General features: G+C 46.1%; 95 protein-coding genes, 6 tRNA genes, 1 rRNA gene and 1 pseudogene (1 of these 103 running past the window's edge). 42 read left to right on the top strand and 61 right to left on the bottom strand.

What is annotated here, in order from left to right; all coding sequences use genetic code 11:
* A protein-coding gene (recG, locus tag L1D60_RS17455; RefSeq protein WP_239842227.1) for an ATP-dependent DNA helicase RecG crosses the window boundary here: on the top strand, positions 1–987 show its 3' portion. 1,092 nt of this gene lie to the left of the window's left edge; only the last 987 of its 2,079 coding nucleotides appear in the window; the start codon falls outside the window, past its left edge; it ends in the stop codon at positions 985–987.
* 208 nt (positions 988–1,195) lie between these two features.
* Here recG and envZ read toward each other — a convergent pair whose 3' ends face one another.
* Together envZ and ompR are read right to left on the bottom strand one after the other, a co-directional pair.
* Positions 1,196–2,494 (bottom strand): two-component system sensor histidine kinase EnvZ, encoded by a 1,299-nt coding sequence (gene envZ, locus L1D60_RS17450; RefSeq protein WP_239842226.1) that lies wholly within the window; start codon positions 2,492–2,494, stop codon positions 1,196–1,198.
* A gap of 147 nt (positions 2,495–2,641) precedes the next feature.
* Positions 2,642–3,361 carry a two-component system response regulator OmpR gene (gene ompR, locus L1D60_RS17445; RefSeq protein ID WP_032551125.1) on the bottom strand — a complete coding sequence of 240 codons (720 nt, stop codon included), beginning with the start codon at positions 3,359–3,361 and terminating at the stop codon, positions 2,642–2,644.
* Positions 3,362–3,522: 161 nt separating this feature from the next.
* On the opposite strand from ompR, the gene greB reads away from it, so the two are divergent.
* Positions 3,523–3,996, top strand: coding sequence for a transcription elongation factor GreB (greB, locus tag L1D60_RS17440; RefSeq protein ID WP_239842225.1), 474 nt, complete (start codon positions 3,523–3,525; stop codon positions 3,994–3,996).
* Between the two features lie 681 nt (positions 3,997–4,677).
* Complete coding sequence (locus L1D60_RS17435; RefSeq protein WP_239842224.1) at positions 4,678–6,999, top strand: Tex family protein; 2,322 nt, start codon at positions 4,678–4,680, stop codon at positions 6,997–6,999.
* Between the two features lie 175 nt (positions 7,000–7,174).
* Here the strand turns inward: L1D60_RS17435 and L1D60_RS17430 are convergent, their stop codons facing one another.
* Positions 7,175–7,648: a hypothetical protein gene (locus L1D60_RS17430; protein ID WP_032551121.1), complete on the bottom strand. Its 474-nt coding sequence runs from the start codon at positions 7,646–7,648 to the stop codon at positions 7,175–7,177.
* A 174-nt stretch (positions 7,649–7,822) separates the two neighbouring features.
* Positions 7,823–8,599, bottom strand: coding sequence for a pimeloyl-ACP methyl ester esterase BioH (bioH, locus tag L1D60_RS17425; RefSeq protein ID WP_239842223.1), 777 nt, complete (start codon positions 8,597–8,599; stop codon positions 7,823–7,825).
* 91 nt (positions 8,600–8,690) lie between these two features.
* On the opposite strand from bioH, the gene L1D60_RS17420 reads away from it, so the two are divergent.
* The 5 genes from L1D60_RS17420 to L1D60_RS17400 all read left to right on the top strand — a co-directional run bounded on the left by L1D60_RS17420 (position 8,691) and on the right by L1D60_RS17400 (position 14,207).
* Positions 8,691–9,413: a ComF family protein gene (locus L1D60_RS17420; RefSeq protein WP_239842222.1), complete on the top strand. Its 723-nt coding sequence runs from the start codon at positions 8,691–8,693 to the stop codon at positions 9,411–9,413.
* 109 nt (positions 9,414–9,522) lie between these two features.
* Complete coding sequence (nfuA, locus tag L1D60_RS17415) at positions 9,523–10,107, top strand: Fe-S biogenesis protein NfuA (RefSeq protein WP_032551117.1); 585 nt, start codon at positions 9,523–9,525, stop codon at positions 10,105–10,107.
* Between the two features lie 268 nt (positions 10,108–10,375).
* Positions 10,376–10,939, top strand: coding sequence for an ADP compounds hydrolase NudE (nudE, locus tag L1D60_RS17410; RefSeq protein ID WP_239842221.1), 564 nt, complete (start codon positions 10,376–10,378; stop codon positions 10,937–10,939).
* A gap of 10 nt (positions 10,940–10,949) precedes the next feature.
* Entirely contained in the window at positions 10,950–11,777 is an 828-nt protein-coding gene (gene cysQ / locus L1D60_RS17405; protein ID WP_032551115.1) for a 3'(2'),5'-bisphosphate nucleotidase CysQ, read from the top strand.
* 228 nt (positions 11,778–12,005) lie between these two features.
* Positions 12,006–14,207, top strand: coding sequence for a vWA domain-containing protein (locus tag L1D60_RS17400; RefSeq protein WP_239842220.1), 2,202 nt, complete (start codon positions 12,006–12,008; stop codon positions 14,205–14,207).
* Between the two features lie 80 nt (positions 14,208–14,287).
* Here the strand turns inward: L1D60_RS17400 and L1D60_RS17395 are convergent, their stop codons facing one another.
* The 12 genes from L1D60_RS17395 to gspC form a co-directional block, all read right to left on the bottom strand.
* Positions 14,288–15,067, bottom strand: coding sequence for a type II secretion system protein N (locus L1D60_RS17395; protein WP_239842219.1), 780 nt, complete (start codon positions 15,065–15,067; stop codon positions 14,288–14,290).
* 1 nt (position 15,068) lies between these two features.
* A complete protein-coding gene (locus L1D60_RS17390; protein WP_239842218.1) occupies positions 15,069–15,557 on the bottom strand; it encodes a type II secretion system protein M in 489 nt (162 codons plus the stop codon).
* A 20-nt stretch (positions 15,558–15,577) separates the two neighbouring features.
* On the bottom strand, positions 15,578–16,804 hold the full coding sequence (gene gspL / locus L1D60_RS17385; RefSeq protein WP_239842217.1) for a type II secretion system protein GspL: 1,227 nt from the start codon (positions 16,802–16,804) through the stop codon (positions 15,578–15,580).
* Positions 16,773–17,804 carry a type II secretion system minor pseudopilin GspK gene (gene gspK / locus L1D60_RS17380; protein ID WP_239842216.1) on the bottom strand — a complete coding sequence of 344 codons (1,032 nt, stop codon included), beginning with the start codon at positions 17,802–17,804 and terminating at the stop codon, positions 16,773–16,775. Before gspK ends, gspL begins: the two co-directional genes overlap by 32 nt.
* A complete protein-coding gene (gene gspJ / locus L1D60_RS17375; protein WP_239842215.1) occupies positions 17,797–18,483 on the bottom strand; it encodes a type II secretion system minor pseudopilin GspJ in 687 nt (228 codons plus the stop codon). The genes gspK and gspJ overlap by 8 nt, the downstream gene beginning before the upstream one ends.
* Positions 18,470–18,844, bottom strand: a complete 375-nt coding sequence (gspI, locus tag L1D60_RS17370) for a type II secretion system minor pseudopilin GspI (RefSeq protein WP_239842214.1) — start codon at positions 18,842–18,844, stop codon at positions 18,470–18,472. Before gspI ends, gspJ begins: the two co-directional genes overlap by 14 nt.
* Entirely contained in the window at positions 18,831–19,457 is a 627-nt protein-coding gene (gene gspH / locus L1D60_RS17365) for a type II secretion system minor pseudopilin GspH (RefSeq protein WP_239842213.1), read from the bottom strand. Before gspH ends, gspI begins: the two co-directional genes overlap by 14 nt.
* 29 nt (positions 19,458–19,486) lie before the next feature.
* The gene (gene gspG, locus L1D60_RS17360) at positions 19,487–19,930 is read right to left on the bottom strand and encodes a type II secretion system major pseudopilin GspG (RefSeq protein WP_032551109.1); all 444 of its coding nucleotides are present in this window, start codon (positions 19,928–19,930) and stop codon (positions 19,487–19,489) included.
* Positions 19,931–20,030: 100 nt separating this feature from the next.
* Positions 20,031–21,254 (bottom strand): type II secretion system inner membrane protein GspF, encoded by a 1,224-nt coding sequence (gene gspF / locus L1D60_RS17355; protein ID WP_239842212.1) that lies wholly within the window; start codon positions 21,252–21,254, stop codon positions 20,031–20,033.
* A 1-nt stretch (position 21,255) separates the two neighbouring features.
* A complete protein-coding gene (gspE, locus tag L1D60_RS17350) occupies positions 21,256–22,758 on the bottom strand; it encodes a type II secretion system ATPase GspE (RefSeq protein ID WP_032551107.1) in 1,503 nt (500 codons plus the stop codon).
* Positions 22,758–24,782, bottom strand: coding sequence for a type II secretion system secretin GspD (gene gspD, locus L1D60_RS17345; RefSeq protein ID WP_239842211.1), 2,025 nt, complete (start codon positions 24,780–24,782; stop codon positions 22,758–22,760). The genes gspE and gspD overlap by 1 nt, the downstream gene beginning before the upstream one ends.
* 41 nt (positions 24,783–24,823) lie before the next feature.
* Positions 24,824–25,720 (bottom strand): type II secretion system protein GspC, encoded by an 897-nt coding sequence (gene gspC / locus L1D60_RS17340; RefSeq protein WP_239842210.1) that lies wholly within the window; start codon positions 25,718–25,720, stop codon positions 24,824–24,826.
* 316 nt (positions 25,721–26,036) lie between these two features.
* Between gspC and hslR the strand changes: the two genes are divergently transcribed.
* From hslR to L1D60_RS17320, 4 genes are all read left to right on the top strand, one after another.
* Positions 26,037–26,423 (top strand): ribosome-associated heat shock protein Hsp15, encoded by a 387-nt coding sequence (gene hslR, locus L1D60_RS17335; RefSeq protein ID WP_239842209.1) that lies wholly within the window; start codon positions 26,037–26,039, stop codon positions 26,421–26,423.
* Between the two features lie 18 nt (positions 26,424–26,441).
* On the top strand, positions 26,442–27,320 hold the full coding sequence (gene hslO, locus L1D60_RS17330; protein ID WP_239842208.1) for an Hsp33 family molecular chaperone HslO: 879 nt from the start codon (positions 26,442–26,444) through the stop codon (positions 27,318–27,320).
* 337 nt (positions 27,321–27,657) lie between these two features.
* Positions 27,658–29,283, top strand: a complete 1,626-nt coding sequence (pckA, locus tag L1D60_RS17325) for a phosphoenolpyruvate carboxykinase (ATP) (RefSeq protein ID WP_032551101.1) — start codon at positions 27,658–27,660, stop codon at positions 29,281–29,283.
* A gap of 159 nt (positions 29,284–29,442) precedes the next feature.
* Complete coding sequence (locus L1D60_RS17320; protein ID WP_239842207.1) at positions 29,443–31,434, top strand: AsmA family protein; 1,992 nt, start codon at positions 29,443–29,445, stop codon at positions 31,432–31,434.
* A gap of 46 nt (positions 31,435–31,480) precedes the next feature.
* Here the strand turns inward: L1D60_RS17320 and L1D60_RS17315 are convergent, their stop codons facing one another.
* From L1D60_RS17315 to L1D60_RS17305, 3 genes are read right to left on the bottom strand one after another with little or no spacing between them, the layout of a single operon-like run.
* Positions 31,481–32,416 carry a bifunctional GNAT family N-acetyltransferase/hotdog fold thioesterase gene (locus tag L1D60_RS17315; protein ID WP_239842206.1) on the bottom strand — a complete coding sequence of 312 codons (936 nt, stop codon included), beginning with the start codon at positions 32,414–32,416 and terminating at the stop codon, positions 31,481–31,483.
* A gap of 10 nt (positions 32,417–32,426) precedes the next feature.
* Positions 32,427–32,861, bottom strand: coding sequence for a D-aminoacyl-tRNA deacylase (dtd, locus tag L1D60_RS17310; protein WP_239842205.1), 435 nt, complete (start codon positions 32,859–32,861; stop codon positions 32,427–32,429).
* The gene (locus L1D60_RS17305; protein ID WP_239842204.1) at positions 32,833–33,774 is read right to left on the bottom strand and encodes a virulence factor BrkB family protein; all 942 of its coding nucleotides are present in this window, start codon (positions 33,772–33,774) and stop codon (positions 32,833–32,835) included. Before L1D60_RS17305 ends, dtd begins: the two co-directional genes overlap by 29 nt.
* Positions 33,775–33,814: 40 nt before the next feature.
* On the opposite strand from L1D60_RS17305, the gene L1D60_RS17300 reads away from it, so the two are divergent.
* On the top strand, positions 33,815–34,456 hold the full coding sequence (locus L1D60_RS17300) for a DUF2959 domain-containing protein (RefSeq protein ID WP_239842203.1): 642 nt from the start codon (positions 33,815–33,817) through the stop codon (positions 34,454–34,456).
* Positions 34,457–34,470: 14 nt separating this feature from the next.
* A complete protein-coding gene (locus tag L1D60_RS17295; protein ID WP_239842202.1) occupies positions 34,471–35,001 on the top strand; it encodes an AAA family ATPase in 531 nt (176 codons plus the stop codon).
* A gap of 163 nt (positions 35,002–35,164) precedes the next feature.
* Here L1D60_RS17295 and typA read toward each other — a convergent pair whose 3' ends face one another.
* Complete coding sequence (gene typA / locus L1D60_RS17290) at positions 35,165–36,994, bottom strand: translational GTPase TypA (RefSeq protein WP_239842201.1); 1,830 nt, start codon at positions 36,992–36,994, stop codon at positions 35,165–35,167.
* A 553-nt stretch (positions 36,995–37,547) separates the two neighbouring features.
* Here typA and glnA point away from each other — a divergent pair.
* The 5 genes from glnA to L1D60_RS17265 all read left to right on the top strand — a co-directional run bounded on the left by glnA (position 37,548) and on the right by L1D60_RS17265 (position 45,108).
* Positions 37,548–38,957, top strand: coding sequence for a glutamate--ammonia ligase (gene glnA / locus L1D60_RS17285; RefSeq protein ID WP_032551090.1), 1,410 nt, complete (start codon positions 37,548–37,550; stop codon positions 38,955–38,957).
* A gap of 189 nt (positions 38,958–39,146) precedes the next feature.
* A complete protein-coding gene (locus L1D60_RS17280) occupies positions 39,147–39,710 on the top strand; it encodes a DUF4124 domain-containing protein (RefSeq protein WP_239842200.1) in 564 nt (187 codons plus the stop codon).
* Positions 39,711–39,877: 167 nt separating this feature from the next.
* On the top strand, positions 39,878–40,954 hold the full coding sequence (gene glnL / locus L1D60_RS17275) for a nitrogen regulation protein NR(II) (protein ID WP_239842199.1): 1,077 nt from the start codon (positions 39,878–39,880) through the stop codon (positions 40,952–40,954).
* 112 nt (positions 40,955–41,066) lie between these two features.
* Positions 41,067–42,467 carry a nitrogen regulation protein NR(I) gene (gene glnG, locus L1D60_RS17270; RefSeq protein WP_239842198.1) on the top strand — a complete coding sequence of 467 codons (1,401 nt, stop codon included), beginning with the start codon at positions 41,067–41,069 and terminating at the stop codon, positions 42,465–42,467.
* Between the two features lie 106 nt (positions 42,468–42,573).
* Entirely contained in the window at positions 42,574–45,108 is a 2,535-nt protein-coding gene (locus tag L1D60_RS17265; RefSeq protein WP_239842197.1) for an EAL domain-containing protein, read from the top strand.
* Between the two features lie 93 nt (positions 45,109–45,201).
* Here L1D60_RS17265 and hemN read toward each other — a convergent pair whose 3' ends face one another.
* The 5 genes from hemN to L1D60_RS17240 form a co-directional block, all read right to left on the bottom strand.
* On the bottom strand, positions 45,202–46,593 hold the full coding sequence (gene hemN, locus L1D60_RS17260) for an oxygen-independent coproporphyrinogen III oxidase (protein ID WP_239842196.1): 1,392 nt from the start codon (positions 46,591–46,593) through the stop codon (positions 45,202–45,204).
* A gap of 240 nt (positions 46,594–46,833) precedes the next feature.
* Positions 46,834–47,322, bottom strand: coding sequence for a DUF2489 domain-containing protein (locus L1D60_RS17255; RefSeq protein WP_239842195.1), 489 nt, complete (start codon positions 47,320–47,322; stop codon positions 46,834–46,836).
* Positions 47,323–47,328: 6 nt separating this feature from the next.
* The gene (gene yihI, locus L1D60_RS17250; RefSeq protein WP_032551082.1) at positions 47,329–47,880 is read right to left on the bottom strand and encodes a Der GTPase-activating protein YihI; all 552 of its coding nucleotides are present in this window, start codon (positions 47,878–47,880) and stop codon (positions 47,329–47,331) included.
* Entirely contained in the window at positions 47,880–48,518 is a 639-nt protein-coding gene (locus tag L1D60_RS17245) for a class I SAM-dependent methyltransferase (protein ID WP_152467944.1), read from the bottom strand. Before L1D60_RS17245 ends, yihI begins: the two co-directional genes overlap by 1 nt.
* Positions 48,519–49,076: 558 nt before the next feature.
* Positions 49,077–49,694, bottom strand: coding sequence for a c-type cytochrome (locus L1D60_RS17240; protein ID WP_239842194.1), 618 nt, complete (start codon positions 49,692–49,694; stop codon positions 49,077–49,079).
* A 148-nt stretch (positions 49,695–49,842) separates the two neighbouring features.
* On the opposite strand from L1D60_RS17240, the gene yihA reads away from it, so the two are divergent.
* Together yihA and L1D60_RS17230 are read left to right on the top strand one after the other, a co-directional pair.
* Entirely contained in the window at positions 49,843–50,502 is a 660-nt protein-coding gene (gene yihA, locus L1D60_RS17235; protein WP_239842193.1) for a ribosome biogenesis GTP-binding protein YihA/YsxC, read from the top strand.
* A gap of 291 nt (positions 50,503–50,793) precedes the next feature.
* Entirely contained in the window at positions 50,794–51,324 is a 531-nt protein-coding gene (locus tag L1D60_RS17230; protein WP_239842312.1) for a GTP-binding protein, read from the top strand.
* A gap of 519 nt (positions 51,325–51,843) precedes the next feature.
* On the opposite strand, the gene polA is transcribed toward L1D60_RS17230, so the two are convergent.
* The 3 genes from polA to hemB all read right to left on the bottom strand — a co-directional run bounded on the left by polA (position 51,844) and on the right by hemB (position 56,873).
* Complete coding sequence (gene polA, locus L1D60_RS17225) at positions 51,844–54,648, bottom strand: DNA polymerase I (RefSeq protein ID WP_239842192.1); 2,805 nt, start codon at positions 54,646–54,648, stop codon at positions 51,844–51,846.
* Positions 54,649–55,329: 681 nt separating this feature from the next.
* On the bottom strand, positions 55,330–55,764 hold the full coding sequence (locus L1D60_RS17220; protein WP_239842191.1) for a GNAT family N-acetyltransferase: 435 nt from the start codon (positions 55,762–55,764) through the stop codon (positions 55,330–55,332).
* Positions 55,765–55,829: 65 nt separating this feature from the next.
* Positions 55,830–56,873: a porphobilinogen synthase gene (gene hemB, locus L1D60_RS17215; protein WP_239842190.1), complete on the bottom strand. Its 1,044-nt coding sequence runs from the start codon at positions 56,871–56,873 to the stop codon at positions 55,830–55,832.
* A gap of 211 nt (positions 56,874–57,084) precedes the next feature.
* Between hemB and L1D60_RS17210 the strand changes: the two genes are divergently transcribed.
* On the top strand, positions 57,085–57,870 hold the full coding sequence (locus tag L1D60_RS17210; protein WP_239842189.1) for a TatD family hydrolase: 786 nt from the start codon (positions 57,085–57,087) through the stop codon (positions 57,868–57,870).
* Between the two features lie 281 nt (positions 57,871–58,151).
* On the opposite strand, the gene tatC is transcribed toward L1D60_RS17210, so the two are convergent.
* The 7 genes from tatC to rmuC form a co-directional block, all read right to left on the bottom strand.
* A complete protein-coding gene (gene tatC / locus L1D60_RS17205; RefSeq protein ID WP_239842188.1) occupies positions 58,152–58,898 on the bottom strand; it encodes a twin-arginine translocase subunit TatC in 747 nt (248 codons plus the stop codon).
* A gap of 84 nt (positions 58,899–58,982) precedes the next feature.
* Positions 58,983–59,390, bottom strand: coding sequence for a Sec-independent protein translocase protein TatB (gene tatB / locus L1D60_RS17200; RefSeq protein ID WP_032551068.1), 408 nt, complete (start codon positions 59,388–59,390; stop codon positions 58,983–58,985).
* A 3-nt stretch (positions 59,391–59,393) separates the two neighbouring features.
* Positions 59,394–59,630 (bottom strand): Sec-independent protein translocase subunit TatA, encoded by a 237-nt coding sequence (gene tatA / locus L1D60_RS17195; RefSeq protein WP_239842187.1) that lies wholly within the window; start codon positions 59,628–59,630, stop codon positions 59,394–59,396.
* A gap of 52 nt (positions 59,631–59,682) precedes the next feature.
* On the bottom strand, positions 59,683–61,317 hold the full coding sequence (ubiB, locus tag L1D60_RS17190; RefSeq protein WP_239842186.1) for a ubiquinone biosynthesis regulatory protein kinase UbiB: 1,635 nt from the start codon (positions 61,315–61,317) through the stop codon (positions 59,683–59,685).
* The gene (locus L1D60_RS17185) at positions 61,314–61,919 is read right to left on the bottom strand and encodes an SCP2 domain-containing protein (protein WP_032551061.1); all 606 of its coding nucleotides are present in this window, start codon (positions 61,917–61,919) and stop codon (positions 61,314–61,316) included. Before L1D60_RS17185 ends, ubiB begins: the two co-directional genes overlap by 4 nt.
* Positions 61,920–62,004: 85 nt before the next feature.
* A complete protein-coding gene (ubiE, locus tag L1D60_RS17180) occupies positions 62,005–62,784 on the bottom strand; it encodes a bifunctional demethylmenaquinone methyltransferase/2-methoxy-6-polyprenyl-1,4-benzoquinol methylase UbiE (protein ID WP_239842185.1) in 780 nt (259 codons plus the stop codon).
* A gap of 65 nt (positions 62,785–62,849) precedes the next feature.
* A complete protein-coding gene (rmuC, locus tag L1D60_RS17175; protein ID WP_239842184.1) occupies positions 62,850–64,382 on the bottom strand; it encodes a DNA recombination protein RmuC in 1,533 nt (510 codons plus the stop codon).
* 136 nt (positions 64,383–64,518) lie between these two features.
* Between rmuC and L1D60_RS17170 the strand changes: the two genes are divergently transcribed.
* Entirely contained in the window at positions 64,519–65,412 is an 894-nt protein-coding gene (locus L1D60_RS17170; RefSeq protein ID WP_239842183.1) for a DMT family transporter, read from the top strand.
* Between the two features lie 90 nt (positions 65,413–65,502).
* Here the strand turns inward: L1D60_RS17170 and L1D60_RS17165 are convergent, their stop codons facing one another.
* The 7 genes from L1D60_RS17165 to ftnA form a co-directional block, all read right to left on the bottom strand.
* Positions 65,503–65,949: a PTS sugar transporter subunit IIA gene (locus tag L1D60_RS17165; RefSeq protein ID WP_239842182.1), complete on the bottom strand. Its 447-nt coding sequence runs from the start codon at positions 65,947–65,949 to the stop codon at positions 65,503–65,505.
* A complete protein-coding gene (locus tag L1D60_RS17160; protein ID WP_239842181.1) occupies positions 65,946–67,202 on the bottom strand; it encodes a PTS ascorbate transporter subunit IIC in 1,257 nt (418 codons plus the stop codon). Before L1D60_RS17160 ends, L1D60_RS17165 begins: the two co-directional genes overlap by 4 nt.
* An 11-nt stretch (positions 67,203–67,213) precedes the next feature.
* On the bottom strand, positions 67,214–67,483 hold the full coding sequence (locus L1D60_RS17155) for a PTS sugar transporter subunit IIB (RefSeq protein WP_032551053.1): 270 nt from the start codon (positions 67,481–67,483) through the stop codon (positions 67,214–67,216).
* A gap of 280 nt (positions 67,484–67,763) precedes the next feature.
* A complete protein-coding gene (locus L1D60_RS17150) occupies positions 67,764–68,234 on the bottom strand; it encodes a hypothetical protein (protein ID WP_239842311.1) in 471 nt (156 codons plus the stop codon).
* 313 nt (positions 68,235–68,547) lie between these two features.
* Positions 68,548–69,741 carry an NAD(P)/FAD-dependent oxidoreductase gene (locus tag L1D60_RS17145; protein WP_239842180.1) on the bottom strand — a complete coding sequence of 398 codons (1,194 nt, stop codon included), beginning with the start codon at positions 69,739–69,741 and terminating at the stop codon, positions 68,548–68,550.
* A 212-nt stretch (positions 69,742–69,953) separates the two neighbouring features.
* Positions 69,954–70,277 (bottom strand): universal stress protein UspB, encoded by a 324-nt coding sequence (uspB, locus tag L1D60_RS17140; protein WP_032551050.1) that lies wholly within the window; start codon positions 70,275–70,277, stop codon positions 69,954–69,956.
* Between the two features lie 66 nt (positions 70,278–70,343).
* On the bottom strand, positions 70,344–70,874 hold the full coding sequence (ftnA, locus tag L1D60_RS17135; protein WP_032551049.1) for a non-heme ferritin: 531 nt from the start codon (positions 70,872–70,874) through the stop codon (positions 70,344–70,346).
* A gap of 187 nt (positions 70,875–71,061) precedes the next feature.
* Here ftnA and uspA point away from each other — a divergent pair, with 187 nt between their 5' ends.
* Together uspA and L1D60_RS17125 are read left to right on the top strand one after the other, a co-directional pair.
* On the top strand, positions 71,062–71,496 hold the full coding sequence (gene uspA, locus L1D60_RS17130) for a universal stress protein UspA (RefSeq protein WP_239842179.1): 435 nt from the start codon (positions 71,062–71,064) through the stop codon (positions 71,494–71,496).
* Positions 71,497–71,547: 51 nt separating this feature from the next.
* On the top strand, positions 71,548–72,426 hold the full coding sequence (locus L1D60_RS17125) for a carboxylate/amino acid/amine transporter (protein WP_239842178.1): 879 nt from the start codon (positions 71,548–71,550) through the stop codon (positions 72,424–72,426).
* A 69-nt stretch (positions 72,427–72,495) separates the two neighbouring features.
* On the opposite strand, the gene L1D60_RS17120 is transcribed toward L1D60_RS17125, so the two are convergent.
* The 3 genes from L1D60_RS17120 to L1D60_RS17110 all read right to left on the bottom strand — a co-directional run bounded on the left by L1D60_RS17120 (position 72,496) and on the right by L1D60_RS17110 (position 77,256).
* Entirely contained in the window at positions 72,496–73,101 is a 606-nt protein-coding gene (locus L1D60_RS17120; RefSeq protein ID WP_239842177.1) for a hypothetical protein, read from the bottom strand.
* A 121-nt stretch (positions 73,102–73,222) separates the two neighbouring features.
* Entirely contained in the window at positions 73,223–74,002 is a 780-nt protein-coding gene (locus tag L1D60_RS17115) for a class I SAM-dependent methyltransferase (protein WP_239842176.1), read from the bottom strand.
* 116 nt (positions 74,003–74,118) lie between these two features.
* Complete coding sequence (locus L1D60_RS17110; protein ID WP_345772876.1) at positions 74,119–77,256, bottom strand: EAL domain-containing protein; 3,138 nt, start codon at positions 77,254–77,256, stop codon at positions 74,119–74,121.
* A gap of 98 nt (positions 77,257–77,354) precedes the next feature.
* Here L1D60_RS17110 and asnC point away from each other — a divergent pair, with 98 nt between their 5' ends.
* Positions 77,355–77,819 carry a transcriptional regulator AsnC gene (gene asnC, locus L1D60_RS17105; RefSeq protein WP_032551043.1) on the top strand — a complete coding sequence of 155 codons (465 nt, stop codon included), beginning with the start codon at positions 77,355–77,357 and terminating at the stop codon, positions 77,817–77,819.
* Between the two features lie 71 nt (positions 77,820–77,890).
* On the opposite strand, the gene prlC is transcribed toward asnC, so the two are convergent.
* Positions 77,891–79,933: an oligopeptidase A gene (prlC, locus tag L1D60_RS17100; protein ID WP_239842175.1), complete on the bottom strand. Its 2,043-nt coding sequence runs from the start codon at positions 79,931–79,933 to the stop codon at positions 77,891–77,893.
* A 272-nt stretch (positions 79,934–80,205) separates the two neighbouring features.
* Between prlC and L1D60_RS17095 the strand changes: the two genes are divergently transcribed.
* The 4 genes and pseudogenes from L1D60_RS17095 to L1D60_RS17080 form a co-directional block, all read left to right on the top strand.
* On the top strand, positions 80,206–81,045 hold the full coding sequence (locus L1D60_RS17095) for a 23S rRNA (adenine(2030)-N(6))-methyltransferase RlmJ (RefSeq protein WP_239842174.1): 840 nt from the start codon (positions 80,206–80,208) through the stop codon (positions 81,043–81,045).
* 370 nt (positions 81,046–81,415) lie between these two features.
* The gene (locus tag L1D60_RS17090) at positions 81,416–82,114 is read left to right on the top strand and encodes a glutathione S-transferase family protein (RefSeq protein ID WP_239842173.1); all 699 of its coding nucleotides are present in this window, start codon (positions 81,416–81,418) and stop codon (positions 82,112–82,114) included.
* Positions 82,115–82,343: 229 nt separating this feature from the next.
* A complete protein-coding gene (gene gorA, locus L1D60_RS17085; protein ID WP_239842172.1) occupies positions 82,344–83,699 on the top strand; it encodes a glutathione-disulfide reductase in 1,356 nt (451 codons plus the stop codon).
* A 122-nt stretch (positions 83,700–83,821) separates the two neighbouring features.
* A pseudogene (locus tag L1D60_RS17080) lies at positions 83,822–84,079 on the top strand (DUF6482 family protein); the annotation flags it as partial.
* A 94-nt stretch (positions 84,080–84,173) separates the two neighbouring features.
* Here L1D60_RS17080 and L1D60_RS17075 read toward each other — a convergent pair.
* Positions 84,174–85,400: an NADH:ubiquinone reductase (Na(+)-transporting) subunit B gene (locus tag L1D60_RS17075; protein WP_239842170.1), complete on the bottom strand. Its 1,227-nt coding sequence runs from the start codon at positions 85,398–85,400 to the stop codon at positions 84,174–84,176.
* A gap of 343 nt (positions 85,401–85,743) precedes the next feature.
* Here L1D60_RS17075 and L1D60_RS17070 point away from each other — a divergent pair, with 343 nt between their 5' ends.
* The 6 genes from L1D60_RS17070 to L1D60_RS17045 all read left to right on the top strand — a co-directional run bounded on the left by L1D60_RS17070 (position 85,744) and on the right by L1D60_RS17045 (position 95,646).
* Complete coding sequence (locus tag L1D60_RS17070) at positions 85,744–87,036, top strand: serine/threonine-protein kinase (RefSeq protein WP_239842309.1); 1,293 nt, start codon at positions 85,744–85,746, stop codon at positions 87,034–87,036.
* A gap of 2 nt (positions 87,037–87,038) precedes the next feature.
* Positions 87,039–88,475, top strand: a complete 1,437-nt coding sequence (locus tag L1D60_RS17065) for a chromosome partitioning protein ParA (protein WP_239842169.1) — start codon at positions 87,039–87,041, stop codon at positions 88,473–88,475.
* Positions 88,475–89,047 carry an ECF-type sigma factor gene (locus L1D60_RS17060; protein ID WP_239842168.1) on the top strand — a complete coding sequence of 191 codons (573 nt, stop codon included), beginning with the start codon at positions 88,475–88,477 and terminating at the stop codon, positions 89,045–89,047. Before L1D60_RS17065 ends, L1D60_RS17060 begins: the two co-directional genes overlap by 1 nt.
* A 1-nt stretch (position 89,048) precedes the next feature.
* Complete coding sequence (locus L1D60_RS17055) at positions 89,049–90,599, top strand: hypothetical protein (protein ID WP_239842167.1); 1,551 nt, start codon at positions 89,049–89,051, stop codon at positions 90,597–90,599.
* Positions 90,600–90,898: 299 nt separating this feature from the next.
* On the top strand, positions 90,899–93,181 hold the full coding sequence (locus L1D60_RS17050) for a putative Ig domain-containing protein (RefSeq protein WP_239842166.1): 2,283 nt from the start codon (positions 90,899–90,901) through the stop codon (positions 93,179–93,181).
* Positions 93,182–93,423: 242 nt separating this feature from the next.
* Entirely contained in the window at positions 93,424–95,646 is a 2,223-nt protein-coding gene (locus L1D60_RS17045; protein WP_239842165.1) for an Ig domain-containing protein, read from the top strand.
* A gap of 92 nt (positions 95,647–95,738) precedes the next feature.
* On the opposite strand, the gene L1D60_RS17040 is transcribed toward L1D60_RS17045, so the two are convergent.
* The 10 genes from L1D60_RS17040 to L1D60_RS16995 all read right to left on the bottom strand — a co-directional run bounded on the left by L1D60_RS17040 (position 95,739) and on the right by L1D60_RS16995 (position 103,972).
* Positions 95,739–96,761, bottom strand: coding sequence for an SPOR domain-containing protein (locus L1D60_RS17040; RefSeq protein ID WP_239842164.1), 1,023 nt, complete (start codon positions 96,759–96,761; stop codon positions 95,739–95,741).
* A gap of 187 nt (positions 96,762–96,948) precedes the next feature.
* Positions 96,949–97,887, bottom strand: coding sequence for an ABC transporter permease (locus L1D60_RS17035; protein WP_239842163.1), 939 nt, complete (start codon positions 97,885–97,887; stop codon positions 96,949–96,951).
* 2 nt (positions 97,888–97,889) lie between these two features.
* Positions 97,890–98,867 carry an ABC transporter permease gene (locus L1D60_RS17030; RefSeq protein ID WP_032551023.1) on the bottom strand — a complete coding sequence of 326 codons (978 nt, stop codon included), beginning with the start codon at positions 98,865–98,867 and terminating at the stop codon, positions 97,890–97,892.
* A gap of 176 nt (positions 98,868–99,043) precedes the next feature.
* Positions 99,044–100,597, bottom strand: a complete 1,554-nt coding sequence (locus tag L1D60_RS17025) for an ABC transporter substrate-binding protein (protein WP_239842162.1) — start codon at positions 100,595–100,597, stop codon at positions 99,044–99,046.
* A 94-nt stretch (positions 100,598–100,691) separates the two neighbouring features.
* Positions 100,692–102,419, bottom strand: a complete 1,728-nt coding sequence (locus L1D60_RS17020) for an ABC transporter ATP-binding protein (RefSeq protein WP_239842161.1) — start codon at positions 102,417–102,419, stop codon at positions 100,692–100,694.
* 1,003 nt (positions 102,420–103,422) lie between these two features.
* Positions 103,423–103,499 (bottom strand) — tRNA-Pro (locus L1D60_RS17015).
* Positions 103,500–103,509: 10 nt separating this feature from the next.
* Positions 103,510–103,585 (bottom strand) — tRNA-His (locus L1D60_RS17010).
* 43 nt (positions 103,586–103,628) lie between these two features.
* A tRNA-Pro gene (locus L1D60_RS17005) sits at positions 103,629–103,705 on the bottom strand.
* A 66-nt stretch (positions 103,706–103,771) separates the two neighbouring features.
* Positions 103,772–103,847, bottom strand: a tRNA-His gene (locus L1D60_RS17000).
* A gap of 48 nt (positions 103,848–103,895) precedes the next feature.
* A tRNA-Arg gene (locus L1D60_RS16995) sits at positions 103,896–103,972 on the bottom strand.
* A gap of 296 nt (positions 103,973–104,268) precedes the next feature.
* On the opposite strand from L1D60_RS16995, the gene L1D60_RS16990 reads away from it, so the two are divergent.
* Complete coding sequence (locus tag L1D60_RS16990; RefSeq protein ID WP_239842160.1) at positions 104,269–104,682, top strand: cytochrome c5 family protein; 414 nt, start codon at positions 104,269–104,271, stop codon at positions 104,680–104,682.
* A gap of 55 nt (positions 104,683–104,737) precedes the next feature.
* On the opposite strand, the gene rep is transcribed toward L1D60_RS16990, so the two are convergent.
* Positions 104,738–106,756 (bottom strand): DNA helicase Rep, encoded by a 2,019-nt coding sequence (gene rep, locus L1D60_RS16985; RefSeq protein ID WP_239842159.1) that lies wholly within the window; start codon positions 106,754–106,756, stop codon positions 104,738–104,740.
* A 178-nt stretch (positions 106,757–106,934) separates the two neighbouring features.
* Between rep and L1D60_RS16980 the strand changes: the two genes are divergently transcribed.
* The 4 genes from L1D60_RS16980 (at position 106,935) to L1D60_RS16965 (ending at position 112,146) form a co-directional block, all read left to right on the top strand.
* Positions 106,935–107,516 carry a TetR/AcrR family transcriptional regulator gene (locus L1D60_RS16980; RefSeq protein WP_239842308.1) on the top strand — a complete coding sequence of 194 codons (582 nt, stop codon included), beginning with the start codon at positions 106,935–106,937 and terminating at the stop codon, positions 107,514–107,516.
* Between the two features lie 17 nt (positions 107,517–107,533).
* Positions 107,534–108,640, top strand: coding sequence for an efflux RND transporter periplasmic adaptor subunit (locus L1D60_RS16975; RefSeq protein ID WP_239842158.1), 1,107 nt, complete (start codon positions 107,534–107,536; stop codon positions 108,638–108,640).
* 11 nt (positions 108,641–108,651) lie between these two features.
* Complete coding sequence (locus L1D60_RS16970) at positions 108,652–111,774, top strand: multidrug efflux RND transporter permease subunit (RefSeq protein ID WP_239842157.1); 3,123 nt, start codon at positions 108,652–108,654, stop codon at positions 111,772–111,774.
* A 120-nt stretch (positions 111,775–111,894) separates the two neighbouring features.
* Entirely contained in the window at positions 111,895–112,146 is a 252-nt protein-coding gene (locus L1D60_RS16965) for an accessory factor UbiK family protein (RefSeq protein ID WP_239842156.1), read from the top strand.
* Between the two features lie 235 nt (positions 112,147–112,381).
* Here the strand turns inward: L1D60_RS16965 and ilvC are convergent, their stop codons facing one another.
* Positions 112,382–113,866: a ketol-acid reductoisomerase gene (gene ilvC / locus L1D60_RS16960; RefSeq protein WP_239842155.1), complete on the bottom strand. Its 1,485-nt coding sequence runs from the start codon at positions 113,864–113,866 to the stop codon at positions 112,382–112,384.
* Positions 113,867–114,013: 147 nt separating this feature from the next.
* On the opposite strand from ilvC, the gene ilvY reads away from it, so the two are divergent.
* Complete coding sequence (ilvY, locus tag L1D60_RS16955) at positions 114,014–114,904, top strand: HTH-type transcriptional activator IlvY (RefSeq protein ID WP_239842154.1); 891 nt, start codon at positions 114,014–114,016, stop codon at positions 114,902–114,904.
* Between the two features lie 126 nt (positions 114,905–115,030).
* On the opposite strand, the gene L1D60_RS16950 is transcribed toward ilvY, so the two are convergent.
* Both L1D60_RS16950 and rrf read right to left on the bottom strand, forming a co-directional pair.
* Positions 115,031–115,121 (bottom strand) — tRNA-Ser (locus L1D60_RS16950).
* Positions 115,122–115,190: 69 nt separating this feature from the next.
* Positions 115,191–115,306: ribosomal RNA gene (gene rrf / locus L1D60_RS16945) — 5S ribosomal RNA — on the bottom strand.
* Positions 115,307–115,343 lie beyond the last annotated feature (37 nt).

The following is a 115,343-nucleotide window of genomic DNA, read 5'->3' as shown; positions in this document are numbered from 1 at the left end:
CGCATTGCCAGTGGCGAAGCGCAAATGGTGGTTGGTACCCACGCCCTCTTCCAAGAGCATGTCGAGTTCAAAAACCTTGGTCTGGTGATCATTGATGAGCAGCATCGATTTGGTGTCCACCAACGACTAGAGCTGCGTGAGAAAGGCGCGAAACAAGGTTACTACCCTCATCAGCTAGTCATGACAGCAACACCAATCCCGCGAACCTTAGCAATGACCGCCTATGCGGATTTGGAAACCTCAATTATTGATGAACTTCCGCCCGGTCGAACCCCAATTCAAACCGTCGCCATTCCTGATACCAAGCGTGATGACATTGTTGAGCGTGTGCGCAACGCCTGTCTCAATGAGGGCAAACAGGCTTATTGGGTGTGTACTCTGATTGATGAATCAGAAGTATTGGAAGCACAAGCCGCAGCGGATACCGCAGAGGAGCTGCAACGCAAACTGCCTGATGTAAAGATTGGCTTGGTTCATGGCCGAATGAAACCCGCTGAGAAGCAAGCGGTGATGCAAGAATTCAAAGAGAACAAACTGCACCTGTTAGTTGCAACCACCGTGATTGAAGTGGGTGTGGATGTGCCGAATTCGAGCTTAATGATCATCGAGAACCCAGAGCGTCTTGGCTTAGCACAACTGCACCAATTACGCGGCCGTGTTGGTCGTGGTTCAGTCGCCAGTCATTGTGTATTACTGTACCACTCACCACTATCTAAAACCGCTCAGAAACGCTTAGGCGTATTGCGCGAAAGTAATGATGGCTTTGTTATTGCACAGCGTGACTTGGAGATCCGAGGCCCAGGTGAACTGCTAGGTACCAAACAAACAGGCTTAGCGGACTTTAAGATTGCTGATTTGGTTCGCGACCAACGCCTGATCCCTGAAGTACAGCGCATCGCTCGTCACATTCACGACAGCTACCCAGAGAATGCTAAGGCGATCATCAACCGCTGGTTAGGTGAGCGTGATGTTTACTCTAAGGCGTAGTTACTGCTAATAATTGATCGAACTAAAAAGGCTTCCGTATGGAAGCCTTTTGCATATGAACCCTTTCGAAAAACAACTAAGAGCGAGATTCCTTACTCGCTCGTCCCTCGGATAGGGAATGACGTTTGTAGATAACGCCATAATTCGTCCCCGAGAGGGAAGAATGACCGAATCGGGTATCTATAGCCGTCCCCGATACTCACTAGAATTACGACCTAACCGGAAAACTGATCTGCGCTTTCAATCCACCTTGGCTGCGGTTATTCACCACCACAGCACCCTGATGTTGACTGACAATACGCTTCACAATCGCCAAGCCTAAGCCGGTACCCTCACTGCCACGCGCGGTATCGCCTCGGGTGAAGGGTTCAAACAACTTACTGATCTGATCTTGCGGAATACCGGGGCCATTGTCCTCGACCGTCACCCACGCCAATTTATTATCCGCAGTCATGCCCGTTGTCACCTTCACCCAACCATTACCGTAACGTAGAGCATTAACCACCAAGTTACTCACGGCACGCTTAATCGCAATTGGGTTCCCGAGAGCGGGCTTCATGGATGTCGATATATCCGTTTCAATCTGCACCTCATAGCCGCCCTCAGAGCTTGCTACCTCACCGGCGATATCTTCTAAGAACACCGCTTGGAATGAATTCCTATCAACCGGTTTAAGATAATCCATAAACTGACTGATGATCTCATTACACTCTTCGGTATCACTGATAATGCCCTCGGCTAAGTAACTGTCTTCTGGTGACATCATCTCTGTTGCCAAGCGGATACGGGTCAATGGCGTGCGCAGGTCGTGGCTAATACCCGCCATCAATAATGCTCTGTCTTCTTCTAGCTCTTGAATGCCTTTCGACATCTGGTTGAAGGCACGAGTTACTGAGCGAATCTCTTGTGCGCCTTGCACTGGTAGCGGTGGTGGGATATCACCACGCCCAACCCCTTTCGCGGCTTTCTCTAGCGCAATCAGTGGGCGATTTTGTAAACGGATAAACAACCAGCCACCAGCAATGATCAACAGCGCCATAATCAAACTATTGCGAAACAGTGGCGCAAAGTCCTCTTCTTGTAGCTCAGAAAGTGGGATTCGAATCAAGGAATTAGGTAGCTGCGCGATATCCATCCACAACACATAGCTCTCAGCACCTAAAATCAACCTCACCTCGGTCTCTGAACCCAGCTCCTTGGTCATCTCTTCACTCATTAGATCAATCGCGACAGCATGATAAAACTCACCCGCAGTATCACTGTCTTTAGCATGTACCGTCACCCCAAGCTGCTCCAATACTCGCTGACGCAACGGAGCGTCCATCTCGATATCGAGATCGCCCTCATCTAAAACCAAGTTCAGCTCATGCGCTAAGATCTTATTGAACTGCTGCAAACTCGGCATCAAGGCATAATTAAATACCGCGTAATAAGAGAATATTTGGCTGGCCACCAACAAGGTTAAGAAGAGAACGATAGATTGAGTAAAGGAGCTACGTATACGCATAGAAAACCTAAAGTGAAAGGCAGAGAAACAGAGACATAATAGAAACTATAACTCTAAACCACTGTTCTGAATAGAAAACGGGCCATCACATAAGTATGAGATGACCCGATAATAATCACATTTCAATCACGAGTGTGACAGATAGAGCTACACCGCTTTTCCATCGGGAACGAACACGTAACCTAAGCCCCACACCGTCTGGATGTAGCGTGGCTTACTCGGATCTTCTTCAACAAGGCGACGCAGGCGAGAGATCTGAACGTCGATAGAACGCTCCATTGCTGAATACTCACGGCCACGAGCCATGTTCATTAGCTTATCGCGAGACATTGGCTCACGCGCATTGGTTACCAGTGACTTCAATACCGCAAACTCACCCGAAGTCAGAGGCATCGGCTCTTCACCACGGAACATCTCACGAGTACCTAGGTTCAAACGGAATTCACCGAACTCAACCACAGACTCTTCCGTGCTTGGTGCACCCGGAGCTTCAATCACTTGGCGACGCAGTACCGCTTTGATACGTGCCAACAACTCACGAGGGTTAAATGGCTTTGGTAGGTAATCATCGGCACCCACTTCTAGACCAACAATGCGATCAACTTCATCGCCCTTAGCGGTCAGCATCAAAATCGGCAACATGTTATTGGCGTTACGCAGACGACGACAGATTGAAAGGCCATCTTCACCCGGCAACATCAGATCCAATACCATCAAGTGGAAGTTTTCACGGGTTAACAGGCGGTCCATCTGCTCACTGTTTGCCACGCTACGCACTTGAAAGCCTTGCTCAGACAAGTAGCGCTCCAGCAATGCACGAAGGCGCGCATCGTCATCGACCACTAAAATTTTGTAGTTTTCTTGCATGTAATGGTTCCACCTATTAAAACTCAAACTTGAAGATTAAGTATTCTTTTTAGACATTGAAAATGTAACATTCTTAGAGAAAATGTCGCCTAAAGAATTGTTAACGTATGTTGCCTTTCTATATATTCTATCTTAGAACATGATTTCACTAAGTCAGAGTTATGAAAACAAACTTAATTACTCGTGAGGGCTATGAAAGACTCACTAAAGAGCTGAATTTCCTATGGCGAGAAGAGCGCCCAGAAGTGACCAAAAAGGTAACTTGGGCAGCAAGCCTAGGCGATCGCAGTGAAAACGCAGACTATCAGTACAACAAAAAACGCCTGCGCGAGATCGACCGCCGCGTTCGCTACTTAAGAAAGCGCCTCGACCAAGTCAAAGTGGTGGATTACTCCCCACAACAAGAAGGTAAGGTCTTTTTTGGTGCTTGGGTTGAGATAGAGAATGACGATGGCGATACCAAAGCGTTCCGCATCGTAGGGCCAGATGAGATCTATGGTGGCGTCAAAGACTATGTCTCGATCGACTCACCGATGGCACGTGCGCTGCTAAAAAAAGAAGTGGATGATGAATTCACAGTACGCACCCCAGAGGGTGACAAAGAGTGGTTTGTGAATGCGATTCGCTACCAATAGCAGGTACTTTTCACTGCTCTAGATAAAAGGAAACCCCGTGAGGCTTGCGCCTTACGGGGTTAAGTTCTTTCGTAGCCTTCCTGCCACTATTTATCTCATTGAGATAAGGTGCTCCCTGCATCTTTCCTTGATATTGGCTAAATCCTTTAACCGATTTCCTTTTGTCATCGCCATCCTAGCGGTGTCCATGCTTGCCTATCATCCTGACGGGCCAATCTCATCCAGAGATATTCACTTTCATCAGCATCAGTAACCATCCTAGCCACATCAAACTCAATCAGTGTTTTACATCCTTGATGACCACTCATCCTAAGCAATCAAATCTTCATCCTGAAGATACCTAATCCGTTAGGCTTTTTCCTGTTCCTGCCAACTCCCTGTCGACAAGGTAAATATTACGCGAAATCCGATGGCATCCCAGATATCTACCAACAAAAAAATGATATGACATCGATCACACCGCAATCACAATCATTAAATATCAACAACTTACAATAAATCGTAGTAAAAACAGCATGCACAAAGTGATTTAGTCGCACATCACTTGTAAGAGATCTCGCACAAAGGGTATATCAGATCGGGAAATCACCAAACAAACAGGAAATTGACTTAGCAAAGCTAGAAAAAGCTAAGGTTCACCCCCATATATGTGGGCACGATAATCAAAAAGAGATTCAACGGATGAGCCAAGCTATCTGTAGACAGATCGCTCAAGAGCTGAGCGTTCGCCCCGATCAAGTGACCGCAGCAGTTACCCTAATCGATGACGGTAACACGGTTCCCTTTATTGCACGTTACCGTAAAGAAGTAACGGGCGGCCTTGATGACACCCAATTACGTAATCTAGACAGCCGACTTTCTTATCTGCGTGAACTCGACGATCGCCGTCAAACGATCCTCAAATCCATTCAAGACCAAGGCAAACTGACCGCTGAGCTTGAAAAAGAGATCACTCAAGCCGACAGCAAAACCCGCCTTGAAGATTTATACCTACCTTACAAGCCTAAGCGCCGAACCAAAGGTCAAATCGCGATTGAGGCCGGCCTAGAGCCGCTCGCAGAGACGCTTTGGAACGAGCCACAACACGAGCCAGAAAACGAAGCATCCCAATACCTAAACAGTGAAAAAGGCATTGAAGATACTAAGGCCGCACTGGATGGGGCACGCGCAATCATCATGGAACGCATCGCAGAAGATGCAAACCTACTTGAGAAAATCCGTCAGCACCTGACGCGTAATGCAGCACTAAGTGCGCGAGTAGTTGATGGAAAAGAGCAGGAAGGCGAGAAGTTCAAAGACTACTTCGAACATGACGAGACGCTAAGTAAAGTACCTTCACACCGTGCTCTAGCCATGCTACGAGGCCGCAATGAAGGCTTCCTGACTCTGACCATGAACGCAGACCCAGAGCAAGAAGAGGGCGTGCGTGGTTCTTACTGTGAAAACATCATCTCTGATCACTACGGTATTACTCTGAGTAGCGCGCCTACCGATGCGTGGCGTAAGCAAGTGATCAGCTGGGCATGGCGCATTAAAGTGTCTATGCACATGGAAACCGAACTGATGGGCGCAATGAAAGAGCGCGCAGAAATCGAAGCGATTGAAGTATTCGCGACTAACTTGAAAGATCTATTAATGGCCGCTCCGGCAGGTCCTCGTGCAACGCTAGGTCTCGATCCGGGTCTACGTACAGGTTCAAAAATCGCTGTAGTTGATGCAACAGGTAAAGTGCTCGCAACAGAAACCATCTACCCTCATCCACCACAAAAGCAATACGACAAATCTGCACACATCGTTGAGCAGATGGTGCGTCAATTCAATGTTGATCTAATTGCGATTGGTAACGGTACAGCTTCACGCGAAACCGACAGCTTTGTGGCTGACGTGATTAAGCGCAGCAACCTAAAAGTACAGAAAATCATTGTGAGCGAAGCTGGCGCATCGGTTTACTCGGCATCTGAGCTTGCAGCGAAAGAGTTCCCGAATATGGACGTATCGTTGCGTGGTGCAGTATCGATTGCTCGTCGTCTACAAGACCCATTGGCAGAGCTAGTGAAGATTGACCCGAAGTCGATCGGTGTTGGCCAGTACCAACACGACGTCAGCCAAACCATGCTTGCGAAGCGTCTAGATGCGATTGTTGAAGACTGTGTAAACGCCGTTGGTGTTGACGTAAACACCGCCTCTGCAGCGCTTCTGACTCGCGTGGCTGGCTTATCTAGCACCATCGCGCAAAACATTGTGGATTACCGTGATGAGAATGGTCGCTTCGAAGCTCGTACCACATTGAAGAAAGTCGCGCGCTTGGGGCCAAAAGCCTTTGAACAGTGTGCTGGCTTCCTACGTATCATGGGCGGCAAAAACCCACTCGATGCCTCTGCGGTTCACCCTGAAGCTTACCCTGTGGTAAAAGCAATCTCTGAGAAGAACAGCAAAGACATCAAGACGCTGATCGGCGACTCTGGCTTCCTAAAAGGCCTTCATGCAATTGATTACACCGACGATAACTTTGGTGTTCCAACTGTAACAGACATCATCAAAGAGCTAGATAAACCGGGCCGTGACCCGCGTCCTGAGTTCAAAACGGCGACCTTTGCGGAAGGCGTTAACTCTGTGTCTGATTTAGAGCCGGGCATGATTCTAGAAGGTGTAGTATCTAACGTGGCCAACTTTGGTGCCTTCGTGGATATCGGTGTTCACCAAGACGGTCTGGTACACATTTCAGCACTGACTGACCGCTTTGTTTCTGATCCACGTGAAGTGGTGAAAGCAGGCGACATCGTTAAGGTAAAAGTGATGGAAGTGGACGTGCAGCGTAAACGTATTGCGCTAAGCATGCGTATGAAAGACGAGCCGGGACAAGATAACCGTGCACAGCGTTCATCAGCACCTCGTTCTCAAGGTCGTCAATCGCAAGGCGGTCAACGTCGCCGCGAAGAGCCACAACAAAACGGTGCTATGGGTGGTGCATTTGCTGCTGCCTTTGCTAAAGCAAAGAAATAGCGAGTCACGCTAAGGGAGTGAGCAGCTAAAAACGCTTTTGGATCATCATATACCTAAAGCTATAAAAGCGCTCTCTTAGAGATAAAGCTGCCTCCTAAAAAACAGAAAACCTGCATCGCCACTGGCATGCAGGTTTTTTTATTAGGTTCAAAAAGGCTTGGCGATATTGACAGCGCTAAAGCACAACCAATACCTCAGATGGCTTATGAGGCGCAACAGCATGGCCATAGTGATACTTAATGACCTTACGTCGTTGTTCCATCTGCCCTTCTCGAATCGCCGCATCAAGAATGTGCTTGGGCAATCGAAAACGCATGGTGTAACCCTTTCCCTGATCAGCACTATAACTACTCAGTGCCAATAAGCTGAACAACCTATCAAATGGATCCTTAGGCTCTTCTTGGTTTACCGCATTTATTTCCTGCTCGTTATCCATCTCATAACCGGGATGGTCAGAGGGATCCCAAGCTGATTGCTGCCTTCGTTTATCGTCCGATTTAACCTTGCGCTCTGCATTAGTTTTGGCCAACGCGACGGCTGGAGCAACGGGCTCTCGAACTCTATTTTCACGCGCAACTTGCTCAGTTTGCACATTAACGGATGGGGCGATCAGTGGCACACTTACTGCCGTTGCAGGTGACACAATCATTGCGAACTCTCCTCAAGAATCGCCCATCGCTATTGCCATGGCACCATTGAACTTAATAAGTACAACAGGCATAGCCCAACTTACTGTGTTCTGCTCAGGTGAGAGAGAGGGCTGAGCATCGTTCAGTACCTTGGTTAGATTATATATCGACCACGTTGCTTATAATTTTAGCAATTATTTCTCAGCGAAGCTGATCACTTCACAACAGAAGGCGTCCGCTTCTGTCATAAACGGCGCATGCGAAGACTGGGTAAAGATGTATTGTTCGGTGTTTGGTAGCGCTTTTTCTAAGTCTTTCGCTACTTTAATCGGCACCAAGCCATCTAATCGACCATACAAGCGCAACATAGGAACGGTTAGCTCTGGCAAGCGCTCACGCAAGTCAACATCGGAAAGCATTTTAAGCCCAGCGAGTAGTGAATCTGGATTCGGTAACGGACGCGACAGTACCGCTTGCTTTAGCTGTTTCACATCCTGCCTTGCCGACGGGCTACCCATCGCTTGCAATGCCATAAAACGCTCAATAGTGGTTTGGAAATCTTCCACCAGCTGCTCGGTAAAGTTGGTTAGAACGTTAGGTTGAATACCGCGCCACAGGACCGGCTCTTTGGCTGCCGCAAATTTCGGAGAACTGGCTACCGTCACAAGCTTAGAGACATAATCTGTATGATGTAGCGCCATGTGAGTTGCAACTAAACCGCCCAGCGACCAACCGACCCAAATCGCCTGCTTAGGCGCCTCTTCCATCAACTGCTCAGCAATACTCTCAAGCGTATCCGCATGGCAATGACTGCTGTGACCATAACCTGGTAGATCAACAACATGGACACGGAACTGGGTCTCAAGTGCCGTTACGGTTTGTTGCCATACCGCGCCATTCATTCCCCATCCATGAACCAAAACCAAATCTGGGCCTTGGCCAGACACATGCCAATACAGTTTGTCGCTCATCTCGTGATTTTCCCTACTATTCTCATCCAACCATGATGACCATTCTCACTAGGCTAATAAGCCCAATATCATCAATGTACTCTTACACGCTATGTTATCTGATTGGCTCCAAAAACACACACCACGCTTGGTCACACCACAATGCCATCTGTGCAAATTGCCAAAGTTACCTCAAGATGCTCACCCTAAATGGTGCAATCACTGTTTAATGCATTTCGCACAACAGCCCCGCTGCCAACGTTGTGGTATCAAGCTCGATATTGATGCCATCGTATGTGGAGAATGCTTAAAAAAACCGCCGCCTTGGCAAAGGCTGTATTGTGTCGGAGACTACGATTTTCCGCTCAGCCACTACGTCCATCAAATGAAATACAGTGGTCAATTCTGGTTGAGTCGGGATTTAGTCAAACTGCTGGTAACTCAAATCGACTACCCTGCCCCTATCATTACTAGCGTCCCATTACACTGGCAGCGCTACATTCATCGAGGTTTTAATCAAAGCACCTATCTTGCCAATGCTCTAGCACAAGAGCTCAACTGCCAAAGCCTTACGCTATTTCGTCGCCGACGTGCAACGCCAACTCAACAGGGGCTGAGTAAAACACAGCGCCAACGCAACCTACGCAATGTTTTCTCTTTAAGAAACAAGGATGTGATGAAAGTGATAGCAAAAGGCGACGCCCATGTTGCAATAATCGATGATGTTGTGACCACAGGCAGTACTGTGTATCAATTATGTCAATTGCTGCTTGAAGTGGGCGTTAAAAGGATTGATATTTACTGCATCTGCCGCACTCCTGAACCCGCGTCTTAGTCAATTTCCCACGAAACTTGTCTATCAATTCAGCAAAAAAGGGCTGAATTACCGCTCCGACAGGAGTAGAATGGCAGTAATAGCCTACAAATTTACTCAGGTATTCGTCGTGTCAAATATTACTATTACAGAAACAGCTCAAACTCATTTTGCTAATCTGCTTTCACAGCAGCCAGAAGGGACTAACATCCGCGTATTCGTGGTTAACCCAGGCACACAAAATGCGGAATGTGGTGTTTCTTACTGCCCTACAGATGCGGTAGAAGCATCTGATACTGAACTAGCATTTGAAGGCTTCTCTGCTTACGTAGATGAGCTAAGCCTACCATTCCTAGACGAAGCAGAAATCGACTTCGTTACAGACAAAATGGGTTCACAGCTAACTCTTAAAGCACCAAACGCGAAAATGCGTAAAGTTGCTGATGACGCACCTCTTCTAGAGCGCGTTGAGTACGCAATCCAGACTCAAGTAAACCCACAACTAGCAGGCCACGGCGGTCACGTAAGCCTAGTTGAAATCACTGATGAAGGCGTTGCTATCGTCGCGTTTGGTGGTGGTTGTAACGGTTGTTCTATGGTTGATGTGACTCTAAAAGAAGGCATCGAGAAAGAGCTTCTACAACAGTTCGAGGGTGAACTAACAGCGGTTCGTGACGCTACTGAGCACGATCGCGGTGAGCACTCTTACTACTAATCACACCTAAGATTAGAGACCAAGGCTGATGTGAAAACATCGGCCTTTTTGTTTTCTACGCACCTGCTAACCGACAACTCTGCCAAACCAAGCTCTCCCCTTCTTAAACTTCACCAATAAAATCAATAGAATGGCGTTCTAATCTATACGACTGCCATTGCAATCGCTTCCCATTCAATAATTCCATGATATAAAAACTCACCTCTAGGAAGTCACCGCCATTTCCCCTATATTAGAAAGACTTCCCAAAAAGCTAAGGAGCGAGCGCATGACAAAAAGGACCAAGCCAGAAATCTTGGCTAAGCAAACTGTCGCTCAATCAAAACTATTTTCTATTGAATCTCTCGACCTCAAGTTTTCTAACGGTGAGCTTCGAACCTATGAACGCATGAAACCAAGCGGTCGCAACGCAGTAATGATGGTCCCAATTACTGAGCAAGGTGACATCCTATTGGTACGTGAATACGCGGCAGGTACCGAGCGTTATGAACTCGGCTTTCCAAAAGGTCTTATCGATCCGGGTGAAGCACCCAACGAGGCTGCAGTAAGAGAATTAAAAGAAGAGATTGGTTTTGGCGCTCGCAAACTCACGCCACTCAAGGAAGTGATTCTCGCCCCTTCTTACTTTTCGAGCAAGATGACCCTGTTCATCGCCGAAGACCTCTACCCAGAACAGCTAGAAGGTGACGAGCCAGAACCACTGGATATTGTGCGCTGGCCGCTGGCACAAGGAGAAGAACTGCTCACGCATCTCGACTTCTGTGAAGCCCGCTCCATTACCGCCCTATTACTGGCTCTTCGACTACTAAAACAACAATCTGACGAAGAGTAAGAGACTTTTTATGCCAATGACAAAAGATTTATCCCACTTACTGCCTTCCGTGATTGAAGTTGCTCGCTCAGCAGGACAACTGATCTTAGAGATCTACGAGAAGAAAGATTACGAAGAGTACACCAAGAGTGACGATACCCCCGTCACCAGCGCCGACCTTGCAGCGCACAAGCTAATCTCACAAAGGTTGAGTGAACTTACCCCTGACATCCCAGTGTTATCGGAAGAAGCGGCAGACATCAGCCTAGAAAAGCGCTCTCAATGGGATCGCTATTGGTTGGTAGACCCACTTGATGGTACCCAAGAGTTCATCGCTCGCAGCGGTGACTTTGCCACCATCATCGCGCTGATTGAGCATAACAAACCCGTGATGGGCGTGGTCTACGGCCCAGTATCAGGCGTGACTTACTATGCTTACGACGGCAAAGGCGCGTGGAAGATTCCAGATTTGAACGACAGCGTGAAGATCAAGACTCATCGTCATGAGCTACCAAATCAGCCAATTGCGATGGCGATCAGCCGCCGCCAAGATATCAACCGCATCACCAGCCGTATGAGCCCGAAATGGAACTACGACCTAGTACCGCTTGGTTCTGCTGCCTTGAAAGCCTGCTTAGTTGCAGAGGGTGCGGTGGATTGTTATCTACGATTAGGCCCAACTGGCGAATGGGATACGGCTGCAACCCAGTGTATCGTGGAAGAAGCCGGCGGGCGCATTCTCAGCACCCACCTAGAGCCACTTTCGTACAACGAACGTGAAACTCTAGAGAATCCCAACTTCATCGTACTCGGCGACGCCGACCTACCTTGGGAAGAGATCCTACAAGGTAAAGATTAAGTCTACTCTATGCACCGCTATTTATAGCGGTGCTTTTTTATATCTTCTGAATCAACATAACAGTTTTATAAATTGAAACTGATGAAATTATCATTGTCATTCATATAGTTAAGTAGCTCAAACTTATTGGCCATATCATACTTGTTTCATTTACAAAGCCAAACACGTCCTATAAAAACATCCTTCTAATATATCTAAATCCAATTCATATATCACAAGGATATGATAATGAACGTCAATGCTAGGCTTTCTAAAAAAACACTAATTGCAACGTCTGTTGCTTCAATTTTACTCTCTGGCTGTGGGAGCGATAGTGGCTCTTCCAATAACTCCTCAAACGGCGGCACTGTTCAAAAAGACGCTTTAATTTCGACATTAACTCTACCTGCTGGTGACACCGAGTGTAATAACGGTGGTCTAAAAGTCATTGCTGGCTATGATGACAATGAAAATGGCGCACTTGAAGATAGTGAACATGTCTCTAACAAAACGATTTGTCACGATGGGACAAATAATACCCAGCAAGAAGGTAGCGATATCTTTAATCAAGCTCTAGTGTCGGTTGCTCTAATTGCAAAAACAGATACCCGATGTGATGCTGGAGGACAGCTGGTCACGCTTGGTGTTGATACCAACAAAAATAGTATCCTTGATAGTGGTGAAGTACAGTCATCAGAAATATTGTGTAGTATCGGTGCTGATTTCGCACCGGGCGCCATTATTAACTCAATTACAGCCAACCCAGCCATTGTTGCTGCAGGCGCACAGACAACGTTAACAGCAACCATTAGTAACCTTCAGGCTAATGACAAAGTAACCTGGAAAAACGAGGCAGGTGATGAGTTAACAACCTCCACCCCAACTCAAATCACAGTTCAAGCAGGAACTGTCGTCGGTCAAGAGAAGTATCTACTCAATATTGAAACGACCAACGAGCAAGGCCAAACAGTACTGCAAACCAAAGAGATCATTATCACTGTTGCAGAGGCGCCAGCACCAACACAATCTGTTGTTCTCGACAGCCAACAAGTATTCTTACCAGAAGGTTACACAACCAGTGCTCTAACGGGTGACGTAACAGGTACTATCATCTATGCAGAGCCTGTTGCTAGCGCCGCTGCCGCTTCTACAAGAAGTTCACTTCCAACGCCAGATAACACTGAACTTGCAGGCTTTGTTGCAGAAAGAGGTGCATTGACTGGACAAACGACAGCTCAAGAGATCCTTGTGGCTGGCGTTGGTGCATTTGCGTCAGAGCTATACGGTGCAAAAGTAGTGCAAACATCTCTAACCACTTTGGAAAATGGTGATGTTAATGCAACCTACAAAATCACATTGAGAACAGGATTAAGGCTTACTGATATTCTCAATACCCTTATCAATCAAGTTGCTGTAAATAAGGTTGGGGGGACAGCAAGTGCCCTGGTTCCTGCTGCTTCTGAAGTAATACAAACTGAGTACCAACTTGATATTACAACTAGCTACAACAAGGTTGCAGACAGTGCCGTGATTACCAGCACACTAGTGCAAAACGACAAAGTTGTGGATTACTCAGATCTGATTGTTTCAACGACTTCAGAAAGTATCCAAGCATCTAAAGATGCAACACTGCAACTGCAGAATGATACGTTTACCGCGCTCGATCAAACGACTTCTAAGGCTGATTTCCTATTTGTCATCGATAATTCAGGCAGCATGGGCAATGAACAACAAGCGATCAGTGATCTGACGGTAGCCTTTACAGACACAATTCAAAAGGCTGGTGTAGACTTTATGGTTGGTACTATTACAACAGACTCTGATGAGCTCAGAGGCCAAGGTTTTACTAATGACTTGATCCAGATTGCTGATGATTTTAAACCTGGTACCGGAGGTAGTGCTACAGAACGTGGGATCTATTACTCAGAGCTTGCTCTTCAAAAAGGTGGCACTGTTGAACTTGCAGGATACCCTAGAGCGGACGCATCTCTCTCAGTCGTTATAATGAGCGATGAAGAAAGCCAGTACCAAAGATACAACTCACCTGAGTTTGATCCTAACAACAACTTGTTCCTTGATAACGGCTATCGAGTTTACTCTATTGTCGACCCATCAGATGCGGCTCGCAGCCAATATGATGATCTTGCTACATCTACTCTAGGTAAGACCTTAAATATAAATGTCACGTCTGAGTACAAGGCGTTTGTTGAAGTGATGGCACAAAATGCAGGGGCTTCGAGCGCGGGTTACAAGCTTTCAAAAGCTGCTGCACAACATATTCTTTCATCATCCATCCTAGTTACCGTTGACGGAACAAAAGTAGATCGTAAGTCTACCGATGGATGGCAGTATTACCCACTTTCTGAATCAATCGTATTTACTGGCTCGGCAATTCCAGCACAAGGAGCTGAAATTATCGTTGCTTATCAATATGTAGACGACTCAAAGTAACAACCACTCCATAAACAAAAAGGGCCATAGAATTTAATTCTATCGCCCTTTCTTTTATTCAACCGCTTTTCAAGCAATCCCTACAAACGCCCTTGATAAGTAAATTGGTACTTACCTTGATTGTCTGGCTTGCCTAGCCAACGTAATTGGCTCTGCATCGCTTGTGGGAACTCTGCGCCCGGTTTAAACCATGCGCTGGTTGCGTAGCGGCGGTTTGGCGTTAAGCTCGCTTCAAATTCGCTCTCAACTTGCACGGTTTTCTGCGCACCTTTTGCAGCAATCGTATTATCTTGGCACGTTACATCGGCGATCACTGGGCCAAAATCCAAAGAGCCTAACGGTGTATCTGCGCCTGCGCCTGACCAAGCTAGAGTGCCTTCACCGGTTTGACACCAAGACTGCCCTTGTTGAAGATGCTTGATCGTCAATTCCACCTGACCTACAGCGGTAACCGGCACTGGAATATTCGGTACATACTTCATTACATCTTCAGCTGGCAATGACGCTACCAAATTCTGCGCGTAGACACCGTTCATGCTGTAGCCGACATAGCCCTTGCCACGCAAGTTCATGTCGCTATCACGACCGAATCGAACCGCGAGTTCTGCCTTGCCTTTGAACAGCTGGCTGAACTGAAAATCCCATTGAATCGAGCCGTAATTCACACGCTGCCAAGCAATATTACTAGCGCTACCTTGCCAGATAGAGCCTTGAACGCCGTCAATTTGTAGTCCTCTCACCTTAGGCGCATGCTTAAGAGCAAACGATGCTGGTAGATGTAAAAGCAGACTGACAGAAAAGAACACGATAAAAATGGCACTAAAAAGTAAGCCATATTTTAGAGAAGATCCTCGCTTCACACTAACCTCGCTTGAACTGTAATCGTTTGACTTCAATCACGCCCGGCGTGTCACTGCGGTCAATATCCATGAATTCGACTTCAACACCTTGCTGCTCTTTAAGATAAGTCAGCCAATCAACAAATTGATTAAATGGGACAGGTTTAACCCACACTTGCAGCATTTCGCCACGAGGCTGTACTCGAATTAACTCAATCTTAAAACGACGCATTGAAGCCGGTACCGAGCGGTTCAAAGGCTCAGCGCTTTTTACGCCACCACTGCCACGCAGTTCAACGATTTCATCCGCTTTATTACTAACCCAAGCCAGCAATTGTTTTTCACTTTGAATACGACTTTGCGCCAGTTCTGCGCGAGCATTGAGTGGTTGCAGCACACCCCAATAAATTGCGCCAAGAATCAGCAAAATAGAGCACCCAATAACGAGCCTCTGTTCGCGTTGACTAATCGATGTCCACCACGCTTGGAGTGGCTCAATCATATTTCTCATCATTGATCTCCTAACGTGAGTTACTGTAATGGTTTAAGAGTAAAGCTGCCGTACACCGCATCACCGTTACGGTTCAATGGCCCTTGCTCGACTGAGAACTTCTCCGCCAGCTTAGTACGGGCTGTCTCAAAGTGTTGGAAGTCAGAGCTTTTCGCTTGCAGGCGCACTTCAGAACGATTGCCATCATAGCGGATACTTTCCACTTCAATGGACGTCACCTGCCCTAGCGTGCTTGGTAATTGAGTCAACCAACCAAGCAGGGTTGCGCCATCACTGGAACCACCGTATCGGCTCGCTTCTTCATTCATCGTGCGCTTAAGATAACTCACGCTTGGGATCTTGCGTTTACCCGGCAGCACCTGACGGAAAATACGTTCACTCTCGGTACGATATGCCTGAGCTTCCGCTTCATAGCGCTGTACTTTCAGGGTCTGTTGGGTTGCGATAACCGCAATCAACAAACACGCAGCTATCGCCACCTTTTGCCAAATCTTCCAGTACTTAGTGAATGAAGACTTGGTTTTAAAGCGCCCTGTAAGCAAGTTGATACCGCTAACAATCGCTTGTTGGCTAAGTACTGACATCACCAATTCTGCTGGTTTAGCCTGCCATTCAACACCGCTTTGTTGTTGTGCTTCTTCGTCGGGCAGTGCGGTGTAGCTCAAGATGGTCGGTTTGGTATCGTCTTCCGTAGTCAGCCAATCGCTGTTTAAAAACATCGGTAGCCAGGCTTGGCGAATAGAGACTGCTTGAAAAGTGTTTTGACGCAACAACCATTGGTCATCAATCTGCAGCGCAGTCACCCCTTCAGCCTCAACAGGAAGAGCAAGCGTATCTGGCAATACTTTACGAATAGTAATCCCATTCTCAGAAAACGCACTCATAACCTGAGTGAGCCATTGATGTTCAACACCACAAACTACTGCCGAATCAGCGCCTTTATCTAAAATGGTAAAGTGCAGGTCTTCAATATCCTGAGCGACTTCATCTTCTAGAAGAAATGGCAGCATTGATTCGAACTGACGCGCTGCGCCTTTAGGAATCTCAATATTTTTCAACAGGCAATCATTGCCCGAGAGTAACGCGATACAGGTCCGTTTCTCAGCATAGGGTGTCAGCTCATCAAGCTGTTGCCAGCTCGCAAGCTTACCACTTGCAATCACTTCTTGCTGGCTTGTCGACCAAACTAACCACTGCACAGGGCTCTGTGGTTCGCTACTCAGTCGAACGGTCAGAAACTCGCTCACTGATTCCTCCAAAGCGACGGCGCACTACCGTCACTGTTTCTCGATTACTACTATAAAAGAGAGTGCGAATTCGAACTCGCGACTTCTCCACTAATACTTCGGCATCCAGCTCGAAGTAGCTACTATCTACCGCTAAATACCCTTTGGCTTTCTTGGTCACATCAGCGCTGACGCTCGATAAATTGGACTCAGCTAAGAAATCATCAATGCTATCCCAACCATCAAAGGGACGGTTTTCAATCAACGCCTTGGCGTCAGATTCACTCAAGTTTGGTGCAAACATCGCTTCCAGAAGTGGCGCCTGTTTCACCGATAATGTATTCACGTTCAAACGCCAGTCATCACTTGGCAAAGCACATACATAAGGGCGCACCTTATCCATCACCTCACCACTCACTTGATACACAGCTCGCAGCTCCGACTCGTCAGCAATCAAACCATTGGCCGCTAAATAAGACGGCTTCATCGCTTCGTAAGTACTGTCCTCGACACCCACTGACGAAACACTGCGTGTATCCTCATCGACAAATTCCCATGTCGAGTTAGCAATCACTTCTGCTTGGTAAGAATCGACTTCGAGATTCTCTAGCAAGGTTTGCCACACGGACACCAAATAAGGCGATGTGTTATCGGTAGTGCTAGCAACGGATTTCAGCGCATTCAAGTTCAGACACGCCTGACCATCTCGGATATGCCCGACCACTTGACCATAATCGAGTGGATAAACCTGCTCTTCTAACGCCCATGGCTGACTTAAGTTAATGGTATCGCTATCTTTATAGCTCTGTTCAATACCGACCTTGGCCAGGGCTTCAATACCAATACTGTACCAATAAGCCTGCTGATAATTGAGCTGATTACCGACACGTTTAAACTGAGTGAACAGCCTTTCAGACATGCTACCTGCAATCGTCGCCATGATCGCGAGCAGCATCAGTATTACGATCAACGCAACACCGCGTTGCTTGTTAGGTTTCCCTGCTGAATATCGTTTAACCATTGTTGCCCCCACTGGATGAGGAACTGTCACTGCTGTCGCTAGTATTAATCGTGCCACTTGGTGTGAGGTAGATACGCTCAATCTCACCATAATCTTTAAGGGTCAATTTGAGCTTAACCGCTTTTGGCAGTGCGCGATCGGTTTGCCACTCTTTTAGCCATGAACTTCCGTTGTAGAACTCTAAGTTAAAGGCTTCAATTCCTTCGAGCAGTGGTGTCACCACACCTTCCTGTCCGGTTGGGGTATCAGGATAGCGCCACCATACTCGTTCAAGCGTCTCTTCCTTGATGCGATAACCGACTTTCGTCACTTCCCCTCTTGGGAACTGCTGTTGTGGGTTATGCCAACCCAAACGAGTAAACATCACACCGATAGTGTCTGAATCGAGCAAGTACTCCTGCATCAAGATCAGCTTAGATGATGCTTCTTCACCATTAGTGCGAAACTGACGTTGCGCCATTTGGCGAAAATCATTATCTAAAATGACCAAGCTACGCTGCAGTGCATTCAATCGAGCACTGCGTTCTGTCGAAACTTCATTACTGCGTTGGACCTGGTTGACCACCTGATACGCTGCCACGCTCAGAGTGGCAAATATCGCGATCGAGACCAACACCTCAATTAACGTAAAGCCCTTTGTTTTACTACGTGCAGCGCAAACGCGTTTATTTTGAGACATAACTGCGTACCGTCACTACAGGTGATGCATTCTTGCTGGTTGCCACACTGACATCAAAAGCCTTCAATAAATTATCGCTGGTTGCCACTGGGGTGACGGTCCAAAACCAATCTCGTTCTGCGAGCTTTTGGGTTCCCTGTGTCTTTTTCAGTTTCTCAGGGTGTAGCATCACCATCGCCATTTGATTATCGACGACCATGGCTGCCAAGGTCTTCTCTTCTAAATAACTAAGCGTATTGATATGTTGGGTGACCGCGCGAATCACACTGATCGCTGCAGTCGCAAAAATCGCCAACGCCACCAACACCTCAAGCAGGGTCATACCACGCTCGCGCTTTGAGATTAGATTATTCCTCTTCATCTTCTTCTCCCGGTTGAAGCAGACGAATAACCCCATTTTCTTGCACTCGGATACGCCAACCATCTTGCAGCGAATCACCTGTATTTGGGTAGAATGAGAGGGTAAAAGGCGTTAGCTCGGCACTCGACAAGATATAAATTTGAGGAGGACGTGGTTTTTTCTCTTCTTCCAGATCCGCAAACATGTCTTCATCAAAAAGACTACCTGGATTAAACAGGCGATCGTCGTCTTGCCATGCACCACCACCCAGCTTCAAGGAAAGAGACAACTCTTCTGGTAGCTCAGTGGTTGAAGGAATCTTTTCAAACTCCACTTCCTGCCAACCTTCAGAGTTCAAGCTCATCAGAACATAAGTGGATTTTTGTTCATCAACACGAATACCAAAGTCTAAACCACTTAGGATCGCTTCTTCATTAAGCAGCTGTACACGTTGATAAAAACTGTGCGCGTATTGCTTAGCGACATCTTTGGCATTGGTTGGAATCGTGGCGATCACCGCCACTGCAGTCAATGACAGTAATACGAGAACCAGCAGAATTTCTATCAAAGTAAATCCGCGCGCGCGCGTTGTGCTGCGGGATTGAACAGAGTTTCTCAAGTTTCGTATTACCATCACGACATGCGTTCACAATAAGCGAGTGCTTATTGGAAGTCTTGCATGTTCCAGTTACCGATATCTGCCGCAGCACCTTCACCGCCTTCTTGGCCGTCAGCACCTAGCGTGAAGATATCAATTGTGCCGTTATCACCAGGGCTCACGTATTGGTACGCGTTACCCCAAGGGTCGTTTGGTAGACGCTTGATGTAGCCGCCATCACGGTAGTTACGTGGCTCTGGGCTGCTTGGCTTTGAAACCAGCGCGTCTAGACCTTGATCGGTTGTTGGGTACACGCTGTTATCTAGCTTGTACATATCAAGTGCGTTCTCTAGAGCAACGATATCAGTGATCGCTTTCTGTTGGTCCGCTTTCTCTTTGTTGCCTAGAAGGTTTGGCACAACAAAGCTCGCCAAAACACCTAGAATAACCACAACCACCATTACCTCTAGTAGGGTAAAACCGGATTGCTTTTTGATTTTATTTTTCATTATTTTCTCCAAATGACAGCCGGAAAGTTTAGCAGACGCGCCTCTCTCCGAATCTTAAAACTCATAAAACACTTACAACTATTACTTTAAGGCAGCGAGATTACCCGCTCATTAAATTGTTCATCTCCAGCATTGGCATTAGAGTCGCCATTACAATAAACAGAACCAGACCTGCCATGAGTGCAATCAGTGCTGGAGTAAAGATACCCAAGGCAATATTCACCGTCGACTCAAAGCTTTGATCTTGGTTATCGGCCGCACGAGTCAGCATTTGCTCTAACTGACCACTCTGCTCACCACTGGCAATCATGTGCAGCATCATTGGTGGAAATAGCTTAGTCTGATCGAGTGCCTTTCTAAGGCTCGCACCTTCTCGCACATTATCTGAAGCCTGTAAAACCTGCTGTTTCACATGGTGGTTAGACATAACATCAACCGCCACCTTCATCCCCTCTAGAATAGGGATTGCACTTGAAGTACAGATAGACAAGGTACGTGCAAAGCGCGAGGTGTTGATACCTTTAGCAATCTTACCAATCAGTGGAATATTCAGCAGCTTTCGATCCCAGCTCAAACGAATCGATGGTTTCTTGAGTGCCGTTTTCACCAACACAACAAAGCCAACGATCAATAAGAACAGTTGGATGCCCCAATTCTGAATGAACTCACTGGATGCCAACAAAAACTGTGTTGATTGAGGCAGCTCTTGCCCCATCTGAATGATCGGTTCAACAATCTTAGGCACCACGGTTGCTAGCAAGAAGGAGACTATCGTCACCGCAAATACCACCAGCACCACAGGGTAGATCATTGCCTGCATCAACTTCGAACGCATTTTTTGACGATTCTCGGCGTAATCGGCCAAGCGCTCTAACACCGCATCAAGGTGACCCGATTTTTCACCGGCTGCCACCATGGCACGAAACAGTTCATCGAAGATATGAGGATAATCAGCGAGGCTATCGGCTAAGGTATAGCCTTCCGTCACCTTAGAACGAACCGCCAGTAACATAGTACGAATACGCGGCTTCTCGGACTGCTCCGCTACCGCTTTCAAGCACTCTTCAAGTGGCATACCTGATTGAACAAGTGTCGAAATCTGTCGAGTAATCAAGGCAAGATCGGGCGTGCTGATACCGCGCTTAAACCCCGTAGAAGGCGCACTGCCTCCTTTGCTGCTTTTTGCTTTGGCTTCAGCCATTTCAACAGGCATCAAGCCCTGCTCTTTGAGACGCTGACGTGCTTGACGTGCATTGTCCGCCTCTATTGAGCCTTTCTTGGTTTTACCCTTAGCATCGAGAGCTTTGTATTCAAATGCCGCCATACTAAACTTCCTTGGTCACGCGCATCACTTCTTCTAATGAAGTGATACCCTGACGAACCTTAGCTAGACCATCGTCTCGAATACTTGGTGTCGTGCTACGAATCGCTTTCTCAATCGCTTGCTCACCCGCTTCACTGTGAATCAGCTCTTGCACTGACTCATCCACCATCAACAGCTCATGAATACCAGTTCGGCCGCGATAACCTTTGTGATTACACGCTTCGCACCCTTTCGCATGGTAGAGCGTCAGGCTGTCTTTCTTCTTCAAATCAAACAGCTTTTTGGTCTCTTTATCTGCCTCGTACGGCTCTTTACAGTCGTTACACAGAGTACGAACCAGTCGTTGCGCCAGCACGCCCAGCAGTGAAGAAGAGATAAGGAATGGTTCGATACCCATATCACGTAGACGCGTGATGGCACCGACCGCTGTGTTGGTGTGAAGGGTCGACATTACCAAGTGACCAGTCAAAGACGCCTGAACGGCAATCTCTGCTGTTTCTAAGTCACGAATCTCACCAATCATTACTACGTCTGGGTCTTGACGAAGAATCGCTCTCAGACCGCGAGCAAAGGTCATATCAACCTTAGGGTTTACCTGAGTTTGACCAATACCGTCGATATCAAATTCGATCGGGTCTTCAACGGTCAGGATATTGCGCTCGTTACTGTTGAGCTCTTGCAAGCCCGCATACAAGGTCGTGGATTTACCAGAACCCGTAGGACCCGTTACCAAGATAATGCCGTGTGGACGTTGAATCAGTTTGCGGAAGTTCTCGTGGTTTTGCGCTGTCATGCCTAGGCTATGCAGATCAAGACGGGTCGCATTTTTGTCAAGTAGACGCATAACCACACGCTCACCATGTGATGATGGCATGGTCGAGACACGCACATCCACAGCTCGACCACCGATACGCAGAGAAATACGACCATCTTGTGGCACACGTTTTTCTGCAATATCTAACTTCGCCATCACTTTTACACGTGAAACCAATAGTGGTGCCAATTTACGACTTGGGGCTAATACATCACGCAACACGCCATCAATACGGAAACGGATCGAGAGTGACTTCTCGAAGGTCTCGATATGAATATCCGAGGCGCCCTCTTTGATCGCCTCACCCAACATCGCATTAATTAATTTGATGATAGGCGCGTCGTCTTCAGACTCCAGCAGATCTTCGTCTTGTGGCAGCTCTTCAGCCAGTGAGAAGAAGTCGTCGTTATCAGCGCCGATGTCTTCCATCAGTTGGCGCGCTTCCGATGAGTCACGTTGATAAGCTTCAGTCAGCTTTTTCTCGAACTCATCAGAGACAATCGCTTGTGGAGTAAAGCCACTTTTCATCACGCGGCTCACCTCTAGGATAGCCGCCGCCTTGAGTGGCTCTACATAGTAAAGAACTGGCGGACGCTCTGGATGCTGATACTCCAACACCATTTTATAGCGGTTAGCGAAGCTGAATGGCAAACGCTGAAAGCTGCGTACAGGCTCAACCATCTCTGCCATTATCGCTCTTCCATCTGATCAATGAACGCCTGAATCTCTGCTGGGTGATTAAAGCTCTCACCAAACTTAGGCAGTACAGGAATGTTATCGTCATCCAGTAGCTTCAAGCCTTGCTCTGCTTTGAACAGTTGCTCTGCACGAATGAAGTTATATTTGCGCTGAGTAATACCGTCTGCCGTCATACCATCACGAATAATGGTTGGCTTGATGAACACCATTAGGTTCTTCTTCTCTACCTGAGTACTGGTTGACTTAAATAGGTGACCAAGTACCGGAATATCACCAAGTAGCGGTACCTTAGATTCACTCTCTAGAGCACGCTCATCAATCAGACCGCCCAGCACCAGCATTTGGCCATCTTGAACAATCACAGAGGTATTTAGTTGACGCTTAGCAAAACGAACGTCGACCGCACCGTTAGCGCCTAATACGTTAGACACTTCTTGTTCGATGTTGAGTTGAACAGAATCACCCTCGTTAATTTGTGGAACCACTTTGAGCTTGATACCCACTTCTTTACGATCAACGGTTTGGAATGGGTTGTCGTTGCTTGAGCCGGCCGTTGAGCCTGTCAGTACTGGTACTTCTTCACCAACGATGAAAGAGGCTTCACCGTTGTCCATTACAGTAATGCTCGGAGAAGATAGGATGTTCGAGTTTGAGTCGGTCGCAACAGCGCTGATTAACGCAGTCCAGTCACCCATCACCACACTTACAGCCGCGCCATTAACACCAGCTAATGCGGAAGCTAACGTAGAGTAATCACCCTCTTTAGTAACAGTATTGAAACCCGTGACATTACCGTTCTCATCCGTAACAGTAGTTGTCTCTTCTGAATCTTTAGCTTCTTCCAAGCCAACCATTACACCACCAATCGATGCGCCAGTGTTGCTGTACTGAATCATCGCACCCGTTTCAAGGTTACCCCATTGAACGCCAAGGTTAACGCCGTCACCCTCTGCCATTTCAACGATAAGTGCTTCAATCAGAACTTGAGCTCGACGAATATCCAGCTGAGCAATCACATCTTGCAGTGCATTCATGATATCTGGTTGTGCAGTGATGACTAACGAGTTGGTCTCTGCGTGTGCAGAAATCATCACCTGATTACGATTTGAGGTACGGTTTTTACTTGAGCTCTGCTTCTCTGATTGCAGATTGTCCGACACACCCTTAAGCACATCGACTAAGTCTTCTGCTTTTGCATATTTAAGGTAAATAACTTGGTTATTGCCTTTGGTCGCCATCTCAACATCAAGCTGTTCAATCAACTTTCTTAGACGACTACGCACTTTAGGATCGCCAGAAATTAGAATCGCGTTAGTACGCTCATCTGCCACCAGCTTAGGTTGCAGGAATGCCGGTGTGTTTTTCGCATCGGTGGTTTTGTTCAAAGCATCAACGATACGAACCATCTCTGCAGCAGAAGCATTTTTCAGCTCAACCACTTCGATCTCTTTATCACCCGCTTGGTCAACACGCTTGATGATTTCAGCAAGACGGTTCACCACCGCAGCACGACCTGTAATCAGGATGATATTGGCAGGGTCATAGTGCACCACGTTACCCGCGCCTGCATTATCGTTCAGCTGACGCAGCAATGGTGACAGTTCACGCACCGAGACATTACGCACCGTCACAACTCGTGTGACAACACTGTCGCCTTGGATGTTTTCACGGTCGCCGACAACGGGAATAGCAGAGGTCTTGGAGTCTTTGGCTTTGATGATCTTAAGAACGCCAGATTCCATCTCAACCACAGCGTAGCCGTACACTTCCAAAACATTAAGGAAGAAGCTGTAATACTGCTCTTCATTGAGTACGTCATAACTGCGTACATCAATCTTACCGCGTACCGACGGGTCAACGATGATCGTCTTCTCTAGGTTGCGACCAACAATATTAATAAACTCTTGAATATCAGTGCCCTTAAAACTGGCACTAAAATCATTCGCGATGGCTGCTGGTGTGCAGATTAAGCTTCCTGCTAGTAACCATGCACTTTTCTTAAACCAATGCTTCACGTACTACTCCTACACTCTCGCCGTTCACTTGGCGAAATGTTTTAAAATTCGATAAAAATGTCATGCTGCTGTCCGTCTCTTTCGACCACTAAATTCAACTCGGTCAAATCAGAAATAGAACGGAAAATAGTGCCCATAGCAGCGGGATCGGTCAGGTCTTGTCCATTAAGCTGAGTCGCGATGTCTCCACTTTGGAGCCCAACAGATTTAAAAAGTTCGGGATCTTTTCCAGGACTGACACGATAGCCAATCACATTACCGTCGCGTTTCACCTGTGAAAGGCGCACATATTGGAAGATTTGTTGTGGGTCTTTGGTGATCTTCGCTTTAATCTCATCAAGCTTCTCTTCGGCTGAGCCCGGATTATTGCCACGTACGGACGCCGATGCACGAGGCTTCGCTGGTGCAGAGACCGATAAGCGTTTGTATTCCAGACCTTCTAACATCAGAGTCTCGTCACGACCAGAGTTATCGATGATCACGCGATCAATCAACACCGCCTTAAGTTTAGCGCGTGTTCCTTCTATCTCTTCGTTAATACCGTAAGTCGCTTGTTTGCCACGGTTAGCAATAACCGCAAGGCTGCGTTGTGGATCTGAGCTTGCTACCGCACCAACCAATACTAGGTTTAAGCGCGTCTTAGGAGCATCTTGAATGACGGGCTGCTCAACGACCTTCGGCGTTTCAGCATTATACTCACCAAAAAAGTTGCTCTTTTGGAGAGAAGAAATATCAAGCGTAGATTGTGGTCGAGAAGATGACGAGGCTTGCGCTTTCCATGGCGTAACAGACTGCTCTGCAGGTTCAATCAACCAAGCTAACTGCCCTAGTATCCATGCAGAAACGGCAATCAATACACAGCAAGTTATCAGGCTCAGCTTTTGCTGAAATACAAATCCATTCTCTATTAAGCGGCTCAACAGGGGAGAATTTCCCATGCGATTTTTGAGCTCTAATAACTTCACTTGCCTAAACCCTTTTGTGAAGATGAGAGCGCTAAATCATTAAGCTCTCAGCTTTTTTGTACATAAATTCTACGCCAATTACTCATTTAGCATAGGATCCAAAACTATATCATAGCTGACGCATAAAAAATCATAACGTGAGCTATTTTGCAGTATGCCTTGAAAAAAAACACATTTGCCACCACTTTAGCTTCTACCAAATGTGATAAGCATCATCTATGACAAGTTGCGAGCTGATTTTACTCAGTTTAACCACATTCATTTTTTCACTTACAAGGCACAGCGCCATATGAAAACTGCTAATGAAGCTGTCAGACTAGATAAATGGTTGTGGGCAGCACGCTTTTACAAAACTCGCTCTATTGCTCGCAATATGGTCGATGGTGGTAAAGTCCACTATAATGGTCAACGCAGCAAACCAAGCAAAATCGTAGAACTTGGGGCAGTAATTTCACTGCGTCAAGGCAATGAAGAAAAGACGGTAACGATCGAGAAGATTTCTGATCAGCGCCGCGGAGCTCCAGAAGCTCAAGCCCTTTATACCGAAACGAAAGAAAGCTTGGCAAAGCGTGAAGCACACGCCCAACAGCGTAAATTACATGCACATAACCCAAGCCCTGAACGTCGTCCTGACAAAAAGCAACGTCGTGACATCATCAAGTTCAAGCATCAATAAGCTAGAAGGAATCGCCAAATGGCAAACAACGTTTTAAATCGCTACCTATTTGAAGACCTATCGGTACGTGGTGAATTGGTACAACTGGACGAAGCGTACCAACAAATTATTTCTAGCAAGGAATACCCAGCGGCTATTCAAAAGCTTCTTGGTGAGCTATTAGTTTCAACGACTCTTCTTACTGCGACTCTAAAGTTTGAAGGCTCTATCACTATGCAACTGCAAGGTGACGGCCCAGTATCTCTAGCAGTAATCAACGGTGATCACGACCAGAAGATCCGTGGTGTAGCACGCTTTGAAGGCGATATCGCTGATGACGCAGGCCTACACGACCTTATGGGTAAAGGCTACCTAGTGATCACCATCGATCCTAAGAAAGGTGAGCGTTACCAAGGTATCGTGGCACTAGAAGGCGACACGCTAGCAGACGTTCTTGAAGGCTACTTCGCAAACTCTGAACAGCTTAAAACGCGCCTATGGCTACGTACTGGTGAACACGAAGGTAAACCACACGCAGCAGGCATGCTTCTACAAGTAATGCCAGACGGCACTGGTACACCTGACGATTTTGAGCACCTAGAGCAGCTAACGGCAACGGTAAAAAATGAAGAGCTATTCTCTCTAGAAGCAAACGAACTTCTATACCGTCTATACAACCAAGAGAAAGTACAGCTGTTCACACCGCAACCGGTTGAATTCTTCTGTGGTTGTTCACGTGAGCGCAGTGGCGCAGCTATCATCACTGTGGCTCAAGAAGAGATTTACAGCATCATCAGTACTGAAGGTAGCGTTGCTCTACACTGTGATTACTGTGGCACGAATTACTCTTTTGATAAGAACGACGTTGATGCTCTGTTCGCAGAAGCCGCAGATAAAGGCAGCAATACGGTTCATTAATTTACGCCGTTCTAAAAACACGTAATTTACCCCAAAAAGGTCAGCGCAAAGCTGGCCTTTTTTGTGATCAAAATAGCGCAAAACCCGTAACATTTCGTAATAAAATCACCGCTTAATTTTAATCAATTAATAATGTTCAAGCCCCTAGCGCAAAGGTTTGCGTACAGGATAGACTAGTTGGGCCAATATGTGACGAGACACTTAAAACCCCATGGAAAATATGGATAATTTTTGAGCTATATCCCTGTTTCCCCCATGTCTCGTTGCTAGCATGGTGAGCAGATAACAACAAAAAATTAATACAAAATCCCTACAAAATATCCTACAAGGAGCACCTATGACCGTTATGGAACATACAAAGGCTGCACAAATTGATCTTACTAAACACGGACTTACTGGCGTAACTGAAGTACTGCGTAACCCAAGTTACGAGCAGCTGTTCGTGGAAGAAACTCTTCCAGGCTTAGAAGGCTACGAAAAAGGCGTAGTAACCGAGCTGGGTTCTGTTGCTGTTGACACTGGTATCTTTACTGGCCGCTCACCAAAAGATAAGTACATTGTTAAAGACGATACGACTCGCGACACTATGTGGTGGTCGGATCAAGGTAAGAATGATAACAAACCGATTACAACTGAAGTGTGGAACGACCTTAAAGAACTCGTGACTACACAGCTATCTGGCAAACGCCTGTTTGTAATTGACGGTTACTGTGGTGCTAACCCTGATACGCGTCTGAGCGTACGTATTATCACTGAAGTAGCGTGGCAAGCGCACTTCGTTAAGAACATGTTTATCCGCCCTACCGAAGAAGAGCTGGCAACATTTGAACCAGACTTCGTTGTAATGAACGGCGCGAAAACAACTAACCCGAAATGGCAAGAACACGGCCTAAACTCTGAAAACTTTGTGGCGTTCAACCTGACTGAGCGTGTACAAATCATCGGTGGTACTTGGTACGGCGGTGAGATGAAGAAAGGCATGTTCGCAATGATGAACTACCTGCTTCCACTGCAAGGCATCGCTTCTATGCACTGTAGCGCAAACGTTGGCGAGAAAGGCGACGTAGCAGTATTCTTCGGCCTATCAGGTACAGGTAAAACAACCCTATCTACAGACCCTAAACGTCAACTTATCGGTGACGATGAGCACGGTTGGGATGACGACGGCATCTTCAACTTCGAAGGTGGCTGTTACGCGAAGACCATTCGCCTATCGAAAGAAGCAGAACCAGAGATCTACAACGCAATCCGTCGTGATGCACTGCTAGAGAACGTAACGGTACGTGGCGATGGCTCTATCGACTTTGATGATGGTTCAAAAACAGAAAACACACGTGTTTCTTACCCAATCCATCATATCGATAATATCGTTAAGCCAGTTTCAAAAGCAGGCCATGCGAAGAAAGTTATCTTCCTAACTGCAGATGCATTTGGCGTTCTACCACCCGTTTCTAAGCTAACTCCAGAGCAAACGAAGTACCACTTCCTATCTGGCTTCACAGCGAAACTAGCAGGTACTGAGCGTGGTATCACAGAGCCAACTCCAACGTTCTCTGCAGCGTTTGGCGCGGCGTTCCTAACGCTCCACCCAACTCAATACGCAGAAGTACTTGTGAAGCGTATGGAAGCAGCGGGTGCAGAAGCATACCTAGTGAACACAGGTTGGAACGGCAGCGGTAAGCGTATCTCTATCCAAGATACTCGCGGTATCATTGATGCAATCCTAGATGGCTCAATCGACGATGCAGAAACTAAGGTTATCCCAATGTTTAACCTAGAGGTGCCACTAGCACTGCACGATGTTGACCCAACAATCCTAGATCCACGTGATACTTACACGGATCCACTACAGTGGGAAAGCAAAGCGAAAGACCTTGCGGAACGCTTCATCAACAACTTTGATAAGTACACCGACAACGATGAAGGTAAGGCGCTTGTTTCTGCAGGCCCACAACTGGATTAATTGTTCAATCTGCTCTGAGGGCAAAGCCTTGTCGCTAATGCCCTCTTAAAAACGATATTTTTGTAGCAAGCCCCTCTTTTGAGGGGCTTTTTTGTTGCCGCAGCGCGTATTTTGTTCCACTCTATTTTGAGCAACGAAGAAATGGAAGGTGCGCTAGGAATGAAAAGAGTCATCATGGTAGTTGGGATTGTGTTATCTGTCCTCGTCGCAGCCATTGCGGCGCTGCTACTTGGCTTGCAGACCCAATATCGTACCGACATTGCCAACTTCCTACTCAAACACTCTACAGAGCACCCAATCACAGTAGAAGACGTTGAGTACCAAGCTCCTTACCAGCTGACCCTACAAGGCATCACGGCTGGCTCAAACAGTCAGGAATCCGAGCCGCTATACATCGACAAAGTTCAGCTTTGGCTCAGCCCCAATAGTTTTTTCACAGCACAGCTAGAACTAGATTCATTGTTAATCAGTGGTGTTCAGTGGCAAACCGAAGAGTTAACTATGCTTAAGGCTCAACTAACTCACCCACAGATTAAGCTGCATCAATTAGCAATCAACAACCTAGATTTTTCAACATCAGAGTTCAATGCCCGAGATGTTGATATCCAAATCGCTAACCCTGATTGGGCGAGCTCACAGCAGTTGTTACCAAACGGGAAAATTCAGCTCAAGGCGGGACAAATCTTTTGGCAAAACGAAGCCTTAGATAATTTCCTTATCGACCTCGATTTGAAACCACAAGATAGCACCCTTTATGGCGCATCGTTTGACTGGCGCGGCGCTAAAGTGTCGGGACAGGCTGAACAGTATCCAAGCGGATGGTCGCTGATCAATGTCACCATAGATGGCTTACACCTCAACCGAAAGCAAGTTCAACAGTTGCAAGGTTCAGACTGGCGCATTCCTAACTTCAACATCAGCCATATCAATAGCCTAGATATATTGAAAAGTGACATCGCTTGGCAAGAAGGTCACCTCGCCGCTTTCAGTGCATCATTTGAAAACATCCAATTGCCGTTCAAGATATGGCATCAAGAGCAGGGATACTTTTCACTGCAGGCGGAGAGCCTGTCTCTTAATGATGAGCAATGGATTGAGCCTAACCTCAAGCTGACGCTACAAGAAGATCAGATAGAGATTAACGACTTCTATAGTCAATGGCAGCAAGGCAGTATCCAGCTGAATGGTCAGGTGAGCCCTAGCGCCATCAACCTTCAAGAGCTGGACATTCGTGGAGTCAAATGGGTCACAGAGTCCGCCGATGAAAAAGCACCGCTCAACAAGTTACAACCTTGGCTGAAAGCCATCGACTCACTATCAATAGCTAGACTTAATGTCGAGAGAAGCCAGCGCATTCAGTTGGCTCAGCAGCCATATTGGCAAGTCTCAGGGTTACACGTTGAAGGTCACGGGCTTACCTTGATAGAGCAAGGGAAATGGGGATTGTGGGAGGGTGAGCTGAACGCCAGTGCCAATGACGCCAGCTACCAAAGCATCTTGTCTGCCCAACCTGTGGTTGAAATGACGAGCCACCAAGGCCAATGGAAACTCAAGCGACTGTTTGCACCACTCAAACAGGGCTATATTGAGGCTCAAGCCACAGTCGACTTCAATCAAGTTAGCCAACCTTGGCAAGCAACCATCAGTGCTGATGGCGTACCACTGTCGCCATTCATTCCATACTTAGCACTGCCATTTGAAACCTCGGGGATCGGTGAGTTTGAGTTGCAAGCCTCAGGCTTAGCTGGAGATGACCTTATGCTCAGACACTCGGCTACCGCAAAGATCGAGGGCAGCATTCGCAACGGAATCATCAATTTTGCCGCTAACGACACCCAAGTGAGCAAAGAACCAAGCAATGAAAAACCAAGCAGTGAAGCACCACTATCCCACATCGTGAACTTTGAGGTGTCCGACATTAAAGCCGAGCTCAACCGTGGTCAGTTGTCCCTATCACCATTGCACATTATTGGTGCAACACAACAAGGCGACCAGCCGCAACCCGTGACACTCACAGGTGAGGTCAGTGGAGAACTCGACCTCGTGACGCCACAAGCGCACAGTTTGACGCTTTCTCTAACGAGTGAGTGCTACCAAGTCTCGGGATTAGTGACACAAGCACAACTCATTAAGAAAGAGAGCTGCCAATAAAAACGCCACTCGCAAGGAGTGGCGTAAGTCTGTTTAATTGGTTCGATTACTCTGAGACGTTCTGGGTAGAGTTAAGAACCTTTTTGTAATCTGGGATCAGCATGTAAGTCCCAGTGAACTCAACCGCTGCCACATCACCACTCTGAATTGTCACGTGAATGATGATTCGCGCCTTGCGCCCAGAAGCGAGTCGGTCTAAATCCCCACTGATACCATCTAGCGAAGTCGACGCAACTGGGTTTTGCTCTACCGGGTGGCGATAACGAATGTTGCTGTCTGCCAATACGATATCACCTGTCAGACCGCGCTCTTTCATCAGCAGCCAAGTCATCCCCCAACCGGTTAAGGTCGCCAAGGTGAACGCAGAGCCCGCAAACATCGTGTTGTGGGGGTTAAGGTTCGGATTAAGCTGAGCGCTACACTCGAACTGATAGCCAGTGTATTGGTTGATCTTAATGCCCATCTTGTCGCTGATAGGGATCTGATGCTCCCAACGCTGCTGCAGCTCATTACACCATTCCGGCTTGCGCAGTACGTCCGCCATAGGATCAAGCTGCTTAACCATTTGCTGGTGACGCACCGGACCACGTTGGTCGTTAATCTCGCCACGACGCTCAAAACTGTTCTTTTCATAGAATGAGATGGCATCCTCACGCGCGTTACACACCAAGCGTTTCGCACCTTCTTGTCGGGCTAGAGACTCTAGTGCAACCAAGATAAGAGAACCCATACCCTTGCTGCGGCGCGAATTTTTTACCGCCATGTAGCGGATTTGGCCTTCGAGATCTGGCGTAATGTAGAGGCGTCCTATCGCCATTGGTCTACCACGGCCATCAACTATCATTCGATGATGACTCATGCCATCGTACTCATCACGCTCGGAGCCCACAGGCATGCGCCAAGGCTCTCGCAACATCTGCCAACGAAAGTGATAATACTTGTTGAGTTGATTCTCCGTGGTTGGAGTAATGAGTTTAAACATGCTTATTCCTTTAAGCTTGTAGCCAGAATGTCACAGGGCCATCATTGATCAGGGAAACCTTCATATCTGTTGCAAATCGACCACGTTCCGTTGGTAATACGGTCTCACATAGATCCGAGAAATAGTCGTAAAGACGTTCAGCATCGGCAGGGTGTGCGCCGCGAGAAAAGCCCGCACGTGTCCCTTTCTTTGTGTCAGCTGGCAAAGTAAATTGCGAGACTACGAGAACCTTACCCTCAACCTGCTTAACATTGAGGTTCATTTTTCCGTCTTCATCTTCAAAAACTCGGTAGGTCGTAACGCGCTCCATTAAGCGTTTTGCTTTTGCTTCGTCGTCGTCTCTCTCAACCCCCAGCAACACTAATAAGCCTTTATCGATTTCCCCAACTACTTCACCATCTACGCGAACGGCAGCTTCACTTACTCTTTGAATCAGTGCTATCACTGTGATTTCCTTGTTCTGGAACTTTTTGATTATCGGTAGAGTGTACCATTTCTTTCGTCTCACTCCACTTTTCACTCTCGCCAAGTGCAGCGGTCACCTCAGCTCCTACCAATACAATCAACCAACACAAATAAACCCACACGAATAAGATCGGAATCGCTGCCAATGCCCCATAAATCAACTGATAAGACGGAAATTGGGTAATATAAGCGGCAAAGCCTTTCTTGCTTAGCTCAAAAAGAAGGGCCGCAACCAACGAACCTGCCGCTGCATGCGAGAAGTTAATCTTCTTGTTAGGGACCAGCAAGTACAGACCAAAGAATGAGAAAAAAGAGAGAATGAGTGGCAGCTTGCGAATCACAAAGTTATACAGCCCAGACACAGCCTCATGCTGCAGCAAGTTCAACGAAGTGACATACGATGTAGATGCGATACTCGCCCCAACTAGGATTGGCCCAAGTGTTAGGACCATCCAATACATAGAAAACGAATGGACAGGACGACGCTTAGCGGTCACCCGCCAAATATAGTTAAGATTCTTGTCAATATTAGAGATCAGCATCATTGCTGCAATAAACAAGAAACCACTACCAACTGCTGTCATCTTGCCGGTATTAGCGACGAACTCCTGCAATGCATTGTGCACCGCATCCCCAGAGGCCGGAACAAAGTTATTGATGATGAACTTCTGAATCACAACTCCAACATCAGCAAATACCGAGAAGGAAGAGAGTATCGAAAGCAGTACGGCGAGCATAGGCACTATCGACAGTAAGGTGATGTATGCCAAGTAGCCCGCATTCACATTTACCCGATCGTGTTTCATCCGCGCCATCAGGTATTGTGAGAACGCGAGGCCGAGTTCGGTTGTCTTTTGGATCTTCAACTTGTAACTCCCATGTAACTCGTTCATAGTCCTAATAATGTTGATTAATTGTATATAGGAACCAAGGATGCCTTATTTACTCGCCTTAGTGCTATCTATTTTTACCCTAACTGGATGTCAGTCGGCTTATTACTCTGCCATGGAGCAAGTGGGTTACCACAAGCGCGATATTATGGTCGACCGTGTAGAAGACGCCAAAGAGTCACAACAAGACGCTCAAGAAGAGTTCACTAGCGCCCTAGAAGCCCTCAGTAGCCTGACGAATTTCAATGGCGGTGACCTTGAGAGCATGTACAACAAGATCAACGACAAATACCAAGACAGCGAGAAAGCCGCACAAAACGTCAGTGATCGTATCTCTGCAATCGAAGATGTCTCTGATGCACTATTCGCCGAGTGGCAAGAAGAGCTCAACCTCTACACCAGCGCTTCGCTACGCCGCTCGAGTGAGCAAAAGCTACGAGAAACCAAATCCTCTTATCAAACTATGCTCTCAGCAATGAAGCGTGCCGAAAAGAAAATGGACCCAGTGCTCAACACTCTTCGCGACAACACGCTTTATCTTAAGCATAACCTAAATGCGAGTGCAGTCGGCTCATTGCAGGGTGAGTTCATGAGCTTAGAAAAAGACATTGCCTTTGCAATCAAACAGATGAATGCAGCTATTGAAGAATCAGATAAGTTTCTTGCGCAGCTAAACCAGAAATAAATCAGAGCAAACCAATGCAACCTATCATCATTAGTGGTGGCCCTGGTGCGGGCAAAACAACCTTGGTTAACGCACTTGCAGATCGCCACTACGCCACCTTTGCCGAGGCTTCTCGTCAGTTAATTGAACAACAGAGCCAAATTGAAGGTGGCATACTGCCTTGGGTCGACCTGCCCGGTTTTGCTGCACTCTGTTTAGAGGTGATGAGGGAGCAGAAGGCGCAAGCCAACCAACACTCCATTTCATTTCTCGATCGCGCTATCCCTGATATCTGTGGTTACCTGTCTCAGGCAAAGCTAGAGATTGATGAGAAGTATCTAAAGGCGAGTCAGGGCTACTACCCTCAAGTCTTTTTGTGTCGTCCGGAAGCAAGTATCTACGTTCAAGATGAGGTGCGCCCTTATCCGTTTGAGGGTGCGTTAGAGATTCACGACAGCCTAGTCGCCCTCTATCAGCAGCTCGGATATGAAGTGATTGAAGTGCCGTTTATGACGGTTGAAGAGCGTGTTCAGTTCGTTGAAAGTCACTTAGGAATCAAAAGCTAGATTCCAGATATCTCGTCCCTCGGTTCTGGAATGACGATGGTTAGATTTGGAAGAGGCTCTTCGTATCTCTCATCCCGCTTACTCGTATCTACTCTCATACAAAACAAAAGCCCCGAGCAGCATCGCTACTCGGGGCTTTTTAATCTCAATCAGTTAAAGCTGATTATTTCGCTGCACGTGAAGCACGCTTACGATCCGATTCTGTTAGGAACTTCTTACGGATACGGATGCTTTCAGGTGTTACTTCTACTAGCTCGTCGTCATCGATGAATTCTAGAGCTTGCTCAAGTGTCATGATGATTGGCGGAGTAAGAACCTGTGCGTCATCAGTACCAGATGCACGAACGTTCGTTAGCTGCTTACCTTTCAGTACGTTAACTGTTAGGTCGTTGTCACGGCTGTGGATACCAACAACCATGCCTTCGTATACTTCAACACCGTGACCGATAAACATACGACCACGCTCTTGTAGGTTGAATAGTGCGTTAGTTAGCGCTTTACCCATACCGTTAGAGATTAGTACACCGTTCACACGTTGGCCGATTTCGCCGCCTTTGTGTGGACCGTAGTGATCGAATGTATGGTAAAGAAGACCAGAACCAGAAGTTAGCGTCATGAACTCAGTTTGGAAGCCGATTAGGCCACGAGATGGCATAACGAAGTCCATACGTACACGACCTTTGCCGTCTGGAGACATGTCAGTCAGCTCACCTTTACGTAGGCCGATGTTCTCCATGATGCCGCCTTGGTGCTCTTCCATAACGTCGATAGTTACAGTTTCGAACGGTTCCATTAGTTGACCATCTTCTTCTTTGATGATTACTTCTGGACGAGATACTGCTAGCTCGAAGCCTTCACGACGCATGTTTTCGATCAGGATAGATAGGTGAAGTTCACCACGGCCTGATACGCGGAATTTGTCTGGATCGTCTGTTTGTTCAACACGTAGTGCAACGTTGTGTACTAGTTCTTTCTCTAGACGCTCAAGGATGTTACGTGAAGTTACGAACTTACCTTCTTTACCTGCGAATGGAGACGTGTTTACTTGGAACGTCATTGTTACTGTAGGCTCATCTACAGATAGTGCTGGTAACGCTTCAACTTGGTTCTGAGCACAGATAGTGTCAGAGATTTTCAGCTCACCAAGACCAGTGATCGCGATGATGTCACCCGCGTTCGCTTGTTCAACTTCGTGACGCTCAAGGCCTAGGTAGCCCATTACTGTGCCAACTTTGCCGTTACGAGTTTTACCGTCTGCGCTTACGATTGTTACTTGTTGGTTTGGTTTAACGCTACCACGAGTTACACGAGCAACACCGATAACACCAACGTAAGAGCTGTAATCTAGTTGAGAAACTTGCATTTGTAGTGGACCGTCTAGGTCAACTTGTGGTGCTGCTACTTCTTCAACGATAGTTTGGAATAGTGGTTCCATGTCTTCGCCAGTTTCGCCTTCTTCTAGAGAAGCCCAACCGTTAAGTGCAGAAGCGTAAACTACTTTAAAGTCTAGCTGTTCGTCAGAAGCACCTAGGTTGTCGAATAGGTCGAATACTTGGTCCATAACCCAATCAGGACGCGCACCTGGGCGGTCGATTTTGTTGATTACAACGATTGGCTTAAGACCGTGTGCGAATGCTTTTTGCGTTACGAAACGAGTTTGAGGCATTGGGCCGTCTACTGCGTCAACAATCAGTAGCACTGAGTCAACCATAGACATGATACGCTCTACTTCACCACCGAAGTCCGCGTGTCCCGGAGTATCTACGATGTTGATGCGGTGATCGTTCCAGTCGATTGCTGTGTTCTTAGCAAGGATGGTAATGCCACGCTCTTTCTCGATGTCATTCGAGTCCATTACGCGCTCTTCAGTCTCACCACGAGATTCTAGTGTGCCTGATTGTTGTAGCAGTTTATCAACCAGCGTAGTTTTACCGTGGTCAACGTGCGCGATAATCGCGATATTTCTTAACTTATCAATCTGTGGAGTAGACATGGATTCTCGATTCACTCATAAAAGTAGCCGCACATCACCTCTAAAATCAGGGTAAGTGCCACTAGCTTGATTAAAAAAACGGTCAATAATATACCAGATTCTAGCAAAAACCCCAGAAATATGTGATCTGAACCAAAGCCTTTTTCCACAGGCGTTTATTCCCGTTAGATAATCGGCCATCAGCTGCTCACTATTCAAAAGAGCCCTGCCTTCTATTTATCTCAGCCAAGCCCGTGAAATCCCTCCTTAAAATAAAAAAGTGGATTGACAACCAATGCAAATCGTTGCTGAATGGTACCCGTTTGTGACTCATATTGGTGCACAACCAAACCATTGCACCACAACAGTGCAACGCGTGATCATTTTGGTGCAAAGAAACGCACCAAGAAAAACACAAACAAGCTAAATTATTGAAATTAATGGATTAAATTTTTTGGCACGCTTTTAGCTTTAGTTAAAACAGCATCGATTAATGCACCGAAAGACATTAATCAATGCTAGTTTCGACCGAATCGAGCACATACCAAATTAATAACACTGGAGGTTATCCAAGATGTCAGTAGAAAACGTACTATCGCTGATCCAAGAGAACGAAGTTAAATTTGTAGACCTACGCTTTACAGATACTAAAGGTAAAGAGCAGCACATCTCTCTACCTGCTCACCAAGTTGACGCAGACTTCTTTGAAGAAGGTAAGATGTTTGACGGCTCTTCTGTAGCTGGTTGGAAAGGCATCAACGAATCTGACATGGTAATGATGCCAGACGCATCATCTGCTGTTCTTGACCCATTCACGGAAGACGCAACGCTAAACATCCGTTGTGACATCCTTGAGCCTGCAACAATGCAAGGCTACGACCGTGACCCACGTTCTATCGCAAAACGCTCTGAAGAGTACATGCGCTCTACAGGTATCGCAGACACAGTTCTAATCGGTCCTGAGCCAGAGTTCTTCCTATTTGACGACGTTAAGTTCGCAACAGACATGTCTGGTTCTTTCTTCAAGATCGACGACATCGAAGCGGCATGGAACACAGGTTCTGACGTAGAAGGCGGTAACAAAGGTCACCGTCCAGGCGTTAAAGGCGGTTACTTCCCAGTAGCTCCAGTTGATTCATCTCAAGACATCCGTTCTGCAATGTGTCTAGTAATGGAAGAGATGGGCCTAGTTGTAGAAGCGCACCACCACGAAGTAGCAACTGCGGGTCAAAACGAAATCGCAACTCGCTTCAACACGCTAACGACTAAAGCTGACGAAACTCAAATCTACAAGTACGTTGTACACAACGTTGCTCACGCATTTGGTAAAACAGCGACATTCATGCCTAAGCCACTTGTAGGTGATAACGGTTCTGGTATGCACGTTCACCAATCTCTAGCAAAAGACGGTGTTAACCTATTTGCTGGTGACAAGTACGGCGGCCTATCTGAAACAGCACTTTACTACATCGGTGGTGTTATCAAGCACGCTCGCGCTATCAACGCATTCTCTAACCCAGCAACAAACTCGTACAAGCGTCTTGTACCAGGCTTCGAAGCTCCAGTTATGCTTGCTTACTCTGCACGTAACCGTTCTGCTTCTATCCGTATCCCAGTGGTACCAAGCCCTAAAGCACGTCGTATCGAGCTACGTTTTGGTGACCCAGCGGCGAACCCATACCTATGCTACGCAGCAATGCTAATGGCTGGTCTTGACGGTATTAAGAACAAGATCCACCCAGGCGAAGCTATGGATAAGGATCTATACGACCTACCAGCTGAAGAAGCAGCAGAAATCCCAACGGTAGCTTACTCACTAAAAGAAGCTCTAGAGTGTCTAGACGCTGACCGTGAGTTCCTAACAGCTGGCGGTGTATTCTCTGATGACTTCATCGACTCTTACATCGACCTTAAGTCTCAAGATGTAGAGAAAGTAAACATGACAACTCACCCACTTGAGTTTGAACTGTACTACTCTGTTTAATCTCTGGTAGAGATAAGCATTCTTACTGCAATCTTGTAAGAATCGCCCACTAAATATTAGGCTCGCCTCGCAGGCGGGCCTTTTTTATGTTCCTCACTTCTCTTCTGCTTCGTACCATTCTCTATCAAACAAGCTCATTTCGACTGCTAACAACACGCGCATTAATAACACCTGAAAAAGGTCAACCTCATGAAAGCGATATGGATGTTAATTGGAGCGATACTCTCGGGAATCGTAAGTGCTCAAACTGTCTACACTTGGGAAGACGAAAGTGGCGTGCTGCACTTTAGTGATACGCCAGACAGCAACAGAGCCAAGGCCTTAAGTTTGCCCGATGTTCAAGCTGTTGCCCCAGCGCCTAAATTTGACAGCACATCGCCAGTTGATCCTCAACCGGTAGAGCCTTTACCGACTGAAGCCGCAGCTCACAAATCACCGGTTCGGGACAAGCTTGATACTCCGGCCCCACTCGAACTAACCCTAATAACACCGCAGCACGATCAAACCTTGCGCAGCAATCGTGGTTTAATCGCTATTGAAATAGAGCTCAACCGAAAACTCGGCATTGGGGAACAACTACAATTGATGCTAGATGGGCGCCGTTATGGTGCACCGCAAACTTCATCAACATGGACTCTAAAAAACATCGATCGCGGCACACATACCATTGCTATTCAAGCACATAGAAGCGGCAAGCTTATTGCATCTACTACTCCAGTCACTGTGTTTTTACACCGTGCAACGATCAAGTAGGCCAATGTGCACAAAACAAGCCCAGTTTGTCTGTTTTTCACCGAATACTGACCACTTTAGGCAACAGATAGGAATTATCTTTAGCTTCTGGTTGAGATGCGCCATACTTGAACTTATCAACGCACCAAATTGGTGCAAGGAAATAATCTCAGTTCAAGGATGTCACAGTGAATCGATCAGCGCAGAGCGACAGTATAGAGACACATCAATTATCTAACGCCATACTCGACAATATGGTGACAGCGACTTTGATGCTCGATGAGCAACTCTATGTTCGTTATGCCAACCCTGCCGCCGAACAACTCTTTTCACAGAGTGCTAAACGCATCGTCGATCATCCACTCAGCCAGCTTATTCAACACGCCTCTCTCGATCTCGCACTGCTGACACAACCACTACAAAGTGGGCAAAGCATCACTGACAGTGACGTGACCTTTGTGGTCGATAACCGCCCGTTGATGCTGGAAGTCACCGTAAGCCCAATGACGTGGCAACGCGAGACTTTATTACTAGTAGAGATGCGCAAGATAGACCAGCAAAGACGCCTCAGCCAAGAGCTGAACCAGCATGCCCAGCAACAAGCGGCCAAGCTATTGGTGCGCGGCTTAGCCCATGAAATCAAGAATCCATTGGGTGGACTGCGCGGCGCGGCGCAGCTTCTAGGGAAAATGCTGCCAGACCAGTCTCTGAATGAATACACCCAGATCATCATCGAGCAAGCCGATCGCTTGAGAGCCTTGGTTGACCGCCTGTTGGGTCCTCAGAAACCGGGCAAAAAGAGTGAAGAGAACCTTCACCAGATCCTAGAAAAAGTACGTCAACTGGTAGAGTTAGAATCAGGCTCTTCGCTAGCGATTGAGCGCGACTACGATCCAAGCTTGCCTGATATTTTGATGGATTCGGCTCAAGTAGAGCAGGCAATGCTCAACATTGTCAGCAACGCGGCGCAGATTTTAAGCTCACAAGAATCGGGCAAAATCACCATTCGCACCAGAACGGTGCATCAAGCGAACATTCATGGGCAACGACACAAGCTGGCGGCACGCATTGAGATCTGCGACAACGGACCAGGTATCCCAGATGAGCTCAAAGATACCCTCTTTTATCCGATGGTCAGCGGACGAGAAGGTGGTACCGGTCTTGGGTTATCCATCTCGCAGAACCTGATTGACCAACACAACGGAAAAATCGATGTTGAGAGCTGGCCGGGGAACACCACCTTCACCATCTATCTACCGATTTAACAAATTTATTGGCATCAACGGAGGGCTGCTCTGATGGTGCAGACAACAAGATATAACAGCATAAAAACAACAATGATCATCACAATAGAATTGGCTGCAAAGGAATGGAACTATGAGTAAAGGATATGTTTGGGTCGTCGATGACGATAGCTCTATCCGCTGGGTCGTTGAGAAGACGCTCTCTTCGGCGGACATTAAGTGTGAAACCTTCGCGGATGCGGAGAGCGTGCTCATGGCATTGGAGCGCGAAACCCCTGATGTCTTAGTCTCAGATATCCGCATGCCGGGTATCGACGGTATCGAGCTACTTAACCAAGTTCAGCAGCGTTCGCCGGATCTACCAGTCATCATCATGACTGCTCACTCAGATCTCGACGCAGCCGTTAACGCTTATCAAAAAGGCGCTTTCGAGTACCTACCTAAGCCATTCGATATCGATGAGACCCTAACGCTGGTTGAACGTGCGATTGCCCACAGCCATGAACAGAAGCGTGAACAAGCCAGTGAAGTAGTCGATACCGACGCACCAGAAATCATTGGTGAGGCGCCAGCGATGCAGGAAGTTTTCCGTGCTATCGGTCGTCTATCGCGCTCTTCTATTTCTGTGTTGATCAATGGTGAGTCAGGGACAGGTAAAGAGCTGGTTGCTCACGCCCTGCATCGTCATAGTCCCCGTGCAACGAAACCCTTCATCGCGCTCAACATGGCCGCGATTCCAAAAGACTTGATCGAATCAGAGTTGTTTGGCCATGAAAAAGGCGCCTTTACCGGTGCCAATAGTGTGCGCCAAGGCCGTTTTGAACAGGCTAACGGCGGCACCCTGTTCTTGGATGAGATCGGGGATATGCCACTCGATATCCAAACGCGTCTATTACGTGTTCTTTCAGATGGTCAGTTCTACCGCGTTGGTGGTCATTCAGCGGTTAAGGTTGATGTGCGTATCGTCGCCGCAACACACCAAGATTTAGAGCGTTTGGTGCACGAAGGCGATTTCCGTGAGGATTTGTTCCATCGCCTCAACGTGATTCGTATCCACATCCCTGCTCTGCGCGAACGTAAACAAGACATCGAAAAACTGACGCAACACTTCCTGAGCTCAGCGGCTGAGGAGCTTGGGGTAGAGGTAAAAGCACTTCACCCAGAGACCATCGCTAAGCTCAATCAACTCAACTGGCCAGGTAACGTGCGTCAGCTAGAAAACATCTGTCGATGGCTCACCGTAATGGCAAGTGGCAGTGAAATATTGCCCTCAGATCTTCCTCCAGAATTACTCGAAGAAAAGAGCGTTACCACCAGCGATAGCGGTGATAGTTGGCAAGTTCTATTAGCAAATTGGGCAAAGTGTGCGCTTGATTCCGGAGAAAAAGAGCTGCTTTCTTATGCGCTTCCTGAGTTTGAACGTATACTACTTGAAGCGGCTTTGAACCATACTAATGGCCACAAACAAGATGCTGCGAAAGTGCTCGGTTGGGGACGAAATACCCTAACTAGGAAGCTAAAAGAGTTGTACTAGCTTAGATATGCTCAAACTTGCAGTTACTTTTTAATCAAAAAAGTGTCGCTTGACTGGGACGGAGTCGGTACAATTACAGTACAACATACAAAAGTTTTAGTCAGCGATGTCCATAAAAACCCAAATTACACTCAGAACCGCAGTGGTTCTGCCGTTTGTGATGATTTTTCTCTTCACTATAGGTGTAATGGTTTTTACCCAAAAGAGCAGCTACGAGGAAATGGTTCGTGATGTCAGTGCGCGTCAATTAACGTCGCTGACAGAAAACGTACACCAAAGCCTTTCTGAATTTTTAGAAAAACCTTTTCACGCGAACTTATCTCTGAGCCATAACATCGGATATCACCAACTGTACCACCCTGGTGACCTGCGTGAGGTTCAAGCTTATATTCTGCAGAGTTTCTCAGGGCACTTTTCGACCATCGAACAGCTGGATGTGATTGGCTTTGGTTCTGAAGACAGTAATTACGTTGGGTTTCGTAAAGAGGCCAACAACGGCTATACACTGATGGTTCAAGATGACCGCACTCAGAATAAACTGGTCATCTATCGTGGCAGCAAAGTCAGCGACGATATTCGCTCTGTTATCGAGAATTATGACCCACGCGTTCGCCCTTGGTACACGCCTGTTGCTCACAAAACCAAACCTGCATGGTCAACGATTTACACCAATGCTGATGAGAGACAAGAGATCACCCTCTCTGCCCTAGCGCCTATTTATGATCAAGGTGAGTTTAAGGCGGTTATCGTCAGCGACATCAAAATTGATACCTTCAACGCCTTCCTAAAACAGCTCAAAGACAAGACCAATGCCTCTGTTTACATCATGGACAAAGAGCAACGTATGGTCGCGCACTCAGATGGTGGTAGCGTTGTCTCATGGGGTAATACGCGCCATTCAGATCGCGGTGAGAGACTGCTGGCGTCAGAAAGCCCGAACCCAATCATTCGTGAAAGTGCAGCCTACGTCGATCAATTCCATCTCATTGATGATGAGCAGGTTCACCGTTTTACGTTCAATCTCGACGGCGAGCGCTTCTTCAACCAGATAACCCCATATACTGATGAGCATGGCATTACTTGGTTCATTGGCATGTCTATTCCAAAAACGGACTTGTTAGGCAAGCTACCAGAGAATCAACGTAACAGCTGGCTACTGGGTTTATTGTTGAGCTTTGTTGGTATCACGCTTGGACTATTAGCATTTAATCGCGTTACTCGACCAATCACCTCAACCGCTGATGCTGCAAAACAGCTCGCGAAAGGCGATTGGGAAAGCACCATGCCACAGCCTGGCAATATCTACGAAACCAGTATGTTGGTTGAAGCCTTTAACGAAATGACCAACAACCTCAAGTCGTCATTTAATGCGCTGCAAACTCAGCTCACTTACGACTCATTGACCAAACTATACAGCCGTGAAGGCCTAGTCGGCGCGGCTAAAAAGCACAATATCGCTAACACCGGAACTCTGTATTTGGTGGGTATCGACCGATTCCGTGATATTAACGACAGCCTTGGACACTACAATGGCGACCAACTGCTGATTATCGCTGCAGCTCGCCTGCGAGGCATTCTGCCAGAGCATTACTTGTTGGCTCGTACTGGTGGCGATGAGTTTGCGATTTACGCTCCTGACGTCACTGGCCAAGAAGAAGTCAATCTGCTGGCTAACCGCCTGTTACAGACCTTTGCCTCCCCTTTCTGTATGGAATCAGAAAATGTGGTGATCAACATTTCGATTGGTATTGTTCAGCAGTGCGAAGACAGTGATATGACCCTATGGCTGCGCAACAGCAGCATCGCTTTGAGCAATGCAAAGCAAGATAAAGCACGCGTCAGCATCTACAGCCCTGAGATGGCCAACGCCTCAAGACATCGCACGCAGATGCTAGCTCGCATCAATAAAGCGATTGAGAAGCAACAGTTCGAACCCTTCTATCAACCCATTATCGATTTAGAAACAGGTACAACAATTGGTGCTGAAGCACTGGCTCGATGGGTGACGGAACAGGGTATTATCGCACCTTTGGAATTTATTCCTCTGGCGGAAGAGACTGGACTCATCAGCGATATTGGCCAACAGATATTGCATAAATCGTGTAGAGATACTGCGATTGCGATTGAGACGGGTATGTGGGCACCGGATTTCTCTATTCACGTTAACTTAGCCGTTGATCAGCTGAGCCAACCGGGCTTTGTTGAGCAAGTTAAAACGACACTGCGTGACACTAAGCTGCCTGCTCAAAACCTCACCTTGGAGATCACCGAGTCGCGCATCGTTGATAACGACCCAACCATTATTGACAACATGCTGGCTCTCAAAGCGTTGGGGATTTCGATTGCGATTGATGATTTTGGTACAGGTTATTCGTCATTGGCGTATCTGCAAAAGTTGCCATTTGATTGCCTCAAGATCGATCGCAGCTTCGTCAACAAGCTAGAAAAAGAGAACCTCGATAGTTCAATCGTGGCGGCGATTGTGAATATTACGCACGGATTTAAGGTTAACCTGGTGGCGGAAGGCGTAGAAACCCAGCAGCAGGCTGACTTGCTCAAACAGTTAAAATGCCCGCAAGCACAAGGCTTTCTCTATAGCCGTCCTGTACCATTTGACGAGTGGCCACGTCAGCTGAGTTAGCTGAGGGCTTGATGGTTATCGAATAAAAAAATGCCAGCATCTGAGATGCTGGCATTTTTATTGGAAAACCAAATATTGTAAAAACAGGCTCGCTTAGATAACGCGCGAGAACTGCTGCTGACGGGCTTTTGCACGCAGATATTTATCGAAACACATACAGATGTTACGAATCAGCAGTCGACCACGTAGGGTTACGCGGATCTCTTTGTCATCTACTTCCACTAACTCATCGTTAATGAAGGTTTGTAGCAGCTCTAAATCTTCTTTGAAATAGCGATTAAAGTTAACTGAGAACTCAGACTCAATCTGTGTCTTATCCAACTTAAAGTTACAGATCAGTTGCTTAATCACTTCACGACGCAATAGGTCATCACTATCTAGTGCCACACCCTTCCATAGAGCATGACGCAATTCGTTCACTTGAGCGTAGTACTTCTTCAGCTCTTTCTGGTTCTGTGCGTAAGCGTCACCCACCATAGAGATTGCCGAAACACCGAAGCCAATCAGGTCACATTCACCTTGGGTGGTGTAGCCTTGGAAGTTACGATGCAGAATACCTTCACGTTGCGCTACCGCTAGCTCATCTTCTGGCAGAGCAAAGTGGTCCATACCGATAAACTGGTAACCCGCACCGGTTAGCGTCGCGATGGTATCTTGCAGAATCGCCATCTTCTCTTCTGCTTTTGGTAGATCTTCATCTTTAATCTTACGCTGAGCCGCAAACAGTTGAGGCATGTGAGCGTAGTTAAATACCGATAGACGACCCGGTTTCATCTCTAGCACTTGCTTTAGCGTGTCAGCAAACAAGGCTTGAGTCTGCTTTGGCAGGCCGTAGATAAGGTCAAGGTTGGTAGAACGGAAGCCTAAGTCTTTGGCACGCTGTACCATAGCAATGATGAACTCTTCATCTTGCTCACGATTAACTAGCTTCTGTACTTCTTTATTGAAGTCTTGTACGCCAATGCTCAGACGGTTAAAGCCTTCACTGCGCAAGTGATCAAGCATGTCTAGCTCAATCTCACGAGGGTCAACCTCGATGCTGATCTCAGCATCTTGAGTAAAGTTAAACTCATCACGCAGGATCATCATCAGACGTGTGATTTGTGCTTTACTCAGGAATGTAGGCGTACCACCGCCAAAGTGCAGTTGTGTTACTTCACGGCCTTGCAGCAGTGCAGCGCGCTGGCGGATCTCATGCTCGATGACATCCAGATACTCATCAGCCTTATGCGAGTGACGAGTGATTACCTTGTTACAACCACAGTAGTAACAAAGCTTGTGACAAAACGGGATATGTACGTAAAGAGAAAGCGGGCGCTCAGGGTACTGAGTACACGCCATGTCATAATCAGAGACCGTGAAAGCTTCATGGAACTCCAACGCAGTTGGATAAGAGGTGTAACGCGGACCAGAATAGTTGTACTTGTCTAAGATGGCTTGATCCCAAACGATTTGCTGGCTCGTTACTGCTGGCTTGCTCGACATGATGGTATTTCCAATTTAGATCCGCGAATACTGACGTACTCTCAAATCATTTTACATACATTAAAATATAGACGGGTTATTTTGCCACACGACCAGTAAGGACGTTTGACCGCTAAACGCTTTTTGAGCACCAATGCTCAAAATTGATAGCTTGATCACTAACCGACTTAGGGGATGTAAGATAACACAAAGGTAAGAGGGCTTATTTGATGTGACACCACACCACATAAGCCCTTAATATTAGATCATTTGAATGTTGATTTGGTTATTAAGCGGTTTTACTTTCTTCTGTAACTGCTTCAACTCTTCAATGATGGATTCATTCAAGCGTGACTCTGCTTTTTGTCGAGTCAGGTTCTGCTGCATACGCTCGCGCTTCGGAAGATTTTGTCGATCTTCGCCACGCGCCATATCCTTAACCACGTGATACAACTCTGAAGTTGCTGGGTACTCGGCGTCAAAGTCGACACGCTCATCCCCTTGAACAAAGTCCATGATGTTGTATACACGAATACTAATCTCAGACAGATCGCACTGCCCTTGAATGCCAGCAAGGCATAGGGTGTTAACGTTGTCGAAAATGTTCGCGTTACGCTTCTCGATGGCCAGAGCCTTATGCTGCTTTTGCAACTCCGTCTGCTTCTTCACTTGAAGTAGAAGGTAACCTGCGTAACAGCCCAAGCCGAGAACGATAATTCCGCCAGCAATTGCTAATAAGGTTACATTCATTGGGTCTTAACCTTTAAAGTTATCGAGATCGATGTCTTCAAACTGCGACAGTAGGTCTTCATCTGAAGAGGCTTTCTTAGATACAGATTCAGGAAGGTCATCAAATACCTCTTCCTCTTCTGGCTCAAGTAGGCCTAGGCGATCCATTAGGAACTCAATGCGATCCAGCTTCTCATCTACTAGCTTCTGTAAACCAGCGCCCAAGTTTTCGCCCGCTTCTAGGCGGTCAAGCAAAGTGTTCAGTTGTGCATCGTTCTCAAGCATCTCTAGCTCTTGTTCAAACGACAACTTACGCTCTTGTTTGGTCGGCTTCTTAACCGGTTCGATCACCAATGGAATCTTTTTCTTGCTGCCTAAACGTGGGTCGCGGTTTTGTGCAGCTTTACGCTGTTTCGCTTCACCACCGTCTGAGTGACGGCTACCTGATTTCAAACCTTTACGTTTCTTCAGGCGTTTGCGTTCACGTCCCTCAACATCCGATTCGCTACGGTTGCGAGTTACGATCACTTCAGGAGCACCGTAAGCTCCTGGCTTTCTTGATTTTTTGCTACGGCTCATTACTGGGTCTTCCTCAGTAAAATTACATCATTTCCAACAAATTCGAGTTCGAGCTTATCCCGCTCAGCCAAAAACTGGAATGTTTGGCGGCTAAAAAAGACCACATGCGTCGGATCATTTTTATAGTGCCAACCAGCAAACGCGTCCACGTCAATTACTAGCTTGGTCATCAGACCAATCCAGCCCTCTGGCTTAACTAAATTCAACCATTGCTGCCACACCTTATCGGGTTCATAAAGATGCTCAATCACCTCGGTGGCAGTCATAAAGTCGTACGTCTTATCGAGAACAGCGCGTTCTGGGTGATAGTAGATGTCGTACAACTCCATGGTGTGTCCAGCTTCTTCTAACATGATAGATAGCGTAGGGCCTGGGCCACAACCAAAATCTAACCCGTGTGAGTTAGATGAAATTCTGTCTGTTAATGGGTCGGCAATGCGCGACAAGAACTTACGATAACCAGCATCACTAGGATCATTCTCATGCAGGTCATAGTGTGCTTTCTCTTCGCTTGCTTCTAACCTTTGGTCAGGTTTTACAAATACCAACTCACATTGCTGACACTGCAGGTACTCTCTGCGTTTGTCTTCAAAGTAGTGATGCACATCGTGATGATGGCATAAGGGACAAGTATACATAGCACATCCTTAAACAGGGATGCGAAACATACCAGAAAGTGCGTTTAGAGTGGAGAGATATTGGGTGTTTTTTCATCAAATCAATAAAAAAAGCGATAGGAAAACCTATCGCTCTCTAAATCTGCCTATATTGGCCAAAATTTGCATACTCAACTTGGTACACAAATCTCCATTTGTTATTGGTGCTTTCCTTGCCAAATTTGTTTTTTGTTCATCACCCTGATGAATTTTGGCTATCCGTTTCTAACACCTTGTCGCTGGGCTATCCTAGCCTGATCCTTTTCTGTCTATACCGTTAGACTAGACGATCATCCATATCGATTTCAGCTCCAAGCTGATGGCGCATACTTTACTCACTTATCAAAAAACGACAAGAGCGCGACATCACACTTTTTGTACAGCTATTGAACACCCATAAATAATGCCAATTTGATCACACCATACATAGAGTAAGGCTATATAAAAGACAACGCCCCAGCCAATCATGGCTAGGGCGCATCCTAAATCTTGCTCGAACGTACATTTCATCACTCTGGCTAGGAGCGCGAAACCGACAAATTAGTGTAGACCACCAACGTACTTCGATAAGGTTTCAATATCTGCGTCTGTTAGCTTTTTAGCTACATCACGCATCATCGCATTCATGTCGTTATTACGGCTACCATCGCGGAATTTCTCAAGCTGAGCCTTGATGTATTCAGCATGCTGACCTGAAATCTTAGGGAAACCAGACAGCTCTGTACCGTTACCACGAGGGCCGTGACAAGCAATACATGCCGTTACGCCGCGTTCAGCGTCACCCGCAGTGTATAAAGCCTTACCCTCTTCTACTACGTTTTCTGGCGTAGAGTTGTTAGAGATAGGCAGAGATGCGTAATATGCAGCTAGGTCAGCCATGTCTTGTTCAGACAGAGGCATCGCCATTGCACCCATTACAGGTTCGTTACGACCTTGTTTACCACCACTAGTCATACCTAGCTTGAGATCTTTTAATTGCTTCTCAAGGTATTTCTCATGTTGACCAGCCAGTTTAGGGTACTGTGTGATCAGACTGTTGCCGTCAGCACCGTGGCAGGCAACACATGTTTGTGATTTGGCTTTACCAGCTTCAATACTACCTTGAGCCCATACTGAGCAGCTGGCTAATAGACTCAAAATTAGCGCTAATTTCTTCATGACATTCCATTATAATTATCAAGCTTCCAGTACCACTCTATGTTGCCACTCATGGTACAATAGGCGACCTTATGCCGAGCACGGTTATTTTACACAAATTCACAAAAAAGTAATCAATCGACTACACAAAGTCGAGATGGAGTTAACAGTGAGCGTAAAAATTCATTATCAAAACACGCATTTCATTACCAGTGCACCTGATATTCGTCACTTACCAGAAGACGAAGGGATCGAAATTGCGTTCGCAGGACGCTCCAATGCTGGTAAATCTAGCGCACTAAATCGCGTGACCAACCAAAAAAGTCTAGCGAAAACCAGTAAGACACCAGGTCGTACTCAACTGATCAACCTGTTCAAGGTGACTGACGGTTGTCATATCGTCGATTTACCAGGGTATGGTTTCGCGCAAGTACCACTAGAAATGAAGAAAAAGTGGCAGAAGTCACTGGGTGAATACCTTCAAAAGCGTGAATCGCTAAAAGGTTTGGTGGTTCTCATGGATATCCGCCACCCAATGAAAGACCTAGACCAACAGATGATCTACTGGGCAATTGATAGCCGTATCCCAGTACAAGTGCTACTGACTAAGGCCGACAAGCTCAAACAAGGCGCACGTAAAGCCCAGCTACTTAAGATTCGTAAAGATGCGCAATCTTTCGGTGGTGATGTTGCCGTTGACGTATTCTCTTCATTGAAAGGCATTGGCGTTGACCAGCTGCGTGCCAAAATGGATGAATGGTTTGCACCAGCGCTTGCTGAGCAAATGATCGAAGAACTTGCAGAAGATGAGCGCAACGACGAAGCCTAAAGCAGCCTCATTCGTTAGGTTTGATGAATAAAACACTTACCCTGCTTATATAAGCAGGGTATTTTTTTAACTAATTTTAATCGGTTAGCACTCAGAAGTGATCCATACTAAAAGTTAGAAACCGAATAAATAGATAGTAACAATGGTTAGATCACTGTCATCTAACTTAATAATGGGAAAGGAAGGCTCATGTTAAAAAAATGGATACCACTACGACTTCTAACACTCGTCAGTTTGCTGATCCCACTCTTATTACATGCTGAAGAGACCCAAGCTCCGCCGCCAGCATTGATGAATGTCGACATGACACTCGACCTAGATGGTATGGAAAAGTATGCAAAGGAGGCCAGCCAATCACTGCAAGTCATTTCTGAATCGCTGCAATCCATCGTCAACAACCCCAACCTCAGTGACGACCAACAACAAGCGCTCAATGAAACCATTGCCAGCATTAACCGACTGAGTGCTTCCACTACTCAATCCATTAACCATCTCCCAGAAGTCTTTGAACACTCACGCACGACATTTCAGAAAACCAGTCAAAATCTACTCAACGACATTCAAAGTAAGGTAATCATCGCTCTGGTTGCGATTGTCGCTGTGGTCATCCTCGCCCTGGTTGCTATCTATTTGATTATCTTAAAACCGATGCAGCACACCTTAGTGCAAGCCACCAGCAATATCTCTGCGATGGCGCAATCTATTCAGATCACCGCTGAAGCACTTAAATACAGTACTGAGAAACAACAATACTTAATGGAAGCCATAGATCAGAAAGGCGATGTTAAAGCGAGTATAACCACCGAAGAGCAGAACCAATAAGGTAGCAACAATAACGGAATCGCTGCACACCCCAGACTTAATAAGGTTATTTTCTAAAATAAAACAAGGTCAAATAGCTTTGATGAAAAGTTACATTTTGATCGCTTTATTCCACAAACAACAAATCATAGCGAATTTTTCGATGGGAATGTTCTGGAGCAGATAGATAAACGAAAGGTGAGTTAGGCCACAAAATTCAGGTGAGGAAAGTGGGGTTAGAAAATTTTCTTCCGCACAAGAAAAAACGCCCCAGTCAAATACTGACTGGGGCGGCTGAATCAGCCTAATCCAATAACGTGAAACAAAAGGTCTGAAAGATAGAACATCTTACCTCTGTACCCTACGAGATTTAATGTACAACAATTGCTCAGAAATGAAAACAATTTTTGTAGTTTTTTTTCATGAATGTTTTATTAAAACATCTTAAAAGCCAGTTGTGACAAGCTTTATTCATGACAAAAAAAAGCCAGCGTTTGTGCGCTGGCTCATACTAATTTCGTAATTAAGGTTAAAAAGTGATTAGTGGGCCTGATCCCAGTTGTCACCATGGCCAGCTTCCGCAACCAGTGGGACATCCAGCTCCGCCGCAGATTCCATCAATTCTTGTACTTTACTTTCAATTTCAGTCAGTGCTGACTCTTCTACTTCAAACACCAGTTCATCGTGTACCTGCATCAGTAGTTTCACGCGACCCGCACCTTCGGCTTGAATCCACTCATCTACCAATAGCATCGCCTTCTTGATGATATCAGCCGCCGTGCCTTGCATTGGTGCGTTGATCGCCGCACGTTCCGCAGCCTTACGACGCATGCCGTTGCGAGACTTAATTTCAGGTAGGTGCAGACGACGACCGTAAATCGTCTCAACAAAGCCCTGCTCAGAAGCTGCACTGCGCGTGTCTTCCATGTACTGCATAACACCAGGGTAACGCTCAAAGTACGTGTCCATGTAGTGCTGTGCTTCACCACGAGGAATGCCTAGCTGCTTGGCAAGACCAAACGCACTCATGCCATAGATCAGTCCGAAGTTCACCGCTTTCGCGCGACGACGCTGCTCTGAAGTCACATCCTCGATGCTGACACCAATGATCTCAGCAGCCGTTGCTGCGTGGATATCTTTGCCTTGTTGGAAGGCTTCAAGCAGCGCTTTATCACCAGATAGGTGCGCCATAATACGCAATTCAATCTGAGAGTAATCGACAGCAAGAATCTTCCAACCGTGAGGCGCTACAAATGCCTGACGGATACGACGCCCCTCTTCATTACGGATTGGGATGTTCTGTAGATTTGGATCGGTCGAAGAAAGACGACCTGTCGCTGTTACCGCTTGGTGATACGAAGTATGTACACGGCCTGTCTCAGCGTTGATCATCTTTGGAAGTTTGTCGGTGTACGTTGATTTCAGCTTCGCTAAACCACGGTATTCCAGAATCAGCTTCGGCAGTGGGTAGTCCAAAGCCAGCTCTTGAAGTACTTCTTCATTGGTTGATGGTGCGCCCGATGGCGTTTTCTTCACCACAGGTAGTCCCATCTTCTCGAATAAGATGGCTTGAAGCTGTTTAGGTGAATTCATATTGAATTCTTGCTCAGCGATTTCGTACGCTTTCTTTTCAAGCTCATCAAGACGTGCAGCAATTTCTTGAGACTGTGCGCCTAGCAGCATGTCATCGACAAATACGCCGGTGCGCTCAATGCGAGAGATCACAGGTACCAATGGCACTTCAATCTCTTCGTAAATCGCTTTCAGCTTTTCATCCTGCTCGATGTTTTGCATCAGACGGTTGTGAAGACGTAGTGTTACATCGGCATCTTCTGCAGCATATGGCGACGCCTCACCCAGTTCGATCTGGTTGAACGTCAGTTGTTTCTTACCTTTACCCGCGATCTGCTCGAATGAGATGCAGCTGTGTTGTAGGAAGCGCAGCGCAAGGCTGTCCATATCATGCTTACCACCAACACTGTTAAAGACGTATGAAGCGAGCATAGTGTCATGCTTAATGCCTTTCATCTCGATACCATAGCGCGCCAGTACAGAGGCATCGTACTTAAGGTTCTGACCTACTTTTGCTTGAGTATCGTCTTCTAAGATCGGCTTAAGCTGTTCCAGTACCCAATCACGATCGAGCTGCGCTGGTGCATCTAAATAGTCATGTGCCACAGGTACATACGCAGCAACACCTTCTTCTGTCGCGAATGATAAACCGACAAGATTAGCGACCATGTAGTCTAGGCTGTCTGTTTCCGTATCAAAGGCAAATACTTCCGCTGCTTTTAGCTTCTCTAGCCAAGCATTGAAGTCTTCTTCACTCAAAATGGTTTCGTATTTGCTGCGGTCAATGGTCACAGCTGATGTATCCATTTCAATCGTTGATTGTGCTGACGTTGTTGCACTACCGCTCGCCACCGCGCCAGACTTCTCATCGGCTTCAACCACACCAGAGCCCCCCTCAAGTAACTCATTCAACCAAGATTTGAACACCAGTTGGCCATAAAGTTTGATCAACTCATCTGTGTTTGGCGTTGCTTTTACTAGAGATTCCGGAGTCTCTTCCAGCTCAACATCCAGCTTGATCGTCGCTAGCTCGTAAGAAAGCTTGGCATTCTCTTCATTATCAACCAGCTTTTTCGCCATGGTTTTCGAGCCACGGAAACCCAGCGCTGCAATATCATCTAAGTTTTGGTAAAGCTTTTCGATGCTGCCGATGCCCTGAAGTAGTGCAGTCGCGGTTTTATCACCGACACCCGGTACACCAGGGATGTTATCCACTTTATCTCCCATCAGTGCCAAATAATCGATGATAAGCTCTGGCGGAATACCAAACTTCTCAATAACGCCCTCACGATCCATCACGACATTCGTCATGGTATTGATCAGCGTAACGTTATCATCAACCAGTTGAGCCATATCTTTATCACCAGTACTGATCAGCACTGGCATGCCTGCTTTAGATGCTTGTGACGCCAGCGTACCGATAACATCATCCGCTTCCACGCCTGGGATCGAGATCAATGGCAAGCCCATTGCGCGAATCACATTGTGCAAAGGTTCGATCTGACAACGAAGATCATCCGGCATAGGTGGACGATTCGCCTTATATTCTGGATACATATCATCACGGAACGTTTTGCCTTTCGCATCGAAAATAACGGCAATACGATCTGAAGCAAATTGACGCATCATGCTGCGCAGCATGTTCACCACACCATAGATGGCATTGGTAGGAATATCACCATTACTCATGGTGCCCGGGTAAGCATGGAACGCGCGATATAGGTAAGAAGAGCCATCAATGAGAATCAATGGATTATCAGGAATACGAGCCATAATGTTTGTGTATCCAGTAATAAGTACAGAAATGATGGGTTAAGCATGCCACGTATAGTGACGGGATTCCACGTTGTCGATCTGTATCCGTAGAATGGGTTGTGTTTGTTATAAACAGAATCTTGTTATTTTTTGTTCCACAAGCGCCCTCATCTGTGGATAACTCTGTTTATATTATTTATCCACCCTGTTGAGAAGTTGGTAAAATGAAACAAAAATACACCATAAACCATTGAAATAAATAAACAAAAATAGAGATCGAACATATGATCAACGATCTTTTTTCGATCTTGCGTTGTGGAAAAGAATATTGATGAGGATTTATGCATGCACCTTTATGGTGCTAGATATGCATCTTGTTGAAATTGAGATAGAAAAAAAGCGACACCCGGGGATGTCGCCTAGCAAAAAGCGGTGAAGCTATTCAATTGAATACCACAGCTTAACCAAAAAGCTATAAATTACACTGGAAGCAATGTGAGCAATGTCGTGTCAAAAAGAACTTAGTTTAAGTTCGCGAGAATTCTGTTGGTAACTCAGCGGAGCGCTTAGCTACTAAACATCCTTGTGAACATTTCCTCATTCCCTAAGACGAAGTTAATAATAATGATTCTCATTTGATAGTCAACAATTAAATGATAATAAATCTCATTTAATTGCAATTGTCACCTAACCTTCATCTTACATCTGCTTCACAAAGTGGACTCTATTCTCTTTAATGTCTTCTTTTTGTTCGAAATTTTCTATCATGTAGCCATTTCTCAATAGCAATCTCAACATCGAAGAAAATTGATTCCTAGACTTCACTTTTAGCTGCTTATAGCCCTGATCTCGTACCCATTGCTCTTGCACATCCAATTGAAGCTGCGCTACGCCTTTGTTTCGAGCCAAAGGAGAGACTCCGCCAAACCAGCTGTAAAAAGTTTGCTCATCTAACTGATAACCAATTTTGAAGCCGAGCAGTTGTCCATCTTCCTCAGCAACAAGAACCAACTGTTTTTTGTCTTGCAGACGTGCCGAAAGAGACTCGACGCTCTCTTTATGGCTGAACTCATCGATCTGCTCCACGACAGCCACGCACTCTTCCAGCGTTCCCTCACGAACCACAACGGTCATTTTCAATCTCCTAAAACGAATAAAGGCCAGCATGATGGCTGACCTTTTATGATTTATCTCGACAACTATTTGTTTCTTAGAAACTGTGCCGCTTGAGCATCGTCTTCTGCTAACCACTCTGCCACATCTTTAGCGAAGTAAGTTAGGATGCCATCTGCACCAGCGCGCTTGAAGCATAACAGTGATTCAAGCACTGTCTCGCGCTCTTTCAGCCAACCATTTTGAATAGCGGCTTTGTGCATCGCATATTCACCAGACACTTGGTATGCAAATGTCGGCGCTTGCAGTTCATGCTTCACACGACGAACGATGTCTAGGTAAGGCATACCCGGCTTCACCATCACCATATCTGCACCTTCATTAAGGTCCATCGCCACTTCATGGATCGCTTCATCGCTATTTGCAGGATCCATCTGGTAGTTTTTCTTATTACCACCTTTCAGGTTAGATGCACTGCCGACAGCATCACGGAATGGGCCGTAGTAGCACGAAGCGTACTTAGCGGAATACGCCATGATTTGCGTGTGAATGTGGCCAGCTTCTTCTAAAGCTTCACGGATCTTACCAATACGACCATCCATCATATCTGAAGGCGCCACAACATCCGCACCCGCTTCTGCATGAGACAGAGCTTGCTTGATCAGAACTTCGGTTGTTTCGTCATTCATCACATAGCCATCTTCATCGATGATGCCGTCTTGGCCGTGCGTAGTGAATGGGTCTAGCGCCACGTCGGTAATCACACCAATATTAGGCACATGCTCTTTCAATGCACGTACAGCACGCTGAACTAAGCCTTCTGAGTTGTGAGCTTCTGCTGCACATAGGCTTTTCGCGTCTTGGTTAACGACAGGGAAGAGTGCAATTGCAGGCACCCCTAGTTGAGAAAGGTATTCTGCTTCTTCCAACATCAAGTCAATTGAAAGGCGCTCAATGCCCGGCATAGATTCAACCGATTCACGACGGTCTTTACCCATAAGAATAAACATTGGGTAGATTAAGTCATTCACTGATAACTGGTTTTCTGCCATTAAGCGGCGGCTGAAGTCGTGTTTACGCATACGACGCATACGACGACCTGGGAACTGACCTTGAATAGATACAGACACGTGATTCTCCTTGCCTAGCCTAGGTAAACAACTACCTAGATTATAAAAAGTGCAAAATAGTTGGCAAAAGCATATCACCGCTAGCTAAAGACGCTAGCAGTAAAACCTAAATCCCCCGTAAAAACCGGGATAAATGGCAAAAAATGACCTTCTCCTCACACTGCCGTATACTCTGGACAACTCGTTTCTTCAGCTTTTTCAGGACACAACCATGATCGACACTCATGCCCATATCTACGCTAGTGAATTTGATAACGACCGTGAGCAGGTGGTGCAACGCGCATTAGCCCAAGGCATTGATCGTATTTTACTGCCCAATATAGACCTTGACTCCATTGAGCCGATGCTGGCTACTGAACGTCAATTCCCTGAGGTTTGCCGTTCTATGATGGGACTTCACCCTTGTTATGTTGATGGGAATATCGAAGAAACACTAAAGACTATCCGTGCTTGGTTCGACAAACACGACTTTATTGCCGTGGGTGAAATCGGTATCGACCTCTACTGGGATAAAACCTTTAAAGCCGAGCAAGAGATGGCCTTCGTCACCCAACTACAATGGGCGAAAGAACTCGACCTGCCGGTGGTGATCCACACTCGTGATTCTATTGAAGAAACATTAGCTCTTTTAAAGCAAGAACAAGATGGCAGCCTGCGTGGTGTGTTTCACTGCTTTGGTAGCAGCTTAGAAGAGGCTCAAGCGATCAATGCACTCGGTTTTCACCTAGGATTAGGTGGAGTATCTACCTTCAAAAACTCGGGAATGGATAAGGTAATTCCACACCTTGATATGGATTTAGTCATCCTAGAAACGGACTGTCCGTACCTAGCACCAACACCGAATCGAGGCAAGCGCAATGAGCCAGCTTATACGGAGCTTGTTGCAAAACGAATTGCTGAGTTGCGCGGTATTGCAGTAGAAGAAGTCGATGCGATCACAACCCGAAATGCCGAACAGTTGTTTAAATTACAGCCATCCATTCCGTTAAAAAAATGATATAAAGTTACAATTTTTATTTGAGTTGGCAGCTCAATCGATCTAATATCAACCAGCTTCATATGGAGGTGGTTTTTATGTGTGACCATTCGCAGCACTTGCAACGTCAACATCGAACCTTTTGGCAAAAACTTATTGGTATTAAAGAGATTTACGTCTGTCAGAACTGTGGCTACCAGCTAAAAATTCGATAATAAAATAACAGAAAAAGCGGCCACGGGGCCGCTTTTTCTGTTTATAAATCAATCAAATCAACTTTTACGCATAATTGCGTAAAAAGCTCACGACTCGACTTCATCCTCTTCTTCTTTGCGTACGTAGAAACGAGCAAAAAATAAGCCCACTTCAAACAAAATACACATTGGAATTGCGAGTAGTGTTTGAGAAATCATATCTGGCGGCGTCAGCATCATACCGATAACAAATGCACCAACCACAATGTACGGACGTTTCTCTGAAAGCGACTTCGGATTGGTCGCTCCAGTCCAACAAAGGAGGATGATAGCCACCGGCACCTCAAAGGCGATACCAAAGGCTAAGAACAACGCCAACACAAAATCTAGGTAGCTAGAGATGTCTGTCGCGAACTCAACCTGCCCTAGTGAGATAGTGGTAAAGAAAGTAAATACCAACGGAAATACCACAAAGTACGCAAAGGCTACACCACAATAAAACAGCAAGGAGCTCGATGCCATCAACGGCATGATCAGGCGTTTCTCATGCTTATATAAGCCCGGCGCAACAAAGGCCCAGACCTGATACAAGATAAATGGAACGGCGACAAAAATAGAGGCAACAAGCGTTAGCTTCAACGGCGTAAAGAACGGTGAAGCAACATCGGTTGCGATCATAGTTGCCCCTTCTGGTAGACGCTCTACCAAAGGAGCCGAGACAAACTCATAGATGTCATTGGCAAAATAAATCAGCCCTAGAAACACCACCAATACGGCAACAATGGCACGCAATAGGCGATTACGAAGCTCTAGTAAGTGACTGATTAAAGGCTGTGTCTGCTCAGTCGAAGACATGTCAAACCTCTTAATAAGGACGATCGAAAAGGAGCCGCACGTATACTTATCAGTTCAAGTACTTCGCGACTCCTCCTTGCGAGACTATTCGGCTTTTTTATCTGGCGTAGCTGATGCCTCACTGTTGATCTGAAGTGATTCATGATCCGCAGTCTCAGTGTGACTCGTTTGAGCCTCACTTGGCTTATCAGACTCAGGCTTAGCGTATGGACGCTGAACTTCAGCAGCAGCCTGCTTTAGTTCATCCACCGACTTTTTCAGCTCAGGAGAGAGATCTTCCATCCCCATTTGCTCAGCCTTACGCAGGTTTTCTTGCAGTTCTTGCACCTTAAGCTCATGTGAAAGCTCATCTTTCACACTATTCGCCATGCTTTTCGCAGATCCAATAAACTTGGAAACACTACGAATTGCCACAGGCAAACGCTCAGGCCCTAAAACAACTAACCCGACGACAGATATTAATACCAGTTCCCAAAAACCGATATCAAACACGACTTACGCCTGCTCTTTGTCTTTCTTAGTTTCAGCAGTTGCGTCAGTCTTCTGCTGTTCAATGTTTTTTGGTTCAAAGTCTGCATCTTTCTTTGCAGGCTCTTCATCATTCATTGCTTTCTTGAAGCCTTTTACTGCTGAACCTAAGTCACCACCCATACCGCGTAGCTTCTTCGTTCCGAACAGCAAGATTACGATTACAGCAATGATTAGAAGTTGCCAAATACTGATTCCACCCATTGTCATTGTCCTCGGGTCTGTCTACAAAAAAATTATTAAGAAAGTCTACCGCTTAACGGCGGTAAGCTCGCCAACTTAGCAGCCAAAATGTGACACCTGCAATGCCACAGCCCATAGATAGCTGCTGATAAGGGCTTGAAACTAATATTGCGGAGCATACGACTAAAGTTGCTCCAACGCCAAACAAAAATTTACCTGTTGCCTGCTGACGCTTGCTTTCTCTATAACCTTGATAAAGCTGATCCATTCTCTGGTTCATCGCTTTACCTTGGCGCAAGCTATCGTAGAGCAGTTCTGGCAATTCTGGCAGCTTCTCTGCCCAGAAAGGCGCTCGGTCTTTTACAGCATTTATCACTGCTTGCGGACCGACTTGGTTCATCATCCAAGTCTCTAAGAAAGGTTTCGCCGTCTCCCACAGATCGAGCTGCGGATAGAGCTGACGACCTAACCCTTCAATGTACAACAAGGTCTTCTGCAGAAGGACCAGCTGCGGCTGAACCTCCATGTTAAAACGCCTTGCCGTATTAAATAAGTTTAGCAACACATGGCCAAACGAGATCTCACCCAAAGGCTTTGCAAAGATCGGCTCACACACCATGCGAATCGCGAACTCGAAATCATCAACGTTGGTGTCGTGTGGCACCCAACCCGAATCGACATGCAGCTCAGCCACTTTGCGATAGTCTCGGTTGAAGAAAGCCAATAAGTTTTCTGCCAAGTAGCGCTTATCTTCGCTGTTTAGCGTGCCAACAATGCCGCAATCTAGGCCAATCCATTGTGGATTGTCTGGGTTCTCAGGGTTTACGAATACGTTCCCTGGGTGCATGTCAGCGTGGAAGAAACTGTCTCGAAACACTTGAGTAAAGAACACAGAAACACCGCGTTCTGCCAACAGCTTCATGTTGGTACCGTTGGCTTCGAGCATTGGGATATCCGACACTTGAATACCGTAAATTCGCTCAGAAACCATTAAGGTTTCACTGCTCAGATCCGGCAACACCTCTGGAACATACAGCTCTTCACTGCCTTCGAAGTTACGACGCAGCTGAATCGCGTTCGCTGCCTCACGGCGCAGGTCGAGTTCATCAAGTAGCGTTTTCTCGTACTCTTTAACAACTTCAACCGGTTTTAAACGACGTGCTTCAGGAAGCGACTTGGCGACTATACGCGCCATTCGGTGCATCAGTTTTAGATCTGCATCAATCACAGGGTGAATATCAGGGCGAATTACCTTAAGTACCACCTCGCGACCGGAATCTTTGAGTTTTGCGGTATGCACCTGTGCGATGGATGCTGATGCCAATGGCTGGATATCAAAATCCGTAAACCAGTTATCTAAACTGCCGCCCAAGGCTTTTTCCATATCGCGCTTTGCCAGCTCACCATCGAATGGAGCAACTTGGTCTTGCAGCAAGGCTAACTGATCAGCAATGTGCGGAGGGAACAGATCGCGTCTCGTCGACATCATCTGCCCAAACTTAATCCACACAGGGCCAAGCTCTTGCAGTGCTAGGCGCAGGCGATGACCCAATTCTTTATCTTGATGGCGATTTTTGAGCCAAAACAGAGACTTTCTTGCCAGCAACGGCGCTTTGGTCAACTGGTGCTCGGGCATCAATTCATCTAAGCCGTACTCCAACTGTACCTTAATAATATGATAAAGACGTTTCAGTTCTGTTGGAGTCATGCTTTCTCCAATAGAGCATTCAATTTGGCTTCAAGGCGTGCTGCGGCACTTTTTACATCATCAACCTGATCACAGAAGTGCGCGACCTCTAATGGTGCTGGAGCAATCTTCCACTCTTCAGTTAGAACTTGTGCGAAGTGATTTTGGTGTTTATTGGCTTGAGATGCCACAAAGCCACCGACGTTCTTCACGCCTTGCACCAAAGTGTGTGCCACAACATCACCCGTCACACGTGATAACCACTCTTCTAGATCTGGTTTGCAGTCTGTCATTAGCTGAGCAAACTTCTGCGCCAATTGAATGTCACCTTCAAGAATCAGCTTGTCTTGCTTGATCAGCTTAGTGATGTTCGATTGCTCACGCAGCTCAGGAAGGACAGATAAATTCAGAGATAGGTAACAGTCAGGCTGCCCTTCGTAATCCGCTAAAACGTCTATCTGTTGGCTAAACACAAATGTCAGTGTTTTATTGAGCTCTTTGAGATTCACCTGAATGATCTGGCCCTTTAAACGCGATAAACGACGCACCAAGTCTGGATCGTCGTTGACGAGAGTATTCAAAGAGGTTTCGATAACCGCAGTTACTAGTGGGTCAAATGGCATGACTGTCCTTACCTTTGAAAACGGATAAGCCGAAACCTATCCGTTGTATCTTATTATTCGTTGTCGATTTTACTTGGGTTCTGTCTTAGAACTTGTAACCGCGGTGCAGCGCAACAATGCCGCCGGTTAGATTGTAATACTTGGTATTTTCAAAACCTGCTTCTTGCATCATGCCTTCTAGCGTATCTTGGTCTGGGTGCATACGAATCGACTCTGCAAGGTAGCGGTAGCTGTCTGCATCATTTGCGATGATCTCACCCATTTTTGGCAATAGGTGGAATGAGTAGGCGTCGTACACTTTTGAAAGTGGCTCAAGCACTGGCTTAGAAAACTCTAATACCAATAGACGACCGCCCGGCTTCAACACGCGGTACATTGAGCGTAGAGCCTTATCTTTATCTGTCACGTTACGTAAACAGAAGCTGATAGTGATGCAATCGAAGTAGTTATCTGGGAATGGCAGCTCTTCTGCGTTCGCTTGAACGTAGTGCACGTTGCCAACAATACCGCTATCACGCAGCTTGTCACGACCTACGTTCAGCATCGAGTTGTTGATGTCAGCAAGGATGACATGACCGTTTTCGCCCACAATGCGCGAGAATTTTGCAGTTAGGTCGCCGGTACCGCCACCAAGGTCTAGAATGCGTTGACCAGGGCGAACGCCACTGCAATCAATCGTAAAGCGCTTCCATAGACGGTGAACACCACCCGACATCAGGTCATTCATAATGTCGTACTTCGCGGCTACAGAGTGAAAAACCTCTGCAACTTTCGCAACTTTCTCTTCTTTTGCGACTGTTTCAAAACCAAAGTGTGTGGTTTCTGATTCTACTGCTGTATTTGTTTGCACACTGGTGTCCGTCATGCTGTTCTCTACCCTGGTAAGTCCTCAACGGCAGCGCAATAAGCCTTTGAGCGCGCTGCGGTCGATTAGTTTACTTTATCCTCAGCGGGTTGTCTTTCTACTAACGAGGCATTTTCTGAAAAAGCCTCGTTTTGCGCGAGCTCTGTCAGACTCACAGCAATCGGCTTCTTCACTTCAACCCCCAACTGTTTAAAGCTCTCGGCTTGACGAATCACATTACCTCGTCCAGTTGCCAGCTTATTCATGGCTCCTTGATAACTTTGGTTGGCTTTATCAAGTGCGCCACCAAGGCCTTCCATATCATCAACGAACAAGCGCAGCTTATCGTACAATTTACTTGCACGTTCGGCGATGATCTGTGCATTTTGGTTCTGGCGTTCATTGCGCCACAGGTTATCAATGGTACGCAGCGCCACTAACAAAGTGGTTGGGCTAACAAGAATGATGTTTTGCTCCATCGCATCTTTGACTAAGCTTGGGTCTGCTTGAATCGCCACTTGAAATGCAGGCTCTACCGGAATAAACATCAATACATAGTCGAGGCTCTGAATGCCTTTTAGTTGATGATAATCCTTCTGACTCAAACCTTTGATATGCGCACGCAGTGAGACCAAGTGATCTCGCAATGCAACATCGCGCTCAGCATCATTTTCTGCATTGAAGTAACGCTCATACGCCACCAAAGCCATTTTCGAATCCACCACCACTTGTTTGTCTTGAGGTAAGTGAACAATCACATCCGGTTGATAGCGCTTGCCCGCTTCGTTTTGTAGATTGACCTGAGTTTGATACTCATGCCCTTCTCGCAAACCAGATTCCGCCAATACCCGAGCCAGTACCACTTCGCCCCAGTTACCTTGTTGTTTATTGTCACCTTTAAGCGCTTGAGTCAGGTTAACCGCTTCTCGCGTCATGCTTTCGTTTAATCGTTGCAGGTTTTTAAGCTCATGAACCAAGGTGTGACGCTCTTTAGCTTCTTGGCTAAAGCTGTCATTGACCTGCTTCTTAAAGCCCTCTAACTGCTCTTTGAGTGGAGAAAGCAGTCCTTCAAGGCTCTGCTTGTTCTGCTGATCGACCTTCGCAGTTTTGGCTTCAAACAGTTGGTTAGCCAGATGTTCAAACTGCTGCTTTAAACGGGTTTCCGCTTGCTCCAATAGTTGCAGTTTTTCATGGTTGGCGAGGTTCTCTTGATCGTGACGAGCTTCTTGCTCACGCAGCTCAGCTTCAAGTTCAGATTTTTGATCTTTAAGGATATTAATCTCATCAAAGTATTGTTGACGCTCTTGTTTAACCGCTTCGAAATAGCGCAGCTTCTCCATCGCGGCCATGACCTTACCGTGAGCTTGTTTAAGCTCGAAGGCGGCTTTATCACGCTCATCATCAAGTTCATCAAGCTCTTGCTGCGCCTCTGCCAACGAGGCTTTGAGCTGCGTGGTTTGCGACTCATGCAACTGACGATCAGATTCCAACTGCTGCTCTAATAGCTGCTGTTGAAATGAGAGTTTCTGTTTAATCCACCAACCGACGAGGCTCCCGCTGATCACCGCGGTTGAAGCGGCTGCGATAAGGGTCGTTTGGTGCTCGATAATCCATTGCATGGTAGTAACTTAGCCTAATTGGAAATAACTCATTAAATGGTATTTTGATACTGGATAAATGTCCAGTTTGCCGTATTAAATTTCGACAGATAGACTAGGCGTCCGTATTCTATCCTATTCAACTTGATGAGCTTTTATGAACGAACGTCGCGCCCTCGGCTTTGGCCTTTCCGCGGTACTACTCTGGTCAACGGTAGCCACGGCCTTTAAGCTAACCTTAGCTGAGTTTTCACCGATTCAAATGCTGACCATTGCCAGCGTTGTCTCTTCGATTGCTCTGATTGTTATCTGTTACTTCCAAGGCAAGCTTTCTCAACTCTCTACGACTTTTTTTGCTAACCCTTGGTACTACTTGCTGCTCGGCCTCGTCAACCCACTGGCTTATTACCTGATTCTTTTCAAAGCCTACGACTTACTCCCAGCCTCTCAAGCTCAGGCGATCAACTACAGCTGGGCGATCACCTTAACTCTAATGGCGGCTGTATTTTTAGGGCAGAAGATTCGTAAACAGGACTGGGTAGCTTGTACCTTCAGCTACTTAGGTGTGGTTGTGATCGCGACCAAGGGCGACGTGTTAGGGATGCAGTTTGATAGCCCACTCGGCGTTGGTTTAGCACTGCTATCGACACTTCTTTGGGCAGGTTACTGGATCTTAAACACCAAAAACAAAGCCGACCCTGTGGTGGGTGTACTGCTTGGTTTCTTGGTGGCGCTACCATTTGCGATTGGCCTAACCATCTATGAAGGCGAAAGTTTTACTCAAATAACCACCAAAGGCTGGATGGCAGTAACCTATGTTGGCTTGTTCGAGATGGGGATTACCTTTGTATTATGGCTTTCAGCACTTAAATCCACCAACAACACAGCGCGCATCAGTAACCTGATTTTTGCCTCACCGTTTATCTCATTGATGCTACTCGCGACCATCATTGGTGAAGAAATTCATCCATCCACTTTATTCGGTTTGGTACTGATCATTACCGGTTTGGTGATACAGCAACTCAAGCTATCTAAGGGCAAAAGTGCCTAAATGGCTCGAACAGTCGCGAAGTTGATAGAAATGATAAAGAAAGGCCCTCGTTATGAGGGCCTTTTGACAAGTGGGGGCAGGAGTCAACAATCAGTATTTTGCTAAGATGTCCGCAATCTCTTTGTTGGTGTTCGCAGCGATGATGGCATCAATATCATCATCGTTTTGGAACAGCTCAGAGAGCGCCATGATTGTTTGAATGTGGCTGTCTGAGTCCATCGCCGCTAGAGTAATAGAGAAGTACACTTCACCATTGTCTTCCGACTCAAGGTCAACACCGTTCTTAAATACGGTGACCTGTAGACAAGCTTCATTGACACCATCTTCAGGACGCGCGTGTGGCATCGCAATCTTTGGCGCCAGCACATAGTAAGCACCGATGTCTTTGTGTTTCTGTTGAATCGCTTCTAGGTAAGATTTTTCTACCTTGCCGTTCTCAATCAATTTTGAACAGGTAACCTCTAGCGCAGCGTCAACCGACAAGTTTTGTTCTGTTGAGATAACAATGTTATCGCCTGTTAGCTTTAGAATACTCATGACACAATCCAACCTAGAATCAGACCAACAACACCGAAGTCAAAATCAGCAAACGTTGTAGCTTCAAGTCCCATACCACCTAGCACTGGAAGCAGTAGCATTGGTAGGAACGAAATACATAGACCTTGAGTAAAGGCGCCTAGCACCGCGCCACGTAGACCACCCGTCGCGTTACCATAAACACCCGCTGCACCACCTACGAAGAAGTGAGGAACCACGCCAGCCACAATGATTGTCCAATCGAACATGCCTTGGATAGCCATTGCAATCAGACCCGCTGCAAATGAAGACAAGAAACCAATCAATACCGCATTAGGCGCCACTGGGAATACCATCGGGCAGTCAAGCGCAGGACGAGCACCCGGAACCAGTTTGTCAGAGATACCTTTGAATGCTGGAACAATCTCAGCAATCAGCATCTTCACACCTTGCAGAACAATGTACACACCACCGGCAAATACAAGGGACTGCATGAAGGTAAATACAATCCAGTTTTGACCACCAGATACGGTTTCAACGAATGTTGGACCTGCAAAAATTGATGCGAACATGAAGAAGATCGCCATCGTTGTTGCAACAGCTACTGGTGTATCACGAAGGAACATCAGGCTTTTAGGCACGTTGATATCTTCTGTCGACTTCGATGTATCACCAAACTTACTACCAATGTAACCAGACACTAGGTAAGAGAAAGTCGAAAAGTGCCCCATAGCGAGCTGATCGGTACCCATCACCTTTTCAGTGTATTTCTGAGCAAGAGCCGGCATGATCACCATCAGAGAACCGACAATCACTGAGCCCATCGCTACCAGTAACGTACCTTGGATGCCACCCGTTGACAGGATTACTGCGACTAGCATCGACATGAACATAGTGTGGTGACCAGTTAAGAAAATAAACTTAAGCGGTGTAAAACGAGCCAGTAAAATATTCACAACGAAAGCAAAGAACATATTCAGAGCCATTTCATAACCGAAAGCTTCTTGTGCTAATGCAACAATTGCTTCGTTATTTGGAATAACACCACTTACACCAAATGCTTCAGTAAATACGACTGAGAAATTATTTAATGCACCCACAAGAGCGCCAGCACCGAAACCTAAAATTAGGAAACCCATTACAGTTTTAATCGTGCCTTTTAATATGGTAGAAACGTCTGCTTTTTGAGCAACCAAGCCAATAAAAGCAATTAATCCGACCATGATTGCTGGCTCTTTTAATAAGCCAAGCATGAACTCAAAGAAATTAGCCATTATTTACTTCCTTACATGAAAGTTTTTAGTTGCTCTTCAATTGAAGCCTTATCAAAGATATTTGCTAGGCTTACAATGTTTGTTTTACCCGCTTCAGATAATTGATTTGCTACATCCGTTGCTGCTACCCAAATATCAGCCGTGCTTGATGCCGCAGAAGATAAATCTTCATGGTCAACTTCTGCCTCTAAACCAATTTTACCTGCAACTTCTTTAACCGCCATTTCCATCATTAAAGAAGTACCAAGACCATTTCCGCACACAACCATAATCTTTTTCATAATATAAATCTCTGTAGGGTTTTAATCAGGAAACTATATTGTCTCCGTTTATTTGTTGATAAGGATAGTATCGAAAAGACCCAAAAACAGAATAGATCACCATCACAAAACCAAAATGACCTTGTGATGCAGATCTCATTAAAATAAAGAAAAAGACGATTTAATCGTCGATACTACTTAAGAGTGAAGCGGTGATTTTATATAAGCTTGAAGAATATTATAAGGTGAGATATAAAATGTGATCTGGGTATATGATAGGAGTTCAGTATTAATCTTGTGCTTATTTCCCGTAATCGGTAAGCATTTTTTTAAGCAGGCTATTAACGTCTTTGGTCTTTTTATTTCTTTTAGTGAGTGCACTCAATGAAGTTGGCATTTTAGGTGATTCTTTATCAGAAATAACCTCTTCCTCGCGATCTCGCATTTTCTGCACCGCAGGAAGGAGCATGCGAACTTCTTCACCTTCTTTATTTACCATTACTACGATATTTCCAGACTCTACCGCTGTAATCGTTAGCGTGCCATGCTTAGGTGATTGAACTGTTTCGCCGACTAATGTGGATTGAGGTGGAACAGAACGGTCGGATAATTGGCCGCTACGTAGCTTAGCTGCCGTAATAGCACGAATATTACCTGTATTTTCAAACGCAACGATAACTGTATGGGTATTGTAGTATTCGATAACGGTGACGTAGCCATGATTCTTTGTATCAAATCTAGCACCTATTTGCATATCGAGCGGTGCGTCCATTTTCTTAATTTGCATTCAGCAATACCTATTACGTCCGTTTGTTAACTCAATAAATTATATACGCCATTATCGTCATATTAAATCATATTTCTTCTGTTCTAAGTCAAATATATCACACTAACTCTGGTCAGAACTTGAAATACCTATTATTAAATAATGAGTTGCGAGGGTTATTGGATTAGCTAAAGTTATCATTTAAGAAGAGGGAAAGGGAATGAGGCGACCAAAGAGATGAGTAAAAAACCATGCTATGGATCTTACTCATCGCTTCAATTTGTCATGCAACTACACGTTTGGGCTGATTATCTAACCGCTATACCCACTGCCCAGCCGCAAAGCCAGAACTCCAACACCACTGGAAGTTATAGCCTCCCAACCAACCGGTCACGTCCATCACTTCACCAACAAAGTACAGGCCAGATACCGTTTTACACTCCATGGTTTTCGACGAAAGATGATCGGTATCGACACCACCTAATGTTACCTCAGCGGTGCGGTAGCCTTCAGTACCATTCGGCGCGATCTTCCAGTTTTCTAAGTGCTCCGTAATTGCTGCCAATTGCTTTTCGTTGAACTGCTTTAGAGGCTTATCTTGCAGCTCTTTACGCTCGATTAACGCTTCAACCAGACGCTTAGGTAGCACTTTCGCCAGCGTATTCTTCAAGCTTTGATTTGGATGCTTCTCGCGCGAGCGTTCAAGCAGCTCAGCCACATCCGCTTCAGGCACTAAGTTAATCGAAACCGCTTGACCCGCTTTCCAGAAAGACGAAATTTGCAGAACAGAAGGGCCTGATAAACCACGGTGAGTAAACAGCAGCGCTTCTTTGAACAAAGTGCCATCTTGCGCGGTGATCTCTGCAGGAATCGCAATGCCAGACAGCTCAGCGAAATCCTCTTTATCTTCTTTATGCAGAGTGAAAGGCACAAGACCTGCGCAGGTTGGGATCACAGACAAACCAAACTGTTCAGCAATTTTATAGCCGAACGGTGTCGCACCCAGCTTAGGCATAGACAAACCACCAGTGGCAACCACTAAAGATTCGCACTCAACCTGCTCGGTGTTCAAATGAAGCTGAAAGCCTGCTTCTGTTTTCTCTATCGAATGAACGTCGCAACGATAGCGCTGCTGAACACCCGCATCGTTACATTCGGCAAGCAGCATGCTCACAATATCTTTCGCAGTATGATCGTTTACACAGAACAGCTGGCCGTGATCGCGCTCTTCAAACTCAATGCCGTATTTGCTCACCATAGAGATGAAGTCCCAGTTGGTGTACTGAGAAAGCGCTGATTTCACGAAGTGGCGGTTGTTACATAGGTAGTTATTCGCAGACACGTCATAGTTAGTGAAATTACAGCGACCACCGCCCGAGATCAAAATTTTTCGACCCGGTTTCTTGGCATGATCGACCACCAGCACGCGTCGACCTCTTTTGCCCGCTTCAGCGGCACACATTAGGCCAGCGGCGCCTGCGCCAATTACGATGACATCAAATTTTTCACTCATTGTGTTCTGCTTTATCTTACCCAGTCATCACTCAGTACTTCCTATACTGGTGACGTTACCAATAAAAAAGGATGTGCGTTATCAGCACATCCTTACTCGTTGCCCGCTATTCTAGCGTCAAATTTTAACTTTGCAATTGCCTACGTTGCGTTCAATAAAGGACGCAATCAAGTGGGAATGCGGAGCATTCTATTTTCGATACGCTTTGGCTATTACACCAAAAATGCCGCCAGTAGGGTTACGCCTAAAAGCGAGACCGACAAAATGAATAACTCTCTTACTCTATCGCATTTACCCGTAAATACCGGGTCATGGTGATGGTGGTACTCTTTGCTCTTGATATAGCTGAATAGCCTCACCTGCTTGGTCACGTTGCCATGGGTCGTGAAGAAACCACCACCATCGACTTGTTGATACAAAAGCGGGTGCGCTTCGCGCATGATATAGATGAGTTTTCTGAGTGCCGTAACATAGCGAGCCAAATTCACGCAGGTTACAACCATCAATGCAAATAGAATCGTATCGCCACTGATCATCCTTTCCTCCCTACATCCTCACAGGGCGCTCAAAAGAAAAAGACAATCAGAGCTTTTTCTTACAGCTTATACCGCTGCAGGAGCATCCATAATTGAAGATGAACCATCTTTTGCCAATTGCGCTAAGTCTTTATCGATGAAGAATAGGGCTTTACCGTCTTCACCAACAAGTTCTAGCTTGTCCAGAATACCTTTGAATAGCTTCTCTTCCTCGTGCTGCTCAGCGACATACCACTGCAGGAAGTTAAAGGTAGAGTAATCTTGTGTGCTGAAAGCAACGTGAGCCAGTTTGTTGATCTTCTCAGTGATCATCTGCTCATGTTCGTAAGTCTCGCGGAAAACAGCACCTAGGCTCTCAAACTCATGCTTTGGTGCTTCAATCGCACCTAAAATAGGCATTGCACCTGTTTCACTTACGTAAGTGAACAAACGCTGCATATGTTCCATTTCTTCCACTGCATGAGCGCGTAAAAACTCTGCTGCTCCTTCAAATCCTTTATCTTCACACCAAGCACTCATTTGTAAGTATAGATTGGATGAGAAAAATTCTAGGTTAATTTGCTCATTCAGTTGTTCAACCATAGTTGTAGACAGCATTTACGTCTCCTAATTACGCCTTCGTTTTCCCTACTATATCACTATTTTATGAATATCTCGCAGGCTATTAGTTAACCATTGTTTCGGCATGGTTTTACGCAAGAGAGTGGATATGAGATCACTTCAGCAAAAAAACACCTGCCTTAGTGCTAATCTTTAGTTAGACAATGAGTAAGGAGATAGCGGTATGAGTTACAAACATATTTTGGTCGCCGTCGATTTATCTGACGACAGCAAACTGATCGTAGACAAAGCAGTCGCACTAGCGAAACCGCTGGATGCCAAAGTCTCTTTTATCCACATCGATATCAACTACGCAGAGCTCTACACAGGGCTAATTGATATCAACATGGCGGAAACCCAGCACAATGCCATGGAAGCTTCTCGTATCCAGTTGAGCAACTTTGCTGAGCACGCACAATACCCGATCACCCATACCTTAGTGGGCAGTGGGGATCTCAGCCATGAACTGTGCGACACCATTAAAGAGTACAATGTTGACCTTGTAGTTTGCGGCCACCACCAGGATTTCTGGAGTAAGCTGCTGTCATCAACTCGTCAACTGATCAACGCCACGCCTGTCGATATGCTGGTCATTCCATTACGGGATCCGGAAGACTAATTCGTTACAGTTGGGTAACATAAGCGAATACTTTCACAATGAACTATTGTTATGCGTTATTTAGTTGGTGTTACCCTTCTATGGGCCTTCTCATTCAGCCTGATCGGGGTTTATCTCGCGGGTCAGGTTGATTCATGGTTTTCAGTCTGGATGCGTGTCGCGCTTGCCGGACTGGTATTCCTTCCTTTCTTGAAATTTCGAGGCATTTCAAAAAAACTGATCGCGAAACTGATGACCATCGGTGGTATTCAGCTTGGCTTGATGTACTGCTTCTACTATCAATCATTTCTACTGCTGTCGGTACCAGAGGTGTTGCTGTTCACCGTCTTCACCCCGATTTACGTCACTCTGATTTATGATTTCTTGAAAGGCCAGTTTTCGCCGTGGTATTTGGTAACGGCCGCGATCGCAGTAGCGGGTGCTGCTTTCATTAAGTTCGCGGGCGTGAATGACAACTTCTTGATGGGTTTCCTTGTTGTTCAAGGTGCTAACCTCTGCTTTGCCATTGGTCAGGTTGGCTACAAAACCCTTATGGAACAGGAATCCGTTGAGCTCCCTCAACATACTATTTTTGGCTACTTTTACTTGGGCGCGCTGTGTGTAGCGTCGGTTGCTTTCTTACTATTGGGCAATCCAGATAAGCTACCAACCACGTCGACTCAGTGGGGCATCTTAATTTACCTTGGCTTGATCGCTTCTGGTCTGGGCTACTTCTTCTGGAACAAAGGTGCAAGCATGGTCAACGCTGGCGCACTAGCCGTGATGAACAATGCATTGGTGCCAGCGGGCTTGGTGGTAAACATCCTAATTTGGAACCGCGACGTCGACCTGACAAGGTTGTCGATTGGTGGTGCGATCATCTTGCTGTCTCTGTGGGTCAACGAAACTTGGGTTAAAAAGCGTGTTGAGCAGAGCCTGAATAAAGCTTAAGAAGCAACAATCAAAAAGAGCGACCTAAGGTCGCTCTTTTCAATTCAATTCTGTTTTAGGCTCGCTGCCCTAGTGAATATGACTCACTTTTGAGGCTGCATTCACGGTTAGAGCGGAGCTATCGACTTGCAGGTTAATGCCTTCCAGCTCGCTCTGCAGCTTGCGGCTTTTTTTGTACAGCTTTTGCTGCTTTTTGATCATCTTAGCCAGCTTTTTGTTGTACTTCTTCTGCTTTTTCGCCACTTTCTTCGCGCGTTTTAGCTCACTCTTATCCAGCAGTTCAGAAGAAGGTGACAGTTGTGTATCCATGACCTGAATCGCTGGTGCTTTCTTAGCCTGTAGCTTTTGAGCTTGTATCTTCTTAACGACAAGTTGCGACTTGCTGTTTGAGGCACTCTTAGCAGGTGAGGATAAGTTTAGAGATTCTTGGCTAAGCGCATTAGCTGGCGCTAAGGTCAGTGTTTCAGCAAGCAGACCACACGCTACCTTTTCGCTATCTGGCTTGCTTTGGCAACTCGCCGGTGGAATCGCTGCGGGCTTACATAAATTCGCTTTATCGGCAGACGAGCGAGCACACGAACGGCACACAAATTTAGGTTCACTCACCAAGCGGTGAATTTCGCCTAGGTGTTCAGTAATGTCTCGACGATTTAACTTACAAAAGCGTTTAGCCATGCTACAACTCCAGCTAAGAATAATAATAATTCTTAGTTAGATATACATCTCTAACACGGCTATCGCAAGGAAAAAATTCAGTTTTAGCGTATTTCTGACGGAACGATTTTTCTGTCTTCCGCTAAGTCATTGATGCTTTTACGTACACATCAAAACGGTTCTTTTTGGTCTCAATCGCCATACTCGGTTTTTGCTCATCCAACCAAGCAGCATAATCGGGTCTTTTCACCACAACACGCTTCGCGGCAAGCTTCAAAGCAGGCTGTAATAACCCATCCGCATCGAGGTCAGCACCAACAAGAGATTGGAACACGCGCATCTCTTTTTTCACCAGAGCCGACTTTTTCTTGTTCTCTGGATGTGGATACATAGGGTCAAGATAAACAACATCCGGCTGAGCGAATTCAGGATCGGCGCTCAGTTTATCGAGCGCATCATGGCTTGAGGCATGAATCAGACTCATACGTTCACTCACCCAAGTACCGATATCCGCATCTTGCTTAGCTCGTTGCAGGCCGTCATCCAGCAGAGCAGCAACCACAGGGTGACGCTCGACCATCTGCACTTTACAACCCAATGATGCCAATACAAATGCATCACGCCCTAGGCCAGCCGTACCATCAAGAATGGTTGGCGTCGCACCTTTGTTCAGACCGGCAGCTTTGGCAATAGCTTGGCCTTTACCTCCACCAAACTTACGTCGATGACCTACCGCGCCACCCACTAAGTCGACAAAGATAGCACCGAGTTTTGGTTCATCGACTTTGCGTAATTCGAGTCTTTCGCTGGTGAGCACCAAGGCAAATACACTGTTCTCGTCATGAGAAAGGTGCCAGCGTGCTGCTAGCTCATTGAGGCGTTCGATTTGGCTTGCGTCTTCGCAAATCAGTTGTAGTTGCAAGGTTGTCTCCAGAGGACTCGATGATTCAAAACAATTGAGGCAACCAGTTTACCTGATTGCCTCACAAATACGTAATGTTGAAATGACTTAATATCTACATGCCGACACGAGGTTTATTAGACCAGACGCTCTTGTCTTAGCTCTTCCACCAGCTCAGGTAGCGGCTTCGGACGACCGATAATGTAGCCTTGTGCGTAGTTGACCCCAAGCTCGATGAGCTTATCGATGATCTGGGTGTTCTCAACAAACTCCGCCACCGTGTATTTACCCATCTGTTTAGCGAGATCGTTAATCGAGCGCACCATAACATGGTCCATTTCGTTGACATCAATATCACGCACAAACAGGCCATCAATTTTCACGATATCAACTGGTAACTTCTTCAAGTAGCCAAATGAAGACAAGCCCGAGCCAAAATCATCCAGAGCGATCATACAGCCTAGCTCTTTCAATTGTGTAAACAGCTCGATTGCCTGATTCATATTACTCATCGCCGCAGTCTCAGTGATCTCTAAGCAGATCTTGTCGCACGGAACCATTGACTGTTCTAGGCTATCAATTAAGAACTCAACAAACTCGCGATTACCCATTGAGTGGCCAGAAAGGTTAATCGAGCACATTCCTAACTCTTCGACCACACCATGGTTCTCTTCCAGCCAAGCTAGCGTTTGGCTCACGACTTGGCGATCAATCAAATGAGCGATGTTATAGCGCTCTGATGCTGGCATAAAGATCCCTGGAGAGATGTACTCACCATTATGATTCTTGATTCGCACCAGTATCTCAAAGTGCATCAATTCGCTTTGTTTATCTAAGCCAAGGATTCGTTGGGCAAACAGCTCGATACGATCATGAGCCAGTGCCTCGTGTACCAAGTTGACACACTCCATCTCTAAATGACGACGACGCAGATCTTCATCATCTTGATGGTAAAGGTTGTAGCGATTTCTTCCCTCTTCTTTGGCGGCATGACAGGCTGCATCCGCTTGAGCATGCACCATCTGCGGAGAAGCCGCCGTATGGTCAATCAAACGAATACCGATTGAGCAGGTAAGGTTGAGTTGAATGTCATCCCAAAGGAAGGCGTTGTCACCCATCATTGCGATAATGCTGCGACACACGTTAACCGCATCTCGCTCAGTACAATCTTTTAGTAATACCGCAAATTCATCTCCGCCCATGCGCGCTAGCACTGCATTGTAAGGCAGCACGTTCTCAAGCAAGCCGGCACTGAACAGAATCGCCGCATCGCCCGCTTCATGGCCTGCTGTGTCGTTGAGCACCTTCAATTGGTCTAAGTCTAGGAACAGCATAGCGTGAGTACGCATGTGGCTCTCAACCTCTTTCAAAGCCTTCTGCAGTTCTTGCTCAAAATGGTTGCGGTTGAAGGTATGAGTCAATAAGTCGTAACGTGCTTGGTACTCTAACTGCTCCGCCAGTTCATGGGTTTCGGTGATGTCTTCACCAACGATCAGCAGCTGATTTGAATCCACCAGCGGTCTAATGTTTTCACGAATCCAGATCTTACTGCCATCAGCATGGCGATATTGGATATCACGACGCCATACCCCGCGCGACTTATGCTGGGGTTGAAGGAGGATTTGACGCGGAATCATGGCATTTCGGTCGACGTAAAACTCACGCGGACGATGGCCAAGTAGTTCGCTTAACGGGTAACCCAATAGTTCTTCAGCAAATTGGTTTACCTGCTGAATGCGGTTGTTTTCATCCAACGTAATCATCATTACGGGTTGTTTGTCGTAATAGAGCTTAAGGTTCGCCTCACGTTGGAATAGCTTATTTTCAGCGAGCTTTCTAGAGGTCACATCACGCGCTTCAAACAGGAATTGCAGCTCACTGGATTCGCTATCCGGCATTGGCTTAAGTGAGATATCGAGCACCAGTACGCCTCTATCACGGCACCACACCTCGGCTTCGAAACGCAGAGAAGTGTATGACTGCGCTTCCATGAAGTACTTCTTAAGAGACTCGCTCGCTGCATCTTCCCAGTGCTGATGTTGATAGATAGGCGTGCCAACTTGATAACCTTGGTTATAGAACAGCTCATGCAGCTTACTGTTGCTCGAGAGCAAGACCCCTTCGCGATCGATGATGCCCATAAACTGTAAGCTCTGATCGAAGATAGACTCCAGCAGAATCTGACTATTGCGGCTATCACGCTCGCTCTTCTTTAGGCGATTCAGGTAGTAAACCAAGGTTACGATCACGCAGCCCATCGCTAGAAACAATAAGCCTAGAGTGCGAATCTCATCTTGGTAACGTTCAAAGAAGGGTTGAGGTTTATTGTAAAAGGTCGCCGACAGGTCGCTATATTCGCCAAGGTCCCAGCGATTAAGTTGCTGGTAATCGAGCTTAATCTCCGCTGCGCCCTCAACCACAGGTGGTAACTCCTGATCAGGGTTAGCAAGCATACGACGTAGGGTGAGCCCAGTCTCACGCCCTTGGCTCTGGCCACTCTGAACCACACCACCAATCGCACCAAAACCTAAGCCAAGATCATGCACCATATAGATTGGCATCTTGGTCAGTTTGTTCAGCTCACGCCAGTCATCGTCATTGCTGACATTACCTTTCGCATCTCGATAGTAAACCCAAAACAGTAAGCTTTTGCTCATATCAGCTTGCTGAGCGAAGTTCACCAATTCTCGATACGAACGAGGTTGATAGTGTTCAATAAAGGAGGCGTGTTGTGGATACTGTCGCAAATGTCGATCCACCTGTGCGCGAACCGCTTCCCCCGTGACCGAAAAGTCAGAAACGATGTAGATCTTGTTCGCCATCGGCTGTAAGCGCTGGATCAGGGTGATATTGCTATTGAGGTCAATGTCTTCGGTTATCCCTGTCGCATTGAGACCTTCTGTCATCGAGGATGAATAGTTGTTAATACCACCAAACACGACCGGAGTACCATTGAGTTCCGGGGCAAGCCTTTTCATTAAATTGAGGGCGTTGTTGTCACTAACTACGACCGCAGAGAACTCTTCATTGGCAAGCTTGGTACGGTAGAGCTGATAAAGTTTATCGAAGTACTCTTCGCTTTGAGCGCGCTTGCTGTCTAAGTAAACCACGCGGTAGGGAATATCATCACGATCAAGCTCTTTGGCCAGCCCTTTTTGAAAGTTATCTGTCCAGAAAAAGCCTTGGTGGTAGGAGTGAACAACCAATACATCTTTTGATTGAGCAGAAACCCAAAAGCTCCAAATCAAAAGAATAAAAAATAACGAAAATCGCACTAAGCTCACCCTAACAACATACTTGCTGCTAATATTATCACCCTTGGCTATGATGTGTACTCTAGCTATTAAACTTTCAACCAATTCACGAGGTTTGCATGCCGACTTCAACCGCTCGTCTTGATGATCTAGATCGCGCCATTCTTAAAACCTTAATGGAAGACGCTCGCACCCCTTATGCCGAAATGGCGAAGCAGTTTGATGTCAGCCCTGCGACGATTCACGTGCGCATTGAGAAGATGAAATCGGCAGAAGTCATTGAAGGTACAGAGGTAGTGGTGAACACCAAGAAGCTTGGCTACGACGTATGCTGCTTTATCGGTATCAACCTCAATGCTGCGAAAGACTACCACTCTGCGATTGCTAAATTAAACGCGCTCGATGAGGTGGTCGAGGCCTACTACACCACAGGCGCTTACAACATCTTTGTAAAGCTGATGTGTAAGTCCATTGAAGAGCTGCAATACGTGTTGATTGATAAGCTACAGGCGATTGATGAGGTGCAATCAACCGAGACGCTGATCTCGCTGCAAAACCCAATCAATCGCAATGTGAACCCATAATAGGTTAGTGTATAGACACAAAAAGAGCCTCACAAAGAGGCTCTTTTTACATTCTGACCAGCAGCACAATATTAAGCGCTGATACCTGCGTGACGCAGCATCGCATCAATTTGTGGCTCACGACCACGGAAGCGCTTAAATAGCTCCATAGGTTCTTCACTGCCACCCATCTCAAGGATGTTGTTTAGGAAGCGTTTACCCGTTTCAGTATTGAAGATGCCTTCCTCTTCAAATGCTGAGAATGCATCTGATGACAATACTTCAGCCCAAAGATAGCTGTAGTAACCCGCACTGTAACCACCGGCAAAGATATGGCTAAAGCTGTGAGAGAAACGGTTCCACTCTAGGCTTGGCAGTACCGCAACCTTAGACTTCACATCCGCCAGTGTTTCAAGCACACGTGCGCCCACTTCTGGGTCATACGTCGTGTGAAGCGTAAAGTCGAATAGACCGAACTCGAGTTGACGCAGAATGAACATCGCAGATTGGAAGTTCTTCGCCGCTAGCATCTTCTCTAGCATCTCTTTTGGTAGCGCTTCACCGGTCTCGTAGTGACCTGAGATAAAAGCCAGTGCCTCTTCTTCCCAGCACCAGTTTTCTAAGAACTGACTTGGCAGCTCAACCGCATCCCAAGGCACACCGTTGATACCCGCAACCGCACCAGCCTCAACTTGAGTCAACATGTGGTGAATACCGTGGCCAAATTCGTGGAACAGAGTCACTACTTCATCGTGAGTGAACAGTGCTGGCTTATCGCCAACTGGCTTGTTGAAGTTACACGTTAGGTAAGCCACCGGGGTTTGCAGCTCACCTGATGCAGTAATACGACGACCGCGGCAGTCATCCATCCACGCACCGCCGCGTTTGTGCTCACGTGCGTACAAGTCTAGGTAGAAGCTGCCACGCAGTGTTTCATTCGCATCAAAGATGTCAAAGAAGCGCACCGACTCATGCCAAGTATCTACGCCTTCACGCTCTTTTACTGTCATACCAAACACACGGCTTAGTACTTCAAATAGACCAGAGACAGCTTTTGACTCTGGGAAGTAAGGGCGCAGCTCTTCATCCGAGATCTCAAATAGGTGCTGCTTCTGTTTTTCGCTGTAGTAAGCGATGTCCCAAAGCTCCAGCTCAGACACACCAAACTCTTTTTCCGCGAACTGGCGTAGCTCTTCCACTTCACGCTCACCTTGAGGTTTTGCTTTCACCGCTAGGTCGTTCAAAAAGCCCAGTACCTGATCAGGCGTCTCTGCCATCTTGGTTGCTAGAGATTTCTCGCTGTAGGTACCAAAACCAAGCATGCGTGCGATTTCGTGACGCAGTTTCAGTTGCTCGGTGATGATCTCGCTGTTATCCCATGTACCTGCATTTGGACCACGGTCTGATGCGCGAGTCACATACGCTTCATACAGCTCTTGGCGCAGCGCTTGGTTATCACAGTAGGTCATCACGGGTAGGTAAGATGGAATATCTAGTGTAAGAAGGTAGCCTTCTTGTTCTTTCGCTTCGGCGGCGGCTTTCGCTGCAGCTAATGCAGATTCCGGCATGCCAGCAAGCTCTGCAACGTCAGTGATCTGCTTGCTCCAACCCATGGTCGCATCAAGTACATTGTTTGAGAACTGCGAGCCCAGCTCAGACATGCGCTTGCTGATCTCACCGTAACGATGCTGCTCATCAGCTGGTAGGCCAATGCCCGACAGTTCGAAATCGCGCAGCGCATCGGTAATGGTTTTCTTCTGTGCTTGGCTCAGTGATGCAAATTCGTCACTCGCCTTGATCGCTTTATATGCCTCAAACAAGCCTTTGTGTTGACCAACCCAAGTACCGTACTCAGAAAGCAGCGGTAAGCAGCTCTCGTAAGCTTCACGCAGTTCATCGCTGTTTACGACTGAGTTCATATGGCTCACTGGTGACCAAATGCGGCTAAGGCGGTCATCCACCTCTTCAATTGGAGCCACTAGGTTATCCCAGCTTGGTGAGGTATTACCTTCAAGTACTTGTTCTATCTTATTGCGACACTCTGCAATCACTTGCTCTACCGCTGGCTTAACGTGCGCAGGGGTGATCTGTGAAAACGGTGGTAGGTCCGTGAAGGTTAATAGCGGGTTAGACATATAAACATTCCTTTGGCTTGGAGACTTGCGTCTTATTGTATTCAGGTCGTCTTACAGTTTTGAGTTCAATCGACTCATAATTACATGCGAATAGTTATTAAATAGTGTCCATAAGCGCAAATTTCAATAGTAGAACCAATAACTAACCGTTCACCCTCGCGACGACACACGCATTTTGGGGAGAATTTATTGGCTAGTGCGGTATATAATGGAGACAGAATACCCACCGACACCAACCACACTCTATAGCGAGAGTGTTACGAGAGTTTAATTTGTTAAGTTATCGCCACAGCTTCCACGCGGGTAACCATGCCGATGTGGTTAAGCATATTGTACAAAGCCTTATTCTTAATTCACTGAAGCAGAAGGACAAACCTTTTGTCTATCACGATACCCACTCTGGTGTTGGTCGCTACGACTTAACTCATGAATGGTCAGAAAAGACCGGCGAGTACAAACAAGGTATCGCAAGAGTTTGGGATCAAAAGCAGATTCCAGAAGAGATTCAAAGCTACCTAGACGCTATCGCAACCCTCAACAACGGTGAAAAGCTGCGTTACTACCCAGGTTCACCGCGTGTTGCACGTGCTCACCTACGTCAACAAGATCGTATGGTACTGACTGAGCTTCACCCAGCCGATCACCCACTGCTTGAACAAGAGTTCCACCGCGATCGCCAAGTCTCTATCTACAAAGAAGATGGCTTCAAACGCCTTAAAGGCAGCCTGCCACCAAAAGAGCGTCGTGGTCTGGTTCTGATCGATCCACCTTATGAGCTAGCGAAAGAGTATCGTGACGTCGTAAACGCCATCTTCCAAAGCCATAAGCGCTGGGCTACGGGCATTTACGCGATTTGGTACCCAGTGGTTAACCGCTGTGATATCGAAGACATGATCGAAGGGCTAGAAGGTCTTGGCATTCGCAAGATTCTGCAAATTGAACTCGGCGTATCCCCAGACACCAATGAACGCGGTATGACAGCTTCGGGCATGATCGTGATTAACCCGCCTTGGAAACTGGAAAGCCAGATGAAAGAGATTCTGCCGTTCCTAAAAGACGCGATTGCGCCAGCAACTGGCCATTGGAAAGTCGACTGGATTGTTCCTGAATAAATCATCTTGAATTTATTCAAATAGAATCAAAAACATAAAAGTGCAGCGAACCTCTCGCTGCACTTTTTCTTTATTAAAAGATAACTTTTTTCACCTCAACTTCGTCTTTTCTTACCGACCTTCGTCTTAAGGGTGTAGGTAACCTCAGAACAGGATAATTTAAGCCATTCAGCACAGCTACTTGAGCGCCTAACGTCGTTAAAATCAACGCAATAGACAAGCTATTGACTTGTGATTTTGCCTCGTTTTGCATCTCAATTAGCAGTACTGACTTCCTTGGATTTCTAACTATCTGAAAGTTAGGGAATTAGAGACTTTCTTATCCCGTTCTGAGGTTAAATAAACTAATTCTTAGAGTGAGAAAGACCCCATGATTAAAGTTATCAGCTTCAAAATTTGCCCATTTGTTCAACGTGTTACTGCAGCGCTAGAAGCAAAACAGATCCCCTACGAGATTGAATACATCAGCTTGAAAGACAAACCACAATGGTTCCTAGATATCTCGCCAAACGGCCAAGTACCAGTGATGGTGACTGAGTCTGGCACAGCGTTATTCGAGTCGGATGCGATCATCGAGTACATTGAAGATGAGTTTGGCCCACTAGAGCAAGGCGTGACTAACGAACAACGCGCATTAGACCGTGCATGGAGCTACCTAGGTTCTAAACACTACTTGGCACAGTGCGGCACCATGAGCAGCAAAAACCAAGTAACGTTTGAAGAGCGTGCAGAGAAGCTGATTAAAGCGTTCCACAAAGCCGAGAATCAATTATCCGGTAACACCAAGTTCTTCAAATCAGATGAGATGAGCAATGTTGATATGGCGTGGCTACCTCTGCTACACCGTGCAGCGATCGTGAAGGCACACTCTGGCTACGACTTCTTCTGTGGCTTACCGAAGATGCAGGCGTGGCAGAAGAACGTTCTAGAGTCGGGTTTAGTCGAAAAAACCGTTTCAGAAGATTTCATTAAGCTGTTTAGCGACTTCTACCTAACCAACACCTATCTCGCTGATGGCAAGGACGTGCAAGCTCAGACCGGATGTGGTTCAAGCAACTGCTGTGGCTAAACTTCTCATCCGTTTCAACAAAGCGGAGTGATGTCTTATTCCGCTTTGTTGCTGTCTCATCGCTATTTGTCATAAGCAATGTCACTTTTTCCCATTTAGTAAATTGCTAGACTCGATTTATGATAGCAGCATAGGATAGGTAACAATTCATGTTGATAGCGTTGAGTTCACTCAGACGCACCCCAATGTAATTGTTATCAACAAAATTAATAAGCTCTTGGAGAAAGTAATGGCGACTCATTTTGATTATATCTGTATCGGCGGTGGTTCTGGCGGTATCGCATCAGCAAACCGTGCAGCGATGTACGGCGCAAAGGTTGCACTTATCGAAGCACAAGACCTAGGCGGCACATGTGTAAACGTTGGCTGTGTTCCTAAAAAGGTGATGTGGCACGGTGCTCAAGTTGCAGAAGCGATGAACCTATACGCAGAAGACTACGGCTTCGATGTAGATGTAAAAGGCTTCGACTGGAGCAAACTGATTGAGAGCCGCCAAGCTTATATTGGTCGTATCCACCAATCTTACGATCGTGTTCTAGGCAACAACAAAGTTAACGTGATTAGAGGCTTTGCTAAGTTTGTTGACGAGAAAACGGTTGAAGTAAACGGTGAACACTACACAGCAGATCACATCCTGATCGCAGTGGGTGGTCGTCCTACGATTCCAAACATTCCAGGCGCTGAATACGGTATTGATTCAAATGGCTTCTTCGAGCTTGCTGAGCAACCAAAACGTGTTGCGGTTATCGGCGCTGGTTACATCGCAGTTGAGATTGCGGGCGTTCTACACGCACTAGGCACAGAAACACACCTATTCTGCCGTAAAGAGTCTCCATTACGTAGCTTTGACCCAATGATCATCGAAACGCTAGTAGAGGTGATGGACGCAGAAGGTCCAACGCTACACACTCACTCTGTACCAAAAGAAGTGATTAAAGAAGCAGATGGCAGCCTAACTCTGCACCTAGAAAATGGTGAAAGCCAAAATGTTGATACCCTAATCTGGGCTATCGGTCGTCACCCAGCGACAGATGCAATTAACCTAGCATCAACGGGCGTTGAAACGAACGATCGCGGCTACATCAAGGTAGACGAGTACCAAACAACTAACGTTCCTGGTATCTACTGTGTAGGTGACATCATGGAAGGTGGTATCGAGTTAACGCCTGTTGCAGTTAAAGCCGGTCGTCAGCTTTCTGAGCGCCTATTCAACGGTAAAACCAACGCGAAGATGGACTACGATCTTGTTCCTACTGTTGTATTCAGCCACCCACCAATCGGCACCATTGGTCTAACGACTCAAGAAGCTGAAGAGAAGTACGGCAAAGACAACATCAAGGTTTACACGTCTGGCTTCACTGCAATGTACACAGCAGTAACCAAACACCGTCAACCTTGTAAGATGAAGCTAGTATGTGCAGGTGAAGAAGAAACTGTAGTTGGTCTACACGGCATCGGCTTCACTGTAGATGAGATGATTCAAGGCTTCGGCGTAGCAATGAAGATGGGCGCAACCAAAGCAGATTTCGACTCAGTTGTTGCTATCCACCCTACAGGTTCTGAGGAGTTCGTAACGATGCGTTAATCGCAGTTACGACCATTCTAGACTTCGAAAAGCAGGCTTTGTCCTGCTTTTTTTGTGTCTCTTCTAAACCTTGCCCAGCACTTCAACGTAACAGACAAAGATTTCCTCTTAACGAAACATCGGAGTGTGTTATGAACTTACTGATTGAATCTTTTGAAGGCGGTATCTACCTTGCTTATCAAGTCACAGACCATAACCGAAGACTGGTGATGGACAGCGACCAGCACCCGAAAAAGTTTATGAGCCTCAACCAAGTGCGCGACCACTTTCATGACCACTCAATCACCTCTGCGACGCTGGTTCACAACAGTGCTTATGATGAGATGTGTGGTGAACAATGCGGCAGCGACACTCCTCTCAGTGTCGACCTAAGATGGTAAGCACCACCACATTCCAAATGTATTTCAAACTGAAAAGAGGACTTAAAATTAAGTCCTCTTTTTTCGACTGGCATAGTAATTAGCGTGTCATTCGTCAGTTTCTGCGCTTAATGTTGCCCTCACGAACAATGAAATCAAACAGCGGCGCAAACAGATTAGCAAACAGTATTGCGAGCATAATGCCTTCTGGATAGGCCGGATTGAGCACTCGAATTCCTATCGTCATTACGCCGATCAGAATACCGTAAGCCCACTTGCCTTTATTGGTGAAGGCTGCAGACACCGGGTCGGTTGCCATAAAGAAGGTACCAAAGGCCACACCACCAAGTACAAAGTGCCAATAGAAAGGCATTGAGAACATGGCATTGGTTTCTGAGCCGATCAGATTTAACAAACTAGAAGTCGCCACAAGACCAACAATCACCCCTGCGACAATCCGCCATGAAGCTATCTTCATCACGATGAGTGCCAAACCGCTGAGCATAATGAGCAACGATGATACTTCCCCCATCGAACCAGGGATATTACCGATAAAAGCATCCATCCAAGAGATTGATTCTCCGGTCATGTTGTTCATCAATGCACTGTTACCACCTTCGTACCACTGACTCAATGGTGTCGCACCTGAATAGCCGTCTGCCGCAACCCATACTAGGCCGCCAGACATATTGGCTGGATAAGCAAAATATAGGAACGCGCGCCCCGCAAGAGCAGGGTTAAGGAAGTTACGACCTGTACCACCAAAGATCTCTTTGGCAACAACAATACCGAAGGTGATACCTAACGCAGCTTGCCAAAGTGGAATCGTTGGCGGCAGTATCAGAGCGAACAGCACCGAGCTAACGAAAAAGCCCTCGTTCACCTCATGCTTGCGCACAATGGCAAACAGCACTTCCCAAAATCCCCCGACGACAAACACGGTGGCATAGACAGGTAAAAAATAGAGTGCACCGAGCCACATCTGACTCAACCATCCGCTCGATGTAAGCGCCTCTACGCTCCCGAAGGCCCAAGCTAAACGCCAATTTCCTTCGATAACAGCCAACAGCTCGGCACCAGTATAGGTCGCATTCAACCCCATAACGGCTTGATGACCAACGTTATACATACCCCAAAACATTGCAGGGAAGGTAGCTAGCCACACCATGATCATAATGCGCTTGAGATCGATACTGTCTCGGACGTGGGTCAGCCCTTTATTCACATGGCCGGGTGTATAGAATATGGTCGCTGCCGCTTCATATAATGGGTACCATTTTTCGTACTTACCACCCGCTTCGAATTGAGGGGAGACCCCCTCTATCCACTTCTTCAATTTCATATCTTTGTAACCTCATTTTCTTGAGTCACTAGCAATACGAAACAAACCGTGTTTGAGAGCAATTTAGATAAACCCTACCAATAACTAAACCCACACACATTTACCCAACTTCAGCTTTTAGATAGAAAAAGCAGGGTTAAAATTTTGGGGAGAAGATCACATGTTGAAATTTTCATCCTTATTCTTAAAAATGCGACTCATTAGCTCATTTTTTCATATGTAATTGATAAAAATGTCGAAAAAACATCGAAAACTCTTATAGAATGCTCGCATAATAAAGATATAAAAAAGATCAGTTGTGCAAAAACAAAGCAGTGGCTCCACTGAGGTTTTCTATCACCTCATGGATCTGTCAGATAAAGAAAAAAGTCTTTACTTAGAGCGATTAAAGGCTGAACAACCCGGTTTATACCAACAAGTTCTTCCACTTATTAACGAAGAACCTTCAGAGCAGATCACATCGCTGTTCGGCTTCCACGCACAGCAAGCAACCGAAACAGAGCTCAACCTCACCAACACCTTAGTAGACAAGTACCAGATCTCTCATGAACTGGGTCGCGGTGGTATGGGAATTGTTTATGCTGCGAGCCGAGCAGACAGAACCTTCGAGCAAGACCTTGCGGTCAAATTCATTCAACCCGCACTCTCACATATCCTAGGTGAACACGCTCTGTTTCAAGAGGCGCAACTGCTGGCTCACCTCAATCACCCTTGTATCGCCAAAGTGTTCGATGGTGGGGTCTATGAGGAGTCAGTCTACATCGTCATGGAGCGTGTAGAGGGAGAGACACTTTCACTGCACTTGCAGAACCGTTCTTTGAATGAAAAACAAAAGCTCAATCTATTTAAAGAGATCTGCTCTGCTATCGAACATGCACACCAAAAGCAGGTTTTACACGCCGATCTCAAACCAGAAAACATCCTAATTGATCAACTAGGCTCACCTAAGATTCTGGATTTCAACCTGACTCAAAAGGTTAAACAGCCCGTTCCAGACAAAAACACCGACGTATCTCTGCTCACAGCCTATAGCAAGGCTTACGCAAGTCCAGAACAAGCAGCCGGGCAATTTCTGACTCAGCAAAGTGACATCTATTCTCTGGGTAAAATCCTGGCATTGATCTTTGACTCATCTTCCAACTTAGATATCGACCTTATTGTTGAAAAGGCGACGCACCATGAACCTTATCGGCGCTATGCCAGCGTGAGTGAGTTGCGCCAAGATATTGTACGCATGTTGGAGTACCGACCTATTTCACTCCGAGAGAAACACCCACTCCATGCTCTATCTAAGCTACTGAAGCGTCGCCCAGTACAGAGTGCCCTGACTATTCTGTTATTGATTTCAGGCGCTACCTTCTCGACTGCAATCTTCAACAAGAACCTTCAACTGCAAAAAGAGAAGCAAGTTGCCGAGGAAATGATGTACGAGGTAACAAGCCTGCTGTTTCATGCTAAGGGCAGTGATGCCGCCAAAATGTCAGTAGGTACCATGCTTGAACTCACAAGGCGTCGAATATTATCGAACCCAGATTTACCCAAAGACGTTAAGCAAAAAATGCTATTGGCAATGCTAACGCCTGCACCAGAAAAATCCGTGACTCATAAAAACAAAGCAAATTCATCTAGTAACTGATTATGAAAAAAGCTCTCCTAACCTGTTTTGCAACATGCGTTGTCAGCCTGACTGCGCACGCAGAGGATAACCCACCTCTGACTGGGTACTTTATCGATTCGCCCGTTTCGGGCCTCTACTACGAGACCAGCTCAAACCTCTCTGGCACCACAGATAAAGGGGCATTCCAATACAACTCAGGTGATATCGTGAGCTTTTTCATTGGCACCGATAACTCGGGTTACCTGCTGACTACCCTATCAGGTCAAGAAGTCATTACGCCGACTTTGTCATCGACTCGTCCAAGCCGCAGCATCAATATGACGCGCTTACTGCTGTCACTCGATGACACGCCGGAGCACCGTGATGAGATCATCTTAGCTAGTAAAGTGCTGTCTGACGTGGAGTTCCAAAAAAAGCTTAAGAACCTAGATTTAAGCTATCTCGATGCTCAAGACCTCGGGATCGATTTGGTTTCCGTTAAAGAGGCAGCCGAGCACCTCAATCAAAGCCAGGAATACATCAAGAGCAACTTTGCGTCTGATGAGATCATCTTCTCACCTAAAGATAAGGTGCTGCATAACGTCATCATCGCCAAGAAAGACTATGCCGGAAGAGCTTGTTTCTACGATCTCGCTCACCACGCGAACCCTAAATATAAAGGCCCAATTGGCGAGCTGAGCTATCAAATTACAGACAGTGAGTTGATCCAATTCCCAGGAACGGGTGATTACTTTAATGGCTGTAATCTACGCCCATACAACACCCCTCAAGAAATCATCAGAGAGCCACTCTCCGTAGGTGATGGCTGGACCGGCTTTACCAGTTGTGCGCAAACGGGCTGCACGCGCCACGACCTCAGTGGTTTCTCTATTGAAGACTACAACGATGAAGGGGACTGGAAATATCGTACTGTCGCTTTGGACTTCGATACAGAGACCGAACTCTTGATGGAGAAAACCCAAGGCTTAGGTCAGAAGGAACACATTCGCCATGCCAATAAGGGCGAGATGATCTGGTTCACCTACACCAATAAGCGTGGCAATAAGATTCCTTACGAGGGTATCTGGCAACATACTCAATATCAGCACGCTGATATCCTCACAGAATGTCTACTGGTTAAGGATCAACGTATTCTTTTAGGTCCAATCGAAGGTGAAAGCTGTCCAGCAAACCACCAGCAATACACAAAAGACGTGACTGAGAAATTCGGTGACATGTGGTGGTTGAGCAACCCAGAACCGACCGCATCTCTCGCTCAAATGAATGTTGGCGTTCGCTGGTACGATTCCGTCCCTCAGCAACATTTCACTGCTTGGGAATATCTACCTGCAGGTGAAAACTGGGACCAAGGCATTCTCTACAGGTTCAAACAAAAAATTTCGCTAAACCCAGATAAATCTCATAATATCAGCACCCTATCTGTCTCTGAGTTTTCTAAAGTGAGGTCTAACAGCTAATGGCAACTGCAACTCCAGATATCACACAGATCATCCACCAATGGCAATCCGGTAACAAAAGCGCCGAAGCAGACTTGTACCAATTCGCCTACTTACAGCTTCGTCAGATCGCTCAACAAGAGCGTACTCGAAGCGCACAGAAATACGGCACCGATAACCAAGTGCTGAGCGACAGTATGAATAGCACCACTGCGTTAATTCACGATGCCTATCTGAAAATATCGTCTTCAGACCTGCAATCGATCGAGAACAAAAAAGATTTCTTTTTGATGGCGGCTAAGGTGATGCGCCAAATCCTAATCGATAACGCTCGCCACCTTCAGGCGCAAAAGCGTCAACAAATGACCATGATTAGCGACAATGATGGAGATAAGTTTGAGCAGTTCATGATGATGGACAAAGCCATTGACAGTTTCAGCATCCACTACCCCCGCCAATCTCAGGCACTAAAGCTCAAGTACCTAATGGGCATGCGAAATCGTGAGATCAGCGAACTGTTAGAGTGCAGTGCAAGCTTGATTGAAAAAGATCTCAAGTTCTCTCGTTGTTGGTTGCAAAGCAAACTGGTTTAACATGAAAAAGCGCCTCTGTTTCTTGGTTGTCTCTGGCTGCGGAGCATTAGTTCTGCTGCCACCTTGGCTTGCTTCTGAAGAAGTGAATGCTTCCCTTTTAATCAGTGATAACTCGTTACTTTCAGTAGAGCAAACTGTTGCTGATGCAGGACAGACCGTTGTGAATGCTGAACCTACGCAAAAGTTCACCTCATCAACGACACTGATAAAAAGCAAAGCTGAGCAATCTCTGTCAAAGGTGTCGTTCCCAGCGACTGCTTTCGAAAGCCAAACGGATCGATTTGAGGACCCAGCTAAGAAGTTTTACAGTGATACCGAAACCTTGGTTGTCGCTGACGACAAAGACCGCGCCGATCGCAACCAGAAACCGCAAGTAAACCCAGCAGTACAGCAAAGTATTCAACACGAAATCAATCAATGGTCCTTTACCGAAAACTCTCCGATTAACTACTCGATTGATGTGACAGGCTTATTTGAAGACCCTGATGATGACTTACTGACGACACAGATTGCCGTTAATCATCCGAAGTTTTCTGTTTCAAACCTCGGCGGGCGGACAAGCGTCCAAGGCACCCCAAAAGTTGGAGAAGCACCTACTCAGCTGATTGCTCGCGCTAAAGATGATTATCATGGCTCAGAAGAGGAAGCTTGGGTTACCACCCATTTCTCCCTTCCATCCATGTATTCAGGTTTAGAGGACGATGGCTTGCACCCTTTGATTGGCGAAACTTGGTATCGACTAGAGACTAACCATCAATTTGCTGGCAAGACGTACAACTATGAAAAGGTTTATTGCGAGGCGTTTAAGTTTATCAATGACGAAGTGTTTTTTGCGTCTTCAAGTAACCTAACCACCTGCCCGAGTGAACACGAACTGCGTAAAGTTGGGGGGTACCATGTCGATGGCAATACCTTGGTTGTCTCTAGCAATCAGTCGATTTTTGACACCGACATGCGCTGGAAAATTTTAGAGACCTACCCAAGTCACCCCACCTTCACGACCGCTCATGTGACACAAGTTAAAATTGGCAATGAGTATGAAACCTATACGGTGGCGTCGAAAGCGCAAATAGAGCAGCGCATAAACACCGTGACAGGCTTAGAAGCGCTACAACTGACACCGCTGAACTACATGTATCTTGCCAACGATGGCCGCTATTATCTTGGCTGGTATGGCATGCATATTGGCAATTACCAACTACATAACCCTGATTGGCCAGATCGAATGGACGGCGACCTCAATGTTCAATCCTACAACACAACGGTTGTTTGCGAAGATTTACTCGACAAATTTGATCACTACTCAGTTGGCGGGCAAGGGGTATACGGCGACATCATTGGTCAAACCATCGGCGAAAACTTCGAACCTATCGAGTGTGGAGAGCAACCCCTGGGCCATCTTCAGTACTCTTATTTTGATGTTGATTTCTTAGAGTTCGATGAGTTCAAACATGGCGAAGTATTTAGCATCATACTCCGCCCCAAGAAGGAGTGGCGTCATAAGGTTGAGGAGATGAAACTCAACGTTCGATACCTAGATCCTGACGCTTAAAAACTCCACAACGCCTGCAAGCCGATACTAAAAGTATAAGTGTCGGCTTCAGGTAATGTGGCGTACATCCATACACTATTTCATCTTCTCCTAATTGACTCCCTTCTAGAGCTGTTCCACATACGACGTTTCAGACGTCAATTTTTCAAATAAAAATCAAATAAATTTTACGGTTTTTTTCTGCTTTTACGTGTGTTGAAAAAGCGATCAATCCCAAGTAAAACATTCACCCAACTAATATAAGTCTCAGAAAATGAAACAAATAGGGCTTGGCTAGAGCTCTCTACAAAGGATATGAAATGAAAAAAGTTAGTTTACTAGCAGCGTCAGTGGCTTTCGCTCTAACAGGCTGTGGCTCAGATAGCGACAGTTCAGGTGCAGCACCAGGTGGTGTAGTAATTACGGCAATCGATGGTTACTTACAACATGCTGAAGTATGGGTGGATAAGGACAACGATTTACTATTGAATGAAGCGACAGATACTAAGCTATCCGAGCTAACGAATGCATCTGGTCAGTACACTCTTCCTGATGAGCACAAAGATAACGCAATCTTCATTAAAGCAATTGCAAACCAAACTATTGATAGTACTCGTGGTTTAGTTGCTTCTGATTTTGTTATCGCAGCAACAGCAGGCTCTACAGTAATCAACCCGATGACAAACATGGTTGTTGAGCAATTAGCAAGTGATGACACTCTAACTCAAGAAGACGCGGAAGCGGCAGTAGTTGCCTCGGTAACAGATTCTGGTTCTGGTTTGACTGTCTCTGAAGATCTTATTTTTGGTGACTATATTGCTGATAACACTGAAGAAGCAAAAGCTCTAAATGCTATTGGCGAGACACTTGTCGATCATTCTGATTTGCCTGTAGAAAAGCAGCTCGAATTAACAAATGCTGTTGCAGAAGAAGCTAAAACAATTATTGAAGATCCTTCACAAGAGATTGATGATTTCTCTCCAATCGTTGATATTCCTACTGATGGTAACCCAATCACAGTAGCTCCTAACTCTCGTCCAGTTGACACTGAAAATGGTGTTTTAGAGAACATCACTCTTGAGCCTTCAGATGTATGGGCAGAACTGGATGCTTCTACTTACTTCCAAGATGCAGACGCCGATGCATTAACGTTTGAGCTTAAAGAGCTAGCAAACGATCTCAACGGCCTAACAATTAGTAGCACAGATGGCACTATTACAGGTGACCTTACTACAGCAGGCACTTTTAATTACCAAATCTTCGCAAAAGATGAGCATGGTGCACTGTCGTACCCACTGAATCTTAAAGTCATTAAGTTGGCTGAGAACCTAGCTCCAGAAGTCATCGAAGAAGAACAAAAAAGACTACAGGGTGTGATTAATGGTTGGCAGCTTCAAGAAGGTGAAGTCTTCAACCAAACTATCGACTTATCAGGCTTATTTAACGATACCGATGGCGACATCGTTAAATATCGCTCTGGTGCACTAACTGTTGATGGATTAATTATTACCCCAACTGAAAGTACAAATTCAGTTGTAACAATCTCTGGTACACCAACTAAGTCTTACCCTGCAGGGCAAACTTTCAATGTCGGTGGTGTTGATAACGACGGTGCACCAACCTATGTAACATTCACACTACCTGAAGTTTTAAAAGGCACACCTGTAGAACCGCCACAACCAGAACTAGGCTTCACTCAAGCACACTTTGATAAAGGTGGCGTATGGCAAATGGGTAGCTTTGACTACGGTGATGCAGAGGTAGCATTTGCATCTCTACGTGTGAACAACGGCCAGAATGAACTGTGTTTTGCGACAGATGACTCAAGTCACTTCTCAACACTTAGTCGTGAAGACTGGTTAAGCACGCTAGACAACATGCAGCACAACTACTGGGATCTTGGTCGTGAAAACCTGCTCAATGATACTGACTGTCATGCGGCTACATTAAATGCCAACGGTACAGTTGACCTTACAGGAGACTCCGGTACCGATACCGCGACAATGACTTACCAGAACGTGACCAAAGATGGTGACTATCAGATTGTTATGCTAATCGAGGAGTCTACCGGCCATAAAGAACTATTCTGGATGGACTCAACAGAAGTAGAGGATGGTGTTAACTACAACTCATTCTCTTACCCAAGCCAAAACGACATGACTGTTGATGTAACACTTGATGAGTACCTACTTGTTGATGACCAAGGTAAATACAATGTTCTTTATCCTCTACTGGACAAGTTTACTTACTCAATGACAGGCAAGAATGCAGAGGGCCTTGCAAAAGGCACATACACTGCTACTTCAATTTCCGAACCAGGTGAAAGCTGGTCAGATAACTGGCTTGTTGGTGAAAACATTGATGATCATGACAATACATTGATTAATCCATACTTAGGACTCGTTGAAGATAACGACGACTGCAACTGTGTTGTAACCCGCCGCTACTTTACTTACCGCGACTTTGGTGAATTAACTATTGGTATTGGTGACCACAACAAAGATGCACAGTATGGTTACGGCCATGATGACAACGGCTTTTTCTTCATCAAGTCAAACCAAGAGGAAGCGATCAAACGCATCCATGATGCTTGGGGCAAATAACTAGCCACCAACTTAATACATAGCCCCGCTCACGCGGGGTTTTATTCTTCCACCGAATGACAATCAGCGAAAATCATAAATACATTAAATACATAGCCTTACTGAATATTTTTATAATATTCTTTACGGGTTTTTCTTCATTTTCCGTATCTTGAACCACAGTCATCTACACGGTAAAACCTTGCCAGTTTTTATAAATCACTTCAGATAAATACAGATTTCACTCGGTAAGGATGAAAAGAATGAAGAAGGTTAGTTTACTAGCAGCGTCAGTGGCTATTGCACTCTCAGGTTGTGGCGGTTCAGATGGTGGCTCATCAGATGGCGTAGCTCCAGGCGGTATTGTGATTACTGCAATCGATGGCTACCTAGAGAATGCAGAAGTTTGGGTTGATACTAACAACAACCTAAAACTAGATTCAGAAGATAAACAACTCGAGAGCAACACCAATGCAAACGGCGAGATTACTCTTCCAAATGAGTACAAAGACAAAGCCGTTTTCATTAAAGCTATTGCTGGTCAAACAATCGATAAAACTCGTGGCTTAGTAACATCCGACTTCGACCTAGCAGCTACAGCAGGTGCTACCGTTGTTAGCCCAATGACCAATATGGTTGTTGAACAAATGGAAGCTGATAGCAGCCTTACTCTAGAGCAAGCACAAGAAAATGTGGTTAATTCTGTAACCGAATCCGGTCTTGAAGCTTCTAATGAGCTTATCTTTGGTGACTACATTGCTGACGAATCGCAAGAAGCTGAAGCACTTAACGTCATCGGTGAAAGTCTAGTTGATAACGCTGAACTACCAGTAGAAAAGCAACTAGAGCTAACTGACGCTATCGCTCAAGAAACAAAAGAAGTGATTGATAACGGTGAAAACCTAGAAGACTTCTCGCCTGTTATCGAAGTTCCTGAAGATGGTAGTGCTCCCATTGTCACGCCGAACTCCCGACCTGTACATGACCAAGCTGATAGTCAGTTGAACCCTATTGTTATGGTTAAAGGAGATGCTTGGGCTCCTATCAATGCATCGCAAAACTTTAGTGATGCTGAAGGTGATGTTTTAACTTATGAACTCAAAGAGCTTACAGGAAAACTAAACGGCCTAATCATTGATAAAGTAACAGGTGTCATTAGTGGAACCCCTGAGACTGTTGGTGAATTCAATTACCAAATATTCGCGAAAGATGAACATCAATCACTATCTTACCCTCTCAACCTCAAAGTAACGATTGAAGCAGAAAATACAGCACCTGTTCTAAATAAAGATGAAGAAGCCCGTCTTCAGAAGGAAGAGGTAGAGACATGGTACTTACAAGAAGGTGAGGCTTTCTCTCAAACTCTCAATATCAGCCAGCTATTTAAAGATGAAGATGGATCGATTGAGGGGATTAGAGTTGGTTTAGGTGGTGTTGTTGATGGACTTTCTGTTGATACAGATAGAGAAAACATGCTCGTCACTATCCATGGCACTCCAACTACATCATGGAATCAATATGGCAAACTAACAATTAGCGTTCGAGATAATGACAACGCTTATTCAGAAGATGCCTTATTTCTAATGCCTCACGTATTAGAAGGAGCTCCTGTTGAACCACCAGTACCAGAACTCGGATTTACAGAAGCACACTTCAATAACCAAGAGTGGAAAATGGGTAGCTTTGCCGACAATGACGGTGAAATCGGCTACGCATCACTTGCTAAAGACGAGCACGGACTAATGTTCTGCTGGGGCTCGAATAGCGATGAAAACTACTCAGGCAACATGAGTGACGCACTTGATCAATGGGGTAATAGTTATGCACCTTTTGTTAAGCTAGCCGAGCTAGATAAGCATAATGACTACATGTCACATCAAGATAAAGACTGTATGGATGTGACACTCAATGACGGGAAAATGATTGATAAAGAAGGCGGTATCTACGAGATGCTTTATCAACATCAACCAGAAGACAATGAATACCAGATTATCTTGAAAGTAAATCAAGACGAACTATTCTGGCTCGATTCAACTGCTTTAACATTCGCACAAACTTTGCCAGCTTCTGAGAAGATTACTTCAGGTTTCACTGATTTCGACCTCACGGTTGAGGCTGGAGAGGAATTCGATCCAGAACTTGACGGCTACCCGCTAACGTATGCTGCTGGTCAATTTGTATATGCTGAAAACTCATATGACTACAAGTCAATCAAACCTACAGGCTTCGAAACGCCAGGAAACCTGAGCTACGAGCTTGATAGCTTTGGCCGTGAAGGAATTGTACTAGAAGAAACAGGGGCTGACTCTGATTACAAGACACGCTACCGCTACATCCAACGTGAGTTTGGTGATTTCTACATTGGGGTAAAATGGAGCGAGGAACCACAGTGGAACTACGTATCTGCTCCTGAGTTCGGCCTGTATTCATACGACCAAGAATCAATGGAAAAAGTGATCGATAAACTTCCACTAATCCAAGACTAAGTTCAACGAACTAACAACAAAAACCCCAGCCAATCGCTGGGGTTTCTTTTATCTGGACCTTTTGGCCTATAGCAGCTCAAATACTCTTAAAGCTACTTCACACACATCACGTTAAGAAGTGATGAGCCTTTCAGCTGAGTGACATTGCCATTGGTAAACAGGCCTTTCTTTTGTGCGCCCCAGTATGGCAAATGCATTGGCCAGTCTTTCTGCTCCATCACTTTCGAATTCAAAATGGTTTGCCAATCTTCTTCACTCAACAGCTCCATGCCTAAACCATTACAGGTCTTGCTCGCTTGATCGTAATCCAAACGACTCCAAGGCTTACCTTGCTCCATGTAAAACTGTTGCTTGCCATCAAGAATGTAAGGAACAGAGTAAGTCTTACCAGAGACAGAAGCCGTCAAGCGAACCTCTACCTCAGCATCATTGCTGCTTTTTGAGTTATCTGGAAGTGATTGAATCGCCATCGGCTCAACAGCCGATTTGCTCGCAGCTTTAGGAGTTGGAGCCTTCGGCGCTGGTGTAGAAGCTTTAGCAACAGTTGCCGTCGCAGGCGCTTTTGGCGCAGCACGCTCGATAGGTTGCGCTTCTACTCGAGGCTTCGGTGAAGACGCTTTGCCCGCTTTTGCAGTAGCCGCAGTAAGTGGCGCTACATTGGTTGATTGAGATTTATCGACCATACGGATGAAGGCTTCTTTGTAGCCCGGTACCTTACGAACCTGAAGCAGCTCTTTGCGTGCATCCGCATAGTTAGAGTATGGGCCAATCAGGCAACGGTAGTTACCCTGCTCTGGTTTCATCCATACATTGGTCGAGATATTCTTATAGATGGGTTTCGCTTTCTCTAGCGGCAACGGGTCGTTAAGCAATCCACACTGAACCCAAAATAGATTGCTCTCTGAATGAGTCTTAGGTGCTTTACTGCCCCAAACCCCTTTACCAATAGGACAAGAAGCTTCTAGTTGAGGCAGTTGATCTGTACTGGCCTGAGTAGCATCACAAAGAACCGACTCCGCCTGCACATGACCAGACAATGATGCCCCAATCGCGAACAGCGCTAAACCCAAACCTTTCCGTGAACCACGACATACTGCATTTATTGTCACTTTCATACCCATCACTCAACCCTCAAGGGTAAAATTATTACCGACACAGTGTCGATAAAAAATGAATTCCATTTTAGACATTATTGACTACATCAATAACTCATAGTTCCTAAACTATAAGCAAAAAAAGAGCCGTAATTGCTTACGACTCTTAGTTTAGTGAGCTTTTTTATTAAAAATCAATCGCTCGGGATCAACCTTTGTAGATTTTCGGGTTAAATACGTCGCGTAACCAGTCACCAAGCAGGTTAATCACTAGCACTAACGTTACCAGTACCACACCAGGGAAGGCAGTAATCCACCATGCACCAGAGAAAATGTAGTTAAAGCCAATGCTGATTAAAGCACCAAGCGATGGTTGGTCAACTGGAAGGCCAAGACCTAGGAAAGAAAGTGCCGCTTCTGACATGATGGCATTTGCCACCTGTACCGTAGAAATAACCAAGATTGGAGATAAACAGTTCGGCAGAATGTGGCGGAACATGATTCGTGGAGCTTTAAAGCCCATCACACGCGCCGCTTCCACATACTCTTTCTTCTTCTCTGCTAATACCGATGCACGAATGGTACGTGCATATTGCGGCCATTCCGCAATACCAATGATCACCACCAGCATGACTACGGCATACTGCGCATAGAAGTCACTACCAAAGCTCGCCTTAAAGATAGCCGAAACAATGATCGCAACCATCATGGTTGAGAAAGAGAGCTGAACATCGGCAAAACGCATCAGGAAGCTATCGATACGACCACCGAAGTAACCCGCTGACAGACCGATGATGATACCCAGTGTTAGCTGAAGGCCTACCGCTAAGAAACCAATCGTTAGTGACAAACGAGAGCCGTAAAGCATGGTCGATAGAATGTCACGACCTTGTTCGTCCGTACCCAATAGGAAACGCTCGTCGCCATCTTCCATCCATGATGGCGGTAGCTCTGAGTCCATGATGTCAATCGACGTCACATCATATGGGTCCATCGGCGCGAGAATCGGTGCAGCCAAAGCCATCACCAAGAATGCAGTAAAGACAGCGAAGCTGAACATCGCCACTTTGTCACGTAAGAAGTAGTACAGAATGTCTGACTGCTTAAAGCGCTCCCAACGAGATGGAGCTGTTGTTGATTGTTCCATGATTATGCTCCTTTCCCTGTAATGTTCACTGTTGGGTTAATGATGCCGTATAGCAGGTCAACAATGGTGTTGGTTACTACGAAGATAAGACCAACGAAGATAACGTATGCGGTAATCAGTGGTGTATCCACTCGGTTAATCGCTTCAAGGAATAGGAAGCCGGTACCCGGCCACTGGAATACTGTTTCAGTCAGGATGGTGTAAGCCACCATAGTACCGATTTGCACACCACCTACTGTTAGTACTGGTAGCATGGTGTTTTTCAGTGCGTGTTGGTAGTAAATCTTGTTCAGTGCTAGACCTTTCGCCTTACCAAACTTGATGTACTCAGAGCTTAGAACTTCTAGCATCTCAGAACGCACTAGACGGATGAATAGCGGTAGCATGATAGAAGCCAGTGCAATACTTGGTAGAACTAGGTGTGCAAGGCCATCTAGCGTAAAGAAGCCCGACTCCCAGCCAAGCCAGTTAGCGGTTTCACCACGTCCATAAGAAGGCAGCCAGCCAAGTTCAATAGAGAACACATACATCAGCATAATGGCCGTTAGGAACACTGGGATCGAGATACCGATACTACTGCCCGCCATGACCAGCTTGGTAAAGAAACTTTTTGGGTGAATCGCCGAGTAAACCCCGAGTGGGATCGACAAACAAACAATGATAAGCGATGCACCAAACACTAACTCAAGTGTAGCCACCAGCTTGTCTAAGATAACGTCAACTGCAGGACGCTTAAAGAAGTACGAAGTACCAAGATCACCCTGTAGAGCGGCGCCTACAAAGCGAGTGTATTTTGTAATGAAGGGATCGTTGAGGCCCAGTTCATCACGCAGCGCTTGACGCTCCGCTTCTGAAACAGACTGACCTACCAACTCACGTAACGGGTCGCCCAGGTTATCCTGAATGGCAAACGCCACCAAACTGATCACAAACATCACTATCAGTGCCTGAAACAGGCGCTTGACCAGAAACGTAAACATTCCTTGCCCCTTATCTATCCATGACTATCTAGTTAAATCCGTAACTAGATAACAAATATTCAGTCTTAAAAAAGGTATCTAGCCAGACTGAAGGAAGACTAAATACCGAAACTTAATAGAACAACTTAAAAAAGCGAGAGCCTGAACCAACAGGCTCTCACATCTAGCATGCTAGATTACTTTACAACTAGGTCGCCGAAGTAAGGCATAACCATTGGGTTAACTACGTCAGCAGCACCAACGTTAGACTTCGCGCCCCACGCTTCACTTTGCCAGTGTAGCGGTACGAATGCAGCGTCGTTGTATAGTGTTGCTTCAACGCCTTTCAGCATCACAGAACGTTTAGCTGGATCTGTTTCCGTGTTTGACGCTTCTACGATCGCATCCATCTCTGGGTTAGAGTAACCAGAACAGTTGTACTGACCACGACCAGTTTCTTCGTTACGAGTCATTGTTAGGAACTCGTTGAAGTTCGCTGAATCTTCTGTATCTGAGTGCCAACCGATCATCATCATGTCAGCTGAACATAGGTCAAACTCAGGCCAGTATTGCGCTTTAGGCATTGTCTTCAGGTCAACCTTGATGCCGATCTTAGACAGCATAGCTGCAGACGCTTGAGCTACTTTCGCATCGTTCACGTAACGGTTGTTTGGTGCCATCATTGTTAGCGTGAAGCCGTCTGCGTAGCCCGCTTCTTTCATCAGCTCTTTTGCTTTCTTAAGATCGTAACGTGGCACTAGCTCCTCGTTGTGACCTGCGTAGCCTGTTGGGCTTTGCTGACCAGCAGCGGTTGCGAAGCCTTTCATGATCTTCTTAACGATACCTTCGTTGTTGATTGCGTGAACAATCGCCTGACGAACGCGAACGTCTTTAAGAGCTTCGTTGCTGTTTTGGTTCATTTGGAAGGTGATGATACGAGTACCAGGTAGCGTCACAAGGTCGATGCCTTTCGCGTTCTTAACACGCTTGTGATCGTTTGGTGCTACTGGGTGAATCATATCTACGTCACCAGAAAGAAGTGCTGCTACACGCGTTGCGTCTTCTTTGATTGGTACTAGCGTTAGGTTATCAACGTTACCTTTTGTCTCTGTGTCCCAGTAATCGTTGAAACGTTTGAACTGAACTTTTACGCCCTGCTCACGCTCAGTAACGATGAATGGACCTGTACCAGAAACGTTAGTCGAAGCGAACGAGTTACCGTGCTTCACTAGCTCAGACTTATCTTTGCCATCTGCAGTCTTACCAGAGTAGAACTTGCTATCCATTGGGAAGATGTAAGTCGCTGTTTGTAGTACTAGTGGGTAAGCCGCTTTAGATACTAGCTCAACTGTGTAGTCATCTACTTTTACCATCTTCTCGTATGGTGTGAAGATAGACTTAAAGTCTGGAGACGCTTGTAGACGTTCGAAAGTCCACACAACATCGTCAGCTGTTAGTTCGTTACCAGAGTGGAATTTCACACCCTTACGTAGGTTAAAGCGGAAAGTCGTTTCATCAACACGCTCCCAGCTAGATGCTAGGCGGCCTTCAAAATCCATCTCTTGAGTGAAACGTACTAGAGGGTCAAACACCATGTGAGACATTTGCAGTGTGCCACCAGACAGCTGCTCGTGCGGGTCAAGTGATACTGGGTCAGCTGCGTAGCCAACGGTAATATCTGCTGCTGCTGCACTAAAGCTTAGGCCAGCTGCCATCAAAGCGACTGCTAATTTGCTTTTCATGGTTTTCATTTGCATAACTCCTTCATGCGGGAATCCAGATCCCTAGTTGTTGTATTTGCGTCTGTTTTATTTTTAAAGCAGGCTCAACCTCACCCGCTTACATTTATACCGCGGCGTTAGCCACTGCTTTTTCTTCTCGTAAGCCTGTAAATTCAGGCATTAAAGAAATCAATTGTTTGCTGTACTCATGCTGAGGTGATTGGAACAACTGCTCGGTCGGCGCGACCTCAAGCAGTGTACCCATCTGCATCACACCCACGCGGTCACACATCTGACGAATAACCGGTAAATCGTGACTGATGAACAGCATGGTTAGGTTTAGCTCATCCTGTAGGTCTTTTAGTAGGTTAAGAATTTGCGCTTGAACCGATACATCCAGTGCCGACGTTGGTTCATCACAAATCAGAAGACGAGGACGAGTTGCCAGAGCACGAGCGATAGAAATACGCTGACGCTGACCACCAGAAAATTCATGTGGATACTTAACACCAGCCATCTTACCCAGACCAACGTGATCTAAGAGATCGTGTACGATCTGACGCGTTTCATTCTCGTTACGAGTTAGTTTATGGAAACGGATAGGCTCAGCAATGATGTCGAATATCTTCATTCGAGGGTTCATTGATGTGTAAGGGTTTTGGAACACCATCTGCATCTGACGACGCATTGGACGGCGCTCTTTCTCAGACTTAAGCCCTGTCAGATCAACGCCTTCGAACGTTACCTTGCCTGAGTTTGGTGCATATAGGCCCGCAATCACACGTGCGATTGTTGACTTACCAGAGCCAGACTCACCTACAAGGCCAAAGGTTTCACCTTCATGCACCTCAAAACTCACATTGTTTGAAGCTTGAACGTACTCACGGCGGCTCTCAAAGAACGAATCTTTAGTGGTAAAGCGCAAGTTTACGTTTTCCACATTCAGTAGTGGGCCAGTGTATTCGCGATGATCTTGGCTTTGACCTAGCCAGTGGTTCTTAACATCCAGAGGCTCCATCTCGTGCGCTTCTTCGATGTAGCTCACTAGAGGGAAGCGATCGAGTTTACGATCTGAACGCGGAACCGCAGAGATCAAGCTGTGCGTGTATGGGTGCTCAGGAGTACCAAGGACTTTCGCCGTTGGACCAAACTCAACTAAATCACCACGATACATTACCGCGACGCGATCGGTTACGTTGGAAACCACACCCATATCGTGCGTTACCAACATACAACCTACATTCTTCTTGATACACAATTCACGAATCAGACCTAAGATTTGGTCTTGGATCGATACATCCAGTGCTGTGGTTGGTTCATCGGCAATAATAAGATCTGGCTCACCCGCCAGTGCAATTGCGATAACCACACGCTGACGCATACCGCCGGAGAATTGGTGAGGGTACTGCTTAAGACGGTTTTCAGGTTGAGGAATACCAACCTGATTCATTAGATCCAGAGCGCGTTGATAAGCCTCTTCATCAGAAACCTTCATGTTAGCGTGTATCGTCTCTTTCAGTTGCTGCTCAACGGTGAAAAGAGGGTTAAGAGATGTCATCGGGTCTTGGAAGATGAACCCGATCTTTGAACCGCGTACTTTACGCATATCTTCAGGTGATAAGCCTGATACTTTCTCACCATCTAAGAAAACTTCACCACTCGCGATGCGACCTGGAGGGCTCAATAGATCGATAACTGCGTTACCAACCGTTGACTTACCGGCACCAGATTCCCCTACCACACCCACGATCTCTCCGCGCTCAATATTGAACGAGAGTGATTTCACCGCAGCGTGCACACCATGACGAGATGGGTATTCGATGCGAAGATTTTTTACTTCTAAAAGTGACATTACCAGACCTCTACTGCTTTGGCAGCTTTCTGCCCTGTCTGCAAAATTGAATCCATTCTTACCAGAATAATGTTCTGATATTTTATACGGTTCACAATTTGGCAAATAATTCACAGAAAAGCAACAAAAATAGGATAAAAAGTCGACATTAAACGTCAAGCAAGCAAAAACACCATATAATTATTCACTAAATAAGCATATAGTAAGAAGAAATCAGTATTTATTCCCTGTCAAAAAAGCTAAACAAACGCCTTTATTCATATGCATGTATAAGATTTACAGACCGCCAAAGCATATTTTGTCTTTAGTCACTTTGTGTAAATAATTATTCCACACAACACTTAACAATATAGAAACATAATCTACTTTAGATCAAAATAGCCATAATTTAATCCGAATAACATCACAAAAACAGAAGTTTAAACTAAAAATTATTTACAGAATTGATAGTAAGAACCTTGTAGAAAAGACAGTAATATTTCGTGGGTATTCGTGTTTTGAAAGGTAAAATAACCGGAAGTGCTCACCTTGTGTTTACCTCAATAAGGTGACCTAAAACGGCTCTATTCGCAAAATATTCCCTCAGTAAGGTTTGATGACAAATCATCCACCAACCTAAGAAAAAGAACATTCTCTTAATGAGATAAACGCCCTAAAAAGGCAAGCACGCTTAATATTAGTGCAAAGTTTCATCAACCACTTCAATACATTAATCGCCGTAGCACTAATTTAGGGCAAAGCCTATCAACTAGAGGTTAATCATATGCCTTTATGTGCATTTAAGAGTGGTCATTGACAGTTCGTTAATTTCCATTCTGAGATCGATGAACAGAGATTAACGTGAGTGACTGAGTTGAGGATTCTTAAGGTGGTCGGAGAAAAGGGAGGTGATGCGACTGGATTTTCATCGGACTGGCGCACCAGCCTCCTACCCCCAGATCTAAAACCATCAAGATTTCAGATGCAAAAAAGCCCCGTCATTTCTGACGAGGCTTTCTTATAGTGGTCGGTGAAGAGGGATTCGAACCCCCGACCCTCTGGTCCCAAACCAGATGCGCTACCAAGCTGCGCTATTCACCGACAAAATTAATGGGGTGGCTAACGAGATTCGAACTCGCGACCACCGGAATCACAATCCAGGGCTCTACCAACTGAGCTATAGCCACCACTAATTTTTTTGTATAACCGCCTAAGCGATTATTGAAATAGTGGTCGGTGAAGAGGGATTCGAACCCCCGACCCTCTGGTCCCAAACCAGATGCGCTACCAAGCTGCGCTATTCACCGACTTATGTTTTGTCCTGATTTTATCAGAACTGGAAGCCGAAGCTACCGATATTCTTAAAAGAAAAATGGGGTGGCTAACGAGATTCGAACTCGCGACCACCGGAATCACAATCCAGGGCTCTACCAACTGAGCTATAGCCACCATTGTTTCTTTCTTGCCAATACTCACTTGTCGAAACAAGTGTCCGGATGGCGCGCCTGAAAGGATTCGAACCTTCGGCCTTTGGCTCCGGAGGCCAACGCTCTATCCAGCTGAGCTACAGGCGCATGCCCTGTCGGCGGAGTGGAATAATACGTATATCACCCTAGGTCGTCTAGTACTTTTTTTATTTTTTTTCTCGTTTGCTCTCTTTTTCGACAGTTAATATGTGATAAACCCCTTATTTGAGTACTAGAACCCCCTATTGCCTATAAGTTGTTGTTTATTGCAACAACTTATCGGGATATAATCACCCATTATTTACATTGATTTAACAGTCGCTTTTTGCAACTAAAATCAACACACCCCTCTAACACTATAATTGGTAGGCACGTACTTACCTTGGGAATGTAAAGTGAGTTTAATGGATATGTCTCGTCGAATTTTAAGCCTTGTCATCGCAGCAGTGACTTTTTCAACGACAGCGGTCGCATCAGAACTGAGCCAAGCAGAGCAAGACGCTATTGCTGAGCGCATCAAGCCCGTTGGTCAAGTTTACCTAGTTGGCAGCGAACCCGTTGCTGCTGAACCAACTGGTCCTCGTGATGGCGCAACTGTTTACGGTACTTTTTGTATTGCTTGTCACGCTTCAGGCGTAAGTGGCGCACCTAAAACGGGTGATGCTGCAGATTGGGCTCCTCGTATTGCTCAAGGTCGAGACATTCTTGCTGACCACGCAATCAACGGCTTCAATGCGATGCCAGCAAAAGGTTCATGTATGGACTGTTCAGATGATGAGATCAAAGACGCTATCGAGCACATGATCGCAGGTCTGTAAGTAAACCGAAATTCTAAAAAAGGAGACCAAATGGTCTCCTTTTTGTTTTTCTGGCTTATTTCTTATTAAACATCGCTCGGATGTTCGCAATATGTGCTTGGCCTTTCTCCATACGCTCTTCTTGAGATTGAGGCTTTTTCACTGTTTCCCACTCCACATCATCATGCGGCAGTTCATCTAAGAAACGACTCTGTGTCGGCTTAATCAGCTCACCAAATTGTCGGCGTTCACGGCACTTAGTAAAGGTTAGCTCTTTCTGAGCACGAGTGATGCCTACATACATCAATCGGCGCTCTTCTTCGACATTGCCTTCATCAACACTGGTTTGGTGTGGAAGAATCCCCTCTTCAGCCCCCATGAGATATACATACGGGAACTCCAGACCTTTTGATGCGTGTAGTGTCATCAATTGAACTTGGTCTGCATCGTCATCATCTTCACCGCGCTCCATCATATCGCGCAGAGTCAATCGCTGAACCACCTCTCTCAATGTCTTCTCTTCTTTATCGTAGTTGTCACCCTCGAGGTCAGCCACGATCCAGCTGTAAAGATCAGAGACGTTCTTCATACGCATCTCTGCCGCTTTCGGGCTTGCAGAGGTTTCGTATAACCAATCTTCGTAATTAATATCACGAACCAAAGAACGCACGGCATCGACCGTATTACCACGCTCAGCATTATCAGAAATACGGACAATCCAGTCGGTGAATCGGCGCAGGTTCTCTAGACCTCGCCCAGTCAGAGTCTGCTCCAAGCCCATTTCAAAGCTTGCCTCAAACAAACTCTTGCCACGCATATTGGCGTAACTACCCAACTTCTCAAGTGTCACAGGACCAATCTCACGGCGTGGCGTATTCACAATACGTAGGAAAGCATTATCGTCATCTGGGTTCACCAACACTCGCAGGTAAGCCATGATGTCTTTAATCTCTGCGCGAGCGAAGAAAGAAGTACCGCCGGAGATTTTGTAAGGAATACGGTTCTGCATCAGCGCTTTTTCTATCAAACGCGACTGGTGGTTACCACGGTAGAGCACCGCATAATCTTTATAATCGGTACGATTTAAAAACTTATGCGCGATGATCTCACCAGTAATGCGCTCTGCTTCATGGTCTTCATTCTTAGCATTGAGTACCTTGAGCTTTTCGCCGTCTGGGATCTCTGAAAAAAGAGACTTTTCATAAACGTGCGGGTTATTGGCAATCAGGATATTAGCTGCTCGCAAGATACGACTGGTTGAGCGATAGTTCTGCTCTAGCTTGATTAGACGAAGATTCGGGTAGTCTTCGCCAAGTAGCACCAAGTTTTGCGGTTTCGCACCACGCCATGAGTAAATAGATTGATCATCATCGCCTACCACCGTCAAACGACCGCGCTCGCCGACTAATAGACGCACTAACTCATATTGGCTGGTGTTGGTATCTTGGTACTCATCGACCAACAAATAACGAATACGCGACTGCCAACGTTCACGCACTTCTTGATTGGTTTTCAGCAGTAATACGGGCATCGCAATCAGATCATCAAAATCGAGGGCGTTGTACGCTTTCATCTGCTTTTGGTACATCTCAAAACAGAAGGCAAACAGCTGCTCTTGATCACTCTTAGCGCGCGCTTTCGCTTGATCTGGCGTGAGCATGTCATTTTTCCAATTCGAGATTGTGCTCAGTAACTGACGCAGAAGATCCTTGTCGCCATCGATCTGCTTTTCCGTTAGCTCTTTAAGTAGAGCCAGTTGGTCTTGATCATCAAACAGAGAAAACCCAGCTTTCAAGCCAAGTGCTTTGTATTCACGACGGATGATGTTCAAACCCATAGTATGAAACGTTGAGACAATCAGCCCTTTTGATTCATTCTTGCCTAATGTTTGCCCCACACGCTCTTTCATTTCACGCGCGGCTTTGTTGGTAAAAGTCACAGCCGCAATATTTCGAGCTTTGTAGCCACACTCCTGAACCAAATAGGCGATCTTATTAGTGATAACACGTGTTTTACCCGATCCAGCTCCCGCTAATACTAAGCAGGGGCCCGACACGTACTTCACGGCTTCGTCTTGTCTTGGGTTCAGTCTCATTAGATTCTCGATGTCATCTCAGGGTCAATTGGAATTCGCGACTATAATAATGCTGCAATGTTTTGAATGCTACGTTCTCTTATACAAGATTTTTACGCTTTTTGTATAAAACCAACTTGCACGAATGTATGGTTCTTGAGCTATAATGAATGAACGTTCATTCACTAGTGATGAGATTATGACCAATCATACCTCTCAGGATAAGCGCTTACAGATACTCTCTGCCGCCGAGACACTGATCGCAGCGGAAGGTTTTCAAGGCCTTTCAATGCAGAAGTTGGCGAAAGAAGCAGGAGTCGCTGCTGGCACTATATATCGCTATTTCGATGATAAAGAGCACTTAATTGAAGAGGTGCGTATTCAAGTTACTCAACGCATTGCAGAAGCGGTTCAACATGGAGTCGATGACTCAGCACCGATCAAGCAGCGTTACAGAACTATGTGGCTCAACATATGGAACTTGGCTGGCACCAATTTAGCGGCAATCAAAAACCGCGTTCAATATGACTCTTTACCTGTAACAAATAGTAAAACTTTCAGGGAACTAGAAAGAAAAATGTTTGCCCAAGTTGAGCTGTTGTTTAACGAAGGCAAAGAGCAAGGGCTATTTAAACCACTTGATAATGAAGTATTAGGTGGGCTGAGCTTAGCGGCAAGTGTCTCACTCGCGCGTAAGCATTCTTTAGGTTTTTACCATCTCGATGATGAGGCTCTCGAAGCAGCCATTGAAGCGAGCTGGGACGCAATAATTAAACACTGATCGGAGTTTTGACCATAATGAAAAAGTGGACTTTCTTCATGTTACTCATCGCTGTGCTTCTTTTTGGCAGCGTAATTGGGTTCAACATGTTCAAACAACAAAAAATTGCTGAATACATGGCAAACCGACCTGAGCCTGAGTTCCCAGTAACGGTAACTGACGTTCAACCGATCGACTGGGTTCCAGTAATCGAAGCTATCGGTTTCATCGAACCCAACCAAGGTGTGACACTGGCGAACGAAACCAGTGGCGTTATCGATCAAATCTCTTTTGAATCGGGTACTGAGGTTAAGAGCGACCAACTATTAGTTCGCCTAGATTCAGACGTTGAGAAAGCTAATCTGAAAAGCTCTCAAGCGCGTCTACCGGCTGCACAAGCTAAGTACAAGCGTTACCAAGGTCTATTCAAGAAAGGTTCTATTTCAAAAGAAGCATACGATGAAGCAGAAGCGAACTACTTCTCTCTCTCGGCTGATATTGAGAGCCTAAAGGCTTCGATCGCTCGTCGTGAAATTCGCGCACCGTTCGACGGTACTGTGGGTATTCGTAATGTGTATCTAGGTCAATACCTTCAATCAGGTACTGATATCGTGCGTTTAGAAGATACAAGTGTAATGCGTCTGCGCTTCACGGTTTCTCAAACGGATATCTCACGCATCAATGTTGGCCAAGCGGTTGATATCTTTGTTGATGCTTACCCAGAGACACCGTTTGAGGGCTCAATCAGCGCTATTGAGCCAGCAGTAAGCGTGCAAAGTGGTCTGATTCAAGTTCAAGCAGACATTCCAAACAGTGATGGCAAGCTACGTAGCGGTATGTTCGCTCGTGCCAACATCATTCTACCGACTCTAGAGAACCAAGTTGCGCTGCCACAAACAGCGATCACTTTCACTCTATACGGTGACAATGTTTACATCTTGACTGAAGAAGATGGCGTGAAACGCGTAACACAACACGTAGTAAAAGTAGGTGAACGTACTGCAGACATCGCTCACATCCTTGAAGGTGTGAAAGCCGGTGATGTAGTGGTGACTTCAGGTCAAGTTCGTCTAAGTAATGGTGCCAAGGTGCGAGTTGTTGAGAGTGATGCAATCACCCCACCTTCTGAAACACCACAGTTATAATTGGAGTCACAATGCGCTTTACTGATGTTTTTATTAAACGTCCAGTTCTAGCGGTATCCATCAGCTTTTTGATAGCCCTGCTTGGCTTGCAAGCAATCTTCAAGATGCAGGTGCGTGAATACCCAGAAATGACGAATACTGTAGTAACCGTTACCACGAGTTACTACGGTGCGAGTGCCGACCTTATACAAGGTTTTATTACCCAACCCCTAGAGCAAGCTGTTGCTCAGGCGGATAATATTGACTATATGACTTCATCGTCGGTTCTTGGTAGCTCTACCATTACCGTCAACATGAAGTTGAACACAGATCCAAACGCGGCTCTGTCGGACATATTGGCCAAGACAAACTCGGTACGTTCTCAACTTCCAAAAGAGGCAGAAGATCCAACCGTAACGATGTCTACAGGTTCAACAACGGCGGTACTCTACATTGGCTTTACCAGTGATGAGTTGGCTTCGAGTCAGATTACCGACTACCTAGAACGTGTAATTAACCCGCAGCTATTCACGGTAAACGGTGTATCGAAGGTTGATCTATATGGTGGTATGAAATACGCACTACGCGTATGGCTAGATCCGTCAAAAATGGCGGCAGTTGACCTAACTGCTAGCGATGTTATGACTGTATTGAACGCCAACAACTACCAATCGGCAACAGGCCAAGCAACGGGTGAGTTCGTACTTTACAACGGTAGTGCCGATACACAGGTTTCAAATACTGAAGAGTTAGAAAACCTTGTTGTACGAAGTGGCGAAGGCGAGATCATTCGTTTGTCTGACATTGCTAAGGTATCTCTTGAGAAGAGCCATGATGTTTATCGTGCGAGTGCCAATGGCCAAGAGGCCGTTGTAGCAGCGATCAACGCTGCACCGAGTGCCAACCCGATCAATATCGCGGCAGATGTACTGGAGCTTCTTCCTCAACTAGAGAAGAACCTACCAAGCAACATCTCGATGAACGTGATGTATGACTCGACCATCGCTATCAATGAGTCTATTCAAGAGGTTATCAAAACCATTCTTGAAGCGGCCTTGATCGTACTGGTCGTTATCACCCTGTTCCTAGGTTCGTTCCGTGCGGTACTGATCCCAATCGTTACTATCCCACTGTCTCTAATCGGTGTGGCAATGGTAATGCAGGCGATGGGTTTCTCATGGAACCTGATGACACTACTGGCAATGGTACTTGCTATCGGTCTGGTGGTAGATGATGCGATCGTTGTTCTTGAGAACGTCGACCGTCACATCAAGCTTGGTGAGTCGCCATTCCGTGCAGCAATCATCGGTACTCGTGAAATCGCGGTTCCAGTTATTGCAATGACGCTAACGCTAGGTGCGGTATACGCGCCGATCGCGATGATGGGTGGTATAACGGGCTCACTATTTAAAGAGTTCGCACTGACACTTGCCGGTTCGGTTTTTGTATCCGGTATCGTAGCACTGACGCTTTCACCTATGATGTGTTCAAAAATGCTTAAAGCTCATGCAGAGCCAAGCAAGTTTGAGCAGAAGGTACACGGTGTTCTTGATGGTATGACTAACCGCTACGAGCGCATGCTTGGCGCTGTTATGCAACATCGTCCTGTGTTCATCGGTTTTGCTATCATCGTATTTGCCAGCCTGCCAATGCTGTTCAAATTTATCCCTAGTGAGCTTGCGCCATCTGAGGATAAAGGTGTAATCATGCTTATGGGTACCGCACCATCGAATGCGAACCTAGACTTCATGCAAAACACCATGAACGACGTCAACACGATTCTATCTGATCAACCAGAAGTAGCGTACGCTCAAGTATTTACCGGTGTACCAAACGCAAACCAAGCCTTTGGTATTGCATCTATGGTGCCTTGGAGTGAGCGTGAGACAAGTCAGTCAGAAGTGGCTAACCGTGTCGGTGAGTTAGTTAAAGATGTACCAGGGATGGCGGTAACGGCGTTCCAAATGCCAGAGCTTCCAGGTGCAGGTTCAGGTCTTCCAATTCAGTTTGTTATCACAACACCAAACAGCTTTGAGAGCCTTTTCCAGATCACGACTGACATTCTGGCAGAAGTATCTTCAAACCCGCTATTCGTTTACTCAGATCTTGATCTGAACTACGACTCAGCAACCATGAAGATCAACATCGATAAAGACAAAGCCGGTGCTTACGGCGTGACAATGCAAGATATCGGTATCACGCTAGGTACAATGATGTCAGATGGTTACGTAAACCGTATCGACCTCAATGGTCGTTCGTACGAGGTTATCCCACAGGTTGAGCGTAAATTCCGTCTTAACCCTGAGTCGATGAACAACTACTACGTACGTGCAGCTGATGGCAGAGCCGTTCCTCTAGGCAGTTTGATTACCATTGATGTGGTGGCAGAACCTCGCTCTCTTCCTCACTTCAACCAATTAAACTCAGCAACGATTGGTGCAGTACCCGCTCCAGGTGCTGCGATGGGTGACGCAATTGCATGGTTTGAGAACATTGCAGAGACCAAGCTACCAAGTGGTTACAACCATGACTACATGGGTGAGGCTCGCCAATACGTAACCGAAGGTAGCGCACTATACGCAACATTTGGTCTAGCACTGGCGATCATCTTTCTAGTTCTGGCGATTCAGTTCGAGTCTGTGAAAGATCCACTGGTTATCATGGTTTCGGTACCGCTGGCGATCTGTGGTGCATTGATTGCCCTTGCGTGGGGTGCAGCAACCATGAACATCTACTCACAAGTCGGTTTGATAACGCTGGTTGGTCTGATTACCAAGCACGGTATCTTGATTTGTGAGGTTGCAAAAGAAGAACAGCTACACCACCAAAAATCACGTATTGAAGCAGTAATGGAAGCGGCGAAGGTTCGTCTACGTCCGATCCTAATGACGACTGCAGCGATGATTGCAGGTCTTATCCCACTGATGTACGCAAGTGGTGCTGGTGCAGCTCAGCGCTTCAGTATCGGTATCGTAATCGTTGCTGGTTTGGCTATTGGTACAATCTTTACTCTGTTCGTACTGCCTGTTATCTACAGCTACCTAGCAGAGAAACACAAGCCACTACCGGTTTTTGTTGAAGATAAAGACCTAGAGAAACTGGCTCGTGTCGACGAGGCAAAAGCAGCTCACAGAGAATTAGCTGACAACAACTAACCTCGAGTTTCACGTTAATCGCAAAAAGGTCACTTCGGTGGCCTTTTTTTATACGCCACAGGCGACATCTCCACTGCGATTAAATAGAATAGTAGGAAATATTCAGGAGTTTTAATTGATATGTTTGATCCAAAAAAACTAGAGCAGATTGCTAAACAAATCCATGACTCTATGCCTCAGCCAGTAAAAGAGCTAGGTTCTGATGTGGACCAAAAGGTTCGCCAAGTTATTCAAGGCCAGCTAAACAAGCTAGATGTTGTCAGTCGTGAAGAATTCGATGTTCAAACTCAAGTTCTATTGCGCACACGTCAGAAGCTGACTGAGATGGAACAAAAGCTAGCGGATTTAGAAACTAAGCTCGCTGACAAATAAGCGTTACCGCAAAAGATACAAAAGGGTTGATGTGAGAGCATCAACCCTTTTTTATACCCTAGATTTCCCAAAGATTGATTCGAGAACAAAGATCTTCGTTAGCAAGCTAGGTCTCTAAAAACAAAAAGGCTTGGTCAACGGCGACCAAGCCTTTTAATTAGATGTTGTGTTTTTTATTTATGACTCCAATTTTTTGGAGTTCTTTAAATTCTTACTATCGTGTCGAGTTACGAAGTTAGCCGCCTACTGCAATACGCTTCATGTCGCTCATGTAAGCACGTAGCTCTTCACCGATGTACTCAACTGGGTGGTTACGGATAGCTTCGTTAACTTCAATTAAACGAGCGTTGTCGACTTGGTTAGATGTTTCACCTAGACCTTTACCAATCACGTCTGTCGATACTGAAGGCATGAACTTCTCACGCAGTAATGGCGTTGCTACGTTTGCAAATAGGTAGTTACCGTATTCAGCTGTATCAGAGATTACTACGTTCATTTCGTATAGGCGCTTACGAGCAACCGTGTTCGCGATTAGTGGAAGCTCATGTAGAGATTCGTAGTACGCAGACTCATCGATGATGCCAGATGCAGTCATTGCTTCGAATGCTAGCTCAACACCTGCACGAACCATCGCAACCATTAGGATACCGTTGTCGAAGTACTCTTGCTCAGAGATTTCAACGTCGCCCGCAGGGTAGTTTTCGAATGCTGTTTGACCTGTCTCTTCGCGCCAGCCTAGTAGGTTCGCATCGTCGTTTGCCCAGTCAGCCATCATAGTGCTAGAGAATTCGCCTTGGATGATGTCGTCCATGTGCTTGTTGTAAAGCGGACGCATTAGATCTTTTAGCTCTTCAGAAAGCTCAAATGCTTTGATTTTAGCTGGGTTAGATAGGCGATCCATCATATGTGTTACGCCACCAAACTTAAGCGCTTCAGTGATGGTTTCCCAACCGTATTGTAGAAGCTTACCAGCGTAGCTTGGGTCTACACCGTCAGCAACCATCTTCTCGTAAGATACAATAGAACCCGCTTGTAGCATGCCACAAAGGATAGTTTGCTCACCCATAAGGTCAGATTTAACTTCAGCAACGAAAGAAGACTCTAGACAACCTGCGCGGTGGCCGCCTGTACCTGCAGCCCAAGCTTTCGCGATATCCCAACCTTCGCCTTTAGGGTCGTTTTCTGGGTGAACAGCGATAAGAGTTGGAACACCAAAACCACGCTTGTACTCTTCACGTACTTCAGTACCAGGACACTTAGGTGCAACCATAACAACGGTTAGGTCTTTACGAATCTGCATACCTTCTTCAACCACGTTGAAGCCGTGTGAGTAACCTAGTGCAGCGCCATCTTTCATCAACGGCATTACTGTCTCAACAACGTTTGTGTGCTGTTTGTCTGGAGTAAGGTTGATTACTAGATCCGCTTCAGGGATTAGCTTTTCGTAGCTATCTACTTCAAAACCGTTCTCTTTTGCGTTTTTGTAAGATTGACGCTGCTCGTCAATCGCAGCCTGGCGAAGTGCGTATGCTACGTTCAAGCCAGAATCACGCATGTTTAGACCTTGGTTCAGGCCTTGAGCACCACAACCAACGATAACGACTTTCTTGCCTTTCAGGTAATCCGCTTCAGTTGCAAATTCACTGCGGTCCATGAAACGACAACGACCTAGTTGGTCTAGCTGCTCGCGTAGGTTTAAAGTATTGAAATAGTTAGCCATCTGGGCGCTCCTTTTAAGAATTTTTCCGTTGAGGTCGGTAGCTTTGTTACCGAATGAGTTCATACTAAAACAGACATGCGGTTGCTTAAAGTGATATATTCACAATTAGTTATTGCAATTAATGCAACATGGAAACATTCGTAATATATGAACATAAAATCATTACAGTTATTCATACATTTGTGTGACAGCAAGAACTTCAGCAAGACAGCGGCGGCAATGCATGTCAGTCCATCAGCTTTAAGTCGCCAAATTCAGAAACTCGAAGATGAAACTGGGCAAGAACTCCTGATTCGAGATAACCGTAGTGTCGATCTTACGCCAGCAGGAAAGCAGCTACTTCCCGTTGCGCTCAATATTGTCAGTGAATGGCAACAGTACAACCTTCATTTAAAAGGCGGAGAACAAGAGCTGAAAGGTGAGATTCGAATCTTCTGCTCAGTGACTGCAAGCTATAGTCATCTGCCTGAGTTAATTACTGAGTTTCGAGCTCTCCATCCTTATATTGAATTTAAACTCTCAACGGGCGACCCAGCTCAAGCGATAGATAAGATCCTCAATGACGAAGTCGATATCGCTATTTCCGCTAAGCCAGATATCCTTCCATCACGCCTCGAATTTGAAACGATTAGTGATATCCCGCTATCTGTTATTTCTCCAGCAGGAGTCAGTAGCTTCAGCCAACAACTACAGGCTGAGCACATCGATTGGAATGAGTTGCCTTTTATTATTCCAGAGGCAGGCACAGCACGTGAACGTGCCAATGCTTGGTTCAAGAAACTAAAAATCAAACCCAATATCTATGCTCAGGTATCAGGCCATGAAGCGATCGTCAGTATGGTCGCTCTTGGATGCGGTATTGGAATTGCGCCAGACGTTGTAATCAATAACAGCCCAGTAAGAGATAAGGTTGAGCGCTTAAAGATGGAGCCTATTAAGCCTTTTGAGCTTGGAGTATGTTGCAAACGAGCACAACTAGATAATCCACTCATTCGAGCATTCTGGCAGGTTGCAGAAGGGAAATATTTAACGGATTAGCTATCCGAGATGGTTAAATAGAGAGAACGACATGAAAGGGCACGCTAGTGCTCTTTTTTGTTATTTGAATTTCGATACGACAGAAATGAAAAAAGCCCGCTGATTTCTCAGCGGGCTTTTCAATGGTGGTGGAGGGATAGGGATTTGAACCCTAGAACCGCTATTAACGGTTGCCGGTTTTCAAGACCGGTGCTTTCGACCACTCAGCCATCCCTCCAATAAATTGTCATCAACAGATTAGTACACTGTTGAGGTTGTTACTTGTTACACAAGTAACTAAATCAAAGCCTGGCGATGTCCTACTCTCACATGGGGAAGCCCCACACTACCATCGGCGCTATTGCGTTTCACTTCTGAGTTCGGCATGGAATCAGGTGGGTCCACAACGCTATGGTCGCCAAGCAAATTCTTAAAATTCGGAAAGCTGTTTATTGTTTAT

The organism is Vibrio sp. Isolate30, assembly GCF_022397975.1.
Taxonomy (GTDB): domain Bacteria; phylum Pseudomonadota; class Gammaproteobacteria; order Enterobacterales; family Vibrionaceae; genus Vibrio; species Vibrio fortis.
The sequence above is the reverse complement of the archived record's forward strand: the minus strand, read 5'-3'. Positions and strand labels throughout refer to the sequence as shown.

Excerpts from the sequence above, each read along its gene's own strand:
- envZ (WP_239842226.1), bottom strand. The coding sequence starts at position 2,494 with ATGCGTATACGTAGCTCCTTTACTCAATCTATCGTTCTCTTCTTAACC.
- yihI (WP_032551082.1), bottom strand. The coding sequence starts at position 47,880 with ATGAGCCGTAGCAAAAAATCAAGAAAGCCAGGAGCTTACGGTGCTCCT.
- L1D60_RS17150 (WP_239842311.1), bottom strand. The coding sequence starts at position 68,234 with ATGGACGCACCGCTCGATATGCAAATAGGTGCTAGATTTGATACAAAG.
- gspI (WP_239842214.1), bottom strand. The coding sequence starts at position 18,844 with ATGAAGAGGAATAATCTAATCTCAAAGCGCGAGCGTGGTATGACCCTG.
- L1D60_RS17305 (WP_239842204.1), bottom strand. The coding sequence starts at position 33,774 with ATGAACGAGTTACATGGGAGTTACAAGTTGAAGATCCAAAAGACAACC.
- rep (WP_239842159.1), bottom strand. The coding sequence starts at position 106,756 with ATGAGACTGAACCCAAGACAAGACGAAGCCGTGAAGTACGTGTCGGGC.
- hslO (WP_239842208.1), top strand. The coding sequence starts at position 26,442 with ATGGCAAACAACGTTTTAAATCGCTACCTATTTGAAGACCTATCGGTA.
- gspG (WP_032551109.1), bottom strand. The coding sequence starts at position 19,930 with ATGAAAAATAAAATCAAAAAGCAATCCGGTTTTACCCTACTAGAGGTA.
- L1D60_RS17400 (WP_239842220.1), top strand. The coding sequence starts at position 12,006 with ATGAACGTCAATGCTAGGCTTTCTAAAAAAACACTAATTGCAACGTCT.
- L1D60_RS17155 (WP_032551053.1), bottom strand. The coding sequence starts at position 67,483 with ATGAAAAAGATTATGGTTGTGTGCGGAAATGGTCTTGGTACTTCTTTA.
- L1D60_RS17045 (WP_239842165.1), top strand. The coding sequence starts at position 93,424 with ATGAAGAAGGTTAGTTTACTAGCAGCGTCAGTGGCTATTGCACTCTCA.
- L1D60_RS17160 (WP_239842181.1), bottom strand. The coding sequence starts at position 67,202 with ATGGCTAATTTCTTTGAGTTCATGCTTGGCTTATTAAAAGAGCCAGCA.
- L1D60_RS17120 (WP_239842177.1), bottom strand. The coding sequence starts at position 73,101 with ATGGCTAAACGCTTTTGTAAGTTAAATCGTCGAGACATTACTGAACAC.
- L1D60_RS17435 (WP_239842224.1), top strand. The coding sequence starts at position 4,678 with ATGAGCCAAGCTATCTGTAGACAGATCGCTCAAGAGCTGAGCGTTCGC.
- L1D60_RS17295 (WP_239842202.1), top strand. The coding sequence starts at position 34,471 with ATGCAACCTATCATCATTAGTGGTGGCCCTGGTGCGGGCAAAACAACC.
- L1D60_RS17145 (WP_239842180.1), bottom strand. The coding sequence starts at position 69,741 with ATGAGTGAAAAATTTGATGTCATCGTAATTGGCGCAGGCGCCGCTGGC.
- gorA (WP_239842172.1), top strand. The coding sequence starts at position 82,344 with ATGGCGACTCATTTTGATTATATCTGTATCGGCGGTGGTTCTGGCGGT.
- bioH (WP_239842223.1), bottom strand. The coding sequence starts at position 8,599 with ATGAGCGACAAACTGTATTGGCATGTGTCTGGCCAAGGCCCAGATTTG.
- L1D60_RS17125 (WP_239842178.1), top strand. The coding sequence starts at position 71,548 with ATGCGTTATTTAGTTGGTGTTACCCTTCTATGGGCCTTCTCATTCAGC.
- L1D60_RS16975 (WP_239842158.1), top strand. The coding sequence starts at position 107,534 with ATGAAAAAGTGGACTTTCTTCATGTTACTCATCGCTGTGCTTCTTTTT.
- gspE (WP_032551107.1), bottom strand. The coding sequence starts at position 22,758 with ATGGCAGAGATGGTTGAGCCTGTACGCAGCTTTCAGCGTTTGCCATTC.
- typA (WP_239842201.1), bottom strand. The coding sequence starts at position 36,994 with ATGTCTACTCCACAGATTGATAAGTTAAGAAATATCGCGATTATCGCG.
- L1D60_RS17300 (WP_239842203.1), top strand. The coding sequence starts at position 33,815 with ATGCCTTATTTACTCGCCTTAGTGCTATCTATTTTTACCCTAACTGGA.
- L1D60_RS17220 (WP_239842191.1), bottom strand. The coding sequence starts at position 55,764 with ATGACCGTTGTGGTTCGTGAGGGAACGCTGGAAGAGTGCGTGGCTGTC.
- L1D60_RS17035 (WP_239842163.1), bottom strand. The coding sequence starts at position 97,887 with ATGGAACAATCAACAACAGCTCCATCTCGTTGGGAGCGCTTTAAGCAG.
- gspJ (WP_239842215.1), bottom strand. The coding sequence starts at position 18,483 with ATGTCTCAAAATAAACGCGTTTGCGCTGCACGTAGTAAAACAAAGGGC.
- L1D60_RS17040 (WP_239842164.1), bottom strand. The coding sequence starts at position 96,761 with ATGAAAGTGACAATAAATGCAGTATGTCGTGGTTCACGGAAAGGTTTG.
- rmuC (WP_239842184.1), bottom strand. The coding sequence starts at position 64,382 with ATGCAATGGATTATCGAGCACCAAACGACCCTTATCGCAGCCGCTTCA.
- hslR (WP_239842209.1), top strand. The coding sequence starts at position 26,037 with ATGAAAACTGCTAATGAAGCTGTCAGACTAGATAAATGGTTGTGGGCA.
- glnA (WP_032551090.1), top strand. The coding sequence starts at position 37,548 with ATGTCAGTAGAAAACGTACTATCGCTGATCCAAGAGAACGAAGTTAAA.
- L1D60_RS17390 (WP_239842218.1), bottom strand. The coding sequence starts at position 15,557 with ATGAGAAATATGATTGAGCCACTCCAAGCGTGGTGGACATCGATTAGT.
- L1D60_RS17025 (WP_239842162.1), bottom strand. The coding sequence starts at position 100,597 with ATGAAAACCATGAAAAGCAAATTAGCAGTCGCTTTGATGGCAGCTGGC.
- greB (WP_239842225.1), top strand. The coding sequence starts at position 3,523 with ATGAAAACAAACTTAATTACTCGTGAGGGCTATGAAAGACTCACTAAA.
- L1D60_RS17170 (WP_239842183.1), top strand. The coding sequence starts at position 64,519 with ATGAACGAACGTCGCGCCCTCGGCTTTGGCCTTTCCGCGGTACTACTC.
- L1D60_RS16990 (WP_239842160.1), top strand. The coding sequence starts at position 104,269 with ATGGATATGTCTCGTCGAATTTTAAGCCTTGTCATCGCAGCAGTGACT.
- L1D60_RS17185 (WP_032551061.1), bottom strand. The coding sequence starts at position 61,919 with ATGCCATTTGACCCACTAGTAACTGCGGTTATCGAAACCTCTTTGAAT.
- pckA (WP_032551101.1), top strand. The coding sequence starts at position 27,658 with ATGACCGTTATGGAACATACAAAGGCTGCACAAATTGATCTTACTAAA.
- cysQ (WP_032551115.1), top strand. The coding sequence starts at position 10,950 with ATGCCAATGACAAAAGATTTATCCCACTTACTGCCTTCCGTGATTGAA.
- gspF (WP_239842212.1), bottom strand. The coding sequence starts at position 21,254 with ATGGCGGCATTTGAATACAAAGCTCTCGATGCTAAGGGTAAAACCAAG.
- L1D60_RS17210 (WP_239842189.1), top strand. The coding sequence starts at position 57,085 with ATGATCGACACTCATGCCCATATCTACGCTAGTGAATTTGATAACGAC.
- L1D60_RS16965 (WP_239842156.1), top strand. The coding sequence starts at position 111,895 with ATGTTTGATCCAAAAAAACTAGAGCAGATTGCTAAACAAATCCATGAC.
- prlC (WP_239842175.1), bottom strand. The coding sequence starts at position 79,933 with ATGTCTAACCCGCTATTAACCTTCACGGACCTACCACCGTTTTCACAG.
- ubiB (WP_239842186.1), bottom strand. The coding sequence starts at position 61,317 with ATGACTCCAACAGAACTGAAACGTCTTTATCATATTATTAAGGTACAG.
- uspB (WP_032551050.1), bottom strand. The coding sequence starts at position 70,277 with ATGATCAGTGGCGATACGATTCTATTTGCATTGATGGTTGTAACCTGC.
- ftnA (WP_032551049.1), bottom strand. The coding sequence starts at position 70,874 with ATGCTGTCTACAACTATGGTTGAACAACTGAATGAGCAAATTAACCTA.
- L1D60_RS17060 (WP_239842168.1), top strand. The coding sequence starts at position 88,475 with ATGGCAACTGCAACTCCAGATATCACACAGATCATCCACCAATGGCAA.
- L1D60_RS17280 (WP_239842200.1), top strand. The coding sequence starts at position 39,147 with ATGAAAGCGATATGGATGTTAATTGGAGCGATACTCTCGGGAATCGTA.
- glnG (WP_239842198.1), top strand. The coding sequence starts at position 41,067 with ATGAGTAAAGGATATGTTTGGGTCGTCGATGACGATAGCTCTATCCGC.
- ubiE (WP_239842185.1), bottom strand. The coding sequence starts at position 62,784 with ATGACGGACACCAGTGTGCAAACAAATACAGCAGTAGAATCAGAAACC.
- L1D60_RS17315 (WP_239842206.1), bottom strand. The coding sequence starts at position 32,416 with ATGTTTAAACTCATTACTCCAACCACGGAGAATCAACTCAACAAGTAT.
- hemN (WP_239842196.1), bottom strand. The coding sequence starts at position 46,593 with ATGTCGAGCAAGCCAGCAGTAACGAGCCAGCAAATCGTTTGGGATCAA.
- asnC (WP_032551043.1), top strand. The coding sequence starts at position 77,355 with ATGCCGACTTCAACCGCTCGTCTTGATGATCTAGATCGCGCCATTCTT.
- L1D60_RS17320 (WP_239842207.1), top strand. The coding sequence starts at position 29,443 with ATGAAAAGAGTCATCATGGTAGTTGGGATTGTGTTATCTGTCCTCGTC.
- L1D60_RS17255 (WP_239842195.1), bottom strand. The coding sequence starts at position 47,322 with ATGAATGTAACCTTATTAGCAATTGCTGGCGGAATTATCGTTCTCGGC.
- tatA (WP_239842187.1), bottom strand. The coding sequence starts at position 59,630 with ATGGGTGGAATCAGTATTTGGCAACTTCTAATCATTGCTGTAATCGTA.
- L1D60_RS16980 (WP_239842308.1), top strand. The coding sequence starts at position 106,935 with ATGACCAATCATACCTCTCAGGATAAGCGCTTACAGATACTCTCTGCC.
- L1D60_RS17430 (WP_032551121.1), bottom strand. The coding sequence starts at position 7,648 with ATGATTGTGTCACCTGCAACGGCAGTAAGTGTGCCACTGATCGCCCCA.
- L1D60_RS17165 (WP_239842182.1), bottom strand. The coding sequence starts at position 65,949 with ATGAGTATTCTAAAGCTAACAGGCGATAACATTGTTATCTCAACAGAA.
- gspH (WP_239842213.1), bottom strand. The coding sequence starts at position 19,457 with ATGGTAATACGAAACTTGAGAAACTCTGTTCAATCCCGCAGCACAACG.
- L1D60_RS16970 (WP_239842157.1), top strand. The coding sequence starts at position 108,652 with ATGCGCTTTACTGATGTTTTTATTAAACGTCCAGTTCTAGCGGTATCC.
- ompR (WP_032551125.1), bottom strand. The coding sequence starts at position 3,361 with ATGCAAGAAAACTACAAAATTTTAGTGGTCGATGACGATGCGCGCCTT.
- gspK (WP_239842216.1), bottom strand. The coding sequence starts at position 17,804 with ATGGTTAAACGATATTCAGCAGGGAAACCTAACAAGCAACGCGGTGTT.
- L1D60_RS17420 (WP_239842222.1), top strand. The coding sequence starts at position 8,691 with ATGTTATCTGATTGGCTCCAAAAACACACACCACGCTTGGTCACACCA.
- tatC (WP_239842188.1), bottom strand. The coding sequence starts at position 58,898 with ATGTCTTCGACTGAGCAGACACAGCCTTTAATCAGTCACTTACTAGAG.
- L1D60_RS17050 (WP_239842166.1), top strand. The coding sequence starts at position 90,899 with ATGAAAAAAGTTAGTTTACTAGCAGCGTCAGTGGCTTTCGCTCTAACA.
- nudE (WP_239842221.1), top strand. The coding sequence starts at position 10,376 with ATGACAAAAAGGACCAAGCCAGAAATCTTGGCTAAGCAAACTGTCGCT.
- ilvC (WP_239842155.1), bottom strand. The coding sequence starts at position 113,866 with ATGGCTAACTATTTCAATACTTTAAACCTACGCGAGCAGCTAGACCAA.
- L1D60_RS17020 (WP_239842161.1), bottom strand. The coding sequence starts at position 102,419 with ATGTCACTTTTAGAAGTAAAAAATCTTCGCATCGAATACCCATCTCGT.
- L1D60_RS17070 (WP_239842309.1), top strand. The coding sequence starts at position 85,744 with ATGGATCTGTCAGATAAAGAAAAAAGTCTTTACTTAGAGCGATTAAAG.
- polA (WP_239842192.1), bottom strand. The coding sequence starts at position 54,648 with ATGGCTCGTATTCCTGATAATCCATTGATTCTCATTGATGGCTCTTCT.
- L1D60_RS17230 (WP_239842312.1), top strand. The coding sequence starts at position 50,794 with ATGAATGTCGACATGACACTCGACCTAGATGGTATGGAAAAGTATGCA.
- ilvY (WP_239842154.1), top strand. The coding sequence starts at position 114,014 with ATGAACATAAAATCATTACAGTTATTCATACATTTGTGTGACAGCAAG.
- uspA (WP_239842179.1), top strand. The coding sequence starts at position 71,062 with ATGAGTTACAAACATATTTTGGTCGCCGTCGATTTATCTGACGACAGC.
- L1D60_RS17265 (WP_239842197.1), top strand. The coding sequence starts at position 42,574 with ATGTCCATAAAAACCCAAATTACACTCAGAACCGCAGTGGTTCTGCCG.
- L1D60_RS17055 (WP_239842167.1), top strand. The coding sequence starts at position 89,049 with ATGAAAAAGCGCCTCTGTTTCTTGGTTGTCTCTGGCTGCGGAGCATTA.
- L1D60_RS17075 (WP_239842170.1), bottom strand. The coding sequence starts at position 85,400 with ATGAAATTGAAGAAGTGGATAGAGGGGGTCTCCCCTCAATTCGAAGCG.
- L1D60_RS17090 (WP_239842173.1), top strand. The coding sequence starts at position 81,416 with ATGATTAAAGTTATCAGCTTCAAAATTTGCCCATTTGTTCAACGTGTT.
- gspC (WP_239842210.1), bottom strand. The coding sequence starts at position 25,720 with ATGGGAAATTCTCCCCTGTTGAGCCGCTTAATAGAGAATGGATTTGTA.
- L1D60_RS17240 (WP_239842194.1), bottom strand. The coding sequence starts at position 49,694 with ATGAAGAAATTAGCGCTAATTTTGAGTCTATTAGCCAGCTGCTCAGTA.
- L1D60_RS17065 (WP_239842169.1), top strand. The coding sequence starts at position 87,039 with ATGAAAAAAGCTCTCCTAACCTGTTTTGCAACATGCGTTGTCAGCCTG.
- L1D60_RS17245 (WP_152467944.1), bottom strand. The coding sequence starts at position 48,518 with ATGTATACTTGTCCCTTATGCCATCATCACGATGTGCATCACTACTTT.
- L1D60_RS17030 (WP_032551023.1), bottom strand. The coding sequence starts at position 98,867 with ATGTTTACGTTTCTGGTCAAGCGCCTGTTTCAGGCACTGATAGTGATG.